Source organism: Caulobacter hibisci (assembly GCF_016135805.1).
Taxonomy (GTDB): Bacteria; Pseudomonadota; Alphaproteobacteria; order Caulobacterales; family Caulobacteraceae; genus Caulobacter; species Caulobacter hibisci.
Genome location: NZ_JADWOX010000007.1, coordinates 1 through 113,556, shown reverse-complemented (window position 1 = coordinate 113,556; position 113,556 = coordinate 1). Strand labels below are relative to the sequence as shown.

Annotated in this window: 99 protein-coding genes (1 of these 99 only partly in view); 47 read left to right on the top strand and 52 right to left on the bottom strand. The window is 69.1% G+C overall.

Annotation, left to right across the window (positions count from 1 at the left end; all coding sequences use genetic code 11):
• Positions 1-221 carry the 5' portion of a hypothetical protein gene (locus I4Q42_RS11955; protein WP_198576298.1) on the bottom strand. 166 nt of this gene lie to the left of the window's left edge, so only the first 221 of its 387 coding nucleotides appear in the window; its start codon is at positions 219-221; its stop codon lies beyond the left edge, outside the window.
• 139 nt (positions 222-360) lie between these two features.
• Here I4Q42_RS11955 and I4Q42_RS11950 point away from each other — a divergent pair, with 139 nt between their 5' ends.
• A complete protein-coding gene (locus I4Q42_RS11950; protein WP_198576297.1) occupies positions 361-768 on the top strand; it encodes a DUF805 domain-containing protein in 408 nt (135 codons plus the stop codon).
• A gap of 77 nt (positions 769-845) precedes the next feature.
• Here the strand turns inward: I4Q42_RS11950 and I4Q42_RS11945 are convergent, their stop codons facing one another.
• On the bottom strand, positions 846-1,382 hold the full coding sequence (locus I4Q42_RS11945) for a porin family protein (protein ID WP_198576296.1): 537 nt from the start codon (positions 1,380-1,382) through the stop codon (positions 846-848).
• Positions 1,383-1,689: 307 nt separating this feature from the next.
• Here I4Q42_RS11945 and I4Q42_RS11940 point away from each other — a divergent pair, with 307 nt between their 5' ends.
• The gene (locus I4Q42_RS11940) at positions 1,690-2,805 is read left to right on the top strand and encodes a beta-ketoacyl-ACP synthase III (RefSeq protein ID WP_198576295.1); all 1,116 of its coding nucleotides are present in this window, start codon (positions 1,690-1,692) and stop codon (positions 2,803-2,805) included.
• Here I4Q42_RS11940 and I4Q42_RS11935 read toward each other — a convergent pair.
• Both I4Q42_RS11935 and I4Q42_RS11930 read right to left on the bottom strand, forming a co-directional pair.
• Entirely contained in the window at positions 2,792-3,277 is a 486-nt protein-coding gene (locus tag I4Q42_RS11935) for an SRPBCC family protein (protein WP_198576294.1), read from the bottom strand. The two genes, I4Q42_RS11940 and I4Q42_RS11935, sit on opposite strands and share 14 nt — an antisense overlap.
• Before the next feature lie 43 nt (positions 3,278-3,320).
• Entirely contained in the window at positions 3,321-4,811 is a 1,491-nt protein-coding gene (locus I4Q42_RS11930; protein ID WP_198576293.1) for a M48 family metallopeptidase, read from the bottom strand.
• Between the two features lie 168 nt (positions 4,812-4,979).
• On the opposite strand from I4Q42_RS11930, the gene tcyJ reads away from it, so the two are divergent.
• From tcyJ to I4Q42_RS11910, 4 genes are read left to right on the top strand one after another with little or no spacing between them, the layout of a single operon-like run.
• On the top strand, positions 4,980-5,777 hold the full coding sequence (tcyJ, locus tag I4Q42_RS11925; protein ID WP_198576292.1) for a cystine ABC transporter substrate-binding protein: 798 nt from the start codon (positions 4,980-4,982) through the stop codon (positions 5,775-5,777).
• 3 nt (positions 5,778-5,780) lie between these two features.
• Entirely contained in the window at positions 5,781-6,434 is a 654-nt protein-coding gene (gene tcyL, locus I4Q42_RS11920; RefSeq protein ID WP_198576291.1) for a cystine ABC transporter permease, read from the top strand.
• Positions 6,431-7,171, top strand: a complete 741-nt coding sequence (locus I4Q42_RS11915; RefSeq protein ID WP_198576290.1) for an amino acid ABC transporter ATP-binding protein — start codon at positions 6,431-6,433, stop codon at positions 7,169-7,171. Before tcyL ends, I4Q42_RS11915 begins: the two co-directional genes overlap by 4 nt.
• A 60-nt stretch (positions 7,172-7,231) precedes the next feature.
• On the top strand, positions 7,232-7,543 hold the full coding sequence (locus I4Q42_RS11910) for a hypothetical protein (protein WP_198576289.1): 312 nt from the start codon (positions 7,232-7,234) through the stop codon (positions 7,541-7,543).
• Between the two features lie 7 nt (positions 7,544-7,550).
• Here I4Q42_RS11910 and I4Q42_RS11905 read toward each other — a convergent pair whose 3' ends face one another.
• Positions 7,551-8,279, bottom strand: coding sequence for an alpha/beta fold hydrolase (locus I4Q42_RS11905; RefSeq protein ID WP_198576288.1), 729 nt, complete (start codon positions 8,277-8,279; stop codon positions 7,551-7,553).
• A gap of 100 nt (positions 8,280-8,379) precedes the next feature.
• Here I4Q42_RS11905 and recG point away from each other — a divergent pair, with 100 nt between their 5' ends.
• Positions 8,380-10,455 carry an ATP-dependent DNA helicase RecG gene (gene recG / locus I4Q42_RS11900; protein ID WP_198576429.1) on the top strand — a complete coding sequence of 692 codons (2,076 nt, stop codon included), beginning with the start codon at positions 8,380-8,382 and terminating at the stop codon, positions 10,453-10,455.
• 145 nt (positions 10,456-10,600) lie between these two features.
• Here the strand turns inward: recG and I4Q42_RS11895 are convergent, their stop codons facing one another.
• Positions 10,601-11,710 carry a DUF3089 domain-containing protein gene (locus I4Q42_RS11895; RefSeq protein ID WP_198576287.1) on the bottom strand — a complete coding sequence of 370 codons (1,110 nt, stop codon included), beginning with the start codon at positions 11,708-11,710 and terminating at the stop codon, positions 10,601-10,603.
• Between the two features lie 32 nt (positions 11,711-11,742).
• Positions 11,743-12,945: an acetyl-CoA acetyltransferase gene (locus tag I4Q42_RS11890; protein WP_198576286.1), complete on the bottom strand. Its 1,203-nt coding sequence runs from the start codon at positions 12,943-12,945 to the stop codon at positions 11,743-11,745.
• Positions 12,946-13,001: 56 nt separating this feature from the next.
• On the opposite strand from I4Q42_RS11890, the gene I4Q42_RS11885 reads away from it, so the two are divergent.
• Together I4Q42_RS11885 and I4Q42_RS11880 are read left to right on the top strand one after the other, a co-directional pair.
• On the top strand, positions 13,002-13,262 hold the full coding sequence (locus I4Q42_RS11885; protein WP_198576285.1) for a type II toxin-antitoxin system VapB family antitoxin: 261 nt from the start codon (positions 13,002-13,004) through the stop codon (positions 13,260-13,262).
• The gene (locus I4Q42_RS11880) at positions 13,259-13,645 is read left to right on the top strand and encodes a type II toxin-antitoxin system VapC family toxin (protein WP_198576284.1); all 387 of its coding nucleotides are present in this window, start codon (positions 13,259-13,261) and stop codon (positions 13,643-13,645) included. The genes I4Q42_RS11885 and I4Q42_RS11880 overlap by 4 nt, the downstream gene beginning before the upstream one ends.
• 7 nt (positions 13,646-13,652) lie before the next feature.
• Here I4Q42_RS11880 and I4Q42_RS11875 read toward each other — a convergent pair whose 3' ends face one another.
• From I4Q42_RS11875 to kdsA, 3 genes are all read right to left on the bottom strand, one after another.
• Entirely contained in the window at positions 13,653-15,137 is a 1,485-nt protein-coding gene (locus tag I4Q42_RS11875; RefSeq protein ID WP_198576283.1) for an OB-fold domain-containing protein, read from the bottom strand.
• A 93-nt stretch (positions 15,138-15,230) separates the two neighbouring features.
• Complete coding sequence (rfaD, locus tag I4Q42_RS11870) at positions 15,231-16,232, bottom strand: ADP-glyceromanno-heptose 6-epimerase (RefSeq protein ID WP_198576282.1); 1,002 nt, start codon at positions 16,230-16,232, stop codon at positions 15,231-15,233.
• A gap of 161 nt (positions 16,233-16,393) precedes the next feature.
• Complete coding sequence (gene kdsA / locus I4Q42_RS11865; protein ID WP_198576281.1) at positions 16,394-17,260, bottom strand: 3-deoxy-8-phosphooctulonate synthase; 867 nt, start codon at positions 17,258-17,260, stop codon at positions 16,394-16,396.
• A gap of 79 nt (positions 17,261-17,339) precedes the next feature.
• On the opposite strand from kdsA, the gene I4Q42_RS11860 reads away from it, so the two are divergent.
• The 6 genes from I4Q42_RS11860 to I4Q42_RS11835 all read left to right on the top strand — a co-directional run bounded on the left by I4Q42_RS11860 (position 17,340) and on the right by I4Q42_RS11835 (position 22,991).
• Positions 17,340-18,800, top strand: a complete 1,461-nt coding sequence (locus I4Q42_RS11860; protein WP_408611067.1) for a cryptochrome/photolyase family protein — start codon at positions 17,340-17,342, stop codon at positions 18,798-18,800.
• Between the two features lie 87 nt (positions 18,801-18,887).
• Positions 18,888-20,114: an SAM-dependent methyltransferase gene (locus I4Q42_RS11855; RefSeq protein ID WP_198576279.1), complete on the top strand. Its 1,227-nt coding sequence runs from the start codon at positions 18,888-18,890 to the stop codon at positions 20,112-20,114.
• Positions 20,115-20,141: 27 nt separating this feature from the next.
• Positions 20,142-20,426: a hypothetical protein gene (locus tag I4Q42_RS11850; protein ID WP_198576278.1), complete on the top strand. Its 285-nt coding sequence runs from the start codon at positions 20,142-20,144 to the stop codon at positions 20,424-20,426.
• A gap of 114 nt (positions 20,427-20,540) precedes the next feature.
• Positions 20,541-21,539 (top strand): cysteine synthase A, encoded by a 999-nt coding sequence (locus tag I4Q42_RS11845; protein WP_198576277.1) that lies wholly within the window; start codon positions 20,541-20,543, stop codon positions 21,537-21,539.
• Positions 21,540-21,708: 169 nt separating this feature from the next.
• On the top strand, positions 21,709-22,575 hold the full coding sequence (sseA, locus tag I4Q42_RS11840) for a 3-mercaptopyruvate sulfurtransferase (protein ID WP_198576276.1): 867 nt from the start codon (positions 21,709-21,711) through the stop codon (positions 22,573-22,575).
• A 236-nt stretch (positions 22,576-22,811) separates the two neighbouring features.
• Entirely contained in the window at positions 22,812-22,991 is a 180-nt protein-coding gene (locus I4Q42_RS11835; RefSeq protein ID WP_198576275.1) for a DUF1843 domain-containing protein, read from the top strand.
• A 91-nt stretch (positions 22,992-23,082) separates the two neighbouring features.
• Here the strand turns inward: I4Q42_RS11835 and I4Q42_RS11830 are convergent, their stop codons facing one another.
• Positions 23,083-23,616 (bottom strand): hypothetical protein, encoded by a 534-nt coding sequence (locus I4Q42_RS11830; protein ID WP_198576274.1) that lies wholly within the window; start codon positions 23,614-23,616, stop codon positions 23,083-23,085.
• Positions 23,617-23,770: 154 nt separating this feature from the next.
• Here I4Q42_RS11830 and metC point away from each other — a divergent pair, with 154 nt between their 5' ends.
• Positions 23,771-24,925 carry a cystathionine beta-lyase gene (gene metC / locus I4Q42_RS11825; protein ID WP_198576273.1) on the top strand — a complete coding sequence of 385 codons (1,155 nt, stop codon included), beginning with the start codon at positions 23,771-23,773 and terminating at the stop codon, positions 24,923-24,925.
• Between the two features lie 37 nt (positions 24,926-24,962).
• Positions 24,963-27,014 carry a glucans biosynthesis glucosyltransferase MdoH gene (mdoH, locus tag I4Q42_RS11820; protein ID WP_332873075.1) on the top strand — a complete coding sequence of 684 codons (2,052 nt, stop codon included), beginning with the start codon at positions 24,963-24,965 and terminating at the stop codon, positions 27,012-27,014.
• A 6-nt stretch (positions 27,015-27,020) separates the two neighbouring features.
• Here the strand turns inward: mdoH and cobA are convergent, their stop codons facing one another.
• From cobA to I4Q42_RS11780, 8 genes are all read right to left on the bottom strand, one after another.
• Positions 27,021-27,806 (bottom strand): uroporphyrinogen-III C-methyltransferase, encoded by a 786-nt coding sequence (gene cobA, locus I4Q42_RS11815; RefSeq protein ID WP_198576271.1) that lies wholly within the window; start codon positions 27,804-27,806, stop codon positions 27,021-27,023.
• Positions 27,796-30,483 (bottom strand): molybdopterin-dependent oxidoreductase, encoded by a 2,688-nt coding sequence (locus I4Q42_RS11810; RefSeq protein ID WP_198576270.1) that lies wholly within the window; start codon positions 30,481-30,483, stop codon positions 27,796-27,798. The genes cobA and I4Q42_RS11810 overlap by 11 nt, the downstream gene beginning before the upstream one ends.
• 4 nt (positions 30,484-30,487) lie before the next feature.
• Positions 30,488-30,841 (bottom strand): nitrite reductase small subunit NirD, encoded by a 354-nt coding sequence (gene nirD, locus I4Q42_RS11805; RefSeq protein ID WP_198576269.1) that lies wholly within the window; start codon positions 30,839-30,841, stop codon positions 30,488-30,490.
• Positions 30,838-33,303 (bottom strand): nitrite reductase large subunit NirB, encoded by a 2,466-nt coding sequence (gene nirB / locus I4Q42_RS11800; RefSeq protein ID WP_198576268.1) that lies wholly within the window; start codon positions 33,301-33,303, stop codon positions 30,838-30,840. Before nirB ends, nirD begins: the two co-directional genes overlap by 4 nt.
• Before the next feature lie 29 nt (positions 33,304-33,332).
• A complete protein-coding gene (locus I4Q42_RS11795) occupies positions 33,333-34,553 on the bottom strand; it encodes a nitrate/nitrite transporter (protein WP_198576267.1) in 1,221 nt (406 codons plus the stop codon).
• A 255-nt stretch (positions 34,554-34,808) separates the two neighbouring features.
• Positions 34,809-35,975: a CmpA/NrtA family ABC transporter substrate-binding protein gene (locus I4Q42_RS11790; RefSeq protein WP_198576266.1), complete on the bottom strand. Its 1,167-nt coding sequence runs from the start codon at positions 35,973-35,975 to the stop codon at positions 34,809-34,811.
• Complete coding sequence (locus tag I4Q42_RS11785; RefSeq protein WP_198576265.1) at positions 35,972-36,550, bottom strand: ANTAR domain-containing response regulator; 579 nt, start codon at positions 36,548-36,550, stop codon at positions 35,972-35,974. The genes I4Q42_RS11790 and I4Q42_RS11785 overlap by 4 nt, the downstream gene beginning before the upstream one ends.
• A gap of 149 nt (positions 36,551-36,699) precedes the next feature.
• Entirely contained in the window at positions 36,700-37,482 is a 783-nt protein-coding gene (locus I4Q42_RS11780; protein WP_198576264.1) for a TOBE domain-containing protein, read from the bottom strand.
• Positions 37,483-37,600: 118 nt separating this feature from the next.
• Between I4Q42_RS11780 and modA the strand changes: the two genes are divergently transcribed.
• The 3 genes from modA (at position 37,601) to I4Q42_RS11765 (ending at position 41,185) form a co-directional block, all read left to right on the top strand.
• Positions 37,601-38,359 carry a molybdate ABC transporter substrate-binding protein gene (gene modA, locus I4Q42_RS11775; protein ID WP_198576263.1) on the top strand — a complete coding sequence of 253 codons (759 nt, stop codon included), beginning with the start codon at positions 37,601-37,603 and terminating at the stop codon, positions 38,357-38,359.
• Positions 38,360-38,364: 5 nt separating this feature from the next.
• Positions 38,365-39,027 carry a molybdate ABC transporter permease subunit gene (gene modB / locus I4Q42_RS11770; protein WP_198576262.1) on the top strand — a complete coding sequence of 221 codons (663 nt, stop codon included), beginning with the start codon at positions 38,365-38,367 and terminating at the stop codon, positions 39,025-39,027.
• A gap of 100 nt (positions 39,028-39,127) precedes the next feature.
• Complete coding sequence (locus I4Q42_RS11765) at positions 39,128-41,185, top strand: transglycosylase domain-containing protein (protein ID WP_232793069.1); 2,058 nt, start codon at positions 39,128-39,130, stop codon at positions 41,183-41,185.
• Positions 41,186-41,356: 171 nt separating this feature from the next.
• Here I4Q42_RS11765 and I4Q42_RS11760 read toward each other — a convergent pair whose 3' ends face one another.
• Entirely contained in the window at positions 41,357-42,919 is a 1,563-nt protein-coding gene (locus tag I4Q42_RS11760; protein WP_332873071.1) for an alpha-N-arabinofuranosidase, read from the bottom strand.
• A 1,061-nt stretch (positions 42,920-43,980) separates the two neighbouring features.
• A complete protein-coding gene (locus I4Q42_RS11755; protein ID WP_198576427.1) occupies positions 43,981-44,742 on the bottom strand; it encodes a FadR/GntR family transcriptional regulator in 762 nt (253 codons plus the stop codon).
• A gap of 281 nt (positions 44,743-45,023) precedes the next feature.
• Between I4Q42_RS11755 and araD1 the strand changes: the two genes are divergently transcribed.
• Complete coding sequence (araD1, locus tag I4Q42_RS11750; protein WP_198576261.1) at positions 45,024-46,022, top strand: AraD1 family protein; 999 nt, start codon at positions 45,024-45,026, stop codon at positions 46,020-46,022.
• Between the two features lie 218 nt (positions 46,023-46,240).
• Here the strand turns inward: araD1 and I4Q42_RS11745 are convergent, their stop codons facing one another.
• Positions 46,241-47,584 carry a sugar MFS transporter gene (locus I4Q42_RS11745; RefSeq protein WP_232793068.1) on the bottom strand — a complete coding sequence of 448 codons (1,344 nt, stop codon included), beginning with the start codon at positions 47,582-47,584 and terminating at the stop codon, positions 46,241-46,243.
• Positions 47,585-47,710: 126 nt separating this feature from the next.
• On the opposite strand from I4Q42_RS11745, the gene I4Q42_RS11740 reads away from it, so the two are divergent.
• A complete protein-coding gene (locus I4Q42_RS11740) occupies positions 47,711-48,862 on the top strand; it encodes an aldose epimerase family protein (RefSeq protein ID WP_198576260.1) in 1,152 nt (383 codons plus the stop codon).
• A 176-nt stretch (positions 48,863-49,038) separates the two neighbouring features.
• On the opposite strand, the gene I4Q42_RS11735 is transcribed toward I4Q42_RS11740, so the two are convergent.
• Positions 49,039-51,465 (bottom strand): glycoside hydrolase family 2 TIM barrel-domain containing protein, encoded by a 2,427-nt coding sequence (locus tag I4Q42_RS11735; RefSeq protein ID WP_198576259.1) that lies wholly within the window; start codon positions 51,463-51,465, stop codon positions 49,039-49,041.
• Between the two features lie 185 nt (positions 51,466-51,650).
• On the opposite strand from I4Q42_RS11735, the gene I4Q42_RS11730 reads away from it, so the two are divergent.
• Positions 51,651-51,863, top strand: coding sequence for a DUF2188 domain-containing protein (locus I4Q42_RS11730; protein WP_198576258.1), 213 nt, complete (start codon positions 51,651-51,653; stop codon positions 51,861-51,863).
• A gap of 271 nt (positions 51,864-52,134) precedes the next feature.
• Here the strand turns inward: I4Q42_RS11730 and I4Q42_RS11725 are convergent, their stop codons facing one another.
• Positions 52,135-52,779 (bottom strand): DedA family protein, encoded by a 645-nt coding sequence (locus I4Q42_RS11725; RefSeq protein WP_198576257.1) that lies wholly within the window; start codon positions 52,777-52,779, stop codon positions 52,135-52,137.
• A gap of 430 nt (positions 52,780-53,209) precedes the next feature.
• On the opposite strand from I4Q42_RS11725, the gene I4Q42_RS11720 reads away from it, so the two are divergent.
• The 15 genes from I4Q42_RS11720 (at position 53,210) to I4Q42_RS11650 (ending at position 66,083) form a co-directional block, all read left to right on the top strand.
• Positions 53,210-53,392: a Flp family type IVb pilin gene (locus I4Q42_RS11720; RefSeq protein ID WP_198576256.1), complete on the top strand. Its 183-nt coding sequence runs from the start codon at positions 53,210-53,212 to the stop codon at positions 53,390-53,392.
• A gap of 97 nt (positions 53,393-53,489) precedes the next feature.
• Positions 53,490-54,380, top strand: coding sequence for a Flp pilus assembly protein CpaB (cpaB, locus tag I4Q42_RS11715; protein ID WP_198576255.1), 891 nt, complete (start codon positions 53,490-53,492; stop codon positions 54,378-54,380).
• 77 nt (positions 54,381-54,457) lie between these two features.
• A complete protein-coding gene (locus I4Q42_RS11710; RefSeq protein ID WP_198576254.1) occupies positions 54,458-55,834 on the top strand; it encodes a type II and III secretion system protein family protein in 1,377 nt (458 codons plus the stop codon).
• Positions 55,806-56,108: a hypothetical protein gene (locus I4Q42_RS11705; RefSeq protein WP_198576253.1), complete on the top strand. Its 303-nt coding sequence runs from the start codon at positions 55,806-55,808 to the stop codon at positions 56,106-56,108. Before I4Q42_RS11710 ends, I4Q42_RS11705 begins: the two co-directional genes overlap by 29 nt.
• A gap of 2 nt (positions 56,109-56,110) precedes the next feature.
• Positions 56,111-57,610: a TadE/TadG family type IV pilus assembly protein gene (locus I4Q42_RS11700; RefSeq protein ID WP_198576252.1), complete on the top strand. Its 1,500-nt coding sequence runs from the start codon at positions 56,111-56,113 to the stop codon at positions 57,608-57,610.
• On the top strand, positions 57,603-58,106 hold the full coding sequence (locus I4Q42_RS11695) for a TadE/TadG family type IV pilus assembly protein (protein ID WP_198576251.1): 504 nt from the start codon (positions 57,603-57,605) through the stop codon (positions 58,104-58,106). Before I4Q42_RS11700 ends, I4Q42_RS11695 begins: the two co-directional genes overlap by 8 nt.
• Positions 58,103-58,696 (top strand): TadE/TadG family type IV pilus assembly protein, encoded by a 594-nt coding sequence (locus I4Q42_RS11690; RefSeq protein ID WP_198576250.1) that lies wholly within the window; start codon positions 58,103-58,105, stop codon positions 58,694-58,696. The genes I4Q42_RS11695 and I4Q42_RS11690 overlap by 4 nt, the downstream gene beginning before the upstream one ends.
• Positions 58,693-59,907, top strand: a complete 1,215-nt coding sequence (locus I4Q42_RS11685; RefSeq protein ID WP_198576249.1) for an AAA family ATPase — start codon at positions 58,693-58,695, stop codon at positions 59,905-59,907. The genes I4Q42_RS11690 and I4Q42_RS11685 overlap by 4 nt, the downstream gene beginning before the upstream one ends.
• 5 nt (positions 59,908-59,912) lie before the next feature.
• On the top strand, positions 59,913-61,259 hold the full coding sequence (locus tag I4Q42_RS11680; protein ID WP_198576425.1) for a CpaF family protein: 1,347 nt from the start codon (positions 59,913-59,915) through the stop codon (positions 61,257-61,259).
• A 3-nt stretch (positions 61,260-61,262) separates the two neighbouring features.
• Positions 61,263-62,258, top strand: coding sequence for a type II secretion system F family protein (locus I4Q42_RS11675; protein ID WP_198576248.1), 996 nt, complete (start codon positions 61,263-61,265; stop codon positions 62,256-62,258).
• A gap of 9 nt (positions 62,259-62,267) precedes the next feature.
• Positions 62,268-63,227 (top strand): type II secretion system F family protein, encoded by a 960-nt coding sequence (locus I4Q42_RS11670; protein WP_198576247.1) that lies wholly within the window; start codon positions 62,268-62,270, stop codon positions 63,225-63,227.
• 2 nt (positions 63,228-63,229) lie between these two features.
• Positions 63,230-63,742, top strand: coding sequence for a tetratricopeptide repeat protein (locus I4Q42_RS11665; RefSeq protein WP_198576246.1), 513 nt, complete (start codon positions 63,230-63,232; stop codon positions 63,740-63,742).
• Between the two features lie 21 nt (positions 63,743-63,763).
• The gene (locus I4Q42_RS11660) at positions 63,764-64,276 is read left to right on the top strand and encodes an A24 family peptidase (protein ID WP_198576245.1); all 513 of its coding nucleotides are present in this window, start codon (positions 63,764-63,766) and stop codon (positions 64,274-64,276) included.
• Between the two features lie 290 nt (positions 64,277-64,566).
• A complete protein-coding gene (locus tag I4Q42_RS11655; RefSeq protein ID WP_198576244.1) occupies positions 64,567-65,193 on the top strand; it encodes a helix-turn-helix transcriptional regulator in 627 nt (208 codons plus the stop codon).
• 485 nt (positions 65,194-65,678) lie between these two features.
• On the top strand, positions 65,679-66,083 hold the full coding sequence (locus tag I4Q42_RS11650; protein WP_198576243.1) for a hypothetical protein: 405 nt from the start codon (positions 65,679-65,681) through the stop codon (positions 66,081-66,083).
• A 161-nt stretch (positions 66,084-66,244) separates the two neighbouring features.
• Here the strand turns inward: I4Q42_RS11650 and I4Q42_RS11645 are convergent, their stop codons facing one another.
• From I4Q42_RS11645 to I4Q42_RS11600, 10 genes are all read right to left on the bottom strand, one after another.
• Positions 66,245-67,240: a hypothetical protein gene (locus I4Q42_RS11645; RefSeq protein WP_198576242.1), complete on the bottom strand. Its 996-nt coding sequence runs from the start codon at positions 67,238-67,240 to the stop codon at positions 66,245-66,247.
• A gap of 1 nt (position 67,241) precedes the next feature.
• Positions 67,242-69,803 (bottom strand): fimbrial biogenesis outer membrane usher protein, encoded by a 2,562-nt coding sequence (locus I4Q42_RS11640; RefSeq protein ID WP_198576241.1) that lies wholly within the window; start codon positions 69,801-69,803, stop codon positions 67,242-67,244.
• On the bottom strand, positions 69,769-70,572 hold the full coding sequence (locus I4Q42_RS11635) for a fimbrial biogenesis chaperone (protein WP_198576240.1): 804 nt from the start codon (positions 70,570-70,572) through the stop codon (positions 69,769-69,771). Before I4Q42_RS11635 ends, I4Q42_RS11640 begins: the two co-directional genes overlap by 35 nt.
• 32 nt (positions 70,573-70,604) lie before the next feature.
• A complete protein-coding gene (locus I4Q42_RS11630; RefSeq protein WP_198576239.1) occupies positions 70,605-71,192 on the bottom strand; it encodes a hypothetical protein in 588 nt (195 codons plus the stop codon).
• Complete coding sequence (locus I4Q42_RS11625; protein ID WP_198576238.1) at positions 71,189-71,803, bottom strand: hypothetical protein; 615 nt, start codon at positions 71,801-71,803, stop codon at positions 71,189-71,191. Before I4Q42_RS11625 ends, I4Q42_RS11630 begins: the two co-directional genes overlap by 4 nt.
• A gap of 12 nt (positions 71,804-71,815) precedes the next feature.
• A complete protein-coding gene (locus I4Q42_RS11620; protein WP_198576237.1) occupies positions 71,816-72,382 on the bottom strand; it encodes a hypothetical protein in 567 nt (188 codons plus the stop codon).
• Between the two features lie 3 nt (positions 72,383-72,385).
• Complete coding sequence (locus I4Q42_RS11615) at positions 72,386-72,985, bottom strand: hypothetical protein (RefSeq protein ID WP_198576236.1); 600 nt, start codon at positions 72,983-72,985, stop codon at positions 72,386-72,388.
• A gap of 17 nt (positions 72,986-73,002) precedes the next feature.
• Positions 73,003-73,566, bottom strand: a complete 564-nt coding sequence (locus tag I4Q42_RS11610; RefSeq protein ID WP_198576235.1) for a hypothetical protein — start codon at positions 73,564-73,566, stop codon at positions 73,003-73,005.
• 22 nt (positions 73,567-73,588) lie between these two features.
• The gene (locus tag I4Q42_RS11605; RefSeq protein ID WP_198576234.1) at positions 73,589-74,176 is read right to left on the bottom strand and encodes a hypothetical protein; all 588 of its coding nucleotides are present in this window, start codon (positions 74,174-74,176) and stop codon (positions 73,589-73,591) included.
• Between the two features lie 113 nt (positions 74,177-74,289).
• Positions 74,290-74,961, bottom strand: coding sequence for a hypothetical protein (locus I4Q42_RS11600; RefSeq protein WP_198576233.1), 672 nt, complete (start codon positions 74,959-74,961; stop codon positions 74,290-74,292).
• Between the two features lie 323 nt (positions 74,962-75,284).
• On the opposite strand from I4Q42_RS11600, the gene I4Q42_RS11595 reads away from it, so the two are divergent.
• The gene (locus I4Q42_RS11595) at positions 75,285-75,857 is read left to right on the top strand and encodes a helix-turn-helix transcriptional regulator (RefSeq protein WP_198576232.1); all 573 of its coding nucleotides are present in this window, start codon (positions 75,285-75,287) and stop codon (positions 75,855-75,857) included.
• Here the strand turns inward: I4Q42_RS11595 and I4Q42_RS11590 are convergent, their stop codons facing one another.
• The 11 genes from I4Q42_RS11590 to I4Q42_RS11540 all read right to left on the bottom strand — a co-directional run bounded on the left by I4Q42_RS11590 (position 75,858) and on the right by I4Q42_RS11540 (position 89,801).
• Complete coding sequence (locus I4Q42_RS11590; protein ID WP_198576231.1) at positions 75,858-76,538, bottom strand: HTTM domain-containing protein; 681 nt, start codon at positions 76,536-76,538, stop codon at positions 75,858-75,860.
• Entirely contained in the window at positions 76,535-76,951 is a 417-nt protein-coding gene (locus tag I4Q42_RS11585; RefSeq protein WP_198576230.1) for a hypothetical protein, read from the bottom strand. Before I4Q42_RS11585 ends, I4Q42_RS11590 begins: the two co-directional genes overlap by 4 nt.
• A 360-nt stretch (positions 76,952-77,311) precedes the next feature.
• Complete coding sequence (locus tag I4Q42_RS11580) at positions 77,312-80,164, bottom strand: TonB-dependent receptor domain-containing protein (RefSeq protein ID WP_198576229.1); 2,853 nt, start codon at positions 80,162-80,164, stop codon at positions 77,312-77,314.
• A gap of 259 nt (positions 80,165-80,423) precedes the next feature.
• Entirely contained in the window at positions 80,424-81,323 is a 900-nt protein-coding gene (locus I4Q42_RS11575; protein WP_198576228.1) for a substrate-binding domain-containing protein, read from the bottom strand.
• 23 nt (positions 81,324-81,346) lie between these two features.
• Positions 81,347-82,888 (bottom strand): acetolactate synthase large subunit, encoded by a 1,542-nt coding sequence (locus I4Q42_RS11570; protein WP_198576227.1) that lies wholly within the window; start codon positions 82,886-82,888, stop codon positions 81,347-81,349.
• A gap of 389 nt (positions 82,889-83,277) precedes the next feature.
• A complete protein-coding gene (locus tag I4Q42_RS11565) occupies positions 83,278-84,135 on the bottom strand; it encodes an HpcH/HpaI aldolase family protein (protein ID WP_198576226.1) in 858 nt (285 codons plus the stop codon).
• 159 nt (positions 84,136-84,294) lie between these two features.
• Positions 84,295-85,308: a DODA-type extradiol aromatic ring-opening family dioxygenase gene (locus I4Q42_RS11560; RefSeq protein WP_198576225.1), complete on the bottom strand. Its 1,014-nt coding sequence runs from the start codon at positions 85,306-85,308 to the stop codon at positions 84,295-84,297.
• 41 nt (positions 85,309-85,349) lie between these two features.
• On the bottom strand, positions 85,350-86,678 hold the full coding sequence (locus tag I4Q42_RS11555) for an MFS transporter (RefSeq protein ID WP_198576224.1): 1,329 nt from the start codon (positions 86,676-86,678) through the stop codon (positions 85,350-85,352).
• 57 nt (positions 86,679-86,735) lie between these two features.
• On the bottom strand, positions 86,736-87,587 hold the full coding sequence (locus tag I4Q42_RS11550; RefSeq protein ID WP_198576223.1) for an amidohydrolase family protein: 852 nt from the start codon (positions 87,585-87,587) through the stop codon (positions 86,736-86,738).
• Positions 87,588-87,786: 199 nt separating this feature from the next.
• A complete protein-coding gene (locus I4Q42_RS11545) occupies positions 87,787-88,827 on the bottom strand; it encodes an amidohydrolase family protein (protein WP_332873070.1) in 1,041 nt (346 codons plus the stop codon).
• Between the two features lie 2 nt (positions 88,828-88,829).
• Positions 88,830-89,801: an ABC transporter substrate-binding protein gene (locus I4Q42_RS11540; RefSeq protein WP_198576222.1), complete on the bottom strand. Its 972-nt coding sequence runs from the start codon at positions 89,799-89,801 to the stop codon at positions 88,830-88,832.
• A gap of 486 nt (positions 89,802-90,287) precedes the next feature.
• Between I4Q42_RS11540 and I4Q42_RS11535 the strand changes: the two genes are divergently transcribed.
• The 3 genes from I4Q42_RS11535 to I4Q42_RS11525 all read left to right on the top strand — a co-directional run bounded on the left by I4Q42_RS11535 (position 90,288) and on the right by I4Q42_RS11525 (position 93,808).
• Positions 90,288-91,520, top strand: coding sequence for a LysR substrate-binding domain-containing protein (locus tag I4Q42_RS11535; RefSeq protein WP_198576221.1), 1,233 nt, complete (start codon positions 90,288-90,290; stop codon positions 91,518-91,520).
• 99 nt (positions 91,521-91,619) lie between these two features.
• Positions 91,620-92,774, top strand: a complete 1,155-nt coding sequence (locus I4Q42_RS11530; RefSeq protein WP_198576220.1) for a lactonase family protein — start codon at positions 91,620-91,622, stop codon at positions 92,772-92,774.
• A 23-nt stretch (positions 92,775-92,797) separates the two neighbouring features.
• Positions 92,798-93,808 carry an aldo/keto reductase gene (locus I4Q42_RS11525; protein WP_332873069.1) on the top strand — a complete coding sequence of 337 codons (1,011 nt, stop codon included), beginning with the start codon at positions 92,798-92,800 and terminating at the stop codon, positions 93,806-93,808.
• Between the two features lie 223 nt (positions 93,809-94,031).
• Here the strand turns inward: I4Q42_RS11525 and I4Q42_RS11520 are convergent, their stop codons facing one another.
• From I4Q42_RS11520 to I4Q42_RS11510, 3 genes are all read right to left on the bottom strand, one after another.
• Complete coding sequence (locus tag I4Q42_RS11520; RefSeq protein ID WP_198576219.1) at positions 94,032-96,152, bottom strand: TonB-dependent receptor; 2,121 nt, start codon at positions 96,150-96,152, stop codon at positions 94,032-94,034.
• A gap of 350 nt (positions 96,153-96,502) precedes the next feature.
• Positions 96,503-98,359, bottom strand: a complete 1,857-nt coding sequence (locus I4Q42_RS11515; protein WP_198576218.1) for a PD40 domain-containing protein — start codon at positions 98,357-98,359, stop codon at positions 96,503-96,505.
• A gap of 132 nt (positions 98,360-98,491) precedes the next feature.
• Positions 98,492-99,769 carry an MFS transporter gene (locus I4Q42_RS11510; RefSeq protein WP_198576217.1) on the bottom strand — a complete coding sequence of 426 codons (1,278 nt, stop codon included), beginning with the start codon at positions 99,767-99,769 and terminating at the stop codon, positions 98,492-98,494.
• A 175-nt stretch (positions 99,770-99,944) separates the two neighbouring features.
• Between I4Q42_RS11510 and I4Q42_RS11505 the strand changes: the two genes are divergently transcribed.
• Entirely contained in the window at positions 99,945-101,627 is a 1,683-nt protein-coding gene (locus tag I4Q42_RS11505; RefSeq protein WP_198576216.1) for a thiamine pyrophosphate-binding protein, read from the top strand.
• A 14-nt stretch (positions 101,628-101,641) separates the two neighbouring features.
• Here I4Q42_RS11505 and I4Q42_RS11500 read toward each other — a convergent pair whose 3' ends face one another.
• The 4 genes from I4Q42_RS11500 to I4Q42_RS11485 all read right to left on the bottom strand — a co-directional run bounded on the left by I4Q42_RS11500 (position 101,642) and on the right by I4Q42_RS11485 (position 109,592).
• Positions 101,642-103,915, bottom strand: a complete 2,274-nt coding sequence (locus I4Q42_RS11500) for a TonB-dependent receptor (protein WP_198576215.1) — start codon at positions 103,913-103,915, stop codon at positions 101,642-101,644.
• A 238-nt stretch (positions 103,916-104,153) separates the two neighbouring features.
• Positions 104,154-106,370 carry a TonB-dependent receptor gene (locus I4Q42_RS11495; RefSeq protein ID WP_198576214.1) on the bottom strand — a complete coding sequence of 739 codons (2,217 nt, stop codon included), beginning with the start codon at positions 106,368-106,370 and terminating at the stop codon, positions 104,154-104,156.
• Between the two features lie 185 nt (positions 106,371-106,555).
• On the bottom strand, positions 106,556-107,809 hold the full coding sequence (locus I4Q42_RS11490) for a gallate dioxygenase (protein ID WP_198576213.1): 1,254 nt from the start codon (positions 107,807-107,809) through the stop codon (positions 106,556-106,558).
• A 13-nt stretch (positions 107,810-107,822) separates the two neighbouring features.
• Positions 107,823-109,592, bottom strand: a complete 1,770-nt coding sequence (locus tag I4Q42_RS11485; RefSeq protein ID WP_198576212.1) for a tannase/feruloyl esterase family alpha/beta hydrolase — start codon at positions 109,590-109,592, stop codon at positions 107,823-107,825.
• A gap of 282 nt (positions 109,593-109,874) precedes the next feature.
• Here I4Q42_RS11485 and I4Q42_RS11480 point away from each other — a divergent pair, with 282 nt between their 5' ends.
• The 4 genes from I4Q42_RS11480 to I4Q42_RS11465 are packed head-to-tail and all read left to right on the top strand — an operon-like array spanning position 109,875 to position 113,480.
• A complete protein-coding gene (locus I4Q42_RS11480) occupies positions 109,875-110,561 on the top strand; it encodes a 4-carboxy-4-hydroxy-2-oxoadipate aldolase/oxaloacetate decarboxylase (protein ID WP_232793066.1) in 687 nt (228 codons plus the stop codon).
• 4 nt (positions 110,562-110,565) lie between these two features.
• Positions 110,566-111,651, top strand: coding sequence for a 4-oxalomesaconate tautomerase (locus I4Q42_RS11475; RefSeq protein ID WP_198576210.1), 1,086 nt, complete (start codon positions 110,566-110,568; stop codon positions 111,649-111,651).
• A complete protein-coding gene (locus I4Q42_RS11470) occupies positions 111,648-112,532 on the top strand; it encodes an NAD(P)-dependent oxidoreductase (protein WP_198576209.1) in 885 nt (294 codons plus the stop codon). Before I4Q42_RS11475 ends, I4Q42_RS11470 begins: the two co-directional genes overlap by 4 nt.
• The gene (locus I4Q42_RS11465) at positions 112,533-113,480 is read left to right on the top strand and encodes a LysR substrate-binding domain-containing protein (RefSeq protein ID WP_198576208.1); all 948 of its coding nucleotides are present in this window, start codon (positions 112,533-112,535) and stop codon (positions 113,478-113,480) included. It abuts the gene before it with no gap.
• The last annotated feature ends 76 nt before the right edge of the window (positions 113,481-113,556 follow it).

The following is a 113,556-nucleotide window of genomic DNA, read 5'->3' as shown; positions in this document are numbered from 1 at the left end:
AGCGCCTCGCTTGCGGAGCGCGCGACCAGGCCCGCGCCGTCGCCGGCCAGCCAGACGCTGTCGACCCGGTGATCCGGAAACTCCTCGGCCAGCAGGGCCAGCGCCCCGTCGACGTCGAGCGGCGGCGTCGGACGCGCCAGTCGCGCCCAGGCCGACAGCCCGACCAGAAGCCCGACCGCGATGGCTGAGCCGATCAATTGCAACAGCAGCGCCTTGTCCACCGACGCCTTCCTCCCCGTTTTGCGAGGGAAGGTCCGGCGCGCGGGGGTCCGCGTCAAGTCCGTGCATCAGGGGGTTTACGGCGTCGCTTTCCGCCCTCAAGTTGCAGCCGCGCATGTTGCGCGGGGAAGAGGGAAACCCATGTCTTTGATGTTTGAGCCGCTGCGCAAGTACGTGCAGTTCTCTGGCCGCGCGCGCCGTAAGGAATACTGGCTGTTCGCGCTGTTCACCTTCGCCGTCAGCATGACGATCACCATCCTGCGCCTGGCCACCGGCGGTCTGGACGCCCTCGAGAGCAATCAGTTCGACGCCCTGGGCCTGGTCAGCCTGGCCTTCTCGCTGGCGATGTTCCTGCCCAGCCTGGCCGTGTCGTTCCGCCGGCTGCACGACACCGACCGTTCGGCCTGGTGGCTTCTGATCGGCCTGATCCCGCTGATCGGTGTGATCGTGCTGCTGGTCTTCTATCTGCTGCCGGGCACGACGGGCCCGAACAAGTTCGGCGCCGACCCCAAGCTGACGCTGACGGACACCGCCGAAACCTTCGCCTGAAGGCGGCTTTCGGATTCACGCGAAAACGCGCCGCCCTCGCGAGGAGAGCGGCGCGTTTTTTGTCTGTGGCTAAAGCCCTAGAACTTGCGGGCGTAGCCCACCGAGACGACATTGGCGTCGTCGGCGTCGTTGTCGCGGAACTGCTGGCGCGTGTAGTCGACGCGCACGCCGTTCTTGTCGTCGAACTTGTACTGGGCGCCGACGCCGTAGTTGACGCTGTCGGCGTCGTACTTGCCCTGCACGCCGCCCACGGTCTGCTTGAACTGGGTGTTGCCGTAACCGACGCGGCCGATCAGGTCGATGTTGGGGGTTACCGGCAGGAAGCCCACGCCGTAGACGGCGGCCGAATGGGTCTGCTCAAGGTTGGAGCGGACGCCGGCGCGGTCGATGTTGTCGTCCTTGACGCCGCCGGACAGTTCGCCCTCGACGCCGAAGTGAGGCGTCAGCTTGGCGCCCAGGCGGCCTTGCACGGCGCCGGTGTCGGCGCCTTCCGCGCGCGAGCTGTTATAACCGAGGTTGCCGTAGATTTCGGGCGAGCTCGTTTGAGCATGGGCGAGAACCGGAACAGCAGCGACCGACGCGGCGGCCAGGGCCGCAGACATGAGAACCTTCATTTTTTTACTCCATTGTACTGGGATTTCTTGTGCTCCCTCAGCTTCCTCTGGGTATGGGGCCAACGAGGCCCGTATTTGACCGTCCGCGGACTTGTTTGGGGCCATTGCGTGTCACTTCCGACATTTGGGACAGGCATTGTGGCCAGGCGCGGAAGGTTCCCCGAGGGCAGGTCGAATAGCCGCGGCCGATGCGCCCCGGACACGGTCGCTAGCAGGTGACGCGGGCGCGGGGCGTGCTATTGATCCCGACCAAACAGTGATCAGATCGGCGCGCCCATGTCGCGCGCCGGCCATCGGGACAGTCGCCTTGCATCAAGCCGTCATCGCCGCCACGGGGCTCTTCACCCCGCCGTTCAGCATCTCGAACACCGAACTGGTCGACGCCTTCAACGCCTATGTCGCGCGCTTCAACGCCGCCAACGCCCAGGCCATCGAGGCCGGCGAAGTGGCGGCCCTGTCGCCGTCGTCGCCGGAGTTCATCGAGAAGGCCTCGGGCATCAAGTCGCGCTTCGTGATGAACAAGGACGGCATCGTCGATCCGGAGATCATGCGGCCGATCCTGGCCGAGCGCCCGAACGACCAGATCTCGATCCTGGCCGAGATGGCCGTGAAGGCCGCGCAGCAGGCGATCGCCGCGTGGGGCAAGCCGGTGTCGGAGATCGGTGCGGTGATCTGCGCGGCCTCGAACATGCAGCGCGCCTATCCGGCCATGGCTATCGAGGTGCAGCAGGCCCTGGGCATCGAGGGCTTCGCCTTCGACATGAACGTGGCCTGCTCGTCGGCCACCTTCGGCATCAAGACCGCCGCCGACTTCATCGCCACCGGCAGCGCCAAGGCCGTGCTGATGGTCAATCCGGAGATCTGCTCGGGCCACCTGAACTTCAAGGACCGCGACAGCCACTTCATCTTCGGCGACGTGGCCACGGCCGTGATCCTGGAAGAGGCCTCGCAGGCCACGGGCGGCTGGGAGATCCTGGGCACGCGCCTGAAGACCCAGTTCTCCAACAACATCCGCAACAACTTCGGCTTCCTCAACAACGCCGCTCCCGAAGGCGTCGGCGCCCGCGACAAGCTGTTCGTGCAGGAAGGCCGCAAGGTGTTCCGCGAGGTGGTGCCGATGGTCAGCGAGATGATCGTCGAGCATGCAGGCGACATCGGCCTGGACGCCACGGCCCTGAAGCGCCTGTGGCTGCACCAGGCCAACATCAACATGAACGACCTGATCGCCCGCAAGGTGCTGGGCCGCGATCCCGAGGCCGGCGAGAACGTCATCATCCTCGACGAATACGCCAACACCAGCTCGGCCGGCTCGATCATCGCCTTTCACAGCGCCAACGACGATTTCGCCGCCGGCGACACGGGCCTGATCTGCAGCTTCGGCGCCGGCTATTCGGCCGGCACGGTGTTCGTCAGGAAGCGCTGAGGGCCTGGGTCCTCGGAAACCTGAGCTCGCGGGCGAAGGACGCCAGGATCAGCGGCCAGCCATGGTCGGAGGCCATCCCGCCGCGGATGGCCTGCGCGCCGTCGCCATGCCGGTCGAGGTCGCGGTGCTCGACGACGATCCGCGTCCCCTCGCCGGCCGGCTCGAACCGGAACTCGATCTCGCTCTGGCGCTCCAGCGGCTCGACCCCGCGGTCCGGCGCGACGTTGAAGCCGACCACCAGCCGATGGCCGGGATCGTAGGCGCGCACGTCGCCCCACGGGCTTTCGACGCCGTCGCGGTCGACCTCGAACCAGGTTCCGCCGGCCACCGGCTCGACATGGACCGTGGCGAACCGCGCGCCGCCGCGACTGTAGGCCATGGGCCACCAGCGGCCCATATCGCCGACGAAGCGGGCGAACGCTTCGGCCGGCAGGGCCTCGACGGTGATTTCGGCGACGATCGGTTCGGCCATGCGTGTCCTCCTTGCGGAGGGAACGCGCATCGGCGCGAAGCGATCAGCCCGCGCGGTCTTCGATCGGTTTCAGCACCACCGGCGCGGCGACGCCGTCCTCGCCGCGCAGCGCCCAGCCGTCGCCGACACGCACCACCTCACGGCAATTGGGCGCGCCGCCATCGGCGCTAAGGCACAGCCTGCCGCCCGTGATGGCGTACTTCCCCTGTCCCGAGCCGAAGTCGTAGCGCTGGAACCACGAACCGTCCGACTTGAGGATCAGCGGCCCCTGCCCCGCCGGTGCGGGAGCCGACAGCTCGACCATCCGGCCGACGAAGGCGGCCCTGGCGGCCGCGTCGAGCGCGGCGGTCGACGCCGGCTCGGGATGCGCCGCCTTCCACTCCATGGCCCGCTGGATGCGACGGCCGACGGCCGGGTGGTCGTAGAAGATGATCTCTTCCAGCCGCCCCGGCGTGGCGGCGCGGTATTCGATGGTCTTGACCAGGGCCTTGGCCAGGCCGTCCGGCTCGTTGAAGCGGGCCAGGCTGTAGTGGTCGGCGTCGCTTTCGGCGATGCGGATCAGGCTGCTGATGACCGGCGTGGCCAGCAGGAACAGCACGGTGATCACCGCGCTCAGCACAGGCAGGCCCGCGGGGTCGGAAAGTCCCCTCACCCCGTCGGCGCCCAGCAGTCGCGCGGCCGGCGCGAACAGACGATCGACCAGGAAGAAGGCGGCCACCGCCAGCAGGCTCATGACGCCGGCGATCCACAGCGAATGATGGTGGGCGTAGTGGCCCATCTCGTGGCCGACCACGCCGCGCACTTCGGCGATATCCGCGCCCTTCTTGAACATGGTGTCGCTCATGGCCACGCGGGCGGAGCCGAACAGTCCCGAGACGTTGGCGGTATAGGCGTTCGACTGCTTGGAGCCGTCGTAGACGAAGATCTTGTCGGACGGCACGCCGACCTGCCTGGCCATGGCCACGACCTCGTCGCGCACCGGACCGGCGGGCGCGGGGGTGTACTTGTTGAAGATCGGCTCGATGAAGAGCGGGCCCAGCAGCATGCCGATGGCGATGAAGGCGGCGGTCAGCCCGCCGCTCCATAGCCACCAGGTGCGCGGCGCCTTGCGGATCAGGGCGTAGAGCGCGGCGAAGAACAGGCCGCCGATCAGCCCGGTAATGACCAGGGAAATCGCGCCTTCGATCAGCCAGCCGCTGAAGGCCTGGCTGGTCAGCCCGTACTGCTTGGGTCGCCACCAGTCGCTGTAGACGGCCCAGGGCAGCGACAGGACGGCGTCGATGACGATGTAGAGACCGCTGACCCAATAGCTGACCAGCAAGGGCCGGTTTCGACGTCCCTCGAACCGGTGGCGCAGCTTGACCAGCACGCCGCTGCGCACGATCAGGAAGGAAACGAGCACCGCGACCAGCGCTCCCCAAAGCAGCAGCCAGTGGCCGCCATGCGTATAGGCCGTCGCCTTGGCGTGGGCCTCCGGCGGCAACTGCGCCAGATAGGTCGCTGTCGCCGCGGCCGCATCGAAGTTCTGCGCCATTCGTCTCCCCCGAAAGCAAACTCGCGGCAGCAGGCCATAGCCGACCGTCCGCGTCAGGTTAAATCGCCGTCAGGTAGAGGTTCGCTCGCCGCCGCAAGCGCCTTGCCTCTGGCGGCGTTGGCGACGCGGTATAGAACTGCACCGATGACCTTCGCCTCGAGGCCCGCCATGCGATTCCTTGCCCGTCGTGACCTTCTGCTGGGCCTGGGGGCCGGAAGCGCCCTGACCTTGGCCGGCTGCGGCGGCAAGCCGGCCGGCGCGGGCCAGAACGGCGCGGCGCGGGTCGAGGCGACCAAGACCCTGCGCATCGGCCTGGAAGGCACCTATCCGCCGTTCAACTACCAGGGCGCCGACGGCCAGCTGACCGGCTTCGACGTCGAGTTCGCCAGGGCCCTGGCCGAGCAGATGAAGGTCAAGGCCGAGTTCGTCGCCGCGCCGTTCGCCGGCCTGCTGGGCGCGCTGGAATCAGGACGAACCGACGTGGTCGTCAACCAGATCACCATCACCCCCGAGCGCCAGGCCAAGTACGACTTCTCCAAGCCCTATACGGTCTCGGGCATCCTGATCATCACGCAAAAAGGCAAGGGCGGGATCACCGGTCCCGCCGACCTGGCCGGCAAGAAGGTCGGGGTGGGCCTGGGCACCCACTACGAGCAATGGCTGCGCCAGAACCAGCCCAAGGCCGAGGTGCGGACCTATGACGACGATCCGACCAAGTACCAGGACCTGCGCGCCGGCCGCATCGACGCCGTGCTCAACGATCGGCTGGTCGCCGCCGACTTCCTGAAGACCGCCCCCGACCTCGTCGCCGCCGGACCGCCGTTCGCGCCGCAGAGCCAGGGCGTGGTGATGAAGCGCGATCCGGCCCTGAAGGTGCTGATCGACGAGGCCGTCGACGCCCTGCGCGCCGACGGCCGCCTGGCCGCCATTTCGCAGAAATGGTTCGGCCAGGACGTGACGATCTAGCCGATGAACCCCGCCGAGCTCATCGCCCAGTCGGCCCCGCTGCTGCTGAAGGGCGCGGGCTATACGGTGCTGCTCAGCCTGATCGGCATGGGCCTGGGCCTGACCCTGGGCTTTGGCCTGGCGCTGATGCGGCTGTCGCGCACGCGGCTGCTGCGCTGGCCGGCGGCGGTCTATGTCTCGGCCTTCCGGGGCACGCCGCTGATCGTGCAGCTGTTCCTGATCTACTACGGCCTGCCGCAGCTGGGCCTGGAGCTTCCGCCGCTGGCGGCCGCCGGGATCGGCCTGTCGCTGAACGTGGCGGCCTATGCCGGCGAGATCCTGCGCAGCGCCATCGCCGCCGTCGACAAAGGCCAGTGGGAGGCCGCCAGCGTGCTGGGCCTGACCCGCGGTCAGGCCATGCGGCGGATCATCCTGCCCCAGGCAGCCCGCACGGCCGTGGCCCCGCTGTCCAACAGCTTCATCAGCCTGGTCAAGGACACCTCGCTGGCCGCGACCATCCAGGTGCCTGAGCTGTTCCGCCAGGCCCAGCTGATCACCGCCCGCACCTACGAGATCTTCGCCATGTATCTCAGCGTCGCGGCCGTCTACTGGGTGGTCTCCAGCCTGCTGGCCCTGGGCCAGGGCTGGCTGGAACGCCGCGCGGAGGCCCGCCGATGAGCGCCATCCTGGCCGAGGGCCTGATCAAGCGCTTCGGCGACACCACGGTGCTGGACGGCGTCGACCTGGACGTCGCCCCCGGCGAGGTCGTGGCCGTCATCGGCCCCAGCGGCTCGGGCAAGAGCACCCTGCTGCGTTGCCTGGCCGGGCTGGAGGCGCTGGACGGCGGCAGCCTGTCGATCGCCGGCGTCACGGCCGGCGGCAAGGTTCCGCTCGCCCGGGCGCTGAAGGGCCGGGTCGGCTTCGTCTTCCAGGGCTTCAACCTGTTCCCGCACAAGACCGCCGCCGAAAACGTCGCCGAGGCCCCCATCGTGGTGCGCGGCGATCCGCCCGCCAAGGCCCGCGCCAGGGCGTTGGAGCTGCTGACCAAGGTGGGCCTGTCCCACCGCGCCGACGCCTATCCCCGCGCCCTCTCCGGCGGCCAGCAGCAGCGCTGCGCGATCGCCCGGGCCCTGGCCATGGATCCCGAGGTCATCCTGTTCGACGAGCCGACCTCGGCCCTCGACCCGGAGCTGGTCGGCGAGGTGCTGGCGGTGATCCGCGACCTGGCCGCCGAGCGGAGAACCATGATCATCGTCACGCATCAGATGGACTTCGCGCGCGAGGTCGCCGATAGAACGATCTTCATGGACGAGGGCCGCATTCTCGAAGCGGGGCCGTCCGCGGAGCTGTTCGCCTCGCCGCGCGGAGAGAGAACCCAGAGGTTTCTCAGCAAATTGCGAAGCTTGCAGCCATAATTTGGCCTCTGGCGCTCGTCACGCCTCCGGGCTACGCCGTGTGTCTAGAGGCGAGGATTCGTGAAACCCTACATCGACCTGAAAGGCGCTTCGGGCGCCGTCTATCGCTACAAGCTGGCCGAGGATCGCGACCCGCGGACCACGATCGCTGGTAATTACCTGTACCTCAACGCCGAGGGCGACGTCGTTTTCGCCGGCGAAGCCAACAATCTGCACGACTCCACGCGCGGTTTCGCCGACGCCGCCGAGAAGCACGGCGCCGAGCATCTCTACACGCGCCTGAACGTGTCTGGCGCCTCGCGCGCGGAAGAGCTGGCCGACCTGCTGGCGGCCCTGTCGCCCGTCGGCAACGCCGAAGCGACCGAAGACTGACTTGAGCCTAAGACTCGGCGAAGAACTCGCCGAGCCGCCCCACCACATCCGAGGCCGGCGTGATGATCGCCCCCAGGTGATCGCCGGCCGTCGATACGAACGGCAGGCCGTTGGCGGCCGCGAAGGCCTCGGACGGCCCGTGATAGGGATCGGCGATCCCGTCCCACAGCAGCACCGGAACCCCGGCCCCGAGCACCGCCTCGGGCGCGCCGGAAAGGTCGCCCAGCGCCTCGAAACAGGCCTGCATGGCCGGCACGATGTCCGGCGTGACCCAGCTCACCAGCGTCGGCGCGACCTGCTGGGAGAAGCCCCAGAAGATGTCGAAGCGGATCGGCCCGGCCGGTCCCTTGGGCACGCCATTGACCAGGTCCCAGCCGCCCACCGTCAGCGAGGCCAGGCGCTCGGGGTGGTGCTTGGCCACGCCCACCGCCATCCACGCCCCCATCGAATAGCCGACCAGATGCGCCTTCTCCGCGCCCAGGGCGTCGAGCACCGCGACGATGTCGCCGGCGCGTTGCGACTGCTCGTAGAGCGTCGCGTCGCCAGGCTTGTCGCTGAGGCCGTGGCCCAGGGAGTCCACGCAGACCACGGTGAAGCGGTCAGCCAGGGCCGCGACGAAGCCGTTTGCCCGCCAGCTCGCCGCGTCCATGAACAGGCCGTGCTGCAGGACCACGACCGGGCCGTGCCCCTCCACCGTGTAGTGGATCTTCTGGCCGCGATGGGTGGCGAAGGGCATGCACGACTCTCCGGAGGACGCGGGCGGTAGTCGAACCGGTCCACAAATTCGCGCAAGGCGAACGAGACGAGAACACCCTCGCTTGTCTATCCTGACGCCGATGCGTCCCGAGTCGCTCTTTCCGCTCTATGCCGCGATCTCGACCCTGAAAGGGGTGGGGCCTCGCGTCGCGCCCCTGGTCGAGAAGCTGGCGGGCCCGATCGTGCGCGACGTGCTGTTCAGCCTGCCCCAGGCCCTGATCCGCCGCACCCCGACCACGGCGGCCCTGGCCCAGGACGGCCAGGTGGCGACCTTCGTCGTCACCATCGACGCCCACCTGCCGCCACAGCGCTCGGGCCAGCCCTGGCGGATCCGCGGCTGGGACGACACCGGCTTCGTCACCCTAGTCTGGTTCAAGGGCCACGGTCCGCACCTGGAGCGACAGCATCCGGTCGGCGCGCGCCGGGCGGTCAGCGGCAAGGTCGAGCGCTTCGGCTCGGAGATCCAGGTCGCCCATCCCGACTACATGCTCGAGGCCGAGCGGGTCGACGAGATCCCGCCCGTCGAGCCGGTCTATCCCGCCACGGCCGGCCTGCCCTCGCGCACCTTCCGCAAGTTCGCCCAGGAAGCCCTGTCGCGCGCCCTGCCCCTGCCCGAATGGCAGGACCCGGCCTGGCTGGAGCGCGAGGGCCTGCCGCCCTGGCGCGAAGCCTTCGAACTGGCGCATGGACCCGAGGGCGAGGCGGACCTGTCGCCGCTGTCGCTCGCCCGTCGGCGGCTGGCCTATGACGAACTGCTGGCTCACCAGTTGGCCCTGGCCCAGCGCAAGGCCGGCAAGCGCGCCCAGCCGGGGCCGCGCATCGTCTCCGGCGCCCTGGCCGAGGCGGCCGAGAAGGCCCTGCCCTTCCGCCTGACCGGCGCCCAGGTGCGGGCGCTGTCGGAGGTGCGCGGCGACCTGGCCCATGGCGAGCGTATGAGCCGCCTGCTGCAAGGCGACGTCGGCTCGGGCAAGACGGTGGTGGCCATGCTGGCCATGGCCGACGCGGCCGGCGCCGGCTTCCAGTCGGCCCTGATGGCCCCGACCGAGATCCTGGCCCGCCAGCACTACGAGACCCTGGCTCCGTCGCTGGAGGCGCAGGGCCTGGCCGTCGTGCTGCTGACCGGACGCGACAAGGGCTCAGCGCGGGCCGCCAAGCTGCAGAAGCTGGCCGACGGTTCGGCCGCCGTGGCGGTGGGCACCCACGCGCTGTTCCAGGACGACGTGGCCTTCAAGGCCCTGTCCCTGACCATCATCGACGAACAGCACCGCTTCGGCGTCAACGAGCGTCGCCGCTTGCAGGACAAGGGTGAGGGCGTGCACCTGCTGGCCATGTCGGCCACGCCGATCCCGCGCACGCTGGAATTGACCGTGTTCGGCGACCTCGACGTCTCGCGCATCGACGAAAAGCCGCCGGGCCGCACACCGGTCGCCACCCGCGCCGCGCCGCTTCCGCGCGTGCCCGAGATCGTCGATCGCCTGCGCAGCGCCATCGACGGCGGGGCCCAGGCCTTCTGGATCTGCCCGCTGGTCTCGGAATCCGAGAAGGTCGATCTGCGCGCGGCCGAGGATCGCGCGGCGGACCTGAAGAAGATCCTTGGATCGCGCGTCGGCCTGGTGCACGGCCAGATGCCGGCGGCCGAGAAGGACGCGGTGATGCAGGCCTTCGTCGATGGCGAGGTCGGGGTGCTGGTCGCCACCACCGTGGTCGAGGTCGGCGTCAACGTGCCCAACGCCAGCATCATGGTCATCGAGCACGCCGACCGCTTCGGCCTGGCGCAGCTCCACCAGCTGCGCGGACGAGTCGGCCGGGGGATGCGTGAGAGCTCCTGCGTGCTGCTCTACGATCCGCCGCTGTCGGAGGTCGCCCAGCAGCGGCTCGACATCCTGAGGCGCTCCGACGACGGCTTCGAGATCGCCGAGAAGGACCTCGAACTGCGCGGCGGCGGCGATCCGCTGGGCCTCAAGCAGAGCGGCTTCCCCGCCTATCGCCTGGCCGATCCCGTGGCCCACCGCGACCTGATCGCGGTGGCCGCCGACGACGCGCGGCTGATCCTGGCGCGGGACCCCGACCTGACCTCGCCCCGCGGCCAGGCCGTACGGACCTTGCAGGCGCTGTTCGACTGGAAGCCGGCCTCGGGGATCAACGACGCGGGATAGAGATCAAGGAACGTCCCCTGTGGGGGAGGCGATCGCGCAGCGATCGGTGGGGGGAGTTGCTGCGAAACCTGGCCATCGCCTCGAAAGCTGAAAACGGCCCCCCACCGGCCTTCGGCCGCCTCCCCCACGGGGGGAGGTTCCGGGGTCACCGCTTCTTCAGCGCCGCCACGCGCGCCGTGGCGTCGGCCTCGATGTCCGCCCAGAACAGGTTGTAGCCGTCGACCTTGCGGCGGTCGGTCCAGGAGCCGGTGTCGCGCAGCGAGGGCGACTTGGGGCGGCCGGTGTGCAGCAGGCCGTTCTCGCATTGGGCCCAGACCTGGCGCTTGAGGAAGGCCGGCCGGGCGCCCCATTCCAGGCCAGTGGCGTTGACCGCGCCGAGGTTGAGCCGCACCGGGGCGCGCTCGTCGGTCCGAGAGCCCAGGATCGGATTTACGCACAGCGGCGCGCGGCCGTTGAGGTTCTCCAGCTGGTCGCCGCCCATCCAGGTCAATGAGCGGCCCAGCCACTCCTGGGCCTTCTGGAAGTCGCCGTCGGTCAGCGAGGCCCAGGCCACGACGCAGCCGGCCTCGTCGCGGCGCACGCAGGCCGGAACGGGCGAGGTCGAGACATATTCGTCGGCCGGCACGGCGGTCTCGATCAGATAGACCCCGGCCAGCCGCGCCTTCAGCGCCGGATCGGGCGCGATCTCGTCGGCGACCAGCCGCGCCGCCAGGCTGCCGCCCTGCTCCACCCCGACGATTACCAGCGGCCGGCCCTTGTCGTAGCGCCCATGCCAGGCGCGGAAGGCCTCGCGCACGTCGCCATAGGCGAAGCGGCGCGCCTCGCGGGCGTCGTCGCGCAGGGTCAGGAAGGTGTAGAGGCTGGCCTGGCGGTAGCGTGGCGCGAAGATCCGGCCCACCCGCGCGAACGGCGCGGCGTAGTTGGGCAACACCACGCGGTTGAGATAGCGGCCGGCCTTGGGCTGGTCGTAGGGCGCGTTCCAGTCGCGTCCGCCGTCGAAGGTGGTGGGGTGGACGAAGAACACGTCGGCGGCGCGGTCCATGCCCGTCGCCCCGCGCGGCAGCAGCGCCCAGGCGCCCGGATCGGCATAGTTGGGGGCCGGCGGCGGGTCGTAGGTCTGGAACGGCACCTTCGGGTCGAGGGTGGTGCGCAGGATGTCGTAGCGCCAATAGAACGCCGCCGTCAGGACGATCCCCAGGAAGAGGACGCATCCCGCGAAGATCCAGCGCTTGAAACCCTTGAAGCGTCCCGCCATGCCCCTCGACTACACCAAGGCGGCGCGCCGCACTACGCCCCTTCCCGGCCGATGATGGCCACCGAGCAGACATTGCTGGCCGGCGCGCCGCCGAGGTTGTGGGTCATGCCGATGACGGGATCCCGAAGCTGGCGCTCGCCGGCCCGCCCCTGCAGCTGCAGGTACATCTCGTAGAGCATGCGCAGGCCCGAGGCGCCGATCGGATGGCCGAAACACTTGAGGCCGCCGTCGATCTGGCACGGCAGACCGCCATCGGCGTCGTAGAAGCCGTCCAGCACGTCGCGCCAGCCCTGGCCCTCGGCCGAGATGAACAGGTCTTCCATGGTGACCAGCTCGGTCACCGAGAAGCAGTCGTGCACCTCCATCATCGAGACCTGCTCGCGCGGACGCTCGATGCCGGCCTCCTTGTAGGCCTTGCCGGCGGCGATGCGGGCGGTGTGGAAGTGGCTGCCGTCCCAGCCGTTGTACTGGCTCTCGTAACCGTTGGAGACCGACAGCTGCAGGGCCTTGACGGTGACGAGGTCCCGCTTGCCCAACGCCCGGGCGATCTCGGGAGTGGTGACGATGGCGGCGGCCGCGCCGTCGGAGACGCCGCAGCAGTCGAACAGGCCCAGCGGTTCGGCGATCATCGGGGCATTCAGCGCCTGCTCCTGGGTGATGGGCTTGCGAAGGTGAGCCTTGGGGTTCTTGGCGCCGTTGGCGTGGCTCTTGACCGAGACGTGGGCGATGGCCCGCTTGAGATCCTCGCGCGAGACCCCGTGCTTCGCCCGATAGGCGCTGGCCAGCTGGGCGAAATTGCCGGGGGCCGAGCCGTTGGGCATGACCTGGGGCATGAGCGTGCCGGGCGCGCCGAACGGCAGGCCGCCATAGCCGGTATCCTTCAGCTTCTCGACCCCGACCGCCAGGGCGATGTCCGCCGCGCCGGCGGCCACGGCGTAGACCGCCCCGCGAAAGGCCTCCGAGCCCGAGGCGCAGAAGTTCTCCACCCGGGTGACGGCGATGTTGGGCAGGCGCAGGGCGATCGACAGCGGCGTGCCGCCCTTGCCCGTGCCGATCTCGTCGATATGGGTCGAGAACCAGGCCGCGTCGAGCTGGCTGGCCTCGATGCCGGCATCGCTCATCGCCTCGACATAGGCCTCGACCATCAGGTCGTCGGGCCCGGCGTCCCAGCGCTCGCCGAACTTCGAACAGCCCATGCCGAGAATGGCGACCTTGTCGCGGATGCCGCTGGCCATCGTGGTCTTCCTAGCTCGCCTTCTCGGGCGTATTGATCGGGTGTATCGTCGTGCTCATGGGCTTTGCGATCCACGACGAGGAAACGCTGCGCATGGCGCGGGAGCTGGCGGACCGGAAAGGTCTCAGCCTGGACGATGTGTTCGCCCACGCGATGCGTGCGGAACTCGATCGCACCCCGCCGCGGTCCGCGCCAAAGACGCGCGAAGAGAAGCTGGCCATCATGGTCGAACTGCAGGCGCGGTCGGCTGCGCTTCCCATTCTCGACCCGCGAACACCTGAAGAGATGCTGTACGACGAGCACGGCCTGCCGAAGTGATCGTCCTCGATACGTCCGCGGTATTGGCGATCCTCTGGCGCGAGCCCGAGGCGGACGGTTTCATGAAGATCGTCGCGAACGCGAACGGCCTCATGATGTCTACCGCGACACGGCTCGAGCTTGAGATTGTCTGCGTGCGACGGAAGGGTGAGGCCGAGGCCCGGAACATCGCGCGGTTCGTCAGCGAATTCCACATCGGGCTCGAAGTGTTCGACGAACTGCAACTGATGCTCGCGGAGCAAGCCTTCGCCAAATACGGCTCCGGCCGCCACGGCCTGAACTTCGGCGACTGCTTCAGCTACGCCCTGGCCAAGGCCCGCGACCTGCCGCTGCTGTTCAAGGGCGAGGATTTCGCCGCCACGGACGTGAAGCGCGCGCTCTGACACCGTCCTACTCCGCCGCCTGGGCCGAGGTTGCCGCCACCGCCGTCCTGTCCGGCGCGGCCTTCCAGAAGTAGCGGACGAAGCCGCGCTTCTCGTCGCGGTCCTTGATGCGGAACACCATCTTCACCAGCAGGCCGGTCTCGACCTCGCCGGGAGCGACGTCGGTGATGTCGAGCATGATCCGCCCGCCGCCCTCGAACACCACCATGCCGTAGTGGTTGGGCGGGCTCATCGAGAAGGTGAGGTAGTCGGCCGAATAGGTCAGCACCTGGGCCCGGCGCTCGGCGAAGCGATAGGGCTCCTGAGTGTCGACGGCCGGGTTGTTGGGGGCCACCGAGATGCGGGTGCGCGGGAACTGGACGACGCCGGTTTCGCGACAGCGGCCGCCGACCAGGCCCAGGATCTGGTCGCGGTTGCGATAGAGGGTGGTCAGGGCGGTCTTGTTGTCCTTCTCGGCCCGCATGCCGCGGTCCCATTCGACGAGATCGTTGAAAACCAGGAACTTCAGGTAGTTGGTCTCTTCCTGGCGGTCGGCCAGAGAACCGGTCACGCCCCTTGCCGGACGGCTTGATCCGACTTCCCCGCCGACGCGGAAGACTAGAGCCTCGGCGCCCTGGCCGAACTGGGCGACCAGGATCACTTGGCCCGGCGCGGCCTCTTCAAGGGCGTGGGCGAGCAGCAGCGGGCCATGGGCGGCGCCGGCCTCGCCGAGCTGGGCGGCCAGGGTGTCGCGCACGGCCTCGGGACGGACGCCCAGGGTCTTCGCCAGGGTCGCGCCCATGCCGGGAAAGACCGACGGAAAACAGAAATGGTCCACCTCGCCCGCCGACACGCCCGCCGCGTCCAGCGCCGCGCGGATAGCGGGCGGGACCAGCTTGACGATCCCCTCGTCGCGGATCCAGCGCTCCTCCCAGGCATAGTCGAACTCGGCGTCGGAGCCACGGAAGTGATCGACGAAGTCGTCCGTGACCGTGCCCCGGCCGAGAAACTCCGCCGCCCCGCCGTCGGGCGAGACGACGAAGGCCGCCGCCGCGTCGCCGAAGTCGAGCTCCTGAGCCGAGGCGGCGCGGGCCCGGCGGCGCTCCCCGGCCGCGACCAGCACGCGCTTGCCGCTGGCTGCCGCATCCAGGGCCTGCCCCAAAGCCGTCAGGCCGCAGCGCTGCGAGCCGGTGACGTCGGCCGAGCTGATGGAGGGCTCCAGCGTCAGGGCGGCGGCGAGGATGCCGGCGTTCTGGCGGTCGGCGAAGGGCGCGGTCGTCGAGGCGAAGATCGCGCCGTCGATCGCCGCCCGGCCCTCGTCCTCGACGCCGAGCGCGTCGCGAGCGGCCTCGACGGCCATGGTGAGGGCGTCCTCGTCCCAGTTGGCCATGGAGCGCTCGCCCTTGGCCTTGCCGGCCAGGTTCGGGGCGATCCAGGCGTTGGCGGCGACCATCGCCTTGCGGCTGAGGCGAAGACGCGGCGCATAGGCGCCCCAGGCGGCGATGCCGACCATGTTCCACTCCCTGACCAACGCCTGTGCCGGCGACGTATCAGGGTTGAGGTTACGCGCACGGCAGGGCTCGGCAAGCGTGCCCCTCGGTCAACGTCAGCGGTAGGGATCGTCCGTGTTCAGGAAGCCGGCCACGTAGTCGGCGACGCCGTCCTCCAGCGAGGTCATCGGCGCGTTGTAGCCGGCCGCGCGCAGGCGGCCCATGTCGGCCTGGGTGAAATACTGGTACTTGCCCTGCAGCACCTCGGGCATGTCGAAATAGGTGATGTCGGGCTCGCGGGCGACGGCGGCAAAGGTCGCCAACGCCAGGTCCTTGAACGAGCGGGCATGGCCCGAGCCGAGATTGTAGACCCCGCTGACATGCGGGCTCTTGGCCAGCCAGGCGATCACGTCGGCGACGTCGCGCACATAGACGAAGTCGCGCAGCTGGCCGCCGTCCTCATAGTCCGGGTGATGCGACTTGAACAGCCGCACGCCCTCGCCGGCCGCGATCTTGGGCCAGATCTGGCAGACGACCGACTTCATGCCGCCCTTATGGTCCTCGTTGGGGCCGTAGACGTTGAAGAACTTCAGGCCCACCCACTGCGGCGGGGCATGGCCGCGGGCGGCCTCGCGCACGGCGAAGACGTCGAACAGCGCCTTGGACCAGCCGTAGGCGTTCAGCGGCCGCAGCGCCATCAGGCTGTCGATGTCGTCCTTGCCGTCGAAGCCCTGGTCGCCGTCGCCATAGGTGGCGGCCGAGGAGGCGTAGATCAGGCGGGTCCCGTTCTTGGCGCACCACCGCCACAGGTCGCGCGACAGCACGAAGTTGGACTGCACGATCAGGTCGGCGTCGGGCTCGGTTGTCGAGGAGATCGCGCCCATGTGGATCACGAGCTCGACCTCGTCGCCGCGCGCGGCCAGCCAGTCGAACAGCTGCTCGGGAGCGACGAAGTCGGCGATCGGGTGCTTGGCGATGTTGCGCCACTTGCCCTCGGCCGCCTGGCCCAGCCAGTCGCAGACCACGACGTCGAGCGCCGGGTCCTCGCAGAGCTTGGCGACGATGTTGGAGCCGATGAAGCCGGCGCCGCCGGTGACGAGAACGATGCGTCGGGACATGGGCGGGTTATGGCACAGCGGGCTTGGAGGACAAATCGCACCCTCCACATTTGTCATCCCCCGACTTGTTCGGGGGACCCAAGCGGCGTTGAAGGGTGCGCGCGGTTAGCTCAGCTTGGGTCCCCCGTATAACGCGGGGGATGACGGCCTTTAGTGAGCGCTCACGCCGCCCGCTTGCGCTTGGCCAGGGCGTCGAATTCGAGCAGCTCGGCCACGAGGCCCTCGAACTGGCTCAGCGGCACCATGTTGGGGCCGTCCGACGGAGCGTGGTCGGGGTCGGGGTGGGTTTCCATGAACACCATGGCCACGCCGATCGAGACGGCGGCGCGGGCCAGCACCGGCACGAACTCGCGCTGGCCGCCCGAGGACGTGCCCTGCCCGCCCGGCTGCTGCACGCTGTGGGTGGCGTCGAACACCACCGGGCAGCCGATCTCCTTCATGATCGGCAGGCTGCGCATGTCGGAGACAAGGGTGTTGTAGCCGAACGAGGCCCCGCGCTCGCAGGCCAGGACGTTGGGATTGCCCGCGCCGGTGACCTTGGCGATGACGTTCTTCATGTCCCAGGGGGCCAGAAACTGACCCTTCTTGATGTTGATCGCCCGGCCGGTGGCGGCAGCGGCCAGCAGCAGGTCGGTCTGGCGGCACAGGAAGGCCGGGATCTGGATGACGTCGACGGCCTCGGCGACCGGGGCGCAGTGGCTGATCTCGTGCACGTCGGTCAGGGTCGGCAGGCCGGTGACCTCGCGGATCTCCTGGAAGATCGGCAGGCTGTCATAGAGGCCGATGCCGCGGGCGGCCGTGGCCGAGGTGCGGTTGGCCTTGTCGTAGCTGGTCTTGTAGATCAGGCCGACGCCCAGGCGCTCGCCGATCTCCTTGAGGGCGTGGGCCGTTTCCAGCGCGTGCTGGCGGCTTTCCATCTGGCACGGACCGGCGATCAGGGTCAGGCGCTCGGCGTTGCCGATGCGGACGGCCTTGCCGGTCTCCGTCTTAACTTCGACGACGGCGTTGGGGGCGACGGGCTGACTCAAGGCGGGACTTCCGAATAAAGGTGGGGCCGACAGACGTAGGCGCTGAATTTGGCCCACAGGTGGCCTCAACGGCGGAAAGGTGCAAGTGCGGATCGATCCAGGCGTCCCCGGACCCGTCATCGTGTGGCTGCGCAACGACCTGCGCCTGGCCGACAACCCGGCCCTGAAAGCCGCCATCGACACCGGCCGGCCGGTGATCCCGCTCTATATCCTCGACGAGACGCCGGGCGTCCGCGCCATGGGCGCGGCCTCGCTGTGGTGGCTCGACAAGTCGCTGCGGGCGCTCTCCGACAGCTTCAAGGCGATCGGCTCGAAGCTGATGCTGCGGCGCGGCCCGGCGCAGGAGATCCTGAAGGACGTCATCGTCCACGCCGGCGCGGCGGGCGTGGTCTGGAACCGCCTGTACGAACCGGCCGCCATCGCCCGCGACGCCGAGATCAAGGCGGCGCTGAAAGCCGACGGCGTGGTGGTCGAAAGCTGCCTCGCGGGCCTGCTGAACGAGCCCTGGACCGTGCAGAACGGCTCCAAGCAGCCCTACAAGGTGTTCACCCCCTATTGGCGGGCGGCCCGCGCCCACCTGACCCATGTCGAGGTCGAGCGCGCCCCCAAGCATTTGCAAGCGCCCGAGCACTGGCCGCACAGCGACGCGCTGGACGGCTGGAACCTGCATCCGCGCAAGCCCGACTGGTCGAAGGGCTTTTCCATCTGGACGCCCGGCGAGGCCGGCGCCCTGGAACGGCTGGACGATTTCCTTTCCGGCGCCGTCGACGGCTATGGCGAGGGCCGCGACGTTCCCGGGCTGGAGGCGACCTCGCGCCTGTCGCCGCACCTGCACTTCGGCGAGATCGGCCCGCGCCAGGTCTGGGCCGCGGCCCGCACCGCCGCCGAGGCCGGCGACGCCCCGCACGGCGAGATCGAGAAGTTCCTGTCGGAAGTGGGCTGGCGCGAGTTCAACCACTCGATCCTGTTCCATTGGCCGCAGATGCCCAAACGCAACTTCCGGCCGGAGTTCGACGCCTTTCCGTGGGCCGAGAACCCCAAGGGCTTCGAAGCCTGGATCGAGGGGCGCACCGGCTATCCGCTGGTCGATGCGGGCATGCGCGAGCTTTGGGCCACCGGCTTCATGCACAACCGGGTGCGGATGATCACCGCCTCGTTCCTGATCAAGCACCTGCTGGTCGACTGGCGCGACGGCGAGGCCTGGTTCTGGGACACCCTGGTCGACGCCGACCTCGCCAACAATGTCGGCAACTGGCAGTGGGTGGCCGGCAGCGGCGCCGACGCCTCGCCCTACTTCCGCATCTTCAACCCGATCGGCCAGGGCGAGAAGTTCGACCCCAAGGGCGCCTACGTCCGAAAATGGGTCCCGGAGCTGGCCAACCTGCCCGACAGCGCCATCCATCAACCTTGGACCGCGCCCGCGCATCTTTCGGTCGAGGCCAAGCGTAGCTACGCTCGACCCATCGTCGATCATGGACGGGCGCGGGCGCGGGCTCTCGAGGCCTATCGCCATCTGCGCGGTAACGCTTCCGGGGACTGATCCCCTGGCGGACAACCGCGTGCGTTCCCATCTCAAGTGTCGGTTTTTGGGGGTCTGATTTGTCCCGAGTATGGGACGGGAGAGCCGATGACCGACACTCTGCACGCCCAGTGGCGTAACGATCACCTCCGCGCCGCCCCGGCCGCTTTTCGCGCGGCGCTTCGGGTCGCCGTCGAGAACTGGGCCATCGGGTCGCTGACCTTCGTCCTGCCCACGGGCCAGCCGCTGCGCATCGACGGCAAGACCCCGGGACCCGACGCCGTCATCCGCGTGCACGACTATCGCTTCATCCGCCGGGCCTTCGCCTCGGGCGACATCGGCTTTGCCGAAGGCTACATGGCCGGCGAGTGGGAGACGCCCGACCTTTCGGCCGTGCTGACCGCCTTCGCCCTGAACTTCGACAAGCTGTCGGCCCTGGTGCGCGGCAATCCCCTGATGCGGCTGGCCAACCTGCTGTTCCACCGCACCAATCGCAACGACCGCGAGGGCTCCAAGCGCAACATCCACGCCCACTACGACCTGGGCAACGCCTTCTATTCGCAGTGGCTGGACCCGACGATGACCTATTCGTCGGCCCTCTACGACCGGGATCCCAACGCCCGGCTCGAGGCGGCCCAGGCCCGCAAGTACGAGGCCCTGGCCCAGTCCATCGGCCTGACGCCCGACAAGCACGTGCTGGAGATCGGCTGCGGCTGGGGCGGGTTCGTCGAATACGCGGCCAAGAAGGTTGGCGCCCGGGTCACCGCCGTGACCATCTCCAAGGCCCAGCACGACTTCGCCCGCCGGCGCCTTTTCGCGCTGGGCCTGGCCGACAAGGTCGACATCCGGCTGATGGACTATCGCGACGTCGAGGGCCGCTTCGACGGCGTGGCCTCGATCGAGATGTTCGAGGCCGTCGGCGAGGAATACTGGCCGACCTATTTCGACAAGGTCCACGACCTGCTGGCGCCCAGCGGCCGCGCCGGCCTGCAGATCATCACCATCAGGGACGAGCTCTTCGCCCACTATCGCAAGCAGACCGACTTCATCCAGCGCTACGTCTTCCCCGGCGGCATGCTGCCCAGCGAGACCCGCCTGAAGCAGGAGACCGATCGCGCCGGCCTGTCGTGGGAGAACGTCCGCCGCTTTGGCCAGGACTACGCCGACACCCTGGCCGACTGGAACAGGCGGTTCGAGACCGCCTGGGACGACATCCGCCCCCTCGGCTTCGACGAACGCTTCCGCCGGCTCTGGAAGTTCTACCTCGCCTATTGCGAAGCGGGCTTTCGCACGGAGCGGACCAATGTCATTCAATTGGGCCTGAGCCGAAATTAGGATGAGCCGCAGCTAGGAGATCTCGCCGTGTCGCTCTTCACCCTGGTGCTGGACTATCACGGCGGGACCTACCTCTCGCAGTTCGACGCCGACACGCCGGTCGAGGCGGTCGGCGCCTGGTGCCGCGAGTTGCACGACAACCAGTTGCTGGGCGAACCGTCGTCGGTCGTGGCCGAGGGCATCATGGCCGATGCAGTCGAGAACAGCCTTGTGGGAATAGAGGGCCTGTGCGGGGCCTGGTGCGCGGCGACGGCCACGGCCGGGGGCTTGGCCCTGCTCAACGTCATCCAAACCGAGCCCACCACGCACTGAAGCTGCGGCCCAAACCCTGGCTTTCAGGAAAACTGGATTGATCCGGGCGGCCGCATCGCGATCTACCCTAGCTCCAGAAGGCGCACCCTCGCGCGAAGACCCAAGATTTCGACCATGCCCGTCACCGCCAATGTTCTCGACGCCATCGGCAACACCCCGCTGATCCGCCTCAACCGGGCCAGCGAGGCCACCGGCTGCGAGATCCTGGGCAAGGCCGAGTTCATGAACCCCGGCCAGTCGGTGAAGGACCGCGCCGCGCTCAGCATCATCCGCGACGCGGAAGCGCGAGGCCTGCTGCGGCCGGGCGGCCGGGTGGTCGAGGGCACGGCCGGCAACACCGGCATCGGCCTGGCCATGGTCGCCTCGGCGCTCGGCTACAAGACGACGATCGTCATCCCGCGCACCCAGAGCCAGGAGAAGAAGGACGCCATCCGCCTGCTCGGCGCCGAGCTGGTCGAGGTGGACGCCGTCCCCTATTCCAACCCCGACAACTACGTCCGCTATTCCGGCCGGCTGGCCGAGGAACTGGCCAAGACCGAGCCCAATGGCGCGATCTGGGCCAACCAGTTCGACAACGTCGCCAACCGCCAGGCTCACTACCAGACGACCGGCCCCGAGATCTGGGAACAGACCGGCGGCAAGGTCGACGGCTTCATCTGCGCCGTCGGCTCGGGTGGCACCCTGGCCGGCGTGGCCCAAGCCCTGCGCGAGCGCAAGCCGGGTGTGAAGATCGGCCTGGCCGACCCGGGCGGCGCCTCGCTCTACAACTGGTACGCGGCCGGCGAGCTGAAGGCCGAGGGCAATTCGATCAGCGAAGGCATCGGCCAGGGCCGGATCACCGCCAATCTCGAAGGCCTGGCCATCGACCATCCCTACCGCGTCTCAGACGAGGAGATGATGGAGCAGATCTTCGATCTGGTTCAGCACGAGGGCCTGTGCCTGGGCGGCTCGACCGGGATCAACGTCGCCGGCGCCGTGCGCCTGGCCAGGGATCTTGGTCCCGGCCACACCATCGTGACCATCCTCTGCGACCACGGCTCGCGCTACCAGAGCAAGCTGTTCAATCCCGAGTTCCTGGCCGAGAAGGGCCTGCCGACGCCGCCCTGGCTGTAAGACCGTGCATGTTCCTCGTCCTTCGACAGGCTCAGGATGAGGAACAGGGCAAAGACCTCGCAGTCGAAAACCTCACCCTGAGCTTGTCGAAGGGCGTGGTTTTCGTTGCTTGCGCTTGTGCGCGGCGCACATGAAGTTGCCGCCCTCGCTTTAGTTCGAAAGGCCAGCCATGACCCACGTCGATCCGCTCGTCACGACCGCCTGGCTGGCCGACCATCTCGACGCGCCGGACGTGCGGATCGTCGACGCCTCGTGGTTCATGCCCGGCACGCCGCGCGATCCCAAGGTCGAGTTCGAGGCCGGCCACATCCCCGGCGCGGTGTTCTTCGACATCGACGAAATCGCCGACGAGACCTCGCCCCTGCCCCACATGCTGGCCAGCGGCGTCAAGTTCGCCTCGCGGGTGCGCAAGCTGGGCCTGGGCGATGGCGCCCGCATCGTCGTCTACGACAGCACCGGCATCCTGCCGGCCGCCCGGGTGTGGTGGAACTTCCGCGTCATGGGCCACGAGGACGTCGTGGTGCTGGACGGCGGCCTGCCCAAGTGGGTCGCCGAGGGCCGCCCGCTGGAAGACGGTCCCGCCGCGCCGCAGGAGCGTCACTTCACGCCGCGCCTGCAGGCCGACCTTGTCCGCAGCTTCGACCAGATCAAGCGCAACCTGGAGACCGGCCGCGAGCAGGTGATCGACGCCCGCGCCGCCGGCCGCTTCACCGGCGAGGTTCCCGAGCCGCGCGCGGGCCTCAAGAGCGGCCACATCCCCGGCTCGCGCAACATTCCGCTGGCCGCGATGCTGGCGGCCGACGCGACGATGCTGCCGGCCGAGCAGCTTAGGACGGTCTTCGCCGACGCCGGCTTGGACATCGAAAAGCCGATCGCCGCCAGCTGCGGCTCGGGCATCACCGCCTCGGTCACGGCCCTGGCGCTGCATCGCCTCGGCAAGCCCCGGGCGGCGGTCTATGACGGCTCATGGACCGAATGGGGCGGCCGCGACGACGCGCCGGTCGCGACCGGCCCAGTGGCCGATCTGGCCGTGTAAAAACACCCAGGATTATATTAATTTCGAATACAATCTGAAATTGACGAGATGCACCGCGTGGCCGACGCTCGACGTGTTGCGGGTCGGCCGCAAGCCGCCATGGACGACGGCCAGGCCGTACGTCGCTCCCCGCCAGTGCCCATTAGCTTAAAGACCTTCGGCGCGACCATCGTGGCGCCGAGCACGCAACCGCGCGATCGGCGGATCAGCCGGCGCGTTCGTGGGGAGAAAACGCCATGTCGTCCTTCCGTCCGCTCTATGCGGCCCCCATCAGCGACGCCATCGCCGCCGGCGACCTGGACGAGCTGAAAAAGCTCAAAGCCGAGGCCGAGGCCCACCTGCAGCAGTATGGCGACCTCCAGACCCTGCTCGCGGCCCTCAAGGTCGAAATCGCCAAAGCCGAAAAGTCGTCCTGAGGTCCCGGCCAAGGTGCACGTGCACCATCGCGAGCGGTCGCCTTTCGGCGCCACCTTCTCCCGCAAAGGGAGAAGGAAGGGCTAGATGACTTCACCGGCCCTTGGCGCACCCCGCCTTGGCCAGCGCATAGCTGGCGAAGGCCTGCTCCTTGCCGCCAGCGTCGCGGACGACGATGGTCCAGCCGACCTTGTCGGCCTTCACCGTCCAGCGATTGACGAAGCTGGAGCGATCATAGGGATAGGCGACCTCGAAACCTTCGGCGGTCACCGCGCCGGTTCCCATGGACGCCCCATCGCCGCCGAAACTGTCGGCCCACAGACCGATGACGGCGGCCGGTTCCGCGGTCTTGGTCGTGCGGCCGCCGAACAGCAGGTGAGCGGCGTAGGTATCGGCGGGATCGGCCTTGGCGTGACTGTCGGCCTCGACCAGGACCATGGCGTCGCCGGCCGTGGTCTTGACGGCCAGGGCGATGGTCACGGGCTTGCCCATCACCGCCCCCTCGCCGCGCCAGCAGCCGGTCAAAGCCCGCACTTGGGCTGGAGGCCCGACCGGGGCCTCTTCGGCGAAGGCCATGCCGCCCATGACCAGAGCCGCACTCGCCAGCAACAAAACCGAAATTCTCATCTGATCCCCTCGCGCAGCCGGCTAGGCCGACGTGCTCGCGCCTAGATGGCAGATTCTCCGCCCGCGCCGCCACGCCGACGATCGAAAGCTTGAACCGCGGCCACCGGCGACCTTAAACGACGGGTTCCTTTCCGTGTTCACGAGTCCCGCCGCCATGGACGAGAAGACCCGCCTGATCCGTTCGGGCCTGCAGGCCCAGTCGCTGGCGCGGACCGTCAACCCGCCGATCCAGCGCGGCTCGACCGTGCTGATGCCCAACGCCGCCGCGCTGTACGACGACAACCAGCTGTCCTACGGCATCACCGGCCTGTCCTCGCCGGCCGCCTTGCAGGCGGCCCTGGCCGAGCTTGAGGGCTCGCCGGACGTCACGCTGTATCCCTCGGGCCTGGCGGCGATCACCGGGGCGATGATGGCGGTGCTGAAGGCCGGCGACGAGGTGCTGGTGGTCGACAGCGCCTACAAGCCGACCCGCCGGTTCTGCGACCGCTTTCTGACCCGCTTCGGCGTCACCACCCGCTACTACGATCCCTCGCTGGACGCCGACGCGCTGTTGGCTTTGGCCGGTCCGAAGACCCGGCTGATCCTGCTGGAAGCCCCCGGCTCCCTGACCTTCGAGATGCAGGACGTGCCGGCCATCGCCGCGGCCGCCAACGCCCGGGGCATCCTGACCCTGATCGACAACACCTGGGCGGCCGGCCTGCTGTTCAAGCCGCTGGCGCACGGGGTGACGATCAGCGTCCAGGCCCTGACCAAATATGTCGGCGGCCACTCCGACTGCTTCATGGGCAGCGCCACGACCATGGACCCGGTGATCGGCGACGAATTGGGCAACGCCATGTGGGACGTGGGCTGGTCGGTGTCGCCCGACGACGCCTACGCCATGCTGCGCGGTCTGCGCACCCTGGCCACGCGCCTTCCGCGCCACGAGGAGAACGGCCTGGCCGTGGCCCGCTGGCTGCAACAGCGGCCCGAGGTCGCCCGGGTGCTGCATCCCGCCCTGCCCGAGGATCCGGGCCATGCGATCTGGAAGCGTGACTTCTCCGGCGCCTGCGGGCTGTTCGGCGTCGTGCTGAAACCGACCTCGCAGAAGTCCGTGCACGCCTTCCTCGACGCCCTGACCCTGTTTGGCCTCGGCTTCTCGTGGGGCGGCTACGAGAGCCTGGCGATCCATTGCGATCCGCAGCTGAAGAGCCGCTCGAAGCCGCTGAACTTCGAAGGACCACTGCTGCGCCTGCACATCGGCCTGGAGGCGCCGGGCGACCTGATCGCCGACCTCGAGCGCGGTTGCGCGGCCCTGGCGACGGCTTGAGGCGGCGCGCCGCACGGTCGCCGCAACCGTGACCCAAATGCGGCCGAACGGCCGAATTTGCTGTTTGTCGCGGCGCCTTTCGCCCGCGTGGAAGCGCTCGAAACGCGACCGCCGTTATATTTCCGTCACGTCGCAACCCGTTGCTACGTCAGGGGTTCTTCGCGCGAAAGGAGCCCCAATGGACGCTCGCCTCGCCGATCGGCTTCAGCCCTGTAACGATGTAGAAGCCGCTCAGCGGGAGGCCGGACCGGAAGCTTGGCTTCCAGCCGAAGCGCCGCTCTCGATGCCAGTGCGCGTGTTATCTGCGCCTGCCAGGGGACGGCGGCGGCTGGCGCGATCACGGTTGAGCCGGCGCCTCACATTGCTTGGCGTCACGATGCTGGCTTTTGTGTTTGGTTTGAGCTCGATGCTAGACGCCTTCGCGGCGGGGGGTGTCAGCCTGCTGGAGTTTATCGACGCCCTGCTCGTGGCGACGTTGCTCGCTTGGACGGGTTTTTCGTTCTCAGCTTCGCTAGGCGGCTTTCAGCTTGCACTTGCCAAATATAGTTGGGAGCGGCGGCTGGAGGGTCCTCCATCATCGCACCTTAAAGGACGGGTCGCCCTGCTGGCGCCGATCTACAACGAGGACGTCGCCTCGGTGTTCGCCCGACTGGAGGCCATGCGCGTCGACCTGGACCGCGAGCGGCTGTCGGCGACCTTCGACATCTTCGTGCTCAGCGACACCCGCAACGAGGCCATCGCCGCGGCCGAGTTGGAGGCCGCCTTGGTCGCCAGGGCTGGCCCCTCGCCCACCCCGGTCTATTACCGCCGCCGGGTCGACAACATCGACCGCAAGACCGGCAACATCGCCGAATGGGTGCGCCGGTTCGGCGGGGCCTATGAGTGCATGGTCGTGCTGGACGCCGACAGCCTGATCAACGCCCGTTCGCTGCGCCGCATGGCGGGAGCCATGGAGGCCGACGCGACCCTGGGCGTGCTGCAGGCGGGCACCACCATCGTTGGCCGCAGCACGCTGCTCAGCCGCGCCGAGCAGTTCGCCAGCTGGGTCTACGGCCCGCTGGCCACCTGGAGCCTGGCCTGGTGGAGCGGCGCCGAGGCCAATTATTTCGGCCACAACGCCATGATCCGCACCCGCGCCTTCGCCGAGTGCTGCGGCCTGCCCCATCTGCCGGGCAAGGCGCCGTTCGGCGGCGCGATCCTCAGCCACGATTTCGTCGAGGCTGCCCTGATGCGGCGCGGCGGCTGGGCCGTGCGCATGGCGCCGACTTTGGAAGGCGTGCACGAGGAGGCCCCGCCGACCCTGTCGGACCTGCTGGCCCGCGACCGCCGCTGGTGCCAGGGCAACCTGCAGCACCTGGCGATCCTGGGCGTCAAGGGCCTGCATCCGATCAGCCGCCTGCACCTGCTGCGCGGCGCCCTGGCCTACGCCCTGGCCCCGGTCTGGCTGCTGCTGGTGGTGTTGAGCGCCCTGCTGGCCGCCTTCCCCGTCGCCGGTGCGGAGGACGCCGAGTTCTTCCTGGTCGAGGGCGCGGCCAGCGCCTTCGCTGTCTCCCTGATCTTCCTGGCCGCGCCCAAGGTGCTGGCGGTGATCCTGACCTGCCGAGAAGGTCATGCCGACGGCTACGGCGGCGTTGGACGGCTATGGGCGTCGGTGGCGGTCGAGACCGTCCATTCGACCCTGGCCGCGCCGGCTATGCTGTTCGGCCATGCACGCGCCCTGCTCGACATCGTGGCCGGCCGCGACTCCGGCTGGGCCGTACAGCGGCGCGACGCCGCCGGTACGGACTGGGGCGAGGCGCTGCGGCGGCACACGCCGGAAGTCATCGCCGGCCTGGCCCTGCTGGTCTGCGCGGTGCTGGCCGGTCCCTCGCTGGGGATCTGGATCCTGCCAGCCGCCCTGGGCCTGGCGATCGCGCCGGCGGTGTCGGTGGTGACGGGCAGCGCGCGCTGGGGCCTGGCCCTGCGCCGACGCGGCCTGCTGATCGTGCCCAGCGAGCTCGACCCGTCGCGCCTGCTGCGGCACGCCTACAAGCGTCCCGCGGAGGCGCTGCCCGAACTCGTGGAGACCGCGGAAACCGTCGCGGCCTGAGGCCCGTCAGGCGCGGCGGGCGCTGGCCTCGATCTGCGCCAGTTCCGGCGTCCAGCGCAGGTCCTGGGCGCGACGGGCGACAGCGCCGATGACGATCAGCACCGGACCGCCGGTCCCGCCCGTCAGCAGTTGCGGCAGGGTGTCGAGGCGACCGGTGCGCAGGGCGGCGGCCGGATCGCCGGCCCGCTCCACCACCAGGGTCGGGGTGCTGGGCGAACGACCGGCGGCGATCAGGCGACGGCCGAGCTCGGCCGCGGCTTCCCCGCCCATGTAGACGGCAACCGTGGCCTCGGGATCCGAGGCGGCGGCCCAGTCCTCGATGACGTCGCCGCTGCCGACCCGGGCCGTGGTGAAGATCACCCGGCGGGCCTCGCCGCGATGGGTGAGCGGGAAGTTGAACTGGGCGGCGGCGGCGCTGGCGGCGGTGACGCCGGGCACGACCTCGACCGACACGCCATGCGCACGGAGGAACTCGGCTTCCTCGCCCACCCGGCCGAACACCGACGGATCGCCGCCCTTCAGCCGCACGACGCGCAGCCCGCGACGCGCCAGGCGCAGCATCAGGCGGTTGATCGCCTCCTGCTTCATGCTGGGCCGGCCCGAGCGCTTGCCAGTCAGGATGCGCACGCAACCGGCCGGCGCCAGGGCGATGGCCTCGTCCGAGACCAGGGCGTCGTAGAGCAGCGCCTGGGCGCCCTCGACCGCGCGGGCGGCGCGCAGGGTCATCAGGTCGACCGGGCCTGGACCGGCGCCGACCAGCAGGACGTCTCCCAAGCCAGCATCATGCGACATCGGCGGTCTCCTTGGCCTTGAGGGAAGCGGCGGCGGCGATCATCCGGGCGATCTCCGGACGGCACGAGCCGCAGTTGGTTCCGGCGCCGGTGGCCGCGCCGACCGCGTCGGCGGTAGCGGCCCCGGCGACGATGGCGGCGTCGACGGCCTTGGCCCCCACCTTCAGGCAGGCGCACACCATCGGCCCCTTGTCGACCGGCGCGCCGGGCGGGCGGCCGATCAGCAGGGACGAGCGGTCCTGGGCCGACAGCTGGTCGAGGGCGAACAGGTCGGCCAGCCAGTCGCGCGGCGGCAGACGGCCGGCGGCGGTCTGGAACAGCACGGCGACCAGCTTGCCATCCTCGATCCAGGCCTCGCGACGCGAACCGGCGCCGGCGTCCTCGAACACCGTGGTCTCGCCGGTCAGGCCCTTGGTCAGGCGCTTGCGCAGAGCGTCACGCTCGGCGGCGTCGCCCCGGCCGGCGAATTCGTGCAGTTGGGCCGCATCCTGCGGGATGCGCCGCCAGACGAGGTCGAGGCCGGCGGGCGCGGCGATGGTCTCGCGGGTGAGGAAGAAGCCCTTCCAGGTCTCGCGATAAGGCCGCGCGCGGGCCGGCGTGTGCTTGAACTCCGGCTGGCCGGAGGTCGGGTCGAGATTGGGCGCGATCAGGTGGTTGGACTTGCCCGACGGCGCGAAGGCGTCGGTCCAGTGCATCGGCATGAACAGGCCGCCGCGTCGCTGGCGGTCTGTGACCTTGGCCAGAGCCACGGCCTCGCCGCGCACCGTGGAGACGCGGGTCAGGGCGCCGTCCTTGATCCCCAGGCCCTCGGCGTCGGCCGGGTGGATCTCGACGAAGGGCTCGGGGGCGTGGCGACAGAGGTCGGGGGCCAGGCCCGTACGGGTCATGGTGTGCCACTGGTCGCGGATGCGGCCGGTGTTGAGCGACATCGGGAAGGCGTCGCTGACGGCGTCGGCTGGCCCCTTGGGGCGCACCGGAACCATGCGGGCGCGGGCGTCAGGCGTCTGGTAGCGGCCGTTGACGAACAGGCGCGGCGTGCCCTGCCCTTCGACGCGGACCGGCCACTGGATCGGGGTCATGGCGGCGTAGTCGTCGGGGGTCATGGCGGCCAGGCCCGTCAGATCGAGCAGGCGCGAGCCCTTGTTCTCATAGGCGGTCAGGCGCGCCCATTCGCGGAAGATCGAGCCTTGCGAGGGCCAGCCGAAACCGTCGAAGCCCATGCCCTGAGCGACGTCGGCCATGATCCGCCAGTCGGCGCGGGCCTGGCCGGGCGCGGCGAACAGGGCCCGCTGGCGGGAGATGCGGCGCTCGGAATTGGTGACCGTGCCGTCCTTCTCGGCCCAGGCCAGGGCCGGCAGCTTCACATGGGCATAGGCCGTGGTGTCGGTTTCGACGCAGTCGGAGACCACGACGAAGGGGCACTTTTCCAGCGCCTCGCGCACCGCGCCGGCGTTGGGCAGGCTGACGGCGGGGTTGGTGGCCATCACCCAGATCGCCTTGATCTTGCCAGACCGCACCGCCTCGAACATCTCGACGGCCTTCAGGCCCGGCGCGCGGGCGGTGTCGGGCGCGCCCCAGAAGCGGGCGACGCGGTCGCGGTCTTCGGGGGCGAAGTCCATATGGCCGGCCAGGGTGTTGGCCATGCCGCCGGTCTCGCGCCCGCCCATGGCGTTGGGCTGGCCGGTGATCGAGAACGGGCAGGCGCCCGGCTTGCCGATGCGGCCGGTGGCCAGGTGCGTGTTGATGATCGCCAGGCCCTTGGCGACGCCCTGGGCCGACTGGTTGGAGCCCATCGAGAACAGGCTGACGGTCTTCGGGTAGGCGGCGAACAGGTCGTAGAAGGTCAGCAGGTCTTCCACCGCCACGCCGCAGTCGGCGGCGACGGCGGCGGGCGACTGATCGTCCTGCACCAAGGCCTCGCGGACGGCGTCGATGCCGTTCACGTGCTCGCGGATGTAGTCGAGGTCGAGCTGGCCGCGACGGTCGATCTCGGCCAGCAGGCCGTTCCACAGCCGCACGTCGCTCTGCGGAGCGATCGCAAGATGCAGGTCGGCGCCCTCGGCGGTGTCGGTGCGGCGCGGGTCGATGACCACGTGCTTCTGGCCGCGGGCCTTGGCGGTCTCCAGGCGGCGGAACAGGATCGGGTGGGTCCAGGCGGCGTTGTGGCCGGCGAAGACCACCAGGTCGGCCTCGTCGAGATCCTCGTAGCAGCCGGGCACCAGGTCGGCGCCGAAGGCCTGCTTGTGGGCGGCGACGGCCGAGGCCATGCAGAGACGGCTGTTGGTGTCGATATTGCCCGAACCGATGAAGCCCTTCATCAGCTTGTTGGCGACGTAGTAGTCCTCGGTCAGCAGCTGACCGGAGACGTAGAAGGCGACGCTATCGCGGCCGTGGCGGGCGATGGTGTCGCGGAAGCGCTTGGCGACCAGCGACGTCGCTTCGCCCCAGGAGGCGACGCGGCCGTTGATCGTCGGCTCCAGCAGGCGTCCGCCGAGACCGACCGTGGCTCCCAGCGCCGAGCCCTTGGAGCACAGCCGGCCAAGGTTGGCCGGATGCTGGCGGTCGCCCGACACGGCCAGGGCCCGGTCGGGTCCCGCCGCGCCGGCGACGCCGCAGCCCACCCCGCAATAGGGGCAGGTGGTCCTGACCGTCGCGATGACGCCGGAGCCGTCGGCCATCGGATCAGGCCGCCATCACCGGCTGGGCCAGCAGGACCCGGCCGTCCTGCACCCGCACCGGCACCACCGGGGTGCAACCCTTGCCGGCGTCGGCGCCGGTGGGGTGGCCGGTCTTCAGGTCGATGACCCAGCTGTGCAGCGGACAGGTCACGCCGTGGCCGTGGACGATGCCCTGGCTCAGCGGTCCATGCTTGTGCGGGCAGCGGTCGACCAGGGCGAAGACCTGGCCGTCGCTGGTGCGGAACACAGCCACGTCGCCCTGGGCCGTCGCCACCCGACGCGAGCCCCGCTCTGGGATGTCGGTGACGGCGCCCACGTCGTGCCAGTCGGGGTCGATGTCGAAAGTCTGGATCGTCATTCCGCAGCCATCCCCATCGGAAGCGTCGCCATCGGCTTGAATTCACCGGCCTCGACGCCCTTGCTGGCGCGCTCGGCCCACGGATCGACCTGGGCGGTCTCCTGCGAGATCACGAAGCGGGCGAAGAGCGCGGCGCGGTTGTCGAGGTCCTCGACGGTGGCCGCGTGGATGGTTTCCAGGCCGATGCGGGCCATCCACTTGTAGATCCGCTCCAGGTACCAGCCGCCCTCGCGGTACATCTGCATGACCGCCGAGATCAGCTGGATCGCCTCCTCCTCGGTGGCGACCTTGGTCAGCAGCTGCGTGCCCTGGATGTGCAGGCCGGCGGCGCCGCCGACATGGATCTCGTAGCCGCTGTCGACGCAGATCACGCCGATGTCCTTGCAGGTCGATTCCGCGCAGTTGCGGGGGCAACCCGACACCGCCAGCTTGACCTTGGCCGGCGCCCACGAACCCCACATGAACTTCTCGAGCTTGATGCCGAGACCGGTGGAGTCCTGGGTGCCGAACCGGCACCAGTCGCTGCCGACGCAGGTCTTCACCGTGCGCAGGCCCTTGGCGTAGGCGTGGCCGCTGACCATGCCCGCCGCGTTGAGGTCGGCCCACACCGCGGGCAGGTCGTCCTTCTTGACGCCCAAGAGGTCGATGCGCTGGCCGCCGGTCACCTTCACCGAGGGGATCGCGTACTTGTCGGCCACGTCGGCGATGGCGCGCAGCTCGTCGGGCGTCGTCATGCCGCCCCACATGCGCGGGACGACCGAGTAGGTGCCATCCTTCTGGATGTTGGCGTGGACGCGCTCGTTGATGAAGCGCGACTGGCTGTCGTCCTTGTACTCGCCGGGCCAGGCGCACAGCAGGTAGTAGTTGAGGGCCGGCCGGCACGAGGCGCAGCCGTCGGGCGTGGTCCATTCCATGGCCTGCATGACCGCGGGCATGGACCTCAGGTCCTGGGCCAGGATCGCCTCGCGCACCACGCCGTGCGGGTGGTGCGTACACTTGCACATCGGCTTGGGGCCCGTCTGAGCCTTGAAGCCGTCGCCGAGCGTGGCGCGGATGACCTGCTCGACCAGCGGCGTGCACGAACCGCACGAGGCCGAGGCCTTGGTAACGGCGCGAACGTCGTCCAGGCTGGTCAGACCCTGGGTGGTGATGGCGGAAGTGATCGCCCCCTTGCAGACGCCGTTGCAGCCGCAGATTTCCTGCGTATCGGGCATGGCCGCAACGGCCGCGCTAGGGTCCAGGCCGGACAGCCCTTCCGTGATCGCCTGGCCGAAGATGATGGTGTCGCGGATGTCGGCGACGTCGGTGCCGGCCTTCATCAGGTCGAAGTACCAGCCGCCGTCGGCCGCGTCGCCGAACAGCACCGCCCCGGCGACCTTGCCGTCCTCAATGACCACGCGCTTGTAGACGCCGCGGCCGGCGTCGCGGAACACGATGTCCTCGCAGCCCTCGCCGCCGGCGAACTTGCCGGCCGAGAACACGTCGACGCCCGAGACCTTCAGGCGGGTCGACAGCACCGAGCCGGCATAGGCGCCGGCCCCGTCGGTCAGTTCCTCGGCCAGGGCCCGGCACATGTCCCAGATGGGGGCCACCAGGCCGTAGCAGGCGCCGCGGTGCTCGACGCACTCGCCGACCGAGAACACCGCCGGATCGGAGGTGCGCATGGCGTCGTCGACGATGATGCCGCGATTGACCTGCAGGCCGCTCGCCTTGGCCAGGGTGGCGTTCGGCCGGATGCCGACCGCCATCACCAGGATGTCGCAAGGCAGGGTGCGGCCGTCCTTCAGCTTCAGGCCCGTGACCTTGCCGTCCTCTCCGACGATCGCTTCGGAGTGAGCGCCCAGCACGGTCTCGACGCCGCGCTCCAGCAGGGCCTCGCGCAGCAGATAGCCGGCGCTCTCGTCGAGCTGGCGCTCCATCAGCACGTCCATCAGGTGGACGACCGTGGCGCCCATGCCGCGACGGGCCAGGCCGTAGGCGGCTTCCAGGCCCAGCAGGCCGCCGCCAATCACCACGGCGCGGGCGCCGGGCTTGGCCGAGGCGGCGATCATGGCGTCGACGTCGTCGAGGTCGCGGAAGGTGACCACGCCCGACAGGTCGGCGCCCGGCAGCGGCAGGCGGAACGGATCCGAGCCGGTGGCCAGGATCAGCTTGTCATAGGGAACCTCGAGACCGCCCTCGGCCAGCACCTTGCGGCCTTCCAGGTCGACCCCGGTGACCCAGCGGCCGGCATGCAGGGTGATGCCGTTGTCGCGGTACCAAGCTTCGTCGTTGATGACGATGTCGTCGAAGGTCTTCTCGCCCGCCAGCACGGGCGAGAGCATGATGCGGTTGTAGTTGACCCGCGGCTCGGCGCCGAAGATCGAGATCTCGTAGCGCGAGGGATCGCGCTTGAGGATCTCTTCGACCGCCCGACACCCGGCCATGCCGTTGCCGATGACGACCAGCTTTTCCTTGGTCATGACTTTGAGCTCGTTGCGGAACATGGGGATCAGACGCGAACCGGGGCGGCGTCGCCGTGCAGGGTCGGCCAGACGGCGCGCCAGCGGGCCTTCAGGCCGTGCAGGGCGAAGAGCGCGAACACGGCCAGGGCGGCGAAGCCGAGGAAGCCGACCTGGTAGTCGCCGGTCAGTTTCTTGGCGAGGCCGAGGCTGGAGGCCAGGTAGAAGCCGCCGATGCCCCCGGTCATGCCGATCAGGCCGGTCATCACCCCGATCTCCTTGCGGAAGCGCTGCGGGGCCAGCTGGAACACCGCGCCGTTGCCCGCGCCCAGGGCCAGCATCGAGAACATCAGCACCGCCAGGGCCAGCCAAGGCGAAGGCAGCTTGAAGCTGGCAGCCGCCAGGCCGACGGCGGCCAAGGCGTAGACGACAGTCAGGGTGCGCACGCCGCCGAAGCGGTCGGCCAGGCCCCCGCCGACCGGGCGGATGAACGAGCCGGCGAAGACGCAGGCGGCGGTGAAGAAGCCGGCGATCACCGGATCCAGGCCGTATTCGGCGTTGAAGTAGATGGTCAGCGACGAGGCCAGGCCGACGAAGCCGCCGAAGGTGACGCCGTAGAGCAGCATCAGCCACCAGGCGTCCGGAACCTTCAGCACGTCGAGATACTCGGCCAGCTTCTTGGGCGCGGGCTGCTCGGGAGCGTCCTTGGCCAGCAGCATGTAGACGACGAAGGCGACGGCCAGCGGCAGGGCGGCCAGGCCGATGACGTTTTGCCAGCCGAAGGTCTTGGCCAGCATCGGCGCGAACAGGGCGGCCAGGGCGGTGCCCGAGTTGCCGGCCCCAGCGATGCCCAGGGCCAACCCCTGGTGCTCCTGCGGATACCAGCGCGAGGCCAGCGGCAGGGCGACGGCGAAGGAGGCGCCGGCCACGCCGAGCACCACGCCCAGGGCCAGGACCTGATGATAGTTGTGCACCCCCAGCAGCCAGGCCGTGGCCAGGCCGCCCAGCACGATCAACTGGCCGAACATGCCGGTCTTCTTGGGGCCGATGCGGTCGACCAGCACCCCGTTGACGAGGCGCAGCAGGGCGCCGGCCAGCACGGGTACGGCGACCATCAGGCCCTTCTGGGCGGGGTCGAGATGGAAGTCCTTGGCAATGGCCACGCCCAGCGGGCCGAGGATCACCCAGACCATGAACGACAGGTCGAAATAGAGGAACGCGGCGAACAGGGTCGGCGTATGTCCGGCCTTGAGGAAGTCACGAGAAATCATGATGCGCCTCGGAATGTTGCGTGTCTGCAAGAGCGAGGCGTCGTCGCCTCGTCGGGTGACCGCATCCGAGCGGTCGTCTCTGGCAGCCACGGACGCCGTTGTCCGAAGGCTTGAGATGACAAAACAACGGTCCGGGGACGGATGTCACGGGGGATGAGCGGCGCCGCCCCGCACAACGCCGCCAGCGTATGAATGCTCAGCAAAAGGGCGCCAGAGGCGCCCAGTCATTGTGCAGATGCGAGAGGGAAAAGCGCCTCAGGCGCGAGCGCGGCCGATCGAGAACCCTGCCGCGTAACGCTTGGCGAGGCTGGAATCGAAGCGGGGCCCCTCGAACAGCGGCGCCAGTTGCGGCGGAGCGTCCACGAAGACCTGGGCGGGATCGACCACAGGACCGACGGTCAGGGCCGCGGCCCGGAACATGTCGGGGCGATAGACGGCGTCGGCCGCCGCCTCCAGGTCGGCGTCGGCGCTGACCTGGCCCCAACGCACCATCTGCGACAGGAACCACAGCGCATGTTCGCGGCGCGGCAGGCCGGCGCCGTCGCGGTGGAAGACGATCTCGTCGTTGAGCGCCCGCGCCAGGGCTTCGGGCGCGACCCCGACGTGCTCGGGGCGCGCCAGCAGGTCGATCAGGTCCTGGCGGTTGGCCGGATCGTCGGCCCAGGCCGAGGCGCGGATCATGGCGCGCAGGGCGGCCCGCAGTTCGTCCGGATAGTGATGAGCCCAGGCTTCGGTGACGCCGAACACCTTGTCGGGGCCACCCGGCCAGAAGGCCGAGGCGCTGATCAGCACCTCGCCCAAACCTTCGAGCACGGCCACGGCGTTCCACGGCGCGCCGACGCAGAAGCCGTCGATGTCGCCGGCCCGAAGCTGCTCGACCATGCGCGGCGGCGGCGTAACGACCAGGCGCACATCGCGGTCCGGGTCGATCCCGGCCTGGGCCAGCCAGTAGCGCAGCTCGTAATTGTGCATCGAATAGGGGAACACGACCGCGAAGGTCAGGGGCGCGGCGCCCTGCCCCGCCCGCTCGGCGATGACCCGGGCCAGGGCGCGGGCCGAGACCGGTTGCTCGGTCATCACCTCGGGATCAGCCGCGCGCATGGCCTCGGCCAGGGCGATGGAGACCGTGACGGCGCTGCCGTTGCGGTTCAGGGCCATCGGGGCGATCAGCGACGGGCCGACATCGAGGGTGAGGCCGCCGGTAGCGCCGGCCGCCGCGGCCAGGGCCATCGGCGCCAGCATGTGGGCGCCGTCCAGCGCGCCGACGGCGACCTTGTCGCGGATCGTCGCCCACGAGGCCTCGCGGCTGAGCGAGACGTCCAGCCCCTCTTCGGCGAAGAAGCCCAGGCTCTTGGCAGCGACTAGGGGCGCGCAGTCGGTCAGGGGAATGAAGCCCAGCTTCAGATCGGCGAGCCCGCTCACGAGGCGTCTCCCTTCAGCACGCCTGCGAAGGCCAGCAGGTCGGCCGCGATCGCGCCGATCGGCTTGCCGCGGTCCATGGCCAGCTTGCGCAGCAGGCGATAGGCGCCGTCCTCGTCCAGCCCCCGCTCCTTCATCAGCAGGCCCTTGGCCCGCTCGACGGTCTTCCGTGATTCCAGGTCGGCCTTCACCTTGGCCAGGTCGCCGCGAAGCTGCTGGGTCAAGGCGAAGCGGCTCATGGCCACGTCGAGGATAGGGCGGACGCGGGCCGGGGCCAGGCCGTCGACGACATAGGCCGCCACGCCGGCGCGGACGGCCTGTTCGGCCAGGCCCGGCTCGGAGCGGTCGACGAACATCACCACCGGACGCGGATTGGCCTGGCTGGCCTCGCGCAGGCTCTCCAGCGTATCGCGGTCGGGGCTTTCGGCGGCGATCACCACCACGTCGGGCGCGAACTCGATCGCCTCGCGCTCGTCGAAACGTTCCGAGCGGCGGACCTCCAGCGGGTGCACGCCCGCCAGCCCTTCGGCCACCAGGGCGGCCCGGGCCGGATCCGGATCGATGACGAGAACGCGCATGGCTATCGCCCTAAGGACCGCCGCCCTTTGGGGGGAGGCTCTTTCGGCCAAGCTCATGCTCGAACGCGCTTCCGCCCAAGCATGAGGCGCCATTGCATACTGGTAAGGCAGCGAGGAGACCTTGGCGCTGCGACCAAGGGTGGCGCCGGCTAGTCGACCGCCAGGATCACGTCGGACGGCGCGATCAGGACGTGGACGGTCGCGCCGGGCGCGAGACCCGCCGCGTCGCGCGCCACCGTCGCCACAAGGGTCTTGCCCTCGGCCAGGGCGACCACGACCTCGCTGGCGGCCTCGCCGTCCTCGCGGTCGAAAACCTGGCCGCTCAGCCGATTGTCGCCGGAGGCGGCGGGCGGCGTTGCGGACAGGCGCACGAAGCTCGATTTGATCAGGGCAACGGCAGGCCGGCCGACGGCGAGGCCCAGTTCCTCGGCGCTGCGGCGGGTGATCACCGAGGCGATCTCCAGGCCGCCGCCGAGATCCAGGCGAACCTCGACCGTCACCCCGGCCGGAACCAGGGCGACCACCACGCCGCGCAGGGCGTTGCGGGCGCTGGTGCGCAGGCCCAGGCTCCAAAAGAGATCGCTCCCCTCCTCCGCGGCCAGGCCCGCCTCCAGCCGCGACAGGGCCGCCCCGACCTCGCGCTCCATGTCGCGGAAGGCCTTGATCACCGCATGGCCTCGCGGCGTGACCTGGGCCGCCCCGCCGGACTTGCCGCCAGCGCTGGCCGCGATCAGCGGCGCGTCGAACAGGTTGTTGAGCGCCTGCACGGCGTCCCAGGCGCCCTTGTAGCTGAGCGCCAGGCGCTTGGCGGCGGCGCTGATCGAGCCCAGCTCGGCCACCGCCTCGACCAGAGCGATGCGCTCCAGGCCGACGCGGGCCAGGGCGCCGCGCCGCAGGACCAGGCTGGCGCTGAGATCGCCCGTGCCGCTCATCGATCAGGCCTCCGACTCCGTTGGATCGCTTGTCGCCCGGCGCTGCGCGAAAAAACAGTCTGACGGCGCTCGAAAGCTCGTTATGAAGTCCAGTTACATAACCTGATCGAGACCCCGCATGTCGCTCGCCCGCCGCCCGCTGATCGCCGCCGTCCTGGCCGGAGCTCTATCGCTGGTCGCCGGCGCGGCCTTCGCGGGCGAGACCAAGGTGGCGGTGGCCGCCAATTTCACCGAGCCGGCCAAGGCCATCGCGGCGCAGTTCGAAAAGGCGACGGGCCACAAGGCGACACTGAGCTTCGGCTCGTCGGGCCAGTTCTACGCCCAGATCGCCAACGGCGCGCCCTATGAGGTCTTCCTGTCGGCCGACGTCGAGCGACCGCAGAAGGCGGAAAGCGAAGGCCTGGCCGTGGCGGGCTCGCGCTTCACCTACGCCACCGGGCGTCTCGTCCTGTGGAGCAAGATCCCCGGCCTCGTCGACGGCAAGGGCGCGGTGCTGGCCAAGGGCAGGTTCGAGAAGCTGTCGATCGCCGATCCCAAGGCCGCGCCCTATGGCCTGGCGGCGGTCGAGACCCTGACCAAACTCAAGCTCTACGAAGGCCTCAAGCCGAAGATCGTCACCGGCTCGTCGATCACCCAGGCCTACCAGTACGTCCAGACCGGCGCGGCCGAGCTGGGCTTCGTGGCCCTGTCGCAGGTGATCGACGACAAGGGCGGCTCGCGCTGGGTGGTGCCCAAGGCCGACCATACGCCGATCGACCAGCAGGTCGTACTGCTGAAGACGGGCGCGGACAGCGAGGCGGCCAAGGCCTTCCTGGCCTTCCTGAAGAGCCGCGAGGCCAAGGCGATCATCCGTCGCTACGGCTACGAGGTGCGCTGACGGCCATGGTCGAGGTCGTCTGGCTGACCCTGAAGCTGGCAACGGTCGTCACCTTGCTGCTGCTGGCATTGTCCACGCCGCTGGCCTGGTGGCTGGCGCGTGGCAAGTCGGTGCTGAAGCCGGTGGTCGGGGCGCTGGTGGCCCTGCCGATCGTGCTGCCGCCGACGGTGCTGGGCTTCTACCTGCTGATCGCTCTGGGGCCCAAGAGCCCGCTGATGCTGCTGCTGGCGCCGTTCGGCGTGCGGACCCTGGCCTTCACCTTCGAGGGGCTGGTGATCGGCTCGCTGGTCTATTCCCTGCCCTTCGCCGTCCAGCCGCTGCGCAACGCCTTCATGGCCATCGGCGACGAGCCGCTGGAGGCCGCCGCGACCCTGGGCGCGGGCAAGGCGGCGACCTTCTGGCGGGTGGCTCTTCCCCTCGCCCTGCCCGGCTACGCCGTGGCCGCCCTGCTGGCCTTCGCCCACACGATCGGCGAGTTCGGGGTGGTGATGATGCTGGGCGGCGGCATTCCCAGCGAGACCCAGGTGCTGTCGATCGAGATCTACCGCCTGGTCGAGAGCCTGGAATGGGACAAGGCTCACCAGCTGTCGCTTCTGCTGCTGGCCTTCGGCTTCCTGGCGGCCCTGACCCTGCTGTTGCTGGAGCGGCGGCGAAGCGCCCCGGCCTGAACGCATCCCGAAACGATACATCGGCCTCTGGGCGAGCGCCCGCCCTGTGCTATTGACGCGCCTCGCCTTCCTGGCGTCCGCCTTCCGAGTTTCACCGCGCATGTCCGATCCCGCCGCCCCGAACACCGGTCCCGAAGACGACGCCAAGATCGAGGAGGCGGTCGTCGAGACCGCGCCTGAAGCCGCTCCGCCCGCCGCCGAACCGCCGGCCAAGCCGCCGCGCGTTCCGATCTGGAAGCAGCGTCCGTGGCAGATCGGCGCCGCCGTCGTGGTGCTGGCGATCGTCGCCGTCGTGACCTGGCTGCTGTGGTCGCTGCCGCTGGGCCGGGCCCTGGAGCCGGCGAGCAATCCGACGATGGTGCTGCTGGCCTCGGACGGCAAGGCGATCGCCCGGCGAGGGTCTTACAAGGAAGCCCCGATCGAGGCGGCCAAGCTGCCCAAGTACGTGCCCGGCGCCTTCATCGCCATCGAGGACCGGCGCTTCTACTCGCACATGGGCATCGACCCGAAGGCCATCGCCCGGGCCGTCGGCGCCAACGCCAAGGCCGGCGGGGTGTCGGAGGGCGGCTCGACGATCACCCAGCAGCTGGCCAAGAACGCCTTCCTCAGCAACGACCGCAACCTACGGCGCAAGGCCCAGGAGGCGCTGATCGCCCTGTGGCTGGAGGCGCGGCTTTCGAAGGAAGAAATCCTGTCACGCTACCTGTCGGCGGTCTATTTCGGCGAAGGCGCCTTCGGGCTGCGGGCCGCCGCGCGGCACTATTTCGACACCACGCCCGAGCAACTGTCCGTCGGCCAGGCCGCGATGCTGGCCGGCATGGTCAAGGCCCCTTCCCGCCTGGCGCCCACCGAGAACTTCGAAGGCGCCCGCGAGCGGATGGACGTGGTGCTGGGCGCCATGGTCGAGACCGCGGTGATCACGCAAGGACAGGCCGACAAGGCCAAGCGCGACATGAAGCCGATCCCGCCGCGCGACAAGCTGCCGACCGGCTCCTACTTCGCCGACTGGGTGTTCCCGCAGGCCCGCGCCGCCTATGACGCCCGCTACGGCGAGACCATCGTCAGGACGACCCTTGACTCCAAGCTGCAGGCCCAGGCCGAGAAGATCCTCAACCAGGCCATCGAGCGCGACGGCAAGGTGCTGAACGTCACCCAGGGCGCGATCGTGGCCATACGCACCGACGGCCGGGTCGTGGCCATGGTCGGCGGTCGCGACTACAAGACCAGCCAGTTCAACCGCGCCGACGCCGGCCGCCAGCCGGGCAGCGCCTTCAAGCTGTTCGTCTACCTGGCCGCCATCCGCCAGGGCATGACCCCGACCTCGCCGATCCTCGATGCGCCGGTCGACGTGCGCGGCTGGACCCCGAAGAACCACGAGGGCAAGTACGCCGGCCGCGAAGTGCCGCTGATCACCGCCTTCGCCGGCTCGTCCAACGTGGCGGCCGTGCGCCTGGCCCAGCAGGTCGGCCGCAAGGCCATCGTCGCCACGGCCCGGGACCTGGGTGTCACCGAACCGATCCCCGACGACCTGACCTTGGCGCTCGGCACCGGCCCGATGAGCCTGGTGCAGCTGACCGCCGCCTACGCCGCCGTCGCCGCCGGCGAGACCCCGGTGGTCCCGCACGGCCTGGCCGACTGGAAGCGCCCATCCAAGGCCCGCGCCCTGTCGAAGACCGAGCTGGCCGGCATCCGCGACCTGCTGCGCTCGGCCGTGCATCGCGGCACCGGCGTCGAGGCGGCCATCCCCGGCGCCTTCGGCAAGACCGGCACCACCCAGGGCTATCGCGACGCGATCTTCGTCGGCTATGTCGGCGACCTGGTCATCGGCGTCTGGGTCGGCAACGACGACAACAGCGCCATGAACGGCGTGGTCGGCGGCGGCCTGCCGGCCAAGATCTGGAAGGCCTTCGCCCTCTCGGCCACCGGCGGCGCGCCCAAGCCGCCGCAGGACGACGCGCTGAGCGCGGCCGAGGATCCGAGCCTGGCCGACCCGATGATCGGTCCCGACGGCCTGCCGATCGACCCGGCCGCCGCGCCCGTCGAGGGCGAGGCGCCGGCCGATCCGAACGCCCCGACGACGCCGGCGCCCGTGCCGGTTCCGGCGCCGGCGGCTGCTGCGCCGCCGGCCGAGCCGCGCCCTGGAACCCCTCTCCCATAGGGAGAGGGCGGACCGAAGGCGTGGGAGGGTGAGGGGTTACGCCGTCGGCGGTCCCCTCACCTCATCCCGAAAAGAAGAAGGGGCTAGAAACGGTCACCGTTCCTAACCCCTCACCCTCCCAGGCTATCGCCTGGGCCCCTCCCTCTCCCTCTGGGAGAGGGTCATAGGTCCTCAGTTCAGGTCCAGCACCACCACCGACTTGGCCGGCAGGGTCGCGGTAAGGACGTCGCCCTTGATGGTCGCGCCCTTGAACTCGACCGGCTTGACGGCGTCGGGCTTCTCGAAGGTGTTGCGCGACGACATTTCCGGGCCGGTCAGGACGCGGCCCTTGGCGGTCTTGGCGGACAGGCCCGTCAGCTTCACCGAGATGGTCGCGGTCTTGTTCGGGTCGACATTGGTCAGGGCCAGGTGAACCAAACCGTCCGTGCCCTTGCCGGCCGTGGCCGTCACGGCCGGGACCGACGACTTGCCGATGGTGTACTGCGGCGCGTCGATCTCAAGCGGCAGGAAGGTCGCGCCCTGGAACGGCTTGTAGAGGTCGAACACCCAGTAGGTGGGCGTCAGCACCATCTTGTCCTTGTCGGTCAGGATCATCGCCTGCAGCACGTTGACCATCTGGGCGATGGCGGCCAGGCGCACCCGGTCGGCGTGCTTGTGGAAGATGTTGAGGGTCGTGGCGGCGACCATGGCGTCGCGCATGGTGTTCTGCTGGTAGAGGAAGCCCGGCTCGGTGCCCGGCTCGACGTCGTACCAGACGCCCCATTCGTCGACATAGAGCCCGACCTTCTTATCGGGATCGTACTTGTCCATGATGGCGCTGTGCTTGGAGACCAGCTCCTCCATCTTCTCGGCCTGAACCAGGGTGTCGCCCCAGGCCTGCTCGTCGAACACGGTGGCCGAGCCCTTCTTGCCCCAGTCGCCGGTGGGGATGACGTAGTAGTGCAGGCTGAGCGCGTTCATGTTCTTGGCCGCGCCCTTCATCAGGACCTCGGTCCAGTTGTAGTCCTGGGCGTTGGCGCCGCTGGCCACCTTGACCGGGCGATTGCCGCGCGGGGCGCGCACGAACTCGGCGAAGTTGCGATAGAGGTTGGTGTAGTGCTCGGCCGTCATCTGGCCGCCGCAGCCCCAGTTCTCGTTGCCGACGCCGAAGAAGTCGACCTTCCAGGGCTTGTCGCGACCGTTGGCGCGACGCTCGTTGGCGATGGTCGATTTGGTGTCCGAGGTCAGGTACTCGAGCCACTGGCCCATTTCCTGCGGCGTGCCGGCGCCGACATTGCCGGCCAGATAGGTCTTGGTGCCGATCAGCTCGGCGAAGTCCATGAACTCGTGGGTGCCGAAGCTGTTGGGCTCCTCGACGCCGCCCCACAGGACGTTGACGCGGACGGGGCGCTTGTCGCGCGGGCCGATGCCGTCGCGCCAGTGATAGTCGTCGGCGAAGCAGCCGCCCGGCCAGCGCACGACCGGCACCTTCAGGGCCTTCAGGGCCTCGACCACGTCCTTGCGGTAGCCCTTGATGTTGGGGATCGGGCTGTCTTCCCCGACCCAGACGCCTTCGTAGATGCCGCGGCCCAGATGCTCGGCAAACTGGCCGTAGACCTCGGGCTGGATCACCGCGCCCGGCTGGTCGGCGCGCAGGGTGGCGCCGACCTTGGTCTGGGCGCCGGCCGCCCCGACGCTCAGCAGGACGGCGGCCACGCCGCCCATCAGGGCGTGTTTCAGCATCTTGGAATTCACGTCGTTTCTCCCTCTGGTCGCCGGCTTGGCGCCGCGCGGACGCGTCGCAAACCTTGTTATTTGTCTGAGTATACTCGGGCGCGGGGAGCGTCAATCGATGCGGGAGGTTGGGCGGGGCCAGCAATACAACGACATAGTGGGGTGGTGGCGGACGAAGGCTTGTCGGATGATTTCCAGGGTTCCTTCTCCCCTTGCGGGAGAAGGTGGCGGCGAAGCCGTCGGATGAGGGGTCTCTCAGATGGCAGACACATCGCCCGGCCTGACCGCTGCCCGCGGCTGTGAGTTTCGAGAGACCCCTCACCCGACCTGCTGCGCAGGCCACCCTCTCCCGCAAGGGGAGAGGGGACGGGCGCGCGGTCTCACGCGGCAGACCGCTGAGGGGATGGAGAGGGCGCGGGGCGTCCGGGCTCCGCCCGGAGTTTTGTGTTTCAAATACCGTTTCGACGAAGCTCTGACGCCCCGCGCGATCGTTGAACCTCAGGCCGGGACGCGCGGGCCTCTTCCGCCCTGTGCCCCTTCCCCATGCAGTGCGCCCCGTTTCTTGGCGGCCAGGCGTGCATGCGGCGCGGACCCTCGGACGGGCGGGAGGCCAATGTCGGCGGCCTCCCGATGGATGGGTTTACGTCCCCCATCCTCATTTAAGCCGTTCGGCCCTGCTCTCGCAGCTCCGGCGGCCCCGCTCGATCGCATCGTCGTCGCACGCTTCGGGCCGGATCCTTGCGCCCTCTCCCTGCGACGGGACAGCTGTGATTATGCCGGCGGTTTCGACGCGTCTGATCCAGTGGCGTGAGAATGTTTTAGAGCGTTGATTAGGCGGAACTCTTTGCCGAGTTCAACGGGGATAGACGGCCGCCAATCCCCGTCCGCCTGCCCAAACCCGTAAAACCCCCGCGAACGCGGGGGCCCAGGTGTTTTGTCGTCGAGCGCGGTGGGGGCAGAAAAAGCCTGGGTCCCCGCTTTCGCGGGGATTTTACGGAGGGGGTAGGGCCGCAGGCGGCGTAACCCCTCACCCTCCCACCGCTGCGCGGCGGGCCCCTCCCTCTCCCTCTGGGAGAGGGTCGTCAGGCCGACGGCGAGCGGCGGGAGATGGCGGCGCGGGTGTCGTCCTGGGCCAAGCCCACGAGGCGTTCCATGGCTTGGCGGGCCTGGTCGGCGCGGCCGGCGGCGATGGCGTCGAAGACCTTCCAGTGGTCGGGAATCGGGTCGCGGGCCAGTTCGCGGTCGCGCTGCTTGAAGATCGTGGTCCAGCGGACGGCCGCACCGATGCTGCTGGACAGGGTGCGCAGCGGCTCGTTGCTGGTGGCCTCGAGCACGGTGTCGTGGAAATCGCGGTCGGCGGCGCGGCCGGCTTCGGTGGCCAGGGTGTGCTGCTGCATCTGGATGAGGGCCGTGCGCATGCGCTCCAGCTGCGCGTCGTCGCGGCGTTCGGCGGCCAGGGCGGCGGCGGCCGGCTCGACGATCATCCGCAGCTCGTGCAGGCCGGTGAGGAACTCCTCGCTGGGCTCGGCCTCGAAGAACCAAGCCAGGACCTCGGGGTCCAGCAGGCTCCAGCGCGAGCGGGCGCTGACGCGGGTGCCGGCCTTGGGGCGGCTTTCGACCAGGCCCTTGGCGGCCAGGATGCGGATGGCCTCGCGATAGGCGCTGCGCGAGACGTGCAGCTGTTCGCTGGCGTCGATCTCGTTGTTGAGCACGTCGCCGGGCTGATACTGGCCCGAGACGATGGCGATGCCCAGGGTCCGCGCGATCGACCCGTGGATTCGGCCGGAGAATCCCTCCTCGCGCTCGAACTCGCCGTCCGCGCCCGAACCCTTCGCCTTGCCCACGCCGCCTCCGCTGATCGCCAATACGGCGTCGCCGCCGGTCAAGATCCGACTCTAGCGAGACTAATTGTCTGACGACAAGGAAATTCACCCGGAGACCGTCATTCAAGCTACGCCGACAGGGTCTGTAAAAGTATGATAAATCAGGTGATAGCGCTATTCACCAGCCCCGGGCGGGTCCGTTCGTGACCTATCGACAGGCGACCCAAACGCCTCACTTCCGGGTTTGACTTGCCGGCGGCGATCGCTATTTGTCTGACTAAATACCAATGAGAGGATCGACCATGTCCCTGCGGTTCGTGCAGCTGAAGACGCCCGAGGGCGCCCGCGCCCTGGCGGCGATCGACGAGAGCGGCGCCGCCCGCAAGGTCGGATCGGCCGACACCCTCTATGCCCTGGGCCAGCTGGCCATCGACAAGGGCGTCAGCCTGGTCGACGCCGCCGGCGCGCTGGGCGAGGCGATCGACGTCGCCGCCGCCCTGGCCGAAGGCCGGGTGCTGGCCCCGATCGACCACGCCGACCCGGCCCACCTGGTGATGACCGGCACCGGCCTGACCCACCTGGGCTCGGCCGAGGGTCGCGACAAGATGCACAAGGCCGCCCAATCGGGCGAACAACTCACCGACTCGATGCGCATGTTCCTGATGGGCGTCGAGGGCGGCAAGCCCGCCGATGGCCAGGAAGGCGTGCAGCCCGAGTGGTTCTACAAGGGCGACGGCACGCAGTTGGTCGGTCCCGGCCAGCCCCTGACCTCGCCCTCGTTCGCCAAGGACGGCGGCGAGGAGCCCGAGATCGCCGGCGTCTACCTGATCGGTCCCGACGGCACGCCGCATCGCCTGGGCTTCTGCCTGGCCAACGAGTTCTCCGACCACGTGATCGAGCGCGGCAACTATCTGTGGCTGGCCCACTCCAAGCTGCGCCAGGCGGCGCTGGGCCCCGAGCTGCTGAGCGGCGAACTGCCGGCCGACGTGCGCGGCGCGAGCCGGATCGTCCGCGGCGGCGAGACCGTGTGGGAAAAGCCGTTCCTGTCGGGCGAGGCCAACATGTCCCACACCATCGCCAACCTCGAGCACCACCACTTCAAGTACGCGCTGTTCCGCCGCCCGGGCGACGTGCACGTGCACTTCTTCGGCACGGCCACCCTGTCGTTCTCGGAAGGCTTCCAGACGCAGCTGGGCGACGTGTTCGAGATCGAGGCCGCGCCGTTCACCCTGCCGGTCCGCAACCCGCTGGCCCAGGACGCGGCGCCTGCCGAGGTCACGGTGACGGTGAAGGCGCTCTGATACCGGCTCCACACTCTCGAAAGTCATCGCCCGCTTCATGCGGGCGACCCAAGCTGAACTGGCAACATCCGGAAACGCTGCTTGGGTCGCCCGAACAAGTCGGGCGATGACTTCTGGAGGGGTCAAGAAACGCACAGCAAAAAGGCCTCGCACCGCAGGGTGCGAGGCCTTTTCGTTTGGCGTGGAGAACGGGAGCGGCGGACCGCTCCCCTCCCCGACTACTCGGCGGCCGGGGCCGGCTGGCCTTCGAGGGCCACGGGCTCTTCCTCGGCCGTCACCTTGCAGCCCCAGAGGGCGTAGAACAGCACGTAGAGCTCGCAGACGGCGGTGACCAAGAACGAGATCTGCAGGCCGTAGGTGTCGGCGATCTTGCCCTGGACGATCACGAGAGCGCCGCCGGCGATGGCCATGACCAGCAGGCCCGAGCCTTCCTCGGTCAGGGCGCCCAGGCCCTTGATGCCCAGGGTGAAGATGGTCGGGAACATGATCGAGTGGAACAGGCCCACGGCGATCAGGCTCCACATGGCCACGGGGCCGCTGGAGAAGGTGGTGATGATCATGACCACGAAGGCCAGGGTCGAGAAGATCGCCAGCACCTTGGCCGGGTCGACCTTGCGCATCCAGACGCTGCCGATGAAGCGGCCGACCATCATCCCGCCCCACAGCAGGAACAGGTAGCGCGAGGCCTCGGTGTGAGTCAGGCCGCCGATCTTGGGGTCGGAGACGAAGTTGATGAACAGGTTCGACACGCCGATTTCGGCGATCAGGTAGATGAAGATGGCCGGGATGCCGAGCACCAGGTTGCGGTGCTTCCACAGCGAGTGGCTCTTGCGCTCCGACACCGCGGCGCGGCGGGTGGCGCCGCCCAGGTCAGGCAGCTTGTAGCGGGCGATGACCACGGCCAGGGCCACCAGGACCACGGCGACGATGAAGTAGGGCAGCTGCACCGACTGGGCGTCGGCCAGGCGCTCGGCCTGGGTCAGCACCTTGCCGGCCTCGGCGTTGCCCGAGGCGCTGCGGCTGAGGATCAGGTAGCCGCCAAACAGCGGGGCGAGCGTGGTGCCCAGCGAGTTGAAGGCCTGCACCAGGTTGAGGCGCGAAGACGCCGTCTCCGGCGGGCCGACCACGGCCACGTAGGGGTTGGCGGCGACCTGCAGCAGGGTGATGCCCGAGGCGACGATGAACAGGGCGGTCAGCACCACGCCGTAGGACGGGATGCGGGCGGCCGGAATCATCAGCAGCGCCCCGAAGGCCATGATCAGCAGGCCCGTGACCATCGACTTCTTGTAGCCGATCTTCTCGATCAGCTTGGCCGACGGGATCGAGGCGAAGAAGTAGGCGATGAACCACACCGACTCGATCAGCGTCGTCTGGGTGTAGTTGAGGTCGAACACCGAGCGCAGGTGCGGCAACAGGGTGTTGTTGATGACCGTGATGAAGCCCCACATGAAGAAGAGGCTGGCCAGCAGGGTCAGGGCGGACCTCTGAGCGCGGGGGTCGCCCACGCTGGCCGCGCCGGCTCCTGCGCCGGCTCCTGCGGACATGGTGATCGGTGCGGGCATTCCCGGGTCTCCCGTTGAGAAGGACGACGTCTTGACGTTGCGCCCTAGTTTTTTGTCTGAGTATATGGCGACCCAATGGCCGTCAACGCCGACAGAGCGCGGCAGGGCCGATCCGGAGAGGAAACTATGAAGACCTGGCGCCACGTCCTGCCGAGCCTTGCCGCAATCGCCGCCGCCACGGCGGCTCCGCTGGCCGCGCACGCGGTCGAGCTCAGCCGCAAGCCGTTCGGCCAGACGCCCGACGGTCAGGCGGTCGAGGCGATTACCCTGACCAACGCCAAGGGCGTGTCGGCCACCGTCATCAGCTATGGCGCGACCCTGCAGGCCCTGGTGGCCCCCGACCGCGCCGGCAAGACCGCCGACATCGTGCTCGGCTACAAGGACGCTGGCGAATATGTGAAGGCCGCCAACTACTTCGGCGGTTCGGTGGGGCGCTTCGCCAACCGCATCGGCAAGGGCCGCTTCACGCTGGACGCCAAGACCTATCAGCTGGCGCTGAACAACAACGGCGTCGCGGCGCTGCACGGCGGGGTCAAGGGCTTCGACAAGGTGGTCTGGACGGTGCGTGACGCCAAGGCCGGCCCGACCGCCTCGGTGACCTTCGAGCATGTCAGCCCGGACGGCGAGGAAGGCTATCCCGGCACGCTGACGGCGACGGCGACCTATGCGCTGGACGAGAACAACCAGCTGACGATCACCTACGGCGCCACGACCGACAAGCCGACCATCGTCAACATCACCAACCACGCCCTGTTCAACGTCGCCGGCGAAGGTGCGTCGGAAGGCGCGATGGGCAACGTCCTGACCCTCCCGGCCGACGGCTATTCGCCCGTGGACGGCGAGCTGATCCCGACGGGCGTGACGACGCCGGTGGCCGGCACGGTGTTCGACTTCCGCAAGGCGACGGCCGTCGGCGATCGGATCCGTGACGCCAGCGACGCCCAGATCGTCGCCGGCCGCGGCTACGACCACAACTACGTGCTGACGGGCAAGTCGGGCGGGGCCCTGCGCCTGGGCGCGCGTCTGGCCGATCCCAAGAGCGGCCGCGTGCTGGAGATCCTGACCGACCAGCCGGGCATCCAGTTCTACGCCGGCAACTTCATCGACGGTACGACGGTGGGCAAGAGCGGCAAGATCTATCGCCAGGGCGATGGCATCGCGCTGGAGCCGCAGCACTTCCCCGACGCGCCCAACAAGCCGCAGTTCGCGCCGGTGCGGCTGGACCCGGGCCAGACCTACAAGAACCAGATGATCTTCCGGCTCACGACGCAGAAGTAAGTCGACCGGGAACAGACAAAAAAGAGGCCCGGCGGTTACCCGCCGGGCCAGTTCATTAGGGAGGAAACGCCCAGGAAGGGCAGAGGCGCTCGCGCCTCACGAGGTTGTAGTTAGCGGTACCAACGGCGAATTCAAGAGCATTCCGCTAAAAAGTGACGCTTTGTCGCAGAACAGGTTCATCGAACGGCCTTGATCGCGACCTTGCCGGGCGAGAGCCCGGGCGCCGTCGCCGTGACGTTGAGCGAACCGCCCTGCCCCGCCCCGCGCACCAGGGCCGTGGCGCGGCCCTGCCAGGCCTTGCGTGTCGGCGAGGCGAACGAGGTGTGGTCGGTCGGCGCGCCGTTGTCGGCGGCGACCAGCGCGCCGGCTCCCGACACGTCGAAGGTGATGGCGTCCTGGGCCGAGGGCACGGTCACGCCCTTGGCGTCGACCACCCGGGCGCGGACGAAGGCCAGATCGTCGAAGGCGGTCCCGACCTTGTCGGTCTCGGCGACCAGCTCGATGCGGGCCGGCTTGCCGGCGGTGCGCAGCACGTCCTCCAGCTTGACCCCGGCGTCGCGGCAGACCGCCCGCACCTCGCCCGGCGCGAAGGTCACGCTCCACTGGCGGGGCGAGGCGTCGACCGGCAGGGCTTTCGCGCCCAGCCAGCGGCCGTTCAGCGAAACATCGACGCTGGCGCAGTTGGAATAGACCTCGATGGTCTCATCGTGCGGGGCCAGATCGGCCGGCGTCCAGTCGTCGAAGACCGCGACCTTGGGCGCCGGCGTGGCGACGGCGATCATGGTCGGCAGGGCCGGCGCGGGACCGGCGCCGTCCGACGACGGCGGCGGCGCGGCGGGCATGGCGTTGCGCACCACGTGCAGCACCGGCTTTTCGGCCCACCAGGACGCCCGCTGCATGCCGACGATCTTCAGGGCGCCGGTGCGGTCGATGATGCCGGCCGGATTGTCGATATTGGGCCAGCCGCTGCGGTCGGCCTCGCCCAGGTAGTCGATGCCGGTCCACAGGAACATGCCGGCATAGGCCGGGTAGTCGCGCACGGCGACCCAGGAGGTGCGGGTCTTGCTGTTCTCCGTACCGACGATGATCCGCGTCGGCTTTTCCTTGTGGGCGGCGATCAGCTCGTTCTCGCGATAGTTCTGGCCGACCACGTCGAGCAGGTCGGCGAAACCGTTCTGGTAGTCGCCGGTCACGTTGGGGCGGAACAGGCCCATGGTCACCGGCCGGGTCGGGTCGGTCGCGTGCATGACGTTCAGCAGACTGGTCAGGGCCGCCTTGGCCTGGACCGGATAGGCCGTGTCGTGGATCTCGTTGCCGGCGCTCCAGATGACGATGCTGGGGTGGTTGCGGTCGCGGCGGACCATGTCGCGGGCGTCGCGCTTGTGCCAGTCGCTGAAGAACAGGTGGTAGTCGCCGGGCGTCTTGGAGACGTTCCACTGGTCGAACAGCTCGTCCATGACCACGAAGCCCAACTGGTCGCAGAGATCCAGGAAGCCGGGCGACGGCGGGTTGTGTGCGGTGCGGATGGCGTTGACGCCCTGGACCTTCAGGGCCGCCAGGCGCTGGCGCCAGACGTCCATCGGCACGGCCGCCCCGACCGCGCCGCCGTCCATGTGCAGGGCCACGCCCTTGAGCTTGATGTTCCTGCCGTTGAGCCAGAAGCCGCTGTCGGCCTTGAACGCCGCTTCGCGCACGCCGAACGGCACGGTCTCGACGTCGAGGCCCGCCCCGCCCTCGCCCACCACGCGGATCTCGGCGCGGTAGAGGTTAGGCGTGTCGAGGTCCCAGCGCTTGGGCGCGGCGATGTCGAGGGAGAGCTTCAGGGTTTCGGTGCGGGCCGGATCGATGGCGACGGCCGGGACTTGGCCCCGGGCGACCTCCTTGCCGGACGGGTCGCGCAGCACGACCTCAAGGCCGGCCTTGGCGGCGTCGTGGGCGTCGTTGATCACGTCGACGGCGATGTCAGCGGTGGCGCGGTCGGCGTCGATCCTGGTGACGCTGACGAAGGCCCCGCCCTGCTCGACGTGCTGGCCGGCGGTCTCGATCAGGCGGACCTTGCCGTAGACGCCCGAGCCGGCGTACCAGCGCGAGGACGGGGCGTGGTCGGTGTCGGCGCGCACGGCCAGGACGTTGCGGCCGTCAGCCTTGCTAAAGTCGGTGATGTCGTAGCGCAGGCCTACATAGCCGCTGGGCCGGTGGCCCAGGTGATGACCGTTGATCCAGACGCCGCTGCGCTCCATGACCCCGTCCAGCTCGACGAAGACGCGGCGGCCGGACGCGGGCGGCTTGAGGTCGAGGGTCTTGCGATACCAGCCGATGCCGGTGGGCAGGAAGCCGCCCGCCCCGCCGGCCCGGGCCTTGATGTCGAACGGCCCGGCGATGGCCCAGTCGTGGGGCACGGAGACCTTGGCCCAGGCGCCGTCGTCGAAGGCGGCGGTCTCGGCGCCCTCGGGGTCGCCCTGGAAGAAGGTCCAGCCGTCGGCCAGCGGCGTCGTCACGCGATCGGCGGCATGGGCGGCGGGGAGAGCCGCGAGGCCGAGCGCGCCAACGCCAACGGCCGCCAGAACAAGACGCGAGACGCCGCGCAGCGCGGGATGAACCATCGTTTGCTCCTGGGGTCGCGCATAGAGGCACGTCCCACATTTTGATATTTTATGTCATTTTATGGAAACTTTGGGCGAGCGCCAGCCCTCGTCACACTTCGTCGCAAAACGGTGTCACGACGCTCGCGAACCTTTCGGCTAGGGCGGCGTTTGGGTGGCCGAGTTCGCGTAAACAAGGGTGCGACATGTCTGGTCTGGTTGATGTCGTTCCGTGCGAAGGCGGCTGGTGCGTGCGAGTGCACGATACCGGCGAGGTGCTGCGCTTCACCGGCGGCGGCGAAGCCGAACGCCGCGCGCGCCGGCTGGCGGCCGAGGCGGAGCGTCCTGTCGAGGTGCGGATCCACGACCGGGGCGGACGGCTGGTCGGGCGGTGGGTCAGCGAAGGCGCGGCGGCTTGAGCGTCATGACCCTCTCTCTTTGAGAGAGGGAGGGGCCCGCCGCGAAGCGGTGGGAGGGTGAGAGGTAACAAACTCTCCGACAGAGGCGCCGTGACGGCGCTATCGGTCGTAACGCCGAGGTTTGGCGCGAACCCGCAACATCAGCTCGAGCATCGAACTCAGAAAAACAAGCAGCGGAAAGCAAGGAGTTTTACCGGCGAACGGTGAAACCTCTCACCCTCCCACGCCTTCGGCGCGGGCCCCTCCCTCTCTCTATGAGAGAGGGAAAGAACTAAACCTCCGACCGCGCTACCACGACCACCGCGGCGCCGCGGCGCGAGGCGGTGAAGCGCCAGGCGACGACGACGCCGACCACGGTGAGGGCGACGCCGGCGGCGATGGCCAGGCCCATTTCCAGGCTGACGCCCGACAGGCTGCGGGCGGCCAGGTAGCCGGGGGCCAGCAGGGTGGCGATCCAGACGACGGCTGACAGCACGTTGGCGGTCTGGAAGGTCCAGGACTTCATCTGCAGGATGCCGGCCATGATCGGCACGAAGGCCCGCAGCGGCCCGAAGAAGCGGCCGATGAAGATCGAGGCCACGCCGTAGCGGCGGGCGAACAGGCGGGTGCGGGCGATGGTCCGGCGTTGCGAGCGGAAGGCCGGAGCGCGCAGGGCGCGCGGACCCAGGCGACGGCCCAGGCCGTAGGAGACCGCATCGCCCAGCACCGCGCCCAGCGTACACCAGGCCAGCACCTCGAACGGGTCGAGCACGCCGCCGCCGATCAGGGTGCCGGCCAGCAGCATCAGGGCGGTCGCCGGCACGAAGGCGCCGATCAGGACGAGGGATTCGGCGAAGGTCAGGGCGCCAAGGATCACGCCGGCCCAGGCTTGGTGCTCAGTGACGAAAGCGGCGACGGTCTTGAGCAGAGTGTCCATGGGAATCCTTCGAGGCCCCCACATGGAGATCAACGCGCTGCGCCGCCAGTGCGCTACGCGCCGCAGCGTCAATTAAACCCAGCTGTGCCCCCGACGCCTCACCCATACTGGGTATCGCCTCCCCAGACTTGGGTAGACGGGCGGGCCTCAGCGTCGAAAGCCGCGCCGGCTGGCCCGACAACCCTACGACGCCGCCAACAACGACACACGCAAAGATGTATTCACCCGGGACGCGACCATTACCCCTCCAGTACTGCAAAATAGTGCACATCACATATGCGCCCCAGCCAGCGGTAGCGCTTTTGCATTAAGCCGAGCGCTGTATTTACTTACCAATCCATTAAGACCTTAATTCCCTTCGAAGGGGGAAACCTCTTCTTCGTCCGCAAAAATAAAAGCGCGGACAGGACATCAAGAGGAGGAATTGAGAATGAATACTCTGCGCAACTTGATCTTCGAGGAAGACGGCGCCGCGGCCGCGGAATACGCCCTGATCCTGGCCATCATCGGCAGCGCCATCGCCGTCGCGGCCGTGCTGCTGGGCACCAATATCGGGACCGCGATCACCGACGCGGCGACCTGCGTGGCCAATCCCTCGGCCGCCAACTGCTGAACCAAGTCGTCGGCGGCGCGGGCGGCAAGCCGCGTCGCCGACCCATGACGACGCGCTGAGGACAGGCGCGCCTTCGACGTGGGGAGGGGGTCGAACCATGCAGACGAAAACCGTCATATCCCTGGGCGCGGCCGCTGTGCTGGGCCTGGGCGCCGTGCTCGCCGCACGGGTCTATATGGGCGCGGGACGCGAGGACGCTCCCGCCGTCAAGGAGGCCGGATCGACGCCCGTCGTCGTCGCCTCCCAGCCCCTGGCCAGGGGCTTCAAGCTCCAGGCCGCGGTGCTCAAGGTCGCGCGCTATCCGGCCGACGCCGTGCCGCCGGGCGCGTTCAGCACCATTCCCGAGGCCGCCTCGGGCGCCGGCGGGGCGCGCATCGCCCTCAAGGACATCGCCGCCAACGAGCCGATCCTGGCCGACCGGGTTTCCGGGGCCGGCGGGCGCTCCAACCTCGCCAGTTCCCTGGGCGAGGGCATGCGGGCGGTGTCGCTGCGCGCCAACGACGTGGCTGGGGTCGGCGGCTTCGTGCTGCCCGGCGACCGGGTCGATGTCATGCTGACCCGCAGCCAGGACAACAACCAGCCCGAGACCAGCCTGACCCAGGTGCTGGCCGAAAACGTGCGGGTCGTCGGCGTGGACCAATCCGACGATCAGAGCGCGGACAAACCCGTCGTGGTCAAGGCGATCACCATCGAAGTCACGCCCGACCAGGCCCAGGCCATCACCCTGGCCCAGGCGGTCGGGGCGTTGTCGCTGGCCCTGCGCCAGATCTCGGACCAGGCCCCGCTGGGCCGCCGGACCATGACCCTGGCCGACCTGCAGCGCGGCATGGGCCCGACGGCGATCGCGACGCCCGCCGCGCCCGTCCGCGCCTTTGCGCCGCGCCGGCCGGCGATGCGTCCCGGCCCGGCGCGCCTGCCGAACCCGACCTCGACGGAAGTGCGCGTCACGCGCGGCGTCGAGACCACCGGCTACCGGGTGGGGCTGTGACCATGGCCGCCCCCCTTCCCCATCGTCTTTCCAATCGCTGGGACGCCAGGACGGCGCGCGGCGCAGGAACCGCCTCCATGACCCTGAAATGCTCGTTGCTGGCGGCGGCCGCGGCCCTGCTGCCGCTGACGCTTCCGACCAGCGCCCCCGCCCAACCCGCCGCCGTCTCCGAAGCCGCCGTCCGCAAGGTCGAGGTCAATGTCGCGGTCGGCAAGGCCCAGGTGCTGGAGCTTCCCGCTCCGTACACGGACATCATGATCGGCAACCCCGACACCGCCGACGTGCTGCCCCTGACCTCGCGGTCGGTCTATGTGGTCGGCAAGAAGCTGGGCGGCACCACCCTCACCGTCTACGGACCGGGCCGTCGCCTGGTGGCCGCCGCCAATGTGGTGGTCGCCGCCGACGTCGAGACCCTGCGCCAGCGGATGCGCGACGCCCTGCCCGACGAGGACGGGCTGAAGGTCGCCTCGGGCAACCAGTCGATCGTGCTGACCGGCACGGCCAGCAGCGGCTCGGTCGCCGGGCGGGCCGCGGCCCTGGCCGACAGCTTCGCGCCGGGCCAGGTGGTCAACATGCTGTCGGTGCAGGGCAGCCAGCAGGTGACCCTGTCGGTGCGCATCGTCGAGATGGAGCGGGCCACGGCCAAGGCCCTGCGCCTGAACATGAACACGGCCAATCCGGCTTCGCTGAACTACCACAACTTCGTCATCGGCACCGGCGACACCGGGGTGGCCACGACCCTGACCGACACCTTCGGCCTGCTGAAGTTTCCGCTGCGGGCCGGCGACGTGGATCTCGACATCCTGTTCGACGCCCTGGAGACCAAGGGCCTGGTCAAGACCCTGGCCGAGCCGAACCTGACGGCGATGTCGGGCGACACGGCCAACTTCCTGGCCGGCGGCGAATTCCCGGTGCCGGTGGCCCAGAACCAGAGCAACGGCCAGACGACGATCACCGTCGAGTTCAAGCAGTTCGGCATCGGCCTGGCCTTCACCCCCACCGTCCTGCAGGACGGCATGGTCAACCTGGTGGTCAATCCCGAGGTCTCGAGCATCGACCCCAACGCCTCGTTCGTCAGCAACGGGCTGAGGATCCCTGGCATCAAGGTGCGGCGGGCCAAGACTACGGTCGAGCTGCGCGACGGGGAGTCGTTCACGATCGCGGGCCTGATCCGCGACGACTACCAGGACCAGATCCGCCAGTTCCCGATGCTGGGCGACCTGCCGGTGCTGGGGGCGCTGTTCCGCTCGACCAGCTACCAGCGCAACCAGACCGAACTGGTGATCGTGGTCACTCCGCACCTGGTCAAGCCGCGCCGCGCCAAGATCGCGACGCCCGCCGACGGCTTCGTGCCGCCGTCCGACACCGAGCTGTTCCTGCTGGGCAAGACCCAGTCCAAGACCGAAGCCGACAAGGGAGGGGCCGATGCGCCTCAAGGCCATGCGCTGCACTAAGCCCCTGCTCGTCGCCGCCGTCCTGGCCGGCCTCGTCGGCTGCACCGACGCCCGCAAGGACCTGTCGCCCGGCTTCGGGACGACGGTGCGGACCAACCTCGCCGCTCAGATCGCCGATCCCGAGGCGCGCTACGACAGCGTGCTGCAGCCGGGCGGCGACGGGGTGAGGGCCGCCCTCGCCGCCAGCCGCTACGGCAAGAACCAGGTGATCCAGCCAGCCCAGGCCACCACCTCCAGCATCGACAACAAGGGAGCGGCCAAGCCGGCCAACTGACCATGTCGCCCCTCCCTTCCCTCTTCCGGCCCGCCCTCTTCCGGCGCTTCGTCCAGGACCGGTCCGGCACGGTGGCCACCCTGACCGGGGTGGCGCTGATCGGGCTGGTGGCGGTCGGAGGGCTGGCCTTCGACGTCAGCCGGGCCCTGGCCCTGCGGGCGGAGCTGGAGAACGCGGTCGACGCCGCCGCCCTGGCAGGCGCCAGCCAGCTGGACGGTACGAGCGGGGCGATGGGCCGGGCCCAGACGGCGGCCATGGGCAGCCTGGTCAGCAACCGCCAGGCCCTGGGCGACAGCTTCGAGAGCAATGTCGCCGTCGCCGCCAGCGACATCGTCTTTCTCTCGAGCCGCGATCCCGACGTCACGGCGACCACCGACGCCGCCGCCAAGTTCATCCGCATCAACCTGGCGCCGCGGAGCCGCGGCCTGGTGTTCGGCGCCCTGACCGGCGCCAGCGGCTTCAACGCCACGGCGCGGGCGGTGGCCGGCTACGGCACGGCGATCTGCAAGTCGCCGCCGCTGATGATCTGCAATCCGAACGAAAGCACCAGCCTGGTGTTCGACGGCGACAACTACATCGGCAAGAACTTCGTCCTGACCCCGCCGCCCGGCGGCAACGGCGCCTGGGGGCCGGGGAACTTCGGCTTCCTGTCGGTGGGATCGGGGGCGGCCGACGTCAAGAACGCCATGGGCCGCAGCCCGCCCCTGACCGAGTGCTTCGGCACGACGGTGCAGACCCAGACGGGCAACATCGCCTCGGCCGACGACTACTTCAACGTCCGCTTCGACATCTACAAGTCCTCGGCCAGCGGGCTGAAGAGCGACCCGCTGTACCTGCCGGCGATGAACACCATGGTCGGGGCCAAGACCGCCGCCGGCAACAGCGCCTGCACCCCCAGCGTCTTCGTGCCCAGCAACAGCTGCTCCAGCAGCGCGGCGGTCGCCGCCGGCATGGGCCTGCCGCGCGACTGCAACCAGTCCAGCGTGGTCGGCAGCGGCGTCTGGAACAAGGCCCAGTACTTCGCCACCAACCATTCGGGCATCAACCCGACCACCTACACCCCGCAGGTTCCGGCCGGCGCGACCGGCACGGGCTGGAACGCCTATGGACCCGCGCCGGTGGCCGGCGCCACCAGCCCCACCCGCTACCAGGTCTACAAGTGGGAACTGGCGATGCTGGACGGGACGATCTCCAAGCCCGCCGGCGCCTTTTCCGACAGCCAGACCGCGACCAGCGGCTCGCACGACTACGCCGCGCCCCAGTGCAACAAGACCGGGGCCCAGGTCTCGCCCGACCGCCGCACGATCTCGGCCGTGGTGGTCAACTGCGCCGCCGACAACGTCCACGGCAGCTCGACGGTGCACGTCATCGCCTATGTCGACCTGTTCCTGATCGGCCCGGCCGTCAGCAACTCGATCTACGGCGAGGTGGTCGGCGCCACGACCGACACCTCGGCGGTGGGCGCCGAGACCACGCTCTATTCGGTGCGGCTCTATGACTAGCCGCCCACCCCTCTCCCACCGGCCGCTGCTGACCGGGCGCGACGGCTCGGCGGCGGTCGAGTTCGCCCTGGTGCTGCCGTTCATGGTGCTGCTGTGCTTTGCCTTCGTCGGCGCGGGACGGCTGTTCTGGAACTACCACATCGCCGTCTCGTCGGTGCGCGACGCGGCCCGCTACGCCGCCCGGCTGCCGATGAGCTGCGCGGGCCTGACCAACGCCGGCGACGCGGCCAAGGTGCAGAACGTGACCCGCACCGGCACCACCGACGGCTCGGGCGCGCCCCTGATCGCCACCTGGACCAGCAATGCGACGGTGACCGTGACGGTCTCGTGCGTCAGCAATGCCGGCGGGGCCTGGTCGGGGCGCTATGACGGCATGACCGGCGTGCCGCGGGTGCAGGTCTCGGCCACCCCGCCCTACATCGAATCCTTCGGCCCGTTGACGGGCGTGACGCTGACCTCGTTCACGGTCAGCGCCCAGCAGGCGTGGACCGAATGACGCGCGCCCGCCGCCTCCTGCGCCGCCTCGCCCGCGAGGAAAGCGCCGCCACCGCCGCCGAGTTCGGCCTGGTGTGCTTCGCCTTCGTGGCCATGCTGCTGGCGGTGATCGACATGGGCCGGCTGGGCTGGACCATCAACACCGCCAAGACCGCCACCCGCGAAGGCGCGCGGCTGGCCGTCGTCAGCCCGATCGTGTCGACCTACATGGCCACTTACGACGGCACGGCGACCTACGGCGGCGGCGGGACCGTGCCAGACATGGCCTTCAGCTGCGCCGGCTCGGGCTCGACCTGCACCCAGACGCAAGGCAGCGGCGGCTCGCCCGGCTTCGACAACACCACCTTCACCGCCGTCGTGACCAAGATGCAGCACTACGATCCCGAGATCACGGCGGCCAAGGTGACCATCACCTATCGCCATGTCGGTATCGGCAAGGTGGGCAACCCCTATGCGCCCGACATGGAGCCGCTGGTCAGCGTCAGCGTCGCGGGCCTGACCTTCCAGAGCGCCGCCCTGCAGATCTTCGGCGTCGCCCCCTTCACCCTGCCGACCATGACGTCGACACTCAGCGGAGAGAGCCTGTCATGAGCCTGCTCCACTTCGGCCGTCCCAAGACCGTGGCGCCGCCGCCCCCGCCCGAACGTCCCACCGCCTGGCGGGTGGGACTTTGCGGCGCCGGGCTGGGAGCCGATCCACCCCTGGCCATGCTGTCGGCGATGTTCCCGGCCGTGACCTTCCGCCTGCTGGACGGCGCCTGGCCCGAGCGGGCGGCCCACACCTTCGACCTGCTGATCGTCGGCCTGGACGCCGGTGATCCGGCCGAGATGGAGAAGATGACCCAGCGCATCGCCGCCTGCGCCGGCCGCATCGAGGTGCTGGCGGCCATGCGCGGCGCCGACATCGAGACCACGCGGCGGCTGCTGCACCAGGGCGCGGCCGACGTGCTGCCGGCCCCGGTCAGCGACACTACCCTGGCCATCGCCCTGGAGCGGATCTTCTGCCGGCTCGACACCGGCCGGGCCCACAAGCGCAGCGGCCAGATCATCAGCTTGCTGAAGGCAGGCGGCGGGGTCGGCGCGACCTCGCTGGCGGCCCAGGCGGCGGTGATGCTGGCTGGCCGCCCGGGCATGGCGGGCGTCTGCCTGGCCGACCTGGACGTGCAGATGGGCGCGGCCGCCCTCTATCTCGACGTCGGCGATGCGGTGACGGTCGGCCAAGTGCTGGCTGCCGGCGGCGCGGTCGAGGAGATGCCCTTCTCCTCGTCCCTGCCCACCCACCGCAGCGGCGTGGCCGTGCTGGGCGCGCCGCAGGAGATGATGCCGGTCGAGGCCCTGAGCCCGGCCCTGGTCGATGGCCTGCTGGCGGCCCTGCGCCGCGACTTCGAGACCACGCTCGTCGACCTGCCGACGGTCTGGACGGCCTGGACCAACCGCCTTCTGCGCCAGTCGCAGCGGATCGTGCTGGTTACCCGGCTGTCGGTGCCGCATGTGCACCTGGTGCGCCGGCAGCTGCACATGCTGGCCGCCCAGCGGCTGGACGACCTGCCCCTAACCCTGGTCTGCAATCAGGTCGAGCCCGACAGCGCCAGCGGCCTGTCGCTGAAGGCCGCCGAGCAGGCGATCGGGCGAACCTTCGACCTGGTGATCCCCGAGGATCGCAAGCTGATGCACCAGGCCATCAACCAGGGCGTGGCCCTGGGCGCGGTGCGCCGCGGCAGCAAGCTGGAGGCCGCCATCGGCCGCCTGACCGAAACCCTCTCGCCGGCGTCGACCCTCGCGCTGGCCCAGGCCGGACGGTGATCGCCATGCTCTGGAGCGAGGAAACCCGCCGCGTCGAGACCCAGGCCGCCGCCGCCGACTACGGCCAGCCCGCGCCGATCGAGGACGCCCTGGGCCTGAAGGTGCGGCTGCACCAGCGGCTGATCGACCTGCTGAACCTGAGCCTGCTGGACCGCACCCCGCGCGAGACCCTGCGCCAGGAGATCCGCGGCGCGGTCAGTGGACTGCTGGCCGACGAGAAGCGCCTGCTGACCCCGGCCCAGACCGACCAACTGGTCGACGAGATCCTGGACGAGCTGCTGGGCCTGGGCCCGCTGGAGCCCCTGCTGAAGGACGACAGCGTCACCGACATCCTGATCAACACCCATGAGATGGTCTATGTGGAGCGGGCCGGCCGGCTGCACCGCACCAATGTCCGCTTCCAGGACACCCGGCATCTCGTGCGGATCATCAACAAGATCGTCGCCGCCGTCGGCCGGCGGATCGACGAGAGCCAGCCGATGGTCGACGCGCGCCTGGCCGACGGCAGCCGCGTCAACGCCATCATCCCGCCGCTGGCGGTGGACGGGCCGTTGGTCTCGATCCGCAAGTTCTCGCGCGTGCCCCTGGCCATGGACCGGCTGGTCGAGCTGGGCAGCATCACCCGCGAGATGGCCCTGGTGCTGGAGGCCGTCGTCCAGGCCCGCCGCAACGTGCTGATCTCGGGCGGCACCGGCTCGGGCAAGACCACCCTGCTCAACGCCATGTCGGCCTATGTCGACGAGCGCGAGCGGATCATCACCATCGAGGACTCCGCCGAGCTGCAGTTGCAGCAGCCGCACGTCGGCCGGCTGGAGACCCGCCCGGCCAATATCGAAGGCCAGGGGGAGGTTCAGCAACGGGAGCTGGTGCGCAACGCCCTGCGCATGCGGCCCGACCGCATCATCGTCGGCGAGGTCCGCTCGGGCGAGGCCTTCGACATGCTGCAGGCCATGAACACCGGCCACGACGGCTCGATGACCACGGTGCACGCCAACACGCCACGCGACGCCCTTTCGCGGGTCGAGCAGATGGTCGGCATGGCCGGGCTCGACATCCCGGCCCGCTCGGTGCGCGGCCAGATCGCCTCGGCCATCCACGTGGTGGTGCAGGCCGAGCGGATGGAGGACGGCGCGCGCCGCATCGTCTCGGTGTCGGAAATCACCGGCATGGAGGAGGACGTCATCTGCATGCAGGAGATCTTCCGCTTCCGCCGGGCCGGCCGCACCATCGACGGCAAGGTCGCCGGCGCTTACGAGGCCACCGGTGTGCGCCCCAAGTTCATGGAGGTGCTGCACGCGCGCGGCGTGGACCTGCCGCCGACGCTGTTCGCGCCCGGCCGGATCTCGGGGTGAGCCATGGAAACCCTGCTCTTTCCGATGGCGCTGGTGCTGGCCTTCGTCGCCGCCGTGCTGGCCGGCCAGACCTTGTTCGACCTGCTGCTGTCGGCCCGCGAGCACACCCGGCGGGTCAATCGCCGCCTGACGCTGATGGCCGGCGGCATGAGCCAGGAGAAGGTCCACGAGGCGCTGGTGCGCGACCCGCGCGGGAGCTGGATCGACCGCAGCCGGTTCGGCGCCCTCTACGCCCGGGCGACGCTCTACCTGCGCCAAGCGGGGATCACCGCCGGACTGTTGCAGGTGCTGGGCGTGACGGCCGCCGTCGCGGCGGGCCTGTGGCTGCTGGCCCTGATCTTCCTGCGCGGACAGCCGGTCGAGACGCCCGTCTCGCAGGTGCTGGTGACAGCGCTCGGCGCCGCCGCCCTCAGCGGAGCCGTGGCGGCCCTGTGGATCATGAACCGCCACGCCACGCGCCTGGCCAAGCTTGAGGAACAACTTCCCCTGGCCCTCGACGTGATGATCCGGGCCCTGCGCGCCGGCCATCCGGTGATCTCGGCTGTCGGCCTGGTGACCCAGGAGATGCCCGACCCGATCGGCAGCGAGTTCGGCCTGGTGCTGGACGAGACGACCTACGGCGTCGAGTTCCGCGACGCCCTGGCCAACCTTTCCCGGCGGACCGGCTCGCCGGACGTGGCCTTCTTCGCGGTCAGCATCGCCATCCAGAGCGAGACCGGCGGCAATCTGGCCGAGATCCTGGCCGGCCTGGCGACGGTCATCCGCGGCCGCGCCTCGCTGACCAAGCGCATCCGCGCCCTCTCCAGCGAAGGCCGGATGTCGGCCCTGATCCTCAGCCTGCTGCCGGTGTTCTGCGTCGGGGTGGTCAGCGTCTTCCGGCCGGAATTCTACACCAGCAAGTTCTCCGATCCCGCCTTCTGGCCCGTCGTGGCCGGGGTGATCGGCCTCTATCTCGTCGGCCAGCTGATGATCCGCCGGATCGTCAACTTCAAATACTGAGGTCGCGCCATGGACCTGTTCCTTTCCCTCGGACTGCAAGTCGGCGTCTTCCTGGCCGTCGCCGCCATGGCCCTGCTGGCCTTCCGCCAGGTCGAGGCCGGCGCGGCCATGAAGCGGCGGATGCGCGAGCGGGCGGCCGGCGGTCCCGCCGCCTCGACGGCCGGGCCCGGCGTCGGCCTGCTAAAGGACTCCAAGGCCAAGACCCCGCTGATGAGCTGGCTGCAGGCCAGGAGCGCCGGCGGAGACGAACAGAAGCGCTCGCGCCTGGCCAAGACCCTGGCCGAGGCCGGCTTCGACTCCCCGGCCGCGGTCCCCGGCTATTTCCTGGTGCGGGTAGTCGCAGCCTTCGGCCTGCCGGCGGCGCTGCTGGTCAGCCAGAAGCTGTCGCCGCACCCCGTGGTCGGCCTGCCGTTGATCGCCGGCGCCCTGCTGCTGTGCGGCCTGGGGCTGGTCATTCCGGCGATCTTCGTCGACCTGCGCGCGGTCGGCCGTCGCGAGCGGCTGGAGAACCAGTTCCCCGACGCGCTCGACCTGATGGTGGTCTGCGTCGAGGCGGGTCTGGGCGTCGATGCGGCCTTCATCCGCGTCAGCCAGGAGATCGCGCCGTCCCACCCCGAGATCTCCGGCGAGTTCGGTCGCGTGTCTCAGGAACTGCGGGCCGGGCGCAGCCGGGCCGACGCCCTGCGGCGGATGGCCCAGCGGGTCGAGGTCGACGCCCTGCGCGCCTTCGCCGCCCTGATGATCCAGACCGACAGCCTGGGGGCCAGCATCACCCAGACCCTGCGCTCCTATTCCGGCGAACTGCGCGAGGCGCGGTTCCTGCGTGGCGAGGAGAAGGCCATGCGCATCCCGGTGCTGCTGACCCTGCCGCTGGTCGCCTGCATCCTGCCAGTGATCATCACCGCCCTGCTGCTGCCGGCCGGGCTCGACGTCGTCCACAACCTGCTGCCCGCCATGAAGAGGCACTGACGATGCGCAAGTCCCTGACCGCCGTCCTGATGCTGGTTCCGCTGTCGGGCGCCCTGGGAGGCTGCGCGACGCTGACGCGGCTGGCCGCCCTGGTCGACCATCGCCCGGGACCGGTCGAGATCCGCGCCCTGCCCGCCCCGGCGGCCCCCGATCCGGCGGCGGCGACCGACCGCCTCTACGACCGCGCCGCCCAGGCCATCAAGGCCCGGAACTACGCCCTGGCGCTGGAGCTGCTGCAGCTGGCGGCCCAGCGCGCGCCCGGCGACGCCCGGGTGCTGAACGCCCAGGGCGTGGTCTACGACAAGCTGGGCCGCTTCGACCTCAGCGCGCGCTACTACGACCGGGCGCTGAAGGCCGATCCGGGCTCGCGGATCGTGCTGGGCAACATGGCCTATTCGGCCCGTCTGCAAGGCCGCGAGCCGGCGGCGGAAATCCTGCAGGACGCCACGCCGCCGGCGCTGCTGGCCGGCGGGCCGCCGGTGGAGCTCGCCCCGCTGCCCGGCGGCGGGTCGTGAGGGCCGGATCGGAGCGCCGTGATGGAAATTGACCTCGTCCGCCTGGCCGGTTCGGTCGCCTATGCCGCCCTCTTCCTGACGGCGGCGGCCTGGGACGTCTGGAGCCGCAAGATCCCCAACTGGACCCTGCTGGGCCTGGTCGCCCTGTTCCTGACCGCCCAGTTCATGGCCTGGGCGACCCCGGACTGGCTGTCCAGCCTGGGGGCGTTCGGCCTGGTGATGCTGGCCGGCGTGCCGATGTTCGCCCGTCGCCTGGTCGGGGCCGGCGACGTCAAGCTGATGGCGGTCGCGGCCCTGTTCGCCGGCATGGAGAACCTGCTGCTGCTGACCGTGGCGACCGCGATCGCCGGCGGGGTCCTGGCCCTGGTTGCCCTGGTCGCGAGACCCTATGCGGCCGCCTTCGTCCTGCGCGGCTGGGTGCGGACGCGGGCGGGCGTGCCCTACGGCGTGGCCATCGCGGCCGGCGCCCTGCAGGTGGGGACCGCATCCGGCCTGCTGGCGATCAGCCAGCGCCTGACTCACCTACAACTCTGAAAGTAGATCGCCTTCACTTCACTGCATTTACGCGGATATCGCGCCACAGGAGAAACACCGCTCACCCACATTGATTTGATAGCGTTGTCTTTCCGACATAGTCTTTTTCACTACCCAAGGCAGGGTATGCGACGACGCCCGAAATAATGTCCACTCCAATACACAAGCCTTGAGCACCTGGATTAAACAAATCTGCTTTTGAATTGCGGTGCACAGTCAGCGGACGCGCCGCGAAGTTCACGGCGGATCTAGTCCAGGACGGCGATAGGCGAACAGACGGGGTGTCGCACATGGGACTGATCAAGATGATCGAGGTGGTGGATTCGGAAGTCGAGCGCGGCGCCTTCGAGCCGCACGTCGCCAACGCCATCCTCAACCTGCTGAATTTCGGCGTCATCGTCGCCGACAGCGAGGGCTGCGTGTACGCCGCCAACGACATGGCCTGGAGCTATGTCGCCCACGGCGACGGCCTGGCGGAAAAGGGCGGACTACTGACGGCCGAGAACGGCTTCGAGTCCGACGCCCTGCACAATCGCATCGCCGCGGCCGTGCGGCAGGGCCGCTCCGGCGCCATGCTGATCCATCGCTCGCGCAGCCAGAAGCCGCTGGTCGTCCTGATCGAGCCGTTCAGCACAGACGACAGCGGCTTCCGCTGCGCCCTGGTCACGGTGCGCGAGGTGGGACGCGCCTCGGCGCGGATCGCCGAGCGGGCCCGGATGATGTTCAACTTCTCGCCGGCCGAGGCCGAGATCGTCGCCCGCGTGGCCCAGGGCCGCGAACCGGCCGAGATCGCCGCCGAGCGAAAGGTCAGCATCAATACGCTGCGCGTGCAGATGGCCTCGGCGATGGTCAAGGTCGGCGTGCATAGACAGGCCGAACTGGTCTCGGTCATTTCTTCCGCCGATATTCTGGAATGAGATGACTTCGCCCAACTATTCTTACGACTAGTAAGTCCGGATTATTGTTGGTCGATCCGCGTATGTTAATATTTGCAAGTCGCGAGGGCAAATCCCCCCGTTTTGTCACCGCCGCGACTATGACCGGTTCGCCAAGGCTGTCCGCAACGCCTTCGGCGACCCTCGACGGTGCGCCCCGCCCGCCGAGCGCCGGATCAGGACATCAGCACCCCCTCGTCCTGATCCGGCGCCGGTCGATCGGCGCCGGTCGCCCATCACCCCAGCACAACCGAACATTCAAACGATGGAAGGCGCTCACCGCCGCCGTCGTTTCGACGCATAGTAAGAATGCATTACATCAATGAACCTATATATTTGACGTAACCAATATTTGAGCGCGACACACTGTCATTCTTACTACTGATTTTGTTTACCATGCTTTAGGACGCACTGCTTAACTCTCACCCGAGATGATCCTCCCATCATCCTCACTCCTGGGGTTCGCAATGCGCTTTCCGATGATCCTGGCCGCCGCCGTCACCGCTCTGGCCGCCACCACCGCTTCCGCCGCGCCGGCCAGCTACGAGCTTCGTCTCGAAGGGCACGTGCCGGTCATCTGCCGAGTCAATCTCGACGCCTCGACCGCCTCGAGCGCCAAGCCGACCGACCTCGGGCGCATGACCGAGTTCTGCAACAGCGCCGCCGGCTACGAGGTGCGCCTCAGCCATGCCCAGGGCCTGACCAACGCCGCCGTCTATGTCGACGGCGAGAAGATCCCGCTGTCGTCGACCGGCGTCACCCTGATCAGCCGCTCCAGCACCGCCGCCTCGCAGAGCCACGCCCTGCGCCTCGATCCGGGCGCGGACGCCGGCCAGGTCGGCGACCTGTCGGTCAACATCACCGCCCTTTGATCCGACCCGCCCAGCTTGCCCGAGCTGGCGTCCCGCGCAGCCGTTCCGACGATCCCTCCTGATACGGATGCGCGGGCGACCTCCCCCTGAAGGGAGGGGCGACCGGATAAAAGAAAGCCCCGTCGGCGCGAGCCGGCGGGGCTTTTTCAGTCTGGCCGAGGTTACATGCAGGCGACGGGGGTCGTGCCGGTCGGCACCGCCAGCGGCGTCACGGTCACCGTGAGGATGTCCTGGTAGTTGGGCGCGGGCGCCTTGCCCGCCCCGCCCTCCAGCAGGGTCGGCGTCACCGCCAGGTACTGGCCCGACAGGCCGGCCCGGGCGCAGGTCACGGTGCTGAAGGTCGGCGAGGCCGTGGTCTTGGTCTGCCCCAGGAAGTCCAGTTGGTAGGGGATGCGCTGGTTGGCCGTGGCCAGGTTGCCGCCCGGATAGGTCATCCGGAACTGGTTGGCCGAGGTCAGGGCCACCGAATAAGGTCCCGAGCTGGCGACGCGCACATTGCCGGTGCGCTGCTTGACCGAGTTCGGCGTCGAGGGCAGCGAGGCCGTGGCCAGCGAGCCGATCTCGCCGAAGTCCAGCGCCGGGCCGACGAAGCTGGCCTGCAGGGCGCTGAGCACGTTGATGCGGATGTCCAGCGAGTTGGCGATCACGCCCTGCTCGTCGGCCGCGCCGCCGGTGCGCTTGCAGTAGTATTTCTGGTCCAGATAGAGGTCGGTGGTCCCGGCCGGCAGGTCGGCGCCGCTGGGCACGGTGATGGTGACCATGAAGGTCTGGACGTCCGGCTGCCCCACCCCGCCGAAATTCAGCTCGATCTCGTTGGGATTGACGTTGTTGGGGTCCAGCACGTGGCCGGGCGGGTTTTCCAGGATCTGGCCGCCGGTCGCGGTCTGCACGATCGTCAGGGTCGACGGCGTGTCGGGCCGGCGCAGATAGATGAAGTTGACCTCCTGCGTCTTCTTGCCGCCGACGGCCGGCGGCCGCCGGGCGGTGATGCTCAGGGTCTGCACCGTCGTGCCGCTCGGATTGAACGGATCGAAGGTGCCCGACAGGACCACGGGGTCGAAGGTCACGCACTGGGCCAGGGCCGAGCCGGAGGCCAGCAAGCCGCCGCCGAGGCCGGCCGCCAGGCCGAGAAGCAGGATATGCGATCGGCGTTTCATGTCAGCCTCCGGACGCGGCGGGCTTGAGGTCCCCGGCCTTGACGAAGCCCTCGGCGCTTGCCGGCACGTCGAGGTAGTAGACGGTGGGGGGCGTGGTCCCCATTTCGAGCCGCCAGCGGCCGGGCCTCAGGCCCGAGGCGCCGAAGCGGCCCACGCGGTTGGTGAACAGGGTGATCGGCTCGCCGCCGCCCTTGTCGCTCTTGGCCACCTCGACCGCCTGGCCGGAAACCAGCGACAACGGCTGGCCCTCGGAGTCGACCATCCGGCCGATGGCGGTGATCGAGTAGTCCGACCCGACCTCCAGGCGATAGCCCGCGCGATAGGGCGGGAACATCCGGAACGAGCCGGAGCCGAGGTCGTAGCCGGCCGGAGCGCCCTGGGCGTCGACCGTGATGGTGCGCTCGGCATAGGCCGACAGGCCGGTCTCCAGCGCCGTGCCCAGCGCGCCGCTGTTAGCGGAGTAGCCGAACGGGGTCGGGTTCACGACGACGTCCGCGCCCTTCAGGCTCTTGTGGCCCTTGACGATCGCGAAGCTGTCATAGACCGGCCGGCCGACCGAGACCGCGCCGTCGGCGAAGCCGATCGAGGTCCCGACCCGCATCGAGGTGCGGCCGTTGTCGGGGCCCTCGAAGGCCTGGAAGTGCGAAAGCCCCAGCTCGGCCCGGTTGGCGATGTAGTTGACGCTGCCGTTGAAGGCGGAGTCGTCGGGCGAGCGCGAGACCTCGGCGAAGGCGTTGTAGGAGCCCACGCCCTGGCCATGGATCGTCTGGTAGGCGATCCGCGCCCGGTCCTCGCGGCCGTCATACTCGGCCCGCAGGCTGGAATTGTTCGAGAACTGCCAGGACAGCGAGATCAGGGCCGAGGTCTCGCGGCGTCCGGGCACGTCGTCGTACATGACGTTGGCGGTGACCGCGAGGCTGGAGGTCAGGCGATAGCCGACCCCGACCCGGTAGGCGCTGGCGTCGGGGAACTCGTCGCGGCCGGCGGAATAGCGCCCGTCGAAGCTGGCGTAGATCGCGTCGCTGAAGGCGTGCGAATAGCCGACCCCGATCTCGTAATTGTAGCGGTTGTCGGGGATGAAGGTCCCGACGGGCCCGAACTCGCGGCTGCGGGTCTCGAACGACAGGTTCAGGGCGTCGGCGCGACCGCCGGCGAACTGGAACAGGCGCTGGAAGCTGAAGATCGCCGCATAGCCCGAGCCGTAGACGTCGATGTGGGAAAGGGCGAAATCGACGCCCAGCGTGCCGATCCTGGTTCCGAACAGGCCTTCGAACCCGGCCATCACCGTGGTGTCGTCCGCCTGGCCGTTGACGCCCAGGGTCACACGGTCGGTGATGCCGCGGCGATAGAAGCCGCTGATCGTCCATTCCTCGGTGTAGTCGGGGCCGTCGAGCAGCAGCGGCGCCTTGACGCCGGCGAACAGACCGAACTCCGACAGTCCGGGGTCGAGCTGCGAGCGGTCGAAGAAGACGTTGAACTGCAGGGTCTCGCGCCGGCCGGTGTCGTCCTCGATGACGAGGCGCACGTCGTTGGCGCCCTGGGCGAACGGAAAGTCGCGAACGTTGTAGCGTCCGGGATCCAGGCGCAGGCGGCGGGTCAGCTGGTTGTTGAGGATCACGCTGACGTCGGACGGACGGGCCAGGGTGAAGCTCTCGCGGCCGCGCGGCCGAGCGATCGTCTGCGGCTGCAGCACGCTGTAGGAGCGGAAGATCGACAGCCCGGCCATGTCCGGCGCGGACTGGAAGCCGCGGCCGACGGCCTGCAGGTCGCCGGCGGTCCAGCGCAGCACGTTCTTGACGTCGTCATAGACGAAGCGCGTGCCCAGCCGCTGGAAGTCGTTGGAGGCGCCCGGCTGCCAGACGGCCTCGTTCTCGAACACCACGCTCTTCAGGCGCATGGCGCTGTCGAGCAGGAAGGTCGGATCGCCGAAGCCCTCGTCGAAGCCCTGCTCCACATAGTCGATGGAGCCGCGGATGTTGAGATAGCCGCTGAACTCGGCCGGGGCGACGTAGGCCCCCACGCCGGTGCGGTCCATCGGCGCGACCTGCAGGCTGCGCACGGCCTTCAGCTCGGGCGGGATATTGATCCGCAGCTCGAGCTGCCGGGGATCATAGGGCATGCTCATGTTGGCGGCGGTCAACGCCTCGGGCGAGACCACGCCGCGGCCGGCCAGGGACGAGCGCAGGGCCGCGATCGCCGAGGTGTCGAGCAGCGGGGCCAGCAGGCCGAGCAGGCGGTCCGACGGCATCGACAGCTGGCCATCGGCCGAGATCGCCAGCGGCATGTCGCCCAGATAGTAGTCGCCCTCCTTCAGGGGGACCGTCAGGTTGATGTCCCGGCCGGTGGGATTGAGCTGGCGACGGGCGCCGAGCGGCGTCGCCGCGCCGGCCGAGGGCGCGCTGGTCGGCTCTTGCGTGGCCGCCAGCAGGACGTAGGGGACCGGCGCGGCCAGGGCGGCCAGGGGCGCGACGAGCGGCGTCGCGCCGACCAGGCACCCCGCCAGCAGCCAGCGGCGGTAGGCGCGCGACCTAGCGCCCTTCGTCTGACGAGAATTGAGCCTCAAGGGAGCCTCCTGCTGCCGCCGTCAAGGGCAGTTCGATGGGAACGGCGATCCGCCGCGTCTGGCCGGGGGCGATCAGGCCGAAGCCGATCGTCTGTTGGATCTCCGGACCGGGAATGGTCCGAGTGAAGACCGCCTTGCCCGCGGCGTCCTTCTCGATGATCCGCAGCTTTCCGCGGGACAGGTATCCGTGCGTGTTGGACGTGTTGGCCAGGTAGACGACCGGGATCGGCTTGCCGTCGGCGTCCGCCCCGATTTCGCTCTTGGCCATGGTCAGGGCCGGCTTGCCGCCGGCCGGTCCGACACTGGCCAGGACCTGGAAGTTGTAGAGGATCTGGATGGCCGACTGGCCCTCCGGCAGCTTCACCGGCATCTGGGCCACGGTGACGTAGTAGTGCTTGCTCTGCGCCAGGGCCGGATCGCCCACCCACTGGATCCGGAACGACTGCGTCTCGCCCGGCTGGATCACCGCCTGGGGCGGGAAGATCAGCAGGTCGTTGGTCGGGGTGTCGCTGGGACGGGCGCCCTTCTCGTCGAAGGACAGCTCCTCGGCGCGCAGCTCGACCGGCAGCGGGTTGGCGAAGGTGTTCTGCACCGTGACGATCTGGGACATGCCCCGACCGGTCGGCTTCAGGTCGATGACGACGGGTTGCACCGTCATGGCCAGGGCGCCGCCGCCCAGGGCCGGCGCCCCCTGCGCCGCCAGGGCCGAGAGACAGAGGGCGGCGACCGCCCCCAGCCAACGCCCCCGATAGGTTCTCGAACGAGTCATTCGGTGTCCGCTCCTCATGCGTTCAGTTCGGTTCAGTTCGCGGCTTCCAGTTCGACGACGAGGGTTCCGGCGTAGTCGCCTGCCACCATCGGCGCCCCGCCGCCGGCCACGGCGACGACGAGGTTCATCTGCCCGGCCGCGCCGTTGGCGGTGGCCAGGTCGATCGGGGTCAGGGCCGTGCTCGCGCCCGACGCGCTGGCCCCGGCCCAGTTGGCCGTGACCTGGAAGTCGAGGCTGTCGCGGAAGCCCGCGGCCGGCGCGGCGCCGGCGGTGCGCGACAGCCCCGTGCCGTCGGTGCGCACCACCAGGCGGTGAGCCGAATTGCAGACCAGCGGAAAGGCCAGGCTGATCGACGAGTCGCGCGGCTGGGCGGTCTGGGGATCGACGAACTGGGTGAAGCGCACCACGCCGGCCTGGCCGCCCTGGGCGGTGAAGCTGGCGTTGGCGCCGCTGGCCGCCGAGGGCGGCGACAGGACGCAGGCGCTGGGCGCCTGGGCCAGCAGTTCGAGCTGGCTGGCGGCCTGGTCGCCGCTGGTGGCCACGGTCTGGGCCAGAACCGCGGGGGCCGTGGCGGCGACGCCCAGCGTCGCGGCGGCGGCGAGGATCAGGACGGTCTTCATTGGGGTTCCACCGTCAGCCGCAGGGTGTCGCGATAGACGCCCGACACCAGCGGCGCATTGGTCTGCAGGTTGGTCGCGCCCGGCTGGATATCGAGGCGCAGGGTGACGTCGCCGGCCACGGGCTGATCGACCGCCTGGGCGCTGTCGCGGATCTGGCGGGCGCTGGCGTCGGCCTCGAACCGGTTGTTGACCGGGCCCCAGGCCAGGGTGGCGGTGTAGGGCACCGCGTCGCTGAAGCCGGTCGGGGTCGGGGTCAGGCCAAGCTCCGAGCGCCACAGGCCGTTGTTCTGGCTCTCCAGCACGATCTGGTGGGCGTAGTTGCACACCGCCGCGAAGGTCACCTCGGCCGAAGCCGCGCGGGTCGACAGGGTGGTCGGGTCGGTCAGCTGATCGACCTGCAGCGTGCCGCCGGTCAGGGTGAGGAAGTTCACCAGCTGGCCCGCGCCGAGCGTCGGCGTGGCGATCGTGCAGATCTTGGGCGCCTGGCCCTGGACGACGAAGTCGCGGGTGTTGTCGTCGGTCTGGGCCCGGGCGATCTGGCCCAGCAGCAGCAGGGTGACGGCGGAGGCCCCCGCCAGGGCGGCGGCCTTGATCCGGTTGGCTTTGGTCATGGCGCCCTCCCCTCAGCTGACCGCCGCCAGGGTGACGACGATCGCCCCCCGGTAGGCGTCGTCGGCGACAGGCCGCAGGCTGGGTCCGCCAGCCGTGGCGAAGCTCGACAGGCTGATGGTGATCTGCCCCGAGCCGCCGCTGTCGCGGGTCTGGGTGGCGGCGGCGTTGGCGACCGCGCCGGTGGCGAAGCTGGCGTCGGTCGGCGTCCAGCCCGAGGCCGTGGCCGTGTAGTCGACCGCCCGCGAGAAGCCGTCCGGCGGCGTGGTCGTGAAGGCCTGCGCCGTCATCTGCGTCGCCGAGATGGTCAGCTGGCTGGGCGCCCCGCACTGGGTTCCAGTCAGCACCTTGGGCGGCGCCGTCAGGTTCGGCAGCAGCAGGCCCGTGGCGGTGTCGATCATGACCCCGACGTCGAACAGGTTGTCGCCGTCGGTCAGGTCGCCGATCGTGCAGACGTTGTCGGGCACGGTGGCGGTGATCTGGATCGGCCCGGCGCTGTCGGACGGTCCGTAGGTCTGGGCCGCGGCGGCGCCGGCGAGCGCCAAGGGCGCCAGGGCGATGAGGAAAAGGGCGCGCCGCATGGCTCAGCTCCCCGAGGCGGCCAGGCCCGCGTCGGGCCCGAGCGTGATGGTCACGAGCGCGAGGTACGCGCCCGGCTGCAGCAGGTCGTCGCTGGCCGTGGCGAAGTCCGAGACCACCAGGGTCAGGTCGGTCTCCTGCGGCGCGGCGTTGGTCGAGGGCGAGCCGACGCCGGACGCGTTGGTCGCGCTGGTGCGGACCGTGGCCGAGGTCGCGCCCCAGGCGCTGATCGTGCAGGTGTAGTCCACCGAGCCGACGAAGCCGGCCTGGGTGGTGGTGGTCACCGCCAGCGGCGAGGCTGTGATGGCCAGGGCCGCGCCAGCGTAGTTGCAGAAGGTGCCTGGCAGCTGGATGGACTGGCTGGCGATCGTCGCCAGCCGGCCCACCCGCGTTCCCGACGCCTCGGAGATCTGGCCCAGGGCCAGGGCTCCCGGGGTGGGCGTCCCCAGCACGCAGACCTGGGCCACCTGGGCGTCCATGCCCACGGTTCCCTGGACGGGATCCTGGGCGTAGGCGCCGGTCGCGGCGGCCAGGGCGCCGAGGGCCACGGCGGTCGCCGCGAGGCTCGCAACGCCGTTGGCGAGACAGGTCCGGTGCTGGATCATGACGACCTCCCCTCCCTTCAGGTGGCCGGCGCCAGCGTCACGGCGACCGAGCCCGAATAGGACCCGGCGACGAGGCGCCCGCCGGCCGGCGTCGCCGCGTCGGCGAAGCTGACGACGATGTCGCTGGCGAAGATGCCGGTCGTGCTCGCCGAACCGCCGCCCGTGGCCAGGGTGCTGTCGGACGCCGACACCGCCCCCCCGGCCGGAGCGGCCGAAGCGGTGGCGGTGTAGTCGATCCGGCGTTCGAACCCGGTCGGGGCCGCGTCGGTGAAGCTGGTGTTGAAGATCGGCTGAGCCTCGACCGCCATGGTCGCCGACACGCCGTTGCACCAGCCGTTCAGCGTCGCGGTCCGGCTGGTCAGCTTGACGCCGTCGAGCCGGCCGATGGCGGCGACGTCGCCGGTCTGCAGCGACAGCTCGCCCAGATCGAGCACGACGTTGTCGGTGACGAACAGGCAGCGGTTGGCCACCGATCCGTTGACCTGGACCGTGCCTGTCACGCTCTGGGCCTGCGCCTGCCCCGCTGCGGCGACGAGCGCGAGGCTCGCCGCGGCGGCGGTCAGGAGAAGGGTGCTACGCATGGCGTTTCTCCCCTTCCCGCGATCACGAGGGCTCGATGGTGATCGAGATCGTGCTGGCGTAGTTGCCGGCCATCAGCAGCGCGCCCGAGCCGGTGTTCAGGGCGTAGGCCTTGACCGTCAGGTTGCCGGCGCTGTTGGCCAGGCTGTTGGACAGCGACTGCACGGTGGCGGCCGGCAGGGCGGCGGCGGTGACGCAGCTGACCGTCTGGGTCGTGCTGTTGGCCAGGGCGGCGTCGAGCGCGGCGGTGTAGTCGATCACGCCGGTATAGCCGGTCGGCGCGGTGGCGCCGGGGGTCAGGGCCAGGCGGGTCGAGCTCAGGGTCACCTTGGGGGCGGCGCTGTTGCAGTTCACCCGGAACTGGGTGGAGCCGCCGGGGCTGGCGTTGGTCGAGCCCGACAGGGTGGTCGACAGCGTGCCGTCGGCCTGGGCCAGTTCGCCCAGCGGGATCGAGCCCGAGAACGTGCCGCCGCTGCCGCCGGTGATGACCACGCACTTGGCCGCGACGCTGCCGGTGACGTTGACCGTGCCGGTCACCGTCTGGGCCATGGCGGCCGGGGCGAGCGCCAGGCCCATCAGGGCGGCGGCGCACACGAGGATCGTCTTTTTCATCTCTTCACTCCCAAATGTCGCGCCGGCTGACCGGCTTCTCGATGTTGCGGGCCAAGGCCCCCTCCCCCTGAAAGACACCGGAGCCGCCGGGGGAGCGGGACCGGAACCCGGGCTCACGGCGAGACGCTGAGCGTCACCGTGAGCGAGTCCGAATAGGTGTTGGCGGCCGCCAGGATCTGGGCCCCGGCATAGGCGGCGCGATGGACGCGCAGGTACGAGCCGGCGACCTCGTAGGACGAGCCGTTCAGGCGCAGTCCCTGGCTGGCCGAGGCCGGTCCCTTGAAGCCGCAGGTCGCGCCCGAGGTGGTCTTGAGGTCGCCGGTGTCGCAGGTGGCGCTGGCCGTGCCGACGCCGCTGTCTCCGACCAGGTTCAGGTCGACGAGATAGGGCGCGAGATTGGTGTAGCCGGTGGCCGGGGTGACGCTGGAGGCCAGCAGGCCGCCGTTGCTCGAGATCACCGCCGCGCGGAACGGCACGGTGCACTGCAGGCTGAAAGGGAAGTCGGCCGTGAAGGCGTTGTTGACCTCGCCGACATTGGTCGAGCCGCTGGGCGCCAGGCCCGGCGCGAAGCCGCAACGGCCGCCGACCGAGGCCGTCACCGGAATGGACAGCACGATGTTGGGAGGCGATCCGCCAGCATAGGCGGTGACCTGGGCGCGGCCTTCACTGACCGCGGTCGCCAGCACCACGCCGACCACCAGGCTTCCGCCGAGTATCCAGTCCTTCAAGGACGGTTTGCGCTGGTTGCGAACGGCGCGAGGAAGCGTCGATAGCTTGCCGGCCATGTCCCTCTCCCCGCTTCTCTTAACAAGTTCTTAATGAACGATTGCAGAGAACCGGGGACGTGAAATCCCCCACCTTGGGTACTTAGTACAGTTTCACCCAGCAGGAGAGTTGAAGCAAAATTCGGATAACTAAATCGAGCTTAGTAATACAAATGCACAATCTGCTTATTGATGATTGTCATTATCAAAATCCATTGCGTCAAACTGACGCTATTTGACCTGAAATTATCTCAGGTTGTGGATAACTGAGCCATAGCTTGTTTTAAGTACGGCATAAAAGTGGCGCGGCCATAGAAGCCGCGCCCGCAGGGAGGGAAAGGCCTATGGACGGTTCCCACGCTTCGCTCATCGACATCAGCGCGATGCGCTTCTGCCTGGACGAGGACGAGGTCGCCCGCATCGTCATCGACGCCCACGGCACGGTGCTGTGGCGGTCGCGAGCCGCGGCCACGATGCTGTCGGGCCACAGCCCGCTGGTCGATCGCGGCGGCAAGGTCGGCGGCGTCGATCGCCGGGCCCATCAGTTCCTCGTCGAGCGCATGGCCGAGGCCCTGGCCGGCCAGGAGGTCTGCCAGATCATCGACTGCGACCAGGACGAACGCTTCCTGATGCGCATGCGCGTGGTGCAGGACGGCGACGACCGGGCCCTGGTGATCGTGCTCAAGGACTTCGACGCCCCCGCCCATGTGCCCCGGCTGGAGGCGATGTTCGGCCTGAGCATGATGGAGGCCCGCATCCTGGCCGAGATCATCGCCGGCAACAGCGCCGATAGGATCGCCGAGCAGAAGGGCGTCTCGATCCTGACCGTGCGCACCCACATCAAGCACATTCACGGCAAGATGGGCGTGCGCTCCAAGGAAGAGATCCTGGCCTCGGTGATCAAGATCTTCGCCTGATCAGACCAGGCGCGCCTGTAGCCAGAGGATGGCCGGATAGGCCACCAGCCAGGTCCAGAAGAAGCGGTTGAGGCCGAACAGGCAGGCGTTGGCCAGGTGGAAGCTCGCCGCCACGACGAGACCCGCGATCAGCGCCGGCCGCCACAGCAGGGTCAGCGGAAAGGCCAGTTCGAAGGCCATCACCGCCCACGACATGGCCAGCAGCAGGCGCGGCCGCGCGGCCCAGCCGCGCAGGCTTTCGGCGACCGGATAGGCCGAGAACCGGAACACCTGCGCCAGCGCAACGCCCTTGCGCCAGTCGGGATTGACGATCTTCACCCAGCCCGAGACGACGTAGGACAGCATCAGCTGAAGGCCGAGATAGCCGAAGAACAGCTCCTTCAGGCGCGGGCTGGGAACCAGGGCCGACAGGGTAAGGCACCACAGGGCCAGCAGGCCCATCCGGTCGCTGCCGCCGTTGTAGGGGCCCTGGAAGCGGGTCAGCAGGACGAGCGACAACAGGGCTAGCCCGACCAGCGGCCAGGGCGCGAAGACGCCCGCGGCGACCGCCGCGCACAGGGCGATCCTGAGCGCAAACAGCGGGCGGTTGCGGGGCGAGACCGACAGGTGCTCGAGGCTCTGCTGGATCAGCGCCAGGGCCAGCAGGACCTGGGTCAGGCGCGCGGCGAGGTGGAGGCTCATCGGGCGACGTCCTCGCGCCTGCGCGGCGCGGAGACGAACAGCACCTCGCTCACCAGCGCCCCGCTCTCCTGGCTCAGGAACACCAGGCGAAAGCGCAGCCAGGCGGCCTCGGGGAAATCGGCGGCGATGCGGGCGAAGATCTCGTCCTCGCTGTGGGCCGTCGGCTCGTCGACCAGACGCTCGGCGCAGGAGACCAGGAACAGGCTCTCATTCCAGCGCGGGTTCCAGGCCAGGCGGCCCAGCATGGCGGGGATGGAGACGTGATCGGGCCTGGGCCGAAACTCACGCCAGTCGGGATCGGCGTCCGGCGCGGCCAGCACGGCGTATTCGATGCGGGGCGACGGGGCGATGACGTCGAAGAAGTTCCACGACGGGATCAGGGCCGGCAGGAGGAGCTTCAGCGACCGCAGCATGGCTCCCCGGCGAGACGTTCGGACCTGCCGCTGAGTTACGCGGCCTCTCCGGTCCTGTCGAGCATCCGGGCCCGGACATTGGTTTCCCGCCCGGAGCGATAAGTTTTCCACACGATCGGGCCGCCCTCGCCTTTTTGCCTGTTGCTCCCGGCGTCGCGCCCCGGCCTACTCATGAAAAATATGAGGGTTGGAAATGCCAGGGTTCATCCAGACCATGCTGGCCTCTTATCGCCAGCGCCGGCGGGCCGCGGCCAGCTGGGCGCTGCTGCTGGCCGCGGCCGCCTTCTGGTTCGAGGGTCATCCGCTGGGGTAGATGATCCCCGCCCTGAACTTGTCGAAGGGCGAGGATCTCCCCTCCCCCTACAGCTTCAACCGCGCCCCGATCGTGAAGTAGCGGCCCATGACGTCGTCGCCGATGGCGTAGCCGTCGCGCAGGCCCGCCCGCGTGCCATTGAGGGCGTAGGCCCCGGGCGGCGGATCGGCGTCGAACAGGTTCTGGATGTTGAGGAAAAAGTCAGTCCGCCCGGCCCGGGTGTCGGCCGCATAGGTCAGGGTCAGGCTGGTGGTTGCGAAGGACGCGATCCTGTTGTTCGCCCAGATCTGCGATGGGTCGCCGCCCAGCTTCATGTCGTCGCGCCAGCGCTGCATGACGTCGACCGTCAGGTTCTCGATCGGCTGAAAGCGGGCCAGCGCCGTCAGGCGCAGCGAAGGTCCGGCGGCCGCGCCCAGCGGACCGAAGGCGACGCCGCCCTGGTCGGTGGTCGTGACCCCCGGCTGGCGGTAATAGACGTGCGGCTGGAAGGCCGCCAGGAACCGCAGTGACGCGGGCCGGTCGAAGGCGGTGGCGGCGTAGTTGACCTCCAGGTCCGCGCCCCAGGTCTCGACCTGGGCGATGTTGTAGTACTTGGTGTACCAGCGCTGCACGACATTGGAGGCGCTCTTGTCGGCATAGCCGTTGAGGCGGTCCTGCAAGGCGCAGAACGGCGAGGTTCCACCACTGTCGTAGCAGGCCCGCTGGTAGGCGGCCGTGGCGCCGTTCACCTGGGTGACCGCGTCCTTGACGGTGATGTGGTAGGCGTCCAGCGCCACCGAGAAGCGCGGGATCGGGCTCCAGACCACGCCGAGCGTGGCGGTGTCGCCGATCTCGGCCTTGAGGTCGGGGTTGGACAGATCGACCGAGGCCACGGTTGGGCTGAGGGTCGTCAGCAGGTCCTGGGTGCTGACCGGCACCGAATTGACCGGCGCGAACAGCTCGTAGAGCGTCGGCGCACGGATGTCGCGCGAGCGGGTGGCGCGCAGGCGCACCGTGTCGTTCAGGCGCCAGTCGAGGCCCAGCTTCCAGGTCCAGTAGTCGCCGCTGGTGTCGTAGCTGGTGAAGCGGGCCGCGCCGTTGACGCTGAGCGCGCGCATCAGCGGCAGGTCCTTGAGCAGGGGCACGTCAGCTTCGAGCGCGGCCTCGCGGACGGTCTGGCTGACCTTGGGACTGCCGGCGAAGGTCTGGGTCCACAGGGCCGAACCGGCGGTGCAGTTGTAGCGGATGCCGGTGCAGTTGACGACGTCGGCCGGCCCCGCGTCGCTGGCGGACTCGAAGCTGAGCTTCCGCCACTCGCCCGACAGCGCCAGGCCGACCGGACCGGCCCAGGTGCTGAACGGCGAGCCGTCGATATGGCCCGACACCGAGTCCATCACCGTGCGGGCCGTGTAGTGGGTCTCCTGGAAGATATAGTCGATGGCCTCGGCGCTGGCGGCCGTGGGGCCGAAGACGTTCAGCGGCGCGCAGCCCTGGGCCAGGGATGGGTTGGTCAGGGCGATGTTGCAGACGATCTTGTTGCTGGACGGATCGACGACGGCGTCCAGCGCGGCGGCCAGACGCTGATTGTTGAGGTTGTTGGCCAGGGTCGTGCCCAGGCGCGTCTGGCCATGGGTGAAATCCAGGCCCCACTTGTAGTCGCCGAGCGCGCCGTTCAGCCCGCCCATGTAGATCCACTGACGCGACTTGGAGCGCGCCTCCAGCCGGCCGCCGCTGCTCATCAGCTCGCTGAGGCGGAAGGTCGACTGGTTCGCGCCGGCCAGCTGCGCCTGGTAGGCCGGCGCCAGGAAGGCGTTGGTCGCGCTGAGCGTGACATTGGTCAGCCGGACATAGTCGGAATAGTTGGCGTTGGTCTTGAGGTTGCCGCCGACCTGCATGTAGCCGTGGACGGTGTCGGTCAGGTCGTAGTCGACGCGGCCGAACAGCTGGTGGCCCTTCATCGGGGCCAGCAGCGAGGAATCGTAGTAGCCGCCGTCGCCGCCGACCTGGAGGGCGGACGAGCCGGTGGCGGTCCCCGGCACGAAGGCCCGCAGGGTTCCGTTGGCGCCAAAGGTCTGGCCCGACAGCACGCCGCTGGTGATCAGGCCGCCGAATGGGAAGCCGGCCTGGCGCAGGTCGCTGTAGAGCACGTAGGGATTGGCGGCCGTGCCGGCCCCGGCCACGCCCCAGACGTCCATCCAGTCGCGGTCGGAGCGGTAGGCGATGCCCTTCTCGTCGCGATATTCGTAGCTGGCCTCGACATGGCCGCGGCCGTTCGCGAAGCGGGTCCCGGCGGCGAGGCCGACATCGATCTTCTCGCCGTCGCCTTGCTGGGAGACGCCGGTCTGGGCCAGCATCTTCAGGCCGTTGAACTTCTTGTCGACGATGTAGTTGACCACGCCCGTGACCGCGTCGGAGCCATAGACGGCCGAGACGCCGCCGGTGACGGTGTCGACCCGCTGGACCAGCATCTGCGGGATCAGGTCCACATCGACGACGCCGTTGAGCAGGGTCGGCGGCACGCGCAGGCCGTCCAGCAGGATCAGGGTGCGGTTGGCGCCGATGTTGCGCAGGTTCAGCTGGTTGGCCGAGGCGTTACCGGCCCCGACGCTGCCGGTCGAGGTGGGATTGACCCCCGCCCCGCGCGAGCCGGCGAACACCGGCAGGACGTTGAGGGCCTCGGCCAGGCTGCCGGGCGCGGCGCGCAGCACGTCGTCGGTCTGGACCACGGTGACGGGCGACGGGCTGGCGTCGCCGTTGCGGATGACCCGTGAGCCGGTGACGACCACGGCCTCGACCGTGGTCTCGACGGTGTCGCCGGCAGGCGGGCTTTCGGGCGGATTGGTCTGGGCGAAGGCCGAGCTGGCGAGCGCGAGCGCGCTGGCCCCGGCCAGAAAGACGGCTGTCCTTCCGAGGTTGTTCATCGTTCCCTCCACGCCGTATCCGCCGCCCGGTCGGCCTGTTCTTATGGTTCTCCGCGTTCATTGACGCAGCGTCAGGAGGATGACGCGCCTTCGCCTCGCCCGATGATTGCTTTACCGGGCCAGCCTATTCATTTTTCGCCGCCGCGACCGGCCGGAATCTGAAGAAATATTTCGCAAGGACTTCAAACGACGAACGCCAGCGCATCCGGACCGTGAGGTCCGGGGCGCGCCGGCGTCGAAGAAACCGAGGTGATGGAGATCAGGCGCCGAGGCTGGCGGTGAGGTCGTCGAACAGCTCGTCGACGCTCAACTTGCGCGGAATGATCTTCTGGTCGAAGGCCCAGTCGATGGCCAGCTGCAGGCCCTTGCGGTTGGCCTCCAGGCCGAACGGCGGATAGACGGCCGGCGGGCCGCCCTCGGTCAGGGCGCGGCTCTCGACGATCATCCGGTAGATCTCGCGAACCACGTCGGGGCGCTGTTTGGCGATATCTTCGTGGACCACGAAGATGTGGTTGATCGGCACGACCTGCTCGCGCTCGAACCAGGCCTTGGCGGCGTTGAACGGGTCGGGCACCAGGTACTGCACGCGCGGATCCTTGGGCAGGTCGACGCCTTGCAGGGTGGCGGCGAGCTGCCCGTCCAGCATCATCTGGCCGATGTCCGAGCCCTTGGGCAGGCGCACGCAGTTGGCCGGATCGCTGTACTCTTCCAGGTGGCCGTCGCCGGTGGTGCGCCAGGTGACCTTGTCGAGGTCGACGCCGTATTCGTGCCGCAGCACGCCGCGGATCCACAGGCCGGTGGTCTGGGCGTAGGTGCGCACGCCGACCTCCCTGCCCTCGATGTCCTTGGGATCGAGATGGCCCAGCTCCTTGTTGAAGCCGGCGCAATGGTGCTGGAAACGGCCCGAGATCGGGGCCGGCAGCAGCACGTAGGGCTTCCCGTAGCACTTGGCCTGCAGGTAGGTGACGATCGCCAGCTCGCCCGCGTCGTACTGGTTGCGGCGGACCATGTCCTTGAAGCCGTTGTGGGCCTGTTCGGGACCGCAGAAGTCCAGGGTGACGATGTCGGACGTCACCCGGCCGTCCTTCATGGCCTTGGTCACCGGATAGTCGGCCAGGTTGGTCTTCAGAGTCAGCACTTCGGCCGCAACGTCGCTCATGACGCGGTTCCTCCCGGTTTTCTTCAGAGTTTGACTTCGATCAGCACCGGGCCCGCCTCGCGGGTGGAGTCGATCATGGCCTGGGTGAAGGCTTCGGCCGTCTCGACGCTGACCGCCGGCACGCCCATGCTCTTGGCCATGGCGACCCAATCGATGGTCGGGTTGCCGATGTCGATCATCGACAGGGCGCGCGGGCCCGGCGCGGCGCCCGCGCCCATGTTCGAATATTCGGCCTTGAGGATGGCGTAGCTGTTGTTGGCGAAGATGATCGTCGTGACCGGCAGGCCTTCGCGGGCCTGGGTCCACAGCGACTGGATCGTGTACATGGCGCTGCCGTCGCCCACCATGCAGAAGGTCCGGCGGTCCGGGCAGGCCATGGCCGCCCCCGTCGCCACCGGCGTGCCGTAGCCGATCGAGCCGCCCATGTTCTGAATGGTGTCGTGCGGCCGCGCCCCGGCGGTCAGGCCCATCGACTCCCGGCCGGTGGTCAGGGACTCGTCCACCAGGATGCAGTTCTCGGGCATGGCGTAGCTGAGCGCATGGGCGATGCTGACGGGGTTCAGCGTCCCTTGCGGGGCCGCCTGCTCCGAGCGCGCCTGCAGGACCGGCTCGGTCTTCAACGCGCCCAGGGCTTCGGCCAGCATTTCCAGGCCGAGGATGCTGTCCTCGTCCTTGGCGACCAGCTCATGCACCTGGCAGCCGGCGGGCTTTAGCACGCTGGGCTTGTCGGGATAGCTGAAGAAGGCGATCGGCTCGCCGGTCTCGACCGTGACGATGTGCTTGAAGGCGCTGAGGAAGGCCACGGCCTGATTCACGGCGTAGGGGATGCGCTCCAGCGGCGTGCGGCCGGCGCCCCGCTCGATGCGGACGCTGAAGAACTGGGTGGCGATGCGGCAGCCGGTGTTAGCGGCGACGCGGCCGGCGAGGTCCAGCGAGCGGCCGCGCATGGACTTGCCGCCGAAGATGATCAGGGTCGGCTCGCCCGAGGCCAGCACCTTGGCGATGTGCTCGACCTTGTCGGCCGGCGGCGCGCGGCGGGTCGGCTCGCGCTTGGCGATCTTGGGTACCTCGCCCGCCTCGCCCCAGCTGGCGTCGCCGGGCAGGATCAGGGCCGAGACCAGGCCTTCATTGGCCTTGGCGACGGCGGCGGCGGTGTCGGTGGCGATGGACTCCGAGCTGTCGGTGGTGCGCACCCAGTGGCACAGCGGGCGAGCGAGCCCTTGAATGTCGGAGGTCAGCGGCGCGTCGTACTTCAGGTGCGAGGCCGCGTGCTCGCCGATGATGTTGACCATGCCGACGCCGGCGCGCTTGGCGTTGTGGATGTTGGCCAGGCCGTTGGCGAGGCCGGGTCCCAGGTGCAGCAGGGTGGAGGCCGGCTTGTCCTTCATCCGGGCCCAGCCGTCGGCGGCGCCGGTGGCCACGCCTTCGAACAGGCACAGGACGCTGCGGATGCGGGGATTTTCCAGCGCCGCCAGGAAGTGCATTTCCGAGGTGCCGGGATTGGCGAAGCAGACCTCGACGCCCTGGTCGGCCAGCGTGTTCACAAGGCTTTCGGCGCCGTTCATCTCAACTCCTCCACACGAGCGAACGGCTTCAAATGACCTTTCGCCTTGGGGAGAAGGGAGACCATTTCCAGGATTGGCGCTCCAATCCAAACGGACCGGAAAGCGATAGATTTCCGGATGTTCTCTGAACCGGTCTCACCCGTCATTCAGGCGCGAACCCCTCTCTATTAGAGAGAGGGAGGGGCCCATCGCGAAGCGATGGGAGGGTGAGTGGTTACACCTTCAGCCGGCGTGCCGGCACGTCGTCTGCAACAGCGCCAAGATCGTCGCCAAGATCGTCGCCAAGATCGTCCAAGGGCTTCGCCTACCCTCTCACCCTCCCACGCCTTGCGGCGCGGGCCGATCCCTCTCTCCATGAGAGAGGGATCAAAGCCCGCTTCCCCGCCCCCTCAATACCCCGCCAGTTCCTTGCCCTTGCCGACCACGCCGTAGGAGCGCTGCGGGGCGGCCATCAGCCAGCGGTAGCCCTCGGCCAGCAGGCGCTCGAGATTGCTGGCGTTGGTGTGTGGGTTGCCCACCGGCACGCCGTGGCGGACGCAGGTCTCGGCGACCTTCTTCATGGCGTCGCGCACGTCCGGATGGTCGTACTGGCGGGGGAAGCCCATCTCCTGGGAAAGGTCGCCCTCCCCGATCAGCACGAAGCCGACGCCGGGCACTTCCTTCAGGATCTCGTCGAGGTTCTCGACGCCCTTGACGCTCTCGATCATCAGACCGACCAGCAGCTCGCCATGCGGGGCCAGCGGCCAGACGTCGGCCTTGGCGTAGTAGTCGGCCATCGACAGGCCCCAGTAGCGGGCGGCGGTGGCGGGACCGTCGCCGCGCACGCCGCGCGGCTCGTACAGCGGGGCGTTCTTGGGACGGGCGTAGCGGCACGAGGCGACGGCGTTGTAGGCCTGGGCCACGTCGTTGATGTGCGGCCAGATCACGCCGTAGACGCCGCGGTCCAACGCCTGCTTGGCGTAGGCCTGGTTCATCTCGACGCCGTTGGCCGGCACGCGGACGATCGGGGTGACCTGCGGGGCCAGGGTGGGCGCCGAATGGATCTGCTTGCGGTTCAGCAGGTACTGCAGGGAATCGCCGAGGGCGGCCATGTCCCAGGGATTGTGCTCCATCTCGAACACCAGGCCGTCATAGGGCGAGTCCGAGAGGTCGATGGCGCTCTGCTTGTCGGCCTTGGCGAAGCAGGTGAATGCGGGCTTGCCGGCTTCCCAGGCGCGGATGACGCCGTTCAGGCGGGTGTCGGTCATGGTTCTTCCCCGTGGTTTCTGTCCGACTGAGCTAGACCCGCGCGGCCGTCTCGCCCTGATCGATGAACCTGTCCCGCCGATAGAAAAAGCGCGCGGGAGCCGGTCAAGCCCCCGCGCGCCAGTAGTCCCCATGCGCTTTCAGGACGGGGATCGGGAAGGTCAGGCGGGAACGGGGGTTTCCTCGGGATTCCAGTACATGAAGCCCATGCCCTCGCCGGTGCCGGCGGCGGTACGCCAGCAGGGCACGTAGTCGACCAGGGTCATCTTCGCGCCGGTGTGCTGCAGGGCCATCATGACGATGCTGTAGATCTTCACCTCGGACGTGCCCGACTGGTAGTAGCCGTCGGGGATCGCGGCGAGGCCGTCGTAGTCGTAGGCCGCCAGCTTGCCCATGACGTCGCGGTCGAACTCTTCGTCGTTGACGAAGTGCGACAGCCCGCCCGAGGCGATGATCGCCACGCGCACGTCGGCCGGCCAGGCCTCGATCGCCTCGCGCAGCACACGGCCGAACTCGATGCAGCGGCTCATCGACGGCTGGGTCGGCGGATAGAACAGGTTGAACAGCACCGGCACGTGCGGCGGCGGCTGGTCGCCCATGATCTGGTGATAGACGAAGCTGTAGGCGTGCGGCACCACCGGATAGTCCGGCTTCATACCCTGGCGCTGCTCCATCCAGACGTTGTCGGGCCAGGCCTGCAGGTCGTTGAGGTCGAAGCCCTCCTTCTGGAAGGCCTTGATCAGATAGGTCGCCAGCTCCGGATAGGCCTTGTGCACCACGTGGTGGTCGGGCGCGTAGACCGGTCGCTGGGGCGGGCCGTTGTGGACGTCCTCGCCGGTGTAGATGGTGATCGACGGCGACTGGTCGGGCCAGATCTCCTTCTGGTCCTTGCCCAGCACGATGGCGACGTCGATCTTGGCCCGGCCATAGGCGTCGGCCATCTTGTCGAGCGCGGCGCGGCAGCGGCCGGCGCGTTCGGTGCGCTCCTCGATCGTCAGGAACGGCTCGAAGGCCGCGCCGCGGTGGGCCTCCAGCTCCGGATAGGTCCAGGTGCGGTTCTGGAACCACAGCTCGGGGTTCTTGCGATCCCGCTCGCCGTTGGTCAGCCAGTCCTCGGGCGCCTGCCCCAGCATGCCGCTGTGGGGCACCGCCATCCCGAACACGATCTTGGCCATCTTACGCGTCTCCTAAATCTCATACGGGTCCGAGGCGGCGCTCAGGCCTTTGCCTCGGCGTCGTCGGGAACCTTCGGCGCCCATTCGGGCCGCAGCATCACGATCACCGTCAGCGCGCCCAGCACCAGGAAGGCGAAGATCAGGGTCATCGGGGCCACGAACGAGCCGGTGGCGTGCAGCAGCCAGCCGGTGATCAGCGGCGCGACCCCGCCCGCCAGGGCCGTGGCGACGTTCTGGACGCCCTTAACCCGCCCGACGATCGGGGCCGGGATCAGGGTCAGGCTGCAGAGCGCCAGGTTGTTGGCGGTGGTTAAGCCGAGGCCCGACAGCGAGGCGACGTTCCAGAACAGCGCGGTGTTGACGTCGGTGGCGCGGGCGCCCAGCAGCACGGTGCAGGCGATGGCGAAGCCGGCGACGACGAAGATCTTGCGGATCAGCACCGGGCGGCCATAGCGCTGGATCAGCTTGTCGGCGGCATAGCCCGAGGCCAGGGCGACCAGGGCGATGCCCATGAAGCTGTAGAAGGTGTAGAGGCCCATCTGCTCCAGCGACAGCCCGCGCTGCTCGACCAGATAGGCCGGCATCCAGGTCATGCAGAAGAAGGTGAAGTAGTTGTAGCAGAAGTTGACCACCAGCGTGCCCCAGACCAGCGGGCTGGACAGGATGGTCAGGATCGAGACGTCGACCTTCTTCTTGGCGGCCGCGACCGTGGCGGCCGCGCGGGTCGGCAGGTCGCTTTTCACCGCCAGCATCCACGGGACCAGCCAGACCAGGCCGGCAAGACCCGTGATCAGGAACATCAGCTGCCAGTTCAGGTGGACGATCAGCCAGGCGGCCAAGGGCGCGCCAATGGCCGGACCGAACTTGGCGCCCAGCATGTAGACGCCGACCGCCGCGCCGCTGTTGTCGGGATGGAAGTTGTTGCGGATCCAGCGGTAGCTGGCCGGCACCACGACCGCTTCGGCGGCCCCGACCAGCAGGCGCATCAGGATCAGGCCCCACAGGGCCGGCATCAGGCCGATGGCCGCCGAGGCCAGGCACCAGATGACGAAGCAGATGGCGTAGGGCCGCTTGACGCCGAAGCGGTCGACCGCCCAGCCCATCGGCACCTGGAACAGGGCGTAGGACCAGAAGAAGGCCGAGTTGATCCAGCCGCGGTCCACGTTTGTCAGGGAGAAGTGTTCCTTGAACGGCCCGGTGGTCAGGGCCGCCGAGATGTTGATGCGGTCGACGAAGGCGATCAGCGCCCCCACCGCCAGCAGGGCCAGAACGCCCCAGCGCGCCCAGGCGCGAGACGGCCTGGCCTCTGCCTTGGCTTCCGGCGCCGCCCGCTGCGACGCTGCGACGGCGTCTTCGGTTGTCGTCACCACTTGCACCTGCTCCATCCCCTGCTGTCGGTCTTGCGCCGTCGCTGTTGTTCTTAGACTTCAGTCCGCCAGGCTCGGGTAGAGGCTCGCGGCGGTGTTTCCGAAGATCCAGGCCTGGTCGGCCTGCGAAAGCGACGAAAGCCGCTGCCGGGCGGTGGCCAGGATCTCCGACAGGGTTCCCGGCGAGGTCGGGAAGTTCGAGCCCCAGGCCAGCCGCTCGGCGCCGAACGCCTCGACCACCTTGGGGAACCAGGTCTCCGGCGTGGCCGCGCCCTTGGTGCTGTCGCCCATGATCCGGGGCGTCAGCTTCATGTAGATCGACGGCAGGTCGGCCAGGTCGAACAGGCTTTGGGCGGCGGCGTAGGGCGGGCCGTCGGCGACCTCCGGGCGGGCCAGGTGGTCGAGGATGATCGGCACGTTCGGGAAGCGCTCGGCCAGGGCCCGCACCTGCGGCAGGCCCACGGGGCCGGTCTGGATGCACATGGTCAGGCCGAGGTCCCCCAGCAGCTCCCAGGCGGGCCAGGCGCGCTCGTCCTCCAGCTCGGTCGGGTCGAAGTCCTTCGTGCTGCCGCCGGTGAAGATGCGCAGGCCGGCCAGGCCCTTGTCGGTCCAGGCCTTGATGGTCTCGACCGCGTCGGGCGCGCGCACGTCCACCGAGCCGACGGCGATCAGGCGGTCGGCATAGCGGTTGCAGGCGTCGACGACGTAGCTGTTGTCGAAGCCGTAGGTGGTGGAGGAGTGCACGACGGCCGCCTTGGCCACCCCCGCTTCGTCCATGGCCGCGATCAGGGTCTCGACCACGCAAGGGCGCTCCTGCGACCAGTCCGAGCGCTTGCCAAACAGCGGCGCCGGCGGATAGCGACCCTCGTCATCCGAGATCACGTGCGGATGGATGTCGATCACCGATGACATAAGCGCTCCCTAGACTGGCCTCCGGCGGGTTGTTCACCGCCGTTGTTCGAGGGGCATGGAACGCGAGATCGGGCCTTGGGAGCAGTCGAAGCTATGCGGCGAGGTATAAGTTTCGGGCCGTCGAAAACCCGCCGATAACGACGAAGGGCGCGGCGCGGATCGCCCGCGCCGCGCCCTCATAGCGCCTTGATATGCTGGACTATTTGCCTTGCGACTTCAGAAGTGCGTCGAGGCGCGGATAGACCCGCCGGGCGTTGCCTTCGTAGATGTTGTAGCGGTCTTCCTCGGTGAGGCTGACGCAGGCGTCCACGTAGCGCTTGGTGTCGTCGAAATAGTAGCCGGTGTCGGGGTCCTTGCCGCGGACGGCGCCGATCATCTCCGAGCCGAACAGCACGTTTTTCGACGGGATGACCTTGGTCAGCAGATCAACGCCCGGGTGGTGGTAGACGCAGCTGTCGAAGAAGATGTTGTCCAGCAGACCTTCCAGCGGCCGGTTGGCCATCTCCAGCGACATGCCGCGATAGCGACCCCAGTGATAGGGCACCGCGCCGCCGCCGTGCGGGATCACCAGGCGCAGGGTCGGGAAGTCCTTGAAGAGGTCGCTCTGCAGGATCTGCATGAACACCGAGGTGTCGGCGTTCAGATAGTGGGCGCCGGTGCCGTGGAAGTTCGGATTGCACGAGGCGGCCACGTGGACCATGGCCGGCACGTCGAGGTCGCACAGGGCCTCGAACAGCGGATACCATTCGCGGTCGGTCAGCGGCTTGCCGGTCCAGTAGCCGCCGGTCGGGTCGGGGTTCACATTGGCGCCGACAAAGCCCAGTTCCTCGACGCAGCGGCGCAGCTCGGGGATCGAATTGGCCGGCGGCGCGCCGGGCGACTGCGGCAGTTGGCAGACCGGCACGAAGTTGTCCGGATAGATCTCGGTCACCCGTTTCACCAGGTTGTTGGAGACCTCGGCCCACTGCAGGCTGGTGCGCTCGTTGCCCAGGTGGTGGCTCATCAGGCCGGCGATCGGCGAGAACAGGGTCAGGTCGCTGCCGCGCTCCTGCTGGAGTTTCAGCTGGCCGTTGCCGACGCCTTCGCGGATCTCGTCGTCGCTCACGTGAGCCTCGGAGACGGGCGGCGCGCTGGACGGGCTGTCGGCGGCGTCGACCTGGCGCTGGCGCCAGTCGCGGAACGACTTGGGGACGGTGGTGAAGTGGCCGTGGCAGTCGATGATCATGGTCTGGTCCTTCACGCTCACAGCTTGTCGGTATCGACGAACAGGTCGTCGATGCTCATCCGCTTGGGGGTCAGGCCCTGGGCGAAGGCGGTGCGCTCCAGCGCCTCGATGGTCGGGCGGTTGGCCTCGATCCCGTAGGGCAGCGGGTCGGGACCGACGATCTCGGTCAGCTTGACGTACTTCTTCTCGGTGGCGTTCTGCGGCCCCTCGGCGCGCACCTTGTCCAGCCACTCGTCCTTGGCGCGCTTGAAGGCGTCATAGAGCGACTTGGCCACCCACGGATGCTCTTCCAGCACCGAGTCCTTGACCACGATGGTGCCGTGCATCGGATAGACGCCGGTGCGGCGGAAGTAGTCGGCCTCCAGCGCGGCGGCGTTGGGCAAGAGGTCTGGATAGTCGGCCTCGACCTCCTGCCAGCCGCCGGTCGGGGCGCCGGTGCGGCCGATGCCGGCCGCGCCCTCGACGCCCGCCGACAGCTCGCCGTCGGCCATCATGTCGGCCAGCGGGCGCGTCGCATGGATGACGTTACCGGGCAGCTTCAGCTCGCGGACGTGCTCCTCGTCGTCGACCACCCAGGTAACCTTCGACGGATCCAGGCCGCAGTCGTCCATCAAGGCCTGGCGCAGCCAGACGCCGGTGGTGACGGAGTAGGCGCGCACCCCGACCTTCTTGCCTTCCAGATCCTTGGGCGTCTTGATGCCCGCGTCGGGCCGCACCAGCATGCCCGAGTGGTGGAAGCGGCGGACCACGAAGATCGGCAGCGCCTTGAACGGCGCGCCATAGGCCCGGGCGATGATGTAGGTTGTGGGCGCGATCTCGCAGACGTCGAACTCGACGTCGCGCACCATCCGGCGGAAGGCGCCGATCTGCGGCTTGACGGTGATGATCTCGGCCTCGACGCCCTCGATGGGGATCGAGCCGTCGCGGATGGCCGACGTATGCGGGTGTTCCGCCACGGCGATCTTAAGGGGCACCTTGTTCCCGGCCACAATTCCTCTCCTTGCACGCATCAGTATCCGGGGTGCGGCCGGCGGTCATGCGACGGTTTCCGCCCCGGTTCGACCGCACAAAGGCTGGCGACGCGGCGCAACCGCAACGGCCGCTCCGCGAAACCTTGAGGGCGCGCGCCATTTCCTATCGGCGGGACGCGAAGGCGGCGATAGGTTCGATGCGAAGGGCGATAAGTTTTGCGTCGCCAGGCGCCATAGATCACGCGCCTTCGAACGGGTTTCTTATCACCTCGCCGCACAAGATAAGCGCAAACGCACTCGTTTTCTCGGCAACCAAAAACCGTATCAAGGCCTGGGAATGATTGCGGAATTCCCGATGTTTTTTGGGATTCTCCACGGCCGAACCCGCCACGATCGCCTGTGCAGACTCCTCACTGCTGCGGCTACGAGGGCTCAGTTACGCCCCTCCCCGCCCCTTGCCCGCCGATTGATTCCTGTTACCGCTTGGCGATCGGAGGAAGAAAAATGATCGACATGGATCCTGAACACAGGGCCGCGTCGCTGAGCTTTCGTCAGCTGAAGCTGTTCGAAAGCGTCGGGCGGCTTTGCAGCGTCCGCAGGGCGTCGGAAGATTGCAATCTCTCCCAGCCCGCCGTGACCCAGGCCCTGGCCAAGCTGGAGCAGCAGATCGGCGCCGTCCTGCTGGAGCGCCGCGCCAGCGGGAGCTATCTCAACGAACTGGGCGAGATCTTCCATCGCCGCACGACGCGGCTGTTCGAGCAGTTCGAGCAGGCCCTGGTGCTGCTGGGCGTGGCCGAGGAGGCCGCGCCGGTGATCGCCAAGCGCATCTCGCGCTCCCAGGCCCGCAGCCTGATCGCCATCGTCGAGAGCGGCTCGTTCGCGCAAGCCGCCCAGTCGCTGGAGCTGTCGCAGGCCTCGCTGCAGCGCGCCGCCCGCGACCTGGAAGGCAACCTCAAGAAGTCGATCTATTACCGCACCGCCGCCGGCGTGATGGTGACGCCGGCCGGCGTCGAGTTCGGGCGGCGGATCAAGCTGGCGACCCAGGAGATCGAGTGGGGCATCCAGGAGATCGAGGCCGCGCGCGGCAGCGTCGCTAGCCAGATCGCCATCGGGGCCATGCCGTTCGGCGGCAGCATGCTGCTGGCCTCGGTGCTCGACGCCTTCGTCCAGGCCAACCCCAAGGTCGACGTCAAGATCGTCAACGAGAGCGCCTCGGAGATGCTGAAGCGCCTGCGCGACGGCGAGGTCGATTTCGTCATCGGCCTGGTGCAGGAGACCACCGCCGACGACCTGGTCAACGAGGCCCTGGCCCGCACCCCCTACACCGTCGTCGCCCGGCGCGGCCACAAGCTGGCGCGACAGGGCGAGGTCAGGCTCGAGGACCTGCTGCAATACGACTGGGTGGTGGGCACGCCGGGCGCCAGCCGCCGGGCCTGTTTCGAGCGGATGTTCGAGGGCGGCCCCGGCCCCAAGACCTCGATCGCCACCAGCGCCCTGCCGATCGTCCGCCACCTGCTGCTGCGCAGCGACCGCCTGGCGCTGATGACCTCGTACGAGGTGATGCACGAAAGCGACCTGATCGCCTTGCCCTACGGACCGGTCGGACCGGCGCCGGCCATCGGCGTGACCACCCGGGCCGGCTGGCTGCCCACGGGCCTGCACCAGTCGTTCATCGACCTGCTGCGCCGGCACACGGCCGACACCACGACGCCGACCCTGGTGCGGCAGGCAGGCTGACGCGGTTCCTATCGCCGCATGCATCGAAACTGGCGGTCCCAGACCGGGCGGCGGCTATCATCGCCGTCGTCCGACGCGTTGCCCACCAAAGGAAACCCCATGACCGATCCCGCCCATCGCCTCCCGACGCGCCGGATGGTCGGGGGTGGCGCGCTAGCCCTGCTGGCGACAGGCACCGCCCATGCCGCGCCCAGGCGCGAGCAGATCGTCTATGTCGGGACCCAGGCCACGGACGCCGGCCAGGGGATCGTCGCGGCCCGGCTCGACGCCCGCACCGGCACGCTGACCCCGATCGACGTCGTCGCCGAGATCGCGCGGCCGACCTGGGTGCTGGCCCATCCGAAACGTCCAGCGCTCTACGCGGTCAGCGAGACCGGCAACGACGGCAAGACCGAGGGCAAGGTCTACGCCCTGCGCGCTGACGCAGAGACGGGCGCGCTGACGACGATCTCGACGGTGAACTCCGGAGGCGGCGGGCCGACCCACCTGGGCTTGGCCGACGGCGGCCTGCTGGTCGCCAACTACGGTACGGGCCACGTCGCCGCCCTGCCCATCCGCGCCGACGACGGCCTGGAAGCGGCCGCCTCGGTGCAGGCCAACCAGGGCTCGGGCCCCTCGCCGCGCCAGAAGGGACCGCACGCCCACGGCGTGGCGCTGGATCCGTCCGGCCAGTTCGTGCTGGCGGCTGACCTGGGCGCCGACCGCCTGTTCGTCCATCCCTATAATCGCGCCGCGCGCCGGCTGGGTCCGGCGAGCGAGCAGTCCGCCGCGCTGCCGCCTGGGACCGGCCCACGGCACCTGGTGTTTCACCCCAAGGGCCGGTTCGTCTTCCTGATCAGCGAGTTGATCCCGCAGGTTCGCACCTATGGCTGGGACGCCAAGACGGGTCGTCTGACCCTGGCTCACACGACGCCGGTGCTGTCGGAGGTTCCGAAGGCCAGCGGCGCCGAGATCGCCATCAGCCGCGACGGACGGTTCGTCTACGCCTCGCTGCGGGTCGAGAACGTCATCGTCGTCTTCGCGGTCGATCCGCGCACCGGCGCGCTGACTGTGATCCAGCGCGTGGCCTCGGGCGGCCAGACGCCATGGAGCTTCGGAATCGACCAGACCGGCCGCTGGCTGTTGGCGGCCAACCAGGGCTCCAATACGGTGACCGTCCTGGCGCGAGATCCGGCTGACGGCCGCCTCGCCCCCACCGACCAGTCCCTGGCGGTCGGCAAGCCCACCAGCCTCGCGTTCCTCGCCGCCCGCTAGGTCGCCCATCGACGGACGTTTCAGTGAAAGCTTCCCCGCCCCGCAAGCTTGGCCCGTTCGAGGTCGCTCCGATCGGCCTAGGCTGCATGAACCTCAGCCACGCCTACGGCGCGCCGCCGCCGGCCGAGGATGGGGAGCGGCTGCTGAACCGGGCGCTGGACCTGGGCGTGACCCTGCTCGACACCGCCGCGCTCTATGGCGGCGGGAACAACGAAAAGCTGGTCGGCCGCGCCGTCGGCCATCGCCGCGACGACTACGTGCTGGCCAGCAAGTGCGTGCTCGACATGGACGGGACCCGGCGCGTGCTGGACGGCTCGCCCGAGGCGATCACCGCCAGCCTCGACCGCTCGCTGCAGCGGCTGGGCGTCGACCATATCGACCTCTTCTACCTGCATCGCCTGGACCGAAGCGTGCCGGTCGAGGACTCGGTCGGCGCCCTGGCCCGCGCGGTCGAGGCCGGCAAGATCCGGGCGATCGGCCTGTCGGAGATGTCGGCCGTCACGCTGGAGCGCGCCCACGCCGTCCACCCGGTCGCCGCCATGCAGAGCGAATATTCGCCGATGGTGCGCAATCCCGAGGTGGCGGTGCGGGAGGCCTGCGAGCGGCTGGGCGTGGCCTTCGTGGCCTTCTCGCCCGTGGCGCGCGGCCTGCTGGCCGGCGGGGTGACCAGCGCCGCCTACGCAAAGGGCGACATCCGCGCCTGGATGCCGCGCTTCGTCGAGCCGAACCTGACCCATAATCTGATCGCCGTGCGGGCTTTCGACGCTCTGGCCGGCGAGCATGGCCTGACGCCGGCCCAGCTGTCGCTGGCCTGGACCCTGGCGCGCGGCGAGCACGTGATCCCGATCCCGGGGACAACGAGCGTCGCGCACCTGGAGGAGAATCTGGGCGCGGCCGGGGTGGTGCTTTCGGCGGAGGTGATCGCCCGCGTGGACGCGCTGTTCGCCGGCGACGCCGTGCGGGGACCGCGTTACCCGGCCGAGGCCCAGGCGCAGATCGACACCGAGCTGCTGCCGGAAGAGGTGGTGGCTTAGGCCTTTTACCGAAAGTCCCCCGCGCAGGCGGGGGTCCAAGCTGCTTCTCAGGATTGCCTGCTGACGCACTGCCTACTGCGGCTCGGCTTGGATCCCCGCCTGCGCGGGGATGCTCGGCGTTTTGGGATCCAAGAAGAAAAGGGCGAAGCCGCTCCGGCTCCGCCCTTTCTGCATTCCAGAAAAAGCCGCCGGAGACGCCTTACGCCTCCGGCCAGGCCTTGCGCTAGAACTTCGCGCCGACCCGCAGGCCCAAGGTGCGGGGCGGCAGGTAGGTGCCGTAGTAGACGCCGGCCGTCGAGGTGGCGAAGGCGTAGGCCTTGACCAGTTCGTCGGTGACGTTGTTGGCGAAGGCCGTGACCGACCACATCCCTTCGGGGGAGTCGTAGGTCAGGTTCAGGTCGCCGGTGCCGTAGGCGTCCTGGCGGATGATCGGGCTGCGGATGTCGAACAGCAGGTACTGCTTGCTGACGAACCGGGCCCGGGCCGCCGCCGTCAGCGCCCCGCCGTTGGGCAGGTCGAAGCGGTGCGAGTAGTCGACCGTGACGGTCGACTTGGGCGACTTGGGCAGCGGGTTGCCCGAGAAGTTTCCGCCCGACGAATAGGGCGTGACCGGCAGCACGAAGTCGTTGAACTCCGAGTGGGTCAGCGCCCCGACGACGCCGAGGCGGTCGTTCGAGGTGATCGCCCACTGCGATTCCAGCTCCAGCCCGTACACCGTGGCCTTGTCGGCGTTGTAGGTGATGCGGCCCGAGGCGGTGCAGGCGGCCAGGTTGGACGGCAGGTTCAGGCAGCCCAGCTGGCTGGCCTGGTAGTTCTTGTAGCCGTAGTGGAAGGCCGTCAGGTTCAGTTGCAGGGCGTTGCTGAACAGGCGGTTCTTCGAGCCGGCCTCGAACGACAGCACCTTCTCCGGCTCGTAGGTGTTCGGGGCCAGACCGTCATAGTTGCCGCCGCCCTTGTAGCCGGTCGCGGCGGTGACATAGATCAGCGAGCGCTCGGCCAGCTGGTACTCGGCCGAGGCCTTCCAGTTGACGGCTTCCCATTGGGCGTTGGCGACGTTGGCGATGCGCGACAGCAGCACGCCGGCGGGGTTGCGCACCTCGGTCGTGCCGTTCTGCTTCTTCTGGTCGGCCGTGTAGCGCAGGCCGCCGGTCAGGCGCAGCTTGTCGGTGACGTGCCAGGTGGCCTGCCCGAACAGGGCGCGCGAGAAGGCGTCGATGTCGGGATAGCCGAAGCGCACCGAGGTCGGCGGCGCCAGCAGGGTCTGGAACGAGCTCTGCTCTTCGTCCCAGTAATAGGCGCCGAGGATCCAGGAGACGGTCTGATCGCCCGGCGAAGCCAGGCGCACTTCCAGCGAATGCTGCTTGGCTTCCTGGTTCAGCTGGATGCGGCGGTCGCTGGCGTAGAGGTTGTCCAGCTTCATCTCGTGATAGGCCGGCAGCACGGTCAGGGTGACCGCGCCCAGGTCCCAGGTGATCTCGCTGTGGACGCCCCAGTTGCGGTTGTCGATGTGGGCGCCGGGGTTGACGGTGTTGGTCGAGCGCGGGTCAACGCCCGCCACGTTCAGCTTGTAGGCGGCCGGACCGACGCCCTTGCGCAGGTCGTAGTCGGCCGACAGCAGCACCGAGAGGTCGTCGGTCGGCTTGACCAGCAGCTGGCCGCGGAAGGCCCGCGAGTCCTGGTCCTCGCTCTTGCCGTCGGCAGCGTAGCCGTCGCGCTTGAGCGTGCGCATGGCGACGCGGGCGGCGATCTTGTCGGTGATCGGCAGGTTGGCCATGCCGCTGACGCCGACCTGGTTGTACGAGCCGTATTCGGCGCCGAGGGCGGCCTCGAAGTCAAAGCGCGGGCGTGCCGAGATGACGTTGATGGCGCCGGCGGTGGCGTTGCGGCCATAGAGGGTGCCCTGGGGTCCGCGCAGCACCTCGATCTGCTGGATGTCGTAGACCAGGCCGCCGGTCGATTGCGGCCGGCCCAGATAGACGCCGTCGATGTGATAGGCGACGGCGGGGTCGCCCTGCGGGCCGTCATTGGTGCTGAAGATGCCGCGGATGGCGACGCCGGTGGCGGCGTTGCTGGAATTGATCTCGACGTTGGGGGCCGAGCCCTGCAGGGCCTGCAGGTTGGCCGCGCCCTGCTTTTCGAGGGTCTCGGCGCTGACCGCCGTGACGGCGACCGGGATGTTCTGGACGTTTTCGCTGCGCTTCTGGGCGGTGACGACCACCTCTTCCAGCGCGGCGGGCTCGACGGGCGCCTGGCCCGAAGCCTGGGCGTGGGCGATGGCGCTCCAGCCCATGGCCAGGCCCGCTCCGGCGAGTAGTGCGGCCTTCAGCGGACGACGTCCGGGCATGGCTTGACCCCTCATTCGTAACCTCCCTCATATTTCATCGCCCCGCCTCTTTGGACTGGGGTCGTTGATTGGCTTTGGATCGACGGCCCCGCACGCGACCGGTCGCCGACCTGAATTTCGCGGGGATCGAGCCTCGGAAGATCATCAGCGATCGAGGCGCGAAGTCTCGCACGCCCGTCGCGACAAGCGACGGAGCCCTGCGCCGAGACGCGCTCTCGATGTCCTGCTGACGATCCTCTGAGGTCTCTCCCGCCCCCGCTGATCTCCGAGTTGAAGTAGATCAGGCGAAGGACGGAAGAGAGGGATCAAAAACCCGCAGCGCCCGATAGCTTTATCGAACGCGGTTTCCCTTATTTCGCCGGCAGGTACATGGGCATGGAGTCTTCCCAAAGACTGTCGGTCAGCAGGCGCTTGCCCGTGCCGTCGGCGTTCATGACCATGATCTGGCCGTAGGGCTGGAAGGTGTTGTCATAGAGCGCCGCTTCCTCGCGGAAGCCGTACATGCCGGTGCTGAACAGGATGCGGCCATCGGCGCTCCAGACGGCGTGGCCGTCGTTGCCGCGATTGGTGGTCAGGCGCTGCAGGTCCGAGCCGTCGGGCCGGATCGTGAAGACGTCGAAGTTCACCGCGTCCACCTTGCGCGTGAAGACGATGCGCTTGCCGTCCGGCGACCAGAACGGAAGGTTGTCGTAGCCGGTTGTCAGCACCCGGATCTGGCGGGTGTCGAGATTGATGACCCGCAGGCCCTTCTCGCTCTCGCCCCAGACGCGGAAGACGATCTCCTTGCCGTCGGCCGAGTAGCTGGGGAAGCCCGAATGGACCGTGCCGTCGGTCAGGGGCTCGTAGTCCGTGCCGTCGCGGCGCACCCGCATCAGGGTGGCCTTGCCCTTGGTCCGTTCCTGGAACCAGACGCCCATGCCGAAGGTCAGCCACTGGCCGTCGGGCGACCAGCCCGGCATGAAGGCGCCGGCCAGGCCCTTCTTCAGCAGCACCGGGTCCAGTCCCCTGCCCTCGACCTCGAACACCACGCGGCGATTGGAGCCGTCGCGGTTCATGGTCACCAGCGAGGAGTTGCCCTGCTGCTTTTCGGTGATCGCCAGGGTTCCGTCGCCGGCCACGACCGGGAAAACGTCGGTGTGCAGGTAGTCGAACTTCGGGTCCCAGCTGTAGAGCGGCTTGAACTGCCCGCGGGCCTTGAAGCCGACCTTCTCGTAGATCACGCTCTTGCCGTCGGGCGACCAGACGGGCGAGCGGACGACGCGCTTGATCGGCGGCTTGCCGTCGGTGGTGTAGAGCCCCTCCTCCGGCCCGCCCTTGCGCTGATAGGCGACGACGTCGTCGCTCAGGAACTGCGGGAACAGCTTGAAGCCCGGTCCCGAGGTCAGCTCGACGCGCTCGCCGGTGGCGACATCGACCGAGACGATCTGCGAGGTGACGCCGCCGACGGTGTCGGGCCGGCGGGTGAACCAGGTGTCTTCCGTGGTCAGCTCGTAGAAGGCCACGCGCTTGCCGTCCGGCGACCACTTGGGCGAGCCCAGGCAGTAGCCCGGCTTGGAGGCGACGCGGCGCAAGCCCTTGCCGTCAGCGCCGATAACGTAGATCGACAGCTCCTGGGTGTGCTCCCAGCCCTTGCCCTCGTGGTGGCCGCGCCAGTCGGTGTTGCGGTCGGACGAGAAGGCGATCTGCTTGCCGTCGGGCGACCAGGCGGGGCGGAAGAAGCCGTTGGGCAGGCTGGGATCGCCCTGCACCTCGGGCGCGCCGGTCAGGTTGGTCAGGCGCTTGGTCTTCAGATCCAGGATCCAGACATTGGCCACATAGCCCTGGCGGGTCGAGACGAAGGCCAGGCGCGAGCCGTCCGGCGACAGCTCGCCGGAGTCGTCGACCGCCGAGCCGACGACCAGGGGCTGGATGCCCGAGCCGTCGAGATTGGCGCGGAACAGGTCCGACTGGCCGTCGCCCAGGCGCTCGGAGGTGAAGATCACCGACTTGCCGTCGGGGCCGAAGCTGGCGTGGTACTCGAACACCGAGGCCCCCTGCAGCAGCTTGCGCTCATTGGAGCCGTCGGCGTTGGCGATATAGAGCTCGGACGATGAGGGCCCGATGCGGTTCATCAGCATCACGCCTTTAGACGACGCGGGCGCCGCGGCCATCGCCTTGCCCGCCATCAACGCGGCCGGAACAGCGGCGAGGAAGTGTCGGCGATCCATAGGTTCCTCCTGGTACGCGCCGCCTGTCACGCAGCGGCTTGGTCTTGGTTGGACGGCGTCGGCTCCGTCTTCTTGTTCTTCTAGGCTAAGCCGGAGACGACCCCGGCGTGTCGATCAGAATTGCGTGCGGCCCTATCCATTTCGGCGCGGCGGGGTGTCGGCTTGCACCTCCGCCTGGACGAATTCGAAGGTCAGCGCCCGGCGCAGGGCCGGGAACCACCAGGCCCAGAGGCCGGTGATGATGATCGCCCCGACGCCGCCGAACACCACCGCCGGCACGGGCCCGACGGCGGCGGCGAGGAACCCGGACTCCGCCTCGCCCAGTTCGTTGGAGGCCGAGATGAACAGCGACGACACCGCCGCCACGCGTCCCCGCATCTCGTCGGGCGTCGACAGCTGGATCAGCGACTGGCGGACATAGACCGACAGCATGTCGGCAGCGCCCAGCACCGCGAGGCAGCCGAGGGACAGGGGCAGCCAGCGCGACAGGCCGAAGACCACGGTGGCGACGCCGAAGACGACGACCGCGACCAGCATCTTGACCCCGACGTCGTGCTTCAGCGGCCGCCAGGAGAACAGCAGGGCCGTGGCCATGGCCCCGGCCGCCGGAGCGGCGCGCAGGTGGCCCAGGCCCTCGGGGCCGACATGCAGGATGTCGCGCGCGAAGATCGGCAGCATGGCCGTGGCCCCGCCCAGCAGCACGGCGAACAGGTCCAGCGAGATCGCCCCCAGCACCAGCTTGTTGGCCCGCACATAGACCAGGCCCTCGAGCATCAGCTTCCAGGGCTTGCGCGGCGGGCCGATCGTGCGGGCGGCCGGGCGGACCAGCAGCATGCAGAACAGCGACAGGGCGAACAGCCCGGCGCTGGCGAGGTAGGGAACGGGCGGCGACCAGGCGTAGAGATAGCCGCCGGCGGCCGGGCCGAGGATCGCGCCAACCCGGCTGGCGATGGCGTTGGTAGCGATGGCCATCGGCAGCACTTCCGGCGGCACGATATTGGGGCCCAGGGCGTTGAGGGCCGGCATCGAGAAGGCTCGCGCCACCCCGAGGAACACCGCCACGCCCAGCAGGGCCGGAATGGTCGCCGCGCCCGACCAGGTCAGCCAGCCCAGGGCGGCGGCGCAGAGCAGTTGCAGGCTGGTGGTGATGCAGACGATCAGGCGGCGGTCGTAACGGTCGGCCGCCCAGCCGGTCACCAGGGTCAGGACGAACAGCGGCGCGAACTGGGCCAGGCCGACGAAGCCGAGCTGGAGGGCCGCGTCCTTGGTGTTCATGGTGGCGCGGGCCATGTCGTAGACCTGCCAGCCGACGACGATGACCAGGATGTTCTGGGCCAGGACCGAACACATCCGCGCCGTCCAGAAATAGCGGAAGCTGGCGAACGCGAAGGGGTGGCGCGGCTGGGCCATCGGATACTCCTGACCGCGATCGGACGGCGGCCGTGCGCACCTTTAGCGCTGCTTGGCCCGCGCGGTCACGACGCCCGCGCCGTTTCTCACAGAACCGATAGCCGAAGGCCCGTCTTGAATGGCCGGCGCATCGCGCGCGCCCGTACCAAGGACGGCTACGGGAGGAGCCCAGACGATGACCACTGGCGCGGAAGCTGCCGTGCGGATGCTGCAGCACCACGGCGTCAAGCACATCTTCGGCCTGTGCGGCGACACCAGCCTGCCGTTCTACGACGCCCTGGCGCGCCTGGATCACGGCATGGAGCACGTGCTGACCCGCGACGAGCGCAGCGCCGCCTACATGGCGGACGCCTATGCCCGGGTGACCGGCAAGGTCGGGGTCTGCGAGGGCCCCAGCGGCGGCGGTGCGACCTACATCCTGCCCGGCGTGGTCGAGGCCAACGAGTCGTCGATCGCCCTGCTGTCGATCACCTCCGACGTTCCGGTGACCGCGCGCGGCCGCTATCCCCTGACCGAGCTGGACCAGAAGGCGCTGTTTCGGCCGCTGACCAAGTGGAACACGGTCGTCGACCATGTCGGCCAGATCCCGCATGTCTTCCGCACCGCCTTCCGCGCGGCGACGACGGGCCGACCCGGCGCCACCCATATCGGTCTGCCCTACGACCTTCAGAAGCAGACGGCGGATTTCGACCTCTGGGCCCAAGCCGAGCACGGCTCGTTCCCCGCCTTCCGCACCGGACCATCGCCCGATCTGGTGGCGGCGGCTGCGGACGTGATCCTGGCGGCGAAACGGCCGGTATTGGTGGTCGGCGGCGGCGTGATCATCTCCGGCGCCAGCGCCGAGCTGGCCGCCCTGGCGAGCCTGCTCGACGCCCCGGTCGCCTCGACCGTCAGCGGCCACGGCGCGATCGCCGACGACCATCCGCTGGCCGTGGGCGTGGTCGGGGCCAATGGCGGGGTCGCCCAGACCCGAGAGGTCGTTGCCAGCGCCGACACGGTGATCTTCGTCGGCTGCCGCGCGGGCTCGACCACCACCGAGCACGGCGAGGTCCCGGGCCGCGACGTTCCGATCGTCCATATCGACGTCGACCCGATGGTGGTCGGCGCCAACTACCGCGTCGAGGCCGGGCTGGTCGGCGACGCGCGCCTGTGCCTGGCGGCCCTGGACGCCGAGATCACTCGCCGGCTGGAGGGGAAGGCCCGCGACACCGGCGCGGCCGAGCGTCTGAAGGCGGTGCGCCTAGCCAAGCGGGCGAGGTTCGAAGACCTGGCCCGCTCCAACGACCGCCCGATCCGGCCCGAGCGGGTGCTGGCGGCGCTGCAGGCCGCCCTGCCCCGCGACGGCGTGATCGTCGCCGATCCCGGCACGCCCTGCCCCTATTTCTCCGGCTATTTCGACTTCAACGTCACCGGCCGGCGGTTCATCACCAACCGCGCGCATGGCGCGCTGGGCTTCTCCCTGCCCGCCTCGATCGGCGCGGCCTATGGCGCACCCAATTCCAAGGTGGTGGCGGTGATGGGCGACGGCAGCTTCGGCTTCGCCGTGGGAGAACTGGAGACCATCGTCCGCAAGCGCCTGCCGATCACCCTAATCGTGTTCTCCAACGCCTCGTACGGCTGGATCAAGGCCAGCCAGAAGAGCGGCTATGGCGAGCGCTATTTCTCGGTCGATTTCGGCCGCTCCGACCATGCCCGCATCGCCGAGGCCTTCGGGCTGAAGTCCTGGTCGGTGGCCGATCCGGCCGAGCTGGACGGCGTGGTCCGCGCCGCCCTGGCCCATGACGGCCCGACCCTGATCGACGTGATCTCCCAGCCGCTGGAAGACAGCGCCGTGCCGGTCAGCCGCTGGATGGGCTGACCGGCGCCGGTTTCCTAGAAGCGCTTGGTGAAGGACAGCGCCACCTCGCGGCCGCGATTGTAGGCGACCTCGGCATAGCCCGAGCTGGTGCCGAGCGAGGAATTGCCCGCCACCGGATAGATCTCCTTGGTCAGGTTGTTGATCGACAGCTGGGCCTTCCAGTCGGCGACGCGGTTCTCCAGCAGCACCCCGAGGTTGACCTTGGTGATCGCGTCGAGCTGGGCGATCTCCTTGGTGTTGCCGGCGTCGAAGAACTGGCTGTCGATGTAGACGATCTCGCCGCGCGGGATCAGGGTCAGGTCATTGGGCAGATCGACCGTGTAGGCCACCGAGACGTTGCCCTGCCACTTGGGCGTATAGGGCAGCTGGCTGTTGGTGGTGACCGAGGTGGTGGCCCCGACGATGGTCGAGACCTCGTCGATGCTGTCGTCGAGATAGGAGAAGCCGCCCTCGACCACGAGCTTGTTGGTCGGCACGTAGGTGTACTCGACCTCCAGGCCCTTGATCGTCGCCTTGCCGGCATTGAACAGATAGGGCGCGGTGCCGACGCGGTAGGTGAACTGCAGGTCCTCATAGGCCGTCGAGAAGACGTCGGCGTTGATCCGCAGCTTGCCGCCGAGATCGAGCTTGGCGCCGACCTCGGTGGTCTCGGCCGTCTCCGGCTCGAACGACGGCGGCTGGCCGGCGGCGACCACGCCGTTGAAGCGGCTGTTGAAGCCGCCGCCCTTGAAGCCCTGCGACCAGCTGACATAGGTCATGACCGCCGGGTTCCAGCGGTACTGGGCCTGGAACGAGCCCGTCGTGGCCGAGAACTTCCGCTCATAGAGCTTGTAGGGCACGTAGAGCACGGTCGGGTTCGAGTAGTTGAACTGGTAGGGCCGCGAGCCCTTGGTCTCGTCGGTGTAGCGCAGGCCGGCGGTGACGCTGAGGGCCTCGGTGGCCTTGAAGGTCCACTGGCTGAAGGCGGCCCAGTTCTTGTTGCGGACCTCGTTGTTGTTGCTGTCGCGCGTGCCGGTCGGCGCGGTCGGCGGCGATAGGGTGACGGTCAGGATGTCGTCCACCGCCTGGCGGAACAGGAACAGGCCCGCCACCCCGGTCAGGCGCGAACCCGAATACAGCGCCTGGAACTCCTGGCTGACCTGGAAGCCCTTGCTGGCATAGTCGGTCGCCAGGATCGGGAACGGGGTGTTGTCGGCGTCGCGGCTGCCGGCCCATTCCAGGCTGCGATAGGCGCTGATCGACTTCAGGGTCAGGGCGTCGGCCAGCCTGTATTCCAGCAGCAGCGAGCCGCCGACGCCTTCCAGGTCGCTGTTGACCGGGTGGGTGCCGTTGTTGGCGTACTTGCCGGCGTTGTAGAAATCATTGGCGCAGCGAGCGTCCTTGACCATCGGCACGGCCGTGCCGACCGAGGCCATGCCCGGGCAGCCGGCCGCGTAGCTGACCGCGCGCGGGAAGGCCGAGGTCTCGTTGATGGCGGCGAACACCAGCGGCGCGCCGTTCTCGTCGGACTTGGTGTAGTCGCCGCGCAGTTCGGCGGTGAACTTCTCGGTCGGCGTCCAGCGGGCCTTGCCGGTGATGGTGAAGGTGTTGACGTCGCCCAGCTTCTTGCCGTCGTAGAGGCGGGTGACATAGCCGTCCTGCACCCGCGTGCCGTAGGTGAAGCGGGTCTTCAGGGTGTCGGAGACCGGCACGTTCAGCGCCAGTATGCCCTCGCGCAGGTTGTCGGTGCCGAAGCCGGCCTTGAAGCTGCCGCCGAACTCCTCGCCCGGCGCGGCGGTGGTCAGCAGGATGGCGCCGCCGATGGTGTTGCGGCCAAACAGCGTGCCCTGCGGGCCGCGCAGCACCTGGACGCCGGCGATGTCGCGGAAGTCCATGACCCCGCCGACCGCCGAGCCCATATAGACGTCGTCGATATAGAGCCCGACGCCCGGATCGACCCCGGCGGTGGCGTCGGTCTGTCCCACGCCGCGGATGAAGATCTGGGCCGCGGCCGAATTGCCGGTCAGCGGCGAGACGGGCGCGAATTGCAGGCTGGGCGTGGCGTCGTCGAGATCGGCCGTGCTGTTGATCTGCCGGCGCTCCAGCATGTCGCCGGTGAAGGCCGACACCGAGACCGGCGTGTCCTGCAGGTTCTCGGTCACGCGGCGGGCGGTGACCACCACCTCCTCGATGACGAAGCCGCCCTGGTCGGCCGGCGGCGTCGCCGTCTGGGCGAGCGCCCCCTGCCCCGCCCCGATGAATCCAGTGACAGCCGCAGCCGCGGCCAAAAGCATAGTCTTCCTATGCATACGCCCCTCCCTGGTGAGCCTGGTCGCCCTTGGCCTCCTCGCGGGGGGCTTCTCCGGACGGGCCGAGATCGGCCAAGCCTGAGCTAACAGCGTTCCGGGAGCGTTCCGGTTATAGATAAACCCGGGAACCTATAACCAAAGCCAGGCTCATCTGGACTTGGCAAAGGCCATGAAAAAAGCCCGGCGCACAGGGGCGCCGGGCCAGGCAGGAAAGCGCGGGGAGCGCCTTTCGGGAGGGTCAGTAGCGGACGCCGAACCGCACGCCGTACATCCGCGGCTCGCTGACCGAGATGTTGGCCGCGTCGGCATAGGTCGCCGAGAAGTTCGACGGCGCGTTGAGCATCTGCAGGTCGTTCTCGATGTTCTTGACGAAGGCGCCCACGGTGAAGCGGCCGTCCTGCGCCGCGTAGGTCAGGGTGGCGTCCGACCGGGTGAAGGCCTTCTGCTTGAACTGCAGGGCGTCGGAAAACGAGCTGGTCACGTAGCCGCTGCTGTACTTGCTCGACAGGCGCGCCGTGACCGAGGCGCCGTTCGACAGCTCGAAGACGTGCGAATAGGCGCCGGCCAGGGCCGCCTTGGGCGTCTTGTCGAGGCGGTAGCCCGACCAGTCGACGTTCTGCAGGATGCCGACGTAGAGCGCCTCGTATTCCGAATGCAGGAAGGTGGCGGCCAGATCGATCTGGTCGTTCGGGGTCGGCTTGAACTTGCTCTCCAACTCCAGGCCGTAGATCGTCACCGGCGCCGAGCGGGTATAGATGATGAAGTTGCCCGAGATATTGACCAGGCTCGAAACCTGCGCCGAGGCGTAGTCGTAGTAGAACGCCGTGCCGTTGATCTGCAGGTTCGACAGCGGCCGGCCCTTGTAGCCGACCTCATAGGCGGTCAGGGATTCCGGCGCATAGGTGCCGGTCCCGCCCGTCGAGGCGTCGAAGTCGTTGAAACCGCCTGCCTTGTAGCCCGTGGCGACCGAGGCGAAGACCATCTGCCCGGGCGCGACCTGGTAGTCGACGGCCAGTCGATAGGTCGTCTTCGAGGCGTTCTGGTAGCCGTTGTTGGCCCCGCCGATGCAGTCCTCCGGCGCGGTGCAGGTTCCGCCGTTGGCGTCCGGCCAGGGACCAGGACCGGCCGCGAAGGTCCCCTTGCGATCCACCTCGTCGGACGAGCGGCGAACGCCGGCCGTGACGTTCAGGCGGTCGGTGGCGTGGAAGGTCGCCTGCCCGAACACGCCCTTGGAGGTGTGGATGGTATTGTTGACCGGATCTATGCCGTTATAGCTGGCCGCCAGGGTCGGGGTGCTGACCGGCGCGTACCAGTTGTGGTCGCTTTCGGTGATGTCCTCGCGCGTCCAGTTGGCGCCGACCACCCAGTCGAGGCGGCCGCTCTCGGCGTTGGACAGCCGCACCTCGTGGGCGTCGGTGGTCACGTCGCCGCGGTACTGGCGCCAGGCGTAGAGCGGCGTCGCCGGCGGCGGTCCGGAATAGTTACCGTAAGGGTCGTTGGTCGACGAGGTCAGGTCGTTGGCCGAGAAATCGTGACGCGCGCCGATATAGTCCACCGCCACGCCCTTGAAGGCGGTCTTGAACTCGACATTGACGTTGTGGAAGTCCTCGTCGGTCGCGCTGCCGAACGGGTTGGCGTAGACGGTGCGCGCGGCCTTGCCCGACTTGGTCAGGTAGTTGCTGTAAGGGATCTGGGCCGGGCCGACGCCGCCGACATGGCCGAAGGTGGTGCTGACCAGCAGGCTGGTGTCGTCGTTGAACTCGTAGAGCCCCGACAGGCGCGCAGAGATGTTGTCCTCGTCGTTGCGGGCCTCGGCGCCGTCGGCGGGATAGATGTAGCCATCGCGCTTGTTGCTGTTGATCGCCGCACGGAGGGCCAGCTTGTCGTTGACCGGCACGTTCAGAACGAGGTCGGCCCGGCGGGTGTTGTAGTTGCCGAACTCCAGGTTCGCGCCGGCCTCGAACTGCGACTTCGGCTTGTTGGTGATGATGTTGAGCGCGCCGCCGGTGCTGCTCTTGCCGTACAGCGTGCCTTGCGGGCCGCGCAGCACTTCCACCCGCTCGACGTCGAAGAAGCTCAGGCCCTGCACGGTCGGTCGACCGATGGCCACGCCGTCGACATTGAAGGAGATGCCCTGCTCGCCCTTGCTGGTGGTGTCGGTGGTGGTGACGCCGCGGATGTTGACGTTCACACCGAAGCCGTCACGGCCAATGTTCACCGACGGGGCGACGTTCTGCAGGTCGGAGACGCTGACCACGCCCTGGGCCTTCAGGGTCTCGCCGTTGTAGGCGGTCAGGGCGATCGGGGTCTTGGACGCCAGCTCGGTCTTCTTCTGGGCGGTGACGACCACCTCTTCGATGGCGGTGGTTTCGGTCGTCTGCGCCAGGGCGGGCAGCGCCGGGGCCAGGGCGGCCGTCGTCAGCAGGGCGAGCCTCAGGGCCGTATGAGATTTCAATATTCCCTCCCAGGATTACAAGAGACAGATCGGTCGTTCTCTTCGCCCCGGAGATGATCTCCTGGGGCTCGGACCGTTTCGAAGCTCGGATGAGCCTTCGTCTCAGCTAGCAGGCGGGTTAGGGAACGTCGGTATAGATAAAGGCCGCGACCTATAACCGGATGCCTTCAGGTCGCGGCCGCCGACTACTGTCGCGACACAGAATAGGTGATCTGGGCGTTGCGGGTGGCCAGGAAGGCGTCGAGCGTCATGCCCTTCATGGCCGCATAGATCTGCGGATTGGGCACGCCCAGCACCGCGCCCAGCTTTTCCAGCACGAAGAAGATCGCGCCGTAGCGGATCAGCCCGCCCCAGTCGCGACGGCGAATGAGGTCGCGCTCCTCCGTGCTCAGGGCGGCAGCCTCGAAGGCGGCCTCGGGATCGGCGAGGAAGGCGGCGCGCGCCTCGGGCCCGACCAGGGCCTGGAGAAAGCGGTTGATCCGATAGCCCTTGGCGCTGATCTCCAGGGTGAAGGGATAGGTGCCCTCCAGATCCTCGACGCCTTCCAACTGCCGCGTCGACTCGCGCAGCACCCGATCACGATCGGCCTGCGCCGTGTCCTCGCCCAGGTCCTCGTAGCGGACGGTGGCGATGGCGGTCATCGACGGCAGGTAATAGGTGCGGTGGTGACAGGCGACCTTGTCGGACATCGCCCCGCGCATGATCAGCCACATAATGACCTCCGCGCTCTCGAAGCCGCCCAGCTTGGCGTATTCGGCGTGGGTCATGTCGGCCAGGCGATCGGGCTCGTTCTGCAGCATGTCGAGGAAGGCCTCGTCCCAGGCGGTGTTGTTGAACCCCGCCCGCTCGCCGTGCACCTGGTGCGACAGGCCGCCGGTGGCGACGATCACCACCCGCTTGTCCTCCGGCCAGGCGTCGATCGCCTTGCGCAGGGCCTTGCCGAGGTCGAGGCATCGCCGGGCCGAGGGCGCGGGGAACTGCAGCACGCCGCATTGCAGGGGCACGATAGGGATCGGCCAGGTCTCTTCCGGCGGGGTCAGCAGGCAGAGGGGCGACAGGCAGCCGTGGTCCAGCGGCTTGTGCTGGAAGACCGACAGGTCGAAGTCCTGGGCCATCACCGCCCGCGTCAGATAGCGGGCGAACGCGGCGTGGCCCGGCACCGGCGGCAGGTCGCGCGGCCCGCCGCCCTCATCGGCCACGGCGTATTCGTCGCCCACACCCAGGACGAAAGCCGAATAGTGGTCGAACGAGAACGAGGTGACGTGGTCGTTGTAGATCATCACCAGGGCGTCGGGATTCTGCTCGGCCAGCCAGTCCTTCAGCGGCGCGAAGGCCTCGAAGATCGGGGCCCAGACGGGGTCCTTGGCGAGGTCTCGATCGCGGGCGTAGCCGATGGTGGGGGTGTGGGAGACGCCGATCGCGCCGATGAGCTTGGCCATGACGGATCCTTCCTCAGGGTTTGATGCTGGGAACGCAGGCCAGGACGCCAGCCTCGACGCGGCAGTCCTGGTGGAAACGCGGGGCGATGAACTGGGCGGCGTAGGCGTCGCGAGCGGCGGGCTCGGACGCGGGGGTCTTGGGCGCGAAGCTCTCGGGCGCGTCGGTCGAGCCCGACCCCTTATAGGCCGCGACCTGCGGATAGGCGTAGACCGGCCGCACACGGCTGGGCTTGAAGGCCGAGGCGTCGGGCATCGGCGTCTGGCGAACGTCGGCGCCGGCCGGCGTCGGGCCCATAGGCATGGCCGGCAGGTCGACCTTGGCGGCGATCACGGCGTTGGGCGCCTGGCCGGCCTCGACCCAGGCCATCAGCGGGCTGACGATGTCGAACTGCGAGAGGCCGTCGCCGCCGAAGCAGTGATAGAGGCCCGGGAAGACGAACAGCCGCATCATCGCGTCGGCCTTGGCCTGGCCCATCTGGGCCACCACGCCGTTGTGATAGGCGATGGTGTTCAGCGGCGAGATGTGCGGGTCCGACCAGCCGTGCCAGAGGATCAGCTTGCCGCCCTTGGCCGCGAACGGCGACAGGTCGGTCTCGGTGGCGTCGTAGAGCGGATGCATGGCCTTCAGGCCCTCGAACTGCTCCGCCGTGAACTTGAAGTCGGCCAGGCCGTAGTTCGCCGGCGGATTGGTCGGCGATAGCAGGTACTTCACCGGCTGCTCGGCCATGCCCCAGCTGCCCGGGACCTGGTCGACCGAGCGCGGCACGAAGACCCCGGCCCAGGACAGCTCAGAACCGACCTGCGGCTGGCCCAGGGTGAAGGGCTTGCCGGCCGCGTCGCGCGGGCCGTCATAGAGCTTGCGGGCGGTCTCGACCTCGGCGGCGGTCAGGCAGGCGTCGCTCGCCTGGCCCGGCTTGCACTGGACGACTACGGGATCGAAGCGGCAGGCGCGCGGATCGTCGATCTGGCCGTCCTTGAGGCCGTCGACGGCGTCGCACGAGGCCAGGGCCGCGGCGTGCAGGATCGGCAGGCGCGAGGCGATCAGCACCGACTTGCCGTCCGGACCGGTGTTCGAGGCCGCCTGCCAGGCGTGGTAGAAGCTGTTCTGGACGGTGAAGACCATGGCCGGGGCACCGGCCGCGATGCCGTCGAAATCGCCGGGGAAGCGCTGGGCCTCCATCAAGGCCTCGCGACCGCCGTCCGAGCAGCCCGAGAAATAGCTGTAACGCGGCGCCTGGCCGTAGAACCTGGCGATCAGGGCCTTGGAGGCGACCGAGGTCAGGTGCACGCCGCGATAGGCGAAGTCGATGCGCAGCTGAGGATCGGCCCCGAAGGTCCCGTCGCCCATGGCGGCCATGCCGCCCTTGCCCTCGTGGCCCATGTCGGTCGAGGCCAGGGCGATCGCGCCATCCTTGACCGGGGTGCAGCCGTCGGCGTGCTCGGTGCGCACGTTCAGAACGCCGCACAGGCCGCCGCAGCCGACCTGCAGGTAGCGCTGGGTCCAGCCGTTGGTGGGCAGGCGCAGCTCGAAGCGGATCTTGGGGGCGATGACGCCCTGCACCGCGCAGAAGGCCTTGTCGCCCGAGCCCGAGAGCTTGGCCGAGGTGATGGTGGTCTTGGCGCCGACCGCGTCGCTGACGTCGGCCGAGACCAGGGCCGCGCAGTCGATGACCGGCTTGACGGGCGCGAGCTTAGCCAGGGTCGGGACCGGCTGGGCGGCGGCGAAGCTGGCGCCGGCCAGGGCGACGAGACCGGCCAGGGCCGCCAGGAGGCCACGGGCCAAAAGCCCACGAGAATGCAACGAAATCACCAACGTCTCCGGTCTTCTTCAGCCATGGCCTCGACGCCGGTAGCAAGGCTTGCGGCCGGCCGCGCTATAACAAATCGCCAGGGGCTATAACGTCCCGGCCTGGCCGGCGGGCATTTCGCCAGCCACCGCCGATTTTGGTTATAGCCGCCGCCCAAATTGCATAGCCGCTCCCTCCGGGCCGGGTGCTAGCCAAGCCTTGCCCCGGCCTCGTCGCGCCGGCGCAGAGACATGATTTTCGGCTTCGGAGCGCTCGCCTTGCACAAGGTCGTCACCAATCACCCGCGCGCATCGAAGGAAGCCGTTGAGGGCCTCGCGGCCTTCGGCGTCGCCACCGTCCACGAGGCGCAGGGGCGCATCGGCCTGCTGTCGCCGAAGCTGCGTCCGATCTGGTCGGGGGCGCACGTGGCCGGGACCGCGGTGACGGTCTCCTCGCCGCCTTGCGACAACTGGATGCTGCACGTGGCCATCGAACAGTGCCAGCCGGGCGACATTCTCGTGGTGGCCCCGACCTCGTTCAGCGACGCCGGCTATTTCGGCGACCTGCTGGCCACCTCGCTGATCGCCCGCGGCGTTCGCGCCCTGATCATCGACGCCGGGGTTCGCGACGTCTCCACCTTGAAGGCGATGGGCTTCCCGGTCTGGTCCAGCGCCATCTCGGCGCAAGGGACGGTCAAGGCGACCCTGGGCAGCGTCAACGTGCCGGTGGTCTGCGGCGGGGCCCTGATCCATCCGGGCGACGTGATCGTGGCCGACGACGACGGCGTCGTAGTCGTGGCCCGCAAGGACGCCGACGCGGTGCTGACGGCCTCGGCCAAGCGTGAAGCTTCCGAGGTCGACAAGCGCGCCCAGTTGGCCGCCGGGGTGCTGGGCCTGGATCTCTACAAGATGCGCGAGCGGCTCGCCGCCGCCGGCCTCGTCTATGTCGAAAGCCAGGACGCCTGAGCCCATGCAGACGGCCATCCCCTGCGCCGTCCTGCGCGGCGGCACCTCCAAGGGCCTCTATTTCCGGGCCGAGGACCTGCCGGCCGACGAGGCCCTGCGCGACAAGGTGCTGCTGGCGGCCATGGGCTCGCCCGACGATCGCCAGATCGACGGCATGGGCGGCGCCGACAGCCTGACCAGCAAGGTCGCGATCGTCTCGCGCTCGTCGCGTCCCGACGCCGACGTCGACTACCTGTTCCTGCAGGTCTCGGTGGCCGAGGCCAAGGTCAGCGACCGCCAGAACTGCGGCAACATCCTCGCCGGGGTCGGTCCCTACGCCATCGAGCAGGGCCTGGTCGCGGCCCAGGACGGCCAGACGCCGGTGCGCATCTTCATGCGTAACACCGACGGCCTGGCGACGGCCCGCATCGAGACCCCCGGCCGGCGGGTGAACTACGAGGGCGACTGCCGGATCGATGGCGTGCCCGGCTCGGCCGCGCCGATCCCGATCGCCTTCGCCGACGTCGCAGGCTCGTCCTGCGGGGCCCTGCTGCCAACCGGAAACGTCGTCGATGTCATCGAAGGCGTGGAGGCGACGCTGATCGACAACGGCATGCCGGTGGTGGTGGTCCGCGCCGCCGACCTGGGCGTCACCGGCGACGAGGCCCCGGCCGAGCTGGAGGCCTATGCCGTGCTCCGCGCCAAGGTCGAGGCCATCCGCCTGGAGGCCGGCCGGCGCATGAACCTGGGCGACGTCACCGACGCCACCGTGCCGAAGATCACCCTGGTCTCGCCGCCGACGGCGGGCGGCGCCCTGTCGACCCGCAGCTTCATCCCGCACACGGTGCACAAGGCGATCGGCGTGTTCGGCGCGGTCAGCGTCGCCACGGCCGCCTGCCTGAAGGGATCGGTCGCCGCCTCGGTGGCCCGCCTGCCGGAGCTGGCCGGCGAGATTTCCGTCAGCGTCGAGCATCCGACCGGCGAGTTCACCGCCCTGCTGACGCTGTCGCCGCAAGGCGAGGTGGTGTCGGCCGCCCTGCTGCGCACGGCGCGCCTGCTGATGACCGGCCAGGTCTTCGTGCCGGCCAGCGTCTGGGACGGTCGCCGATGAGCCCGCGCCTCGCCCTGATCGGCTTCGGCGAGGTCGGCCAGACCTTGCACGCCGACCTCGTCGCGGCGGGGATCACCGACATCGTCGTCCACGACCGCCTGCTGGCCGATCCGCACTCGGGCCCATCGCGGGCTGCGGAGACAGCAGGCGCTCGAACCGCGCCGGACATCGCCTCGACCTGCCTGGACCGTGACCTCGTCGTCAGCGCCGTCACCGCCGGCGAGGCCCTGAACGTCGCCCGCGCAGCCGCGCCGCATCTGGGCGAGGCCTTCTTTCTCGACCTCAACTCCGTCGCGCCCCAAACCCGCCAGGCGCAGGCCGCGCTGATCGAACGCTATGTCGAGGCCGCCGTCATGGCCCCGATCGCGCCCAGGCGGATCAAGACCCCTGTCCTGCTCGGCGGCCCGCACGCGACGGCGACCCTGCCTCTGCTCGAGCGCCTGGGCTTTTCCGCCGAGGTGTTCGGCGAGACGGTCGGCGGCCCGTCAGCCGTGAAGCTGTCGCGCAGCATCTTCGTCAAAGGCCTGGAGGCGATCGTCACCGAGAGCCTGGCCAGCGCCCGCCACTATGGCGTCGAGGCGCAGGTGCTGGCCTCGCTGAGCAACACCATTCCCCATGCCGACTGGCCGGCCCTGGCCCGCTATCTGGTGACCCGGCCGCTCGTTCACGGCCAGCGGCGCAGCGAAGAGATGGCCGAGGCCGCGCTAATGCTGGAGGCCGCCGGCCTCCCCTCGCCCATGGCCCAGGCCACGGTCGAGGTGCACGCCCGCCAGGGATCGCTGGGCCTGGCGGCGGCGCAGGACCAGGCGGCGCAGCTTGGGGACTTGCTCGACGCCATAGAGCAGCGGACAACGGCTCTGACCCGTCAGCGGAAGACCTGAGTGCGACGCTACCTGCAACAGCGCCTGAAGTTCCGGCACCTGCGCGTGATCGACGCGATCGCCACGCATGACAGCATCCTGCAGGCGGCCCGGGCGCTGGGCCTCAGCCAGCCGGCCCTGACCAAGAGCCTGCAGGAGATCGAGGAGATCGTCGGGGCGCGGCTGTTCGACCGTCACGCCCGCGGCGTGGATCCCACGCCCTTCGGCCTGACGGTGGCGGCGGCCGCGCGGCGGCTGCTGGCCGAGATCGGCCGGCTGGAGGACGAACTCGACGCCCTGGAAGGCGGCGACGGCGGCCCGGTGGTGGTCGGCGCCCTGCCCGTGGCGGCGGCCGGCGTGCTGCCCGGCGCCCTGGCCCGGCTGAAGATCGCCCGCCCCGACATCGAGGTTCGGGTCATCCAGGGGCGGACCGAGGAGCTGATCTCGCAGCTGTCGCGGCGCGAACTCGACCTGATCATCGGCCGGCTCTACACGCTGGACGCCCCCGACGGCCTGGTGCGCACGCCGTTCTATTCCGAGCCGATCTCTGTCGTGGCCCGCGCCGACCATCCGATCTTCGCGCGCCAGGACGCGACCGCGGCGGTGCTGGCCGACTACTCCCTGGTGTTGCCGACCGTGTCGCAGCGGGTGGGCCAGGAGATCGACGTGCTGCTGGCCGAAATGAAGGTGGCGCCGCACCAGCCGCTGCGCTCCAGCTCGGTCGCGATGATCCGCGAGATCCTCTACGCCACCGACGGGGTGGCGGTGATCCCGCACATGATGCTGGCCGGCGACCTGCTGCGCGGGGCGCTTCGGCTGCTGCCGCTGCCGGCCACCGGACGACCGCGTCCGGCCGGCCTGATCCGGCGGGGCGACACGGCCCTGCTGAGCAACGCCCAGGCCTTCGTCGACGCCGCCCGCGGCTATGTCGGCGAGATCGAGAGCCGGCTGGCGACGCCGTCCGACTAGTCCGCAACGGCCCAAGACCAAGAATAAGACCAAGAAAAGCCAGGGGCGAGGAAACAGACCGAATGCAACGACCAGA

What these genes read in the sequence shown, in the direction of transcription:
- I4Q42_RS11560 (WP_198576225.1), bottom strand. Translation starts at nt 85,308, where the DNA reads ATGGCCAAGATCGTGTTCGGGATGGCGGTGCCCCACAGCGGCATGCTG.
- I4Q42_RS11630 (WP_198576239.1), bottom strand. Translation starts at nt 71,192, where the DNA reads ATGAAGACCGTCCTGATCCTCGCCGCCGCCGCGACGCTGGGCGTCGCC.
- I4Q42_RS11670 (WP_198576247.1), top strand. Translation starts at nt 62,268, where the DNA reads ATGGACCTGTTCCTTTCCCTCGGACTGCAAGTCGGCGTCTTCCTGGCC.
- I4Q42_RS11590 (WP_198576231.1), bottom strand. Translation starts at nt 76,538, where the DNA reads ATGAGCCTCCACCTCGCCGCGCGCCTGACCCAGGTCCTGCTGGCCCTG.
- I4Q42_RS11885 (WP_198576285.1), top strand. Translation starts at nt 13,002, where the DNA reads ATGGGCTTTGCGATCCACGACGAGGAAACGCTGCGCATGGCGCGGGAG.
- I4Q42_RS11570 (WP_198576227.1), bottom strand. Translation starts at nt 82,888, where the DNA reads ATGAACGGCGCCGAAAGCCTTGTGAACACGCTGGCCGACCAGGGCGTC.
- mdoH (WP_332873075.1), top strand. Translation starts at nt 24,963, where the DNA reads ATGCGGCCGAACGGCCGAATTTGCTGTTTGTCGCGGCGCCTTTCGCCC.
- I4Q42_RS11610 (WP_198576235.1), bottom strand. Translation starts at nt 73,566, where the DNA reads ATGCGTAGCACCCTTCTCCTGACCGCCGCCGCGGCGAGCCTCGCGCTC.
- I4Q42_RS11710 (WP_198576254.1), top strand. Translation starts at nt 54,458, where the DNA reads ATGACCCTGAAATGCTCGTTGCTGGCGGCGGCCGCGGCCCTGCTGCCG.
- I4Q42_RS11615 (WP_198576236.1), bottom strand. Translation starts at nt 72,985, where the DNA reads ATGATCCAGCACCGGACCTGTCTCGCCAACGGCGTTGCGAGCCTCGCG.
- I4Q42_RS11490 (WP_198576213.1), bottom strand. Translation starts at nt 107,809, where the DNA reads ATGGCCAAGCTCATCGGCGCGATCGGCGTCTCCCACACCCCCACCATC.
- I4Q42_RS11575 (WP_198576228.1), bottom strand. Translation starts at nt 81,323, where the DNA reads ATGAGCGACGTTGCGGCCGAAGTGCTGACTCTGAAGACCAACCTGGCC.
- cobA (WP_198576271.1), bottom strand. Translation starts at nt 27,806, where the DNA reads ATGTCGCATGATGCTGGCTTGGGAGACGTCCTGCTGGTCGGCGCCGGT.
- I4Q42_RS11680 (WP_198576425.1), top strand. Translation starts at nt 59,913, where the DNA reads ATGCTCTGGAGCGAGGAAACCCGCCGCGTCGAGACCCAGGCCGCCGCC.
- tcyJ (WP_198576292.1), top strand. Translation starts at nt 4,980, where the DNA reads ATGCGATTCCTTGCCCGTCGTGACCTTCTGCTGGGCCTGGGGGCCGGA.
- I4Q42_RS11530 (WP_198576220.1), top strand. Translation starts at nt 91,620, where the DNA reads ATGACCGATCCCGCCCATCGCCTCCCGACGCGCCGGATGGTCGGGGGT.
- I4Q42_RS11740 (WP_198576260.1), top strand. Translation starts at nt 47,711, where the DNA reads ATGAAGACCTGGCGCCACGTCCTGCCGAGCCTTGCCGCAATCGCCGCC.
- I4Q42_RS11645 (WP_198576242.1), bottom strand. Translation starts at nt 67,240, where the DNA reads ATGAAACGCCGATCGCATATCCTGCTTCTCGGCCTGGCGGCCGGCCTC.
- araD1 (WP_198576261.1), top strand. Translation starts at nt 45,024, where the DNA reads ATGTCCCTGCGGTTCGTGCAGCTGAAGACGCCCGAGGGCGCCCGCGCC.
- tcyL (WP_198576291.1), top strand. Translation starts at nt 5,781, where the DNA reads ATGAACCCCGCCGAGCTCATCGCCCAGTCGGCCCCGCTGCTGCTGAAG.
- I4Q42_RS11585 (WP_198576230.1), bottom strand. Translation starts at nt 76,951, where the DNA reads ATGCTGCGGTCGCTGAAGCTCCTCCTGCCGGCCCTGATCCCGTCGTGG.
- I4Q42_RS11700 (WP_198576252.1), top strand. Translation starts at nt 56,111, where the DNA reads ATGTCGCCCCTCCCTTCCCTCTTCCGGCCCGCCCTCTTCCGGCGCTTC.
- I4Q42_RS11765 (WP_232793069.1), top strand. Translation starts at nt 39,128, where the DNA reads ATGTCCGATCCCGCCGCCCCGAACACCGGTCCCGAAGACGACGCCAAG.
- I4Q42_RS11725 (WP_198576257.1), bottom strand. Translation starts at nt 52,779, where the DNA reads ATGGACACTCTGCTCAAGACCGTCGCCGCTTTCGTCACTGAGCACCAA.
- I4Q42_RS11730 (WP_198576258.1), top strand. Translation starts at nt 51,651, where the DNA reads ATGTCTGGTCTGGTTGATGTCGTTCCGTGCGAAGGCGGCTGGTGCGTG.
- recG (WP_198576429.1), top strand. Translation starts at nt 8,380, where the DNA reads ATGCGTCCCGAGTCGCTCTTTCCGCTCTATGCCGCGATCTCGACCCTG.
- I4Q42_RS11520 (WP_198576219.1), bottom strand. Translation starts at nt 96,152, where the DNA reads ATGCCCGGACGTCGTCCGCTGAAGGCCGCACTACTCGCCGGAGCGGGC.
- I4Q42_RS11605 (WP_198576234.1), bottom strand. Translation starts at nt 74,176, where the DNA reads ATGAAAAAGACGATCCTCGTGTGCGCCGCCGCCCTGATGGGCCTGGCG.
- I4Q42_RS11705 (WP_198576253.1), top strand. Translation starts at nt 55,806, where the DNA reads ATGCGCCTCAAGGCCATGCGCTGCACTAAGCCCCTGCTCGTCGCCGCC.
- nirB (WP_198576268.1), bottom strand. Translation starts at nt 33,303, where the DNA reads ATGACCAAGGAAAAGCTGGTCGTCATCGGCAACGGCATGGCCGGGTGT.
- I4Q42_RS11500 (WP_198576215.1), bottom strand. Translation starts at nt 103,915, where the DNA reads ATGCATAGGAAGACTATGCTTTTGGCCGCGGCTGCGGCTGTCACTGGA.
- I4Q42_RS11665 (WP_198576246.1), top strand. Translation starts at nt 63,230, where the DNA reads ATGCGCAAGTCCCTGACCGCCGTCCTGATGCTGGTTCCGCTGTCGGGC.
- I4Q42_RS11535 (WP_198576221.1), top strand. Translation starts at nt 90,288, where the DNA reads ATGATCGACATGGATCCTGAACACAGGGCCGCGTCGCTGAGCTTTCGT.
- I4Q42_RS11695 (WP_198576251.1), top strand. Translation starts at nt 57,603, where the DNA reads ATGACTAGCCGCCCACCCCTCTCCCACCGGCCGCTGCTGACCGGGCGC.
- I4Q42_RS11720 (WP_198576256.1), top strand. Translation starts at nt 53,210, where the DNA reads ATGAATACTCTGCGCAACTTGATCTTCGAGGAAGACGGCGCCGCGGCC.
- I4Q42_RS11915 (WP_198576290.1), top strand. Translation starts at nt 6,431, where the DNA reads ATGAGCGCCATCCTGGCCGAGGGCCTGATCAAGCGCTTCGGCGACACC.
- I4Q42_RS11655 (WP_198576244.1), top strand. Translation starts at nt 64,567, where the DNA reads ATGGGACTGATCAAGATGATCGAGGTGGTGGATTCGGAAGTCGAGCGC.
- I4Q42_RS11510 (WP_198576217.1), bottom strand. Translation starts at nt 99,769, where the DNA reads ATGGCCCAGCCGCGCCACCCCTTCGCGTTCGCCAGCTTCCGCTATTTC.
- I4Q42_RS11620 (WP_198576237.1), bottom strand. Translation starts at nt 72,382, where the DNA reads ATGCGGCGCGCCCTTTTCCTCATCGCCCTGGCGCCCTTGGCGCTCGCC.
- modA (WP_198576263.1), top strand. Translation starts at nt 37,601, where the DNA reads ATGTCGCTCGCCCGCCGCCCGCTGATCGCCGCCGTCCTGGCCGGAGCT.
- I4Q42_RS11835 (WP_198576275.1), top strand. Translation starts at nt 22,812, where the DNA reads ATGTCGTCCTTCCGTCCGCTCTATGCGGCCCCCATCAGCGACGCCATC.
- metC (WP_198576273.1), top strand. Translation starts at nt 23,771, where the DNA reads ATGGACGAGAAGACCCGCCTGATCCGTTCGGGCCTGCAGGCCCAGTCG.
- I4Q42_RS11875 (WP_198576283.1), bottom strand. Translation starts at nt 15,137, where the DNA reads ATGGTCGGCATCGCCGCCTGGGGCGCCTATGCGCCGCGTCTTCGCCTC.
- I4Q42_RS11635 (WP_198576240.1), bottom strand. Translation starts at nt 70,572, where the DNA reads ATGACTCGTTCGAGAACCTATCGGGGGCGTTGGCTGGGGGCGGTCGCC.
- I4Q42_RS11580 (WP_198576229.1), bottom strand. Translation starts at nt 80,164, where the DNA reads ATGAACAACCTCGGAAGGACAGCCGTCTTTCTGGCCGGGGCCAGCGCG.
- I4Q42_RS11780 (WP_198576264.1), bottom strand. Translation starts at nt 37,482, where the DNA reads ATGAGCGGCACGGGCGATCTCAGCGCCAGCCTGGTCCTGCGGCGCGGC.
- I4Q42_RS11515 (WP_198576218.1), bottom strand. Translation starts at nt 98,359, where the DNA reads ATGGATCGCCGACACTTCCTCGCCGCTGTTCCGGCCGCGTTGATGGCG.
- I4Q42_RS11745 (WP_232793068.1), bottom strand. Translation starts at nt 47,584, where the DNA reads ATGCCCGCACCGATCACCATGTCCGCAGGAGCCGGCGCAGGAGCCGGC.
- I4Q42_RS11475 (WP_198576210.1), top strand. Translation starts at nt 110,566, where the DNA reads ATGCAGACGGCCATCCCCTGCGCCGTCCTGCGCGGCGGCACCTCCAAG.
- I4Q42_RS11505 (WP_198576216.1), top strand. Translation starts at nt 99,945, where the DNA reads ATGACCACTGGCGCGGAAGCTGCCGTGCGGATGCTGCAGCACCACGGC.
- I4Q42_RS11855 (WP_198576279.1), top strand. Translation starts at nt 18,888, where the DNA reads ATGACCGACACTCTGCACGCCCAGTGGCGTAACGATCACCTCCGCGCC.
- I4Q42_RS11845 (WP_198576277.1), top strand. Translation starts at nt 20,541, where the DNA reads ATGCCCGTCACCGCCAATGTTCTCGACGCCATCGGCAACACCCCGCTG.
- modB (WP_198576262.1), top strand. Translation starts at nt 38,365, where the DNA reads ATGGTCGAGGTCGTCTGGCTGACCCTGAAGCTGGCAACGGTCGTCACC.
- I4Q42_RS11675 (WP_198576248.1), top strand. Translation starts at nt 61,263, where the DNA reads ATGGAAACCCTGCTCTTTCCGATGGCGCTGGTGCTGGCCTTCGTCGCC.
- I4Q42_RS11830 (WP_198576274.1), bottom strand. Translation starts at nt 23,616, where the DNA reads ATGAGAATTTCGGTTTTGTTGCTGGCGAGTGCGGCTCTGGTCATGGGC.
- I4Q42_RS11785 (WP_198576265.1), bottom strand. Translation starts at nt 36,550, where the DNA reads ATGCGCGTTCTCGTCATCGATCCGGATCCGGCCCGGGCCGCCCTGGTG.
- I4Q42_RS11890 (WP_198576286.1), bottom strand. Translation starts at nt 12,945, where the DNA reads ATGGCCAGCGGCATCCGCGACAAGGTCGCCATTCTCGGCATGGGCTGT.
- rfaD (WP_198576282.1), bottom strand. Translation starts at nt 16,232, where the DNA reads ATGTCCCGACGCATCGTTCTCGTCACCGGCGGCGCCGGCTTCATCGGC.
- I4Q42_RS11550 (WP_198576223.1), bottom strand. Translation starts at nt 87,587, where the DNA reads ATGTCATCGGTGATCGACATCCATCCGCACGTGATCTCGGATGACGAG.
- I4Q42_RS11895 (WP_198576287.1), bottom strand. Translation starts at nt 11,710, where the DNA reads ATGGCGGGACGCTTCAAGGGTTTCAAGCGCTGGATCTTCGCGGGATGC.
- I4Q42_RS11625 (WP_198576238.1), bottom strand. Translation starts at nt 71,803, where the DNA reads ATGACCAAAGCCAACCGGATCAAGGCCGCCGCCCTGGCGGGGGCCTCC.
- I4Q42_RS11810 (WP_198576270.1), bottom strand. Translation starts at nt 30,483, where the DNA reads ATGGCCGACGGCTCCGGCGTCATCGCGACGGTCAGGACCACCTGCCCC.
- I4Q42_RS11595 (WP_198576232.1), top strand. Translation starts at nt 75,285, where the DNA reads ATGGACGGTTCCCACGCTTCGCTCATCGACATCAGCGCGATGCGCTTC.
- I4Q42_RS11690 (WP_198576250.1), top strand. Translation starts at nt 58,103, where the DNA reads ATGACGCGCGCCCGCCGCCTCCTGCGCCGCCTCGCCCGCGAGGAAAGC.
- I4Q42_RS11735 (WP_198576259.1), bottom strand. Translation starts at nt 51,465, where the DNA reads ATGGTTCATCCCGCGCTGCGCGGCGTCTCGCGTCTTGTTCTGGCGGCC.
- I4Q42_RS11650 (WP_198576243.1), top strand. Translation starts at nt 65,679, where the DNA reads ATGCGCTTTCCGATGATCCTGGCCGCCGCCGTCACCGCTCTGGCCGCC.
- I4Q42_RS11565 (WP_198576226.1), bottom strand. Translation starts at nt 84,135, where the DNA reads ATGACCGACACCCGCCTGAACGGCGTCATCCGCGCCTGGGAAGCCGGC.
- I4Q42_RS11660 (WP_198576245.1), top strand. Translation starts at nt 63,764, where the DNA reads ATGGAAATTGACCTCGTCCGCCTGGCCGGTTCGGTCGCCTATGCCGCC.
- I4Q42_RS11930 (WP_198576293.1), bottom strand. Translation starts at nt 4,811, where the DNA reads ATGGCGCAGAACTTCGATGCGGCCGCGGCGACAGCGACCTATCTGGCG.
- I4Q42_RS11945 (WP_198576296.1), bottom strand. Translation starts at nt 1,382, where the DNA reads ATGAAGGTTCTCATGTCTGCGGCCCTGGCCGCCGCGTCGGTCGCTGCT.
- sseA (WP_198576276.1), top strand. Translation starts at nt 21,709, where the DNA reads ATGACCCACGTCGATCCGCTCGTCACGACCGCCTGGCTGGCCGACCAT.
- nirD (WP_198576269.1), bottom strand. Translation starts at nt 30,841, where the DNA reads ATGACGATCCAGACTTTCGACATCGACCCCGACTGGCACGACGTGGGC.
- I4Q42_RS11470 (WP_198576209.1), top strand. Translation starts at nt 111,648, where the DNA reads ATGAGCCCGCGCCTCGCCCTGATCGGCTTCGGCGAGGTCGGCCAGACC.
- cpaB (WP_198576255.1), top strand. Translation starts at nt 53,490, where the DNA reads ATGCAGACGAAAACCGTCATATCCCTGGGCGCGGCCGCTGTGCTGGGC.
- I4Q42_RS11795 (WP_198576267.1), bottom strand. Translation starts at nt 34,553, where the DNA reads ATGATTTCTCGTGACTTCCTCAAGGCCGGACATACGCCGACCCTGTTC.
- I4Q42_RS11685 (WP_198576249.1), top strand. Translation starts at nt 58,693, where the DNA reads ATGAGCCTGCTCCACTTCGGCCGTCCCAAGACCGTGGCGCCGCCGCCC.
- I4Q42_RS11600 (WP_198576233.1), bottom strand. Translation starts at nt 74,961, where the DNA reads ATGGCCGGCAAGCTATCGACGCTTCCTCGCGCCGTTCGCAACCAGCGC.
- I4Q42_RS11950 (WP_198576297.1), top strand. Translation starts at nt 361, where the DNA reads ATGTCTTTGATGTTTGAGCCGCTGCGCAAGTACGTGCAGTTCTCTGGC.
- I4Q42_RS11935 (WP_198576294.1), bottom strand. Translation starts at nt 3,277, where the DNA reads ATGGCCGAACCGATCGTCGCCGAAATCACCGTCGAGGCCCTGCCGGCC.
- I4Q42_RS11905 (WP_198576288.1), bottom strand. Translation starts at nt 8,279, where the DNA reads ATGCCCTTCGCCACCCATCGCGGCCAGAAGATCCACTACACGGTGGAG.